The 112,850-nt window shown below is 63.3% G+C and carries 112 protein-coding genes (1 of these 112 cut by a window edge); 50 read left to right on the top strand and 62 right to left on the bottom strand.

Translation table 11 applies throughout. The annotated features are described in order from the left end of the window. Positions 1-815, bottom strand: partial view of a PHA/PHB synthase family protein gene (locus tag E4K64_RS02135; RefSeq protein ID WP_135161932.1) — the beginning only. It extends 1,039 nt beyond the left edge of the window; only the first 815 of its 1,854 coding nucleotides appear in the window; the start codon lies at positions 813-815; the stop codon falls past the left edge of the window. A 208-nt stretch (positions 816-1,023) separates the two neighbouring features. Between E4K64_RS02135 and E4K64_RS02130 the strand changes: the two genes are divergently transcribed. Continuing rightward, on the top strand, positions 1,024-1,752 hold the full coding sequence (locus E4K64_RS02130; RefSeq protein ID WP_126255680.1) for a CBS domain-containing protein: 729 nt from the start codon (positions 1,024-1,026) through the stop codon (positions 1,750-1,752). Positions 1,753-1,776: 24 nt separating this feature from the next. Here E4K64_RS02130 and E4K64_RS02125 read toward each other — a convergent pair whose 3' ends face one another. The 3 genes from E4K64_RS02125 to E4K64_RS02115 form a co-directional block, all read right to left on the bottom strand. After that, complete coding sequence (locus E4K64_RS02125) at positions 1,777-2,235, bottom strand: RidA family protein (protein ID WP_135161931.1); 459 nt, start codon at positions 2,233-2,235, stop codon at positions 1,777-1,779. A 21-nt stretch (positions 2,236-2,256) separates the two neighbouring features. Next, on the bottom strand, positions 2,257-3,948 hold the full coding sequence (locus E4K64_RS02120) for a benzoate-CoA ligase family protein (RefSeq protein WP_135161930.1): 1,692 nt from the start codon (positions 3,946-3,948) through the stop codon (positions 2,257-2,259). 142 nt (positions 3,949-4,090) lie between these two features. Then, the gene (locus tag E4K64_RS02115) at positions 4,091-4,609 is read right to left on the bottom strand and encodes a MarR family winged helix-turn-helix transcriptional regulator (RefSeq protein ID WP_167767778.1); all 519 of its coding nucleotides are present in this window, start codon (positions 4,607-4,609) and stop codon (positions 4,091-4,093) included. Positions 4,610-4,859: 250 nt separating this feature from the next. Between E4K64_RS02115 and E4K64_RS02110 the strand changes: the two genes are divergently transcribed. Beyond that, a complete protein-coding gene (locus E4K64_RS02110) occupies positions 4,860-6,032 on the top strand; it encodes an ABC transporter substrate-binding protein (RefSeq protein WP_167771755.1) in 1,173 nt (390 codons plus the stop codon). Between the two features lie 88 nt (positions 6,033-6,120). Beyond that, positions 6,121-6,576, top strand: coding sequence for a cupin domain-containing protein (locus E4K64_RS02105; protein WP_018643141.1), 456 nt, complete (start codon positions 6,121-6,123; stop codon positions 6,574-6,576). Between the two features lie 108 nt (positions 6,577-6,684). On the opposite strand, the gene E4K64_RS02100 is transcribed toward E4K64_RS02105, so the two are convergent. The 4 genes from E4K64_RS02100 to E4K64_RS02085 all read right to left on the bottom strand — a co-directional run bounded on the left by E4K64_RS02100 (position 6,685) and on the right by E4K64_RS02085 (position 12,068). After that, positions 6,685-7,935, bottom strand: a complete 1,251-nt coding sequence (locus tag E4K64_RS02100) for a flavin-dependent oxidoreductase (protein ID WP_135161928.1) — start codon at positions 7,933-7,935, stop codon at positions 6,685-6,687. Between the two features lie 51 nt (positions 7,936-7,986). Next, the gene (locus E4K64_RS02095; protein ID WP_135161927.1) at positions 7,987-10,338 is read right to left on the bottom strand and encodes a bifunctional salicylyl-CoA 5-hydroxylase/oxidoreductase; all 2,352 of its coding nucleotides are present in this window, start codon (positions 10,336-10,338) and stop codon (positions 7,987-7,989) included. A gap of 101 nt (positions 10,339-10,439) precedes the next feature. Next, positions 10,440-11,276 carry an enoyl-CoA hydratase family protein gene (locus E4K64_RS02090; RefSeq protein ID WP_126255674.1) on the bottom strand — a complete coding sequence of 279 codons (837 nt, stop codon included), beginning with the start codon at positions 11,274-11,276 and terminating at the stop codon, positions 10,440-10,442. 30 nt (positions 11,277-11,306) lie between these two features. Further along, on the bottom strand, positions 11,307-12,068 hold the full coding sequence (locus tag E4K64_RS02085) for an SDR family NAD(P)-dependent oxidoreductase (protein WP_135161926.1): 762 nt from the start codon (positions 12,066-12,068) through the stop codon (positions 11,307-11,309). 158 nt (positions 12,069-12,226) lie between these two features. Between E4K64_RS02085 and E4K64_RS02080 the strand changes: the two genes are divergently transcribed. From E4K64_RS02080 to E4K64_RS02060, 5 genes are read left to right on the top strand one after another with little or no spacing between them, the layout of a single operon-like run. After that, positions 12,227-13,042: an alpha/beta fold hydrolase gene (locus tag E4K64_RS02080; RefSeq protein WP_135161925.1), complete on the top strand. Its 816-nt coding sequence runs from the start codon at positions 12,227-12,229 to the stop codon at positions 13,040-13,042. Positions 13,043-13,054: 12 nt separating this feature from the next. Next, positions 13,055-14,344: an acyl-CoA dehydrogenase family protein gene (locus tag E4K64_RS02075; RefSeq protein WP_135161924.1), complete on the top strand. Its 1,290-nt coding sequence runs from the start codon at positions 13,055-13,057 to the stop codon at positions 14,342-14,344. 2 nt (positions 14,345-14,346) lie between these two features. Beyond that, positions 14,347-15,873, top strand: coding sequence for a class I adenylate-forming enzyme family protein (locus E4K64_RS02070; RefSeq protein ID WP_135161923.1), 1,527 nt, complete (start codon positions 14,347-14,349; stop codon positions 15,871-15,873). Continuing rightward, positions 15,870-16,958 (top strand): NAD/NADP-dependent octopine/nopaline dehydrogenase family protein, encoded by a 1,089-nt coding sequence (locus tag E4K64_RS02065; RefSeq protein ID WP_135161922.1) that lies wholly within the window; start codon positions 15,870-15,872, stop codon positions 16,956-16,958. Before E4K64_RS02070 ends, E4K64_RS02065 begins: the two co-directional genes overlap by 4 nt. Before the next feature lie 3 nt (positions 16,959-16,961). After that, positions 16,962-17,954 (top strand): 3-hydroxybutyryl-CoA dehydrogenase, encoded by a 993-nt coding sequence (locus E4K64_RS02060; RefSeq protein WP_135161921.1) that lies wholly within the window; start codon positions 16,962-16,964, stop codon positions 17,952-17,954. Here the strand turns inward: E4K64_RS02060 and E4K64_RS02055 are convergent. From E4K64_RS02055 to E4K64_RS02030, 6 genes are all read right to left on the bottom strand, one after another. Beyond that, complete coding sequence (locus tag E4K64_RS02055; RefSeq protein WP_135161920.1) at positions 17,951-18,997, bottom strand: 2,5-dihydroxypyridine 5,6-dioxygenase NicX family protein; 1,047 nt, start codon at positions 18,995-18,997, stop codon at positions 17,951-17,953. The two genes, E4K64_RS02060 and E4K64_RS02055, sit on opposite strands and share 4 nt — an antisense overlap. Positions 18,998-19,032: 35 nt before the next feature. Further along, on the bottom strand, positions 19,033-19,797 hold the full coding sequence (locus E4K64_RS02050; RefSeq protein ID WP_167771754.1) for an ABC transporter permease: 765 nt from the start codon (positions 19,795-19,797) through the stop codon (positions 19,033-19,035). After that, complete coding sequence (locus tag E4K64_RS02045; protein WP_135161919.1) at positions 19,797-20,582, bottom strand: ABC transporter permease; 786 nt, start codon at positions 20,580-20,582, stop codon at positions 19,797-19,799. Before E4K64_RS02045 ends, E4K64_RS02050 begins: the two co-directional genes overlap by 1 nt. Beyond that, the gene (locus E4K64_RS02040; RefSeq protein ID WP_135161918.1) at positions 20,579-21,424 is read right to left on the bottom strand and encodes an ABC transporter ATP-binding protein; all 846 of its coding nucleotides are present in this window, start codon (positions 21,422-21,424) and stop codon (positions 20,579-20,581) included. Before E4K64_RS02040 ends, E4K64_RS02045 begins: the two co-directional genes overlap by 4 nt. Positions 21,425-21,506: 82 nt before the next feature. After that, positions 21,507-23,201 (bottom strand): dihydroxy-acid dehydratase, encoded by a 1,695-nt coding sequence (gene ilvD / locus E4K64_RS02035; protein WP_135161917.1) that lies wholly within the window; start codon positions 23,199-23,201, stop codon positions 21,507-21,509. Positions 23,202-23,272: 71 nt separating this feature from the next. Further along, positions 23,273-24,256, bottom strand: a complete 984-nt coding sequence (locus E4K64_RS02030) for an ABC transporter substrate-binding protein (RefSeq protein ID WP_164718373.1) — start codon at positions 24,254-24,256, stop codon at positions 23,273-23,275. 166 nt (positions 24,257-24,422) lie between these two features. Between E4K64_RS02030 and E4K64_RS02025 the strand changes: the two genes are divergently transcribed. Then, positions 24,423-25,331 carry an NAD(P)-dependent oxidoreductase gene (locus E4K64_RS02025; protein WP_167771753.1) on the top strand — a complete coding sequence of 303 codons (909 nt, stop codon included), beginning with the start codon at positions 24,423-24,425 and terminating at the stop codon, positions 25,329-25,331. A 25-nt stretch (positions 25,332-25,356) separates the two neighbouring features. On the opposite strand, the gene E4K64_RS02020 is transcribed toward E4K64_RS02025, so the two are convergent. The 4 genes from E4K64_RS02020 to E4K64_RS02005 all read right to left on the bottom strand — a co-directional run bounded on the left by E4K64_RS02020 (position 25,357) and on the right by E4K64_RS02005 (position 29,200). Beyond that, positions 25,357-25,920, bottom strand: a complete 564-nt coding sequence (locus E4K64_RS02020; RefSeq protein WP_126255662.1) for a flavin reductase family protein — start codon at positions 25,918-25,920, stop codon at positions 25,357-25,359. 9 nt (positions 25,921-25,929) lie between these two features. After that, positions 25,930-27,135: an acyl-CoA dehydrogenase family protein gene (locus tag E4K64_RS02015; protein ID WP_235884479.1), complete on the bottom strand. Its 1,206-nt coding sequence runs from the start codon at positions 27,133-27,135 to the stop codon at positions 25,930-25,932. Positions 27,136-27,272: 137 nt separating this feature from the next. After that, positions 27,273-28,538, bottom strand: coding sequence for a CaiB/BaiF CoA transferase family protein (locus tag E4K64_RS02010; protein ID WP_167771752.1), 1,266 nt, complete (start codon positions 28,536-28,538; stop codon positions 27,273-27,275). 233 nt (positions 28,539-28,771) lie between these two features. Then, on the bottom strand, positions 28,772-29,200 hold the full coding sequence (locus E4K64_RS02005) for a GNAT family N-acetyltransferase (RefSeq protein WP_135161912.1): 429 nt from the start codon (positions 29,198-29,200) through the stop codon (positions 28,772-28,774). Positions 29,201-29,310: 110 nt separating this feature from the next. On the opposite strand from E4K64_RS02005, the gene E4K64_RS02000 reads away from it, so the two are divergent. After that, positions 29,311-29,880: a hypothetical protein gene (locus tag E4K64_RS02000; protein ID WP_167771751.1), complete on the top strand. Its 570-nt coding sequence runs from the start codon at positions 29,311-29,313 to the stop codon at positions 29,878-29,880. 275 nt (positions 29,881-30,155) lie between these two features. Here the strand turns inward: E4K64_RS02000 and E4K64_RS01995 are convergent, their stop codons facing one another. The 3 genes from E4K64_RS01995 to E4K64_RS01985 all read right to left on the bottom strand — a co-directional run bounded on the left by E4K64_RS01995 (position 30,156) and on the right by E4K64_RS01985 (position 31,519). After that, positions 30,156-30,452: a hypothetical protein gene (locus tag E4K64_RS01995; RefSeq protein WP_135161910.1), complete on the bottom strand. Its 297-nt coding sequence runs from the start codon at positions 30,450-30,452 to the stop codon at positions 30,156-30,158. A gap of 57 nt (positions 30,453-30,509) precedes the next feature. Then, positions 30,510-30,890, bottom strand: a complete 381-nt coding sequence (locus E4K64_RS01990) for a hypothetical protein (protein ID WP_167771750.1) — start codon at positions 30,888-30,890, stop codon at positions 30,510-30,512. Positions 30,891-31,180: 290 nt separating this feature from the next. Then, positions 31,181-31,519 (bottom strand): hypothetical protein, encoded by a 339-nt coding sequence (locus tag E4K64_RS01985; RefSeq protein ID WP_135161909.1) that lies wholly within the window; start codon positions 31,517-31,519, stop codon positions 31,181-31,183. Between the two features lie 453 nt (positions 31,520-31,972). Here E4K64_RS01985 and E4K64_RS01980 point away from each other — a divergent pair, with 453 nt between their 5' ends. The 3 genes from E4K64_RS01980 to E4K64_RS01970 all read left to right on the top strand — a co-directional run bounded on the left by E4K64_RS01980 (position 31,973) and on the right by E4K64_RS01970 (position 34,355). Next, entirely contained in the window at positions 31,973-32,197 is a 225-nt protein-coding gene (locus E4K64_RS01980) for a hypothetical protein (protein ID WP_135161908.1), read from the top strand. A 55-nt stretch (positions 32,198-32,252) separates the two neighbouring features. Beyond that, a complete protein-coding gene (locus tag E4K64_RS01975) occupies positions 32,253-32,597 on the top strand; it encodes a response regulator (protein ID WP_135161907.1) in 345 nt (114 codons plus the stop codon). A 225-nt stretch (positions 32,598-32,822) separates the two neighbouring features. Then, positions 32,823-34,355 carry an FAD-dependent monooxygenase gene (locus tag E4K64_RS01970; protein ID WP_135161906.1) on the top strand — a complete coding sequence of 511 codons (1,533 nt, stop codon included), beginning with the start codon at positions 32,823-32,825 and terminating at the stop codon, positions 34,353-34,355. Positions 34,356-34,499: 144 nt separating this feature from the next. Here E4K64_RS01970 and E4K64_RS01965 read toward each other — a convergent pair whose 3' ends face one another. From E4K64_RS01965 to E4K64_RS01955, 3 genes are all read right to left on the bottom strand, one after another. Next, complete coding sequence (locus E4K64_RS01965; protein ID WP_135161905.1) at positions 34,500-36,131, bottom strand: AHH domain-containing protein; 1,632 nt, start codon at positions 36,129-36,131, stop codon at positions 34,500-34,502. Between the two features lie 291 nt (positions 36,132-36,422). Continuing rightward, the gene (locus tag E4K64_RS01960; protein ID WP_135161904.1) at positions 36,423-37,160 is read right to left on the bottom strand and encodes an imm11 family protein; all 738 of its coding nucleotides are present in this window, start codon (positions 37,158-37,160) and stop codon (positions 36,423-36,425) included. Positions 37,161-37,356: 196 nt separating this feature from the next. Further along, positions 37,357-38,136, bottom strand: a complete 780-nt coding sequence (locus tag E4K64_RS01955; RefSeq protein WP_135161903.1) for a DUF4261 domain-containing protein — start codon at positions 38,134-38,136, stop codon at positions 37,357-37,359. A 509-nt stretch (positions 38,137-38,645) separates the two neighbouring features. Here E4K64_RS01955 and E4K64_RS01950 point away from each other — a divergent pair. Both E4K64_RS01950 and E4K64_RS01945 read left to right on the top strand, forming a co-directional pair. Then, entirely contained in the window at positions 38,646-38,846 is a 201-nt protein-coding gene (locus tag E4K64_RS01950; protein ID WP_126255651.1) for a hypothetical protein, read from the top strand. Further along, on the top strand, positions 38,843-39,070 hold the full coding sequence (locus E4K64_RS01945; protein WP_135161902.1) for a hypothetical protein: 228 nt from the start codon (positions 38,843-38,845) through the stop codon (positions 39,068-39,070). Before E4K64_RS01950 ends, E4K64_RS01945 begins: the two co-directional genes overlap by 4 nt. A gap of 138 nt (positions 39,071-39,208) precedes the next feature. Here the strand turns inward: E4K64_RS01945 and E4K64_RS01940 are convergent, their stop codons facing one another. After that, on the bottom strand, positions 39,209-39,457 hold the full coding sequence (locus E4K64_RS01940; RefSeq protein ID WP_126255649.1) for a hypothetical protein: 249 nt from the start codon (positions 39,455-39,457) through the stop codon (positions 39,209-39,211). Positions 39,458-39,965: 508 nt separating this feature from the next. Next, a complete protein-coding gene (locus E4K64_RS01930; protein WP_135161900.1) occupies positions 39,966-40,193 on the bottom strand; it encodes a hypothetical protein in 228 nt (75 codons plus the stop codon). Positions 40,194-40,323: 130 nt separating this feature from the next. On the opposite strand from E4K64_RS01930, the gene E4K64_RS01925 reads away from it, so the two are divergent. The 6 genes from E4K64_RS01925 (at position 40,324) to E4K64_RS01900 (ending at position 45,011) form a co-directional block, all read left to right on the top strand. Next, entirely contained in the window at positions 40,324-40,518 is a 195-nt protein-coding gene (locus E4K64_RS01925) for a hypothetical protein (protein ID WP_135161899.1), read from the top strand. 250 nt (positions 40,519-40,768) lie between these two features. Beyond that, positions 40,769-41,089: a hypothetical protein gene (locus tag E4K64_RS01920; RefSeq protein ID WP_135161898.1), complete on the top strand. Its 321-nt coding sequence runs from the start codon at positions 40,769-40,771 to the stop codon at positions 41,087-41,089. A gap of 12 nt (positions 41,090-41,101) precedes the next feature. Further along, on the top strand, positions 41,102-41,728 hold the full coding sequence (locus tag E4K64_RS01915; RefSeq protein ID WP_135161897.1) for a general stress protein: 627 nt from the start codon (positions 41,102-41,104) through the stop codon (positions 41,726-41,728). Positions 41,729-41,948: 220 nt separating this feature from the next. Next, complete coding sequence (locus tag E4K64_RS01910; RefSeq protein WP_135161896.1) at positions 41,949-42,134, top strand: hypothetical protein; 186 nt, start codon at positions 41,949-41,951, stop codon at positions 42,132-42,134. A 232-nt stretch (positions 42,135-42,366) separates the two neighbouring features. Continuing rightward, entirely contained in the window at positions 42,367-43,653 is a 1,287-nt protein-coding gene (locus E4K64_RS01905; RefSeq protein WP_135161895.1) for an NRAMP family divalent metal transporter, read from the top strand. Positions 43,654-43,799: 146 nt separating this feature from the next. Beyond that, positions 43,800-45,011, top strand: coding sequence for a mandelate racemase/muconate lactonizing enzyme family protein (locus E4K64_RS01900; RefSeq protein ID WP_135161894.1), 1,212 nt, complete (start codon positions 43,800-43,802; stop codon positions 45,009-45,011). Between the two features lie 5 nt (positions 45,012-45,016). Here the strand turns inward: E4K64_RS01900 and E4K64_RS01895 are convergent, their stop codons facing one another. Next, on the bottom strand, positions 45,017-45,301 hold the full coding sequence (locus tag E4K64_RS01895; protein ID WP_135161893.1) for a hypothetical protein: 285 nt from the start codon (positions 45,299-45,301) through the stop codon (positions 45,017-45,019). 137 nt (positions 45,302-45,438) lie between these two features. Beyond that, positions 45,439-49,953 (bottom strand): response regulator transcription factor, encoded by a 4,515-nt coding sequence (locus E4K64_RS01890; protein ID WP_135161892.1) that lies wholly within the window; start codon positions 49,951-49,953, stop codon positions 45,439-45,441. A 134-nt stretch (positions 49,954-50,087) separates the two neighbouring features. Between E4K64_RS01890 and E4K64_RS01885 the strand changes: the two genes are divergently transcribed. Beyond that, positions 50,088-50,423: a nuclear transport factor 2 family protein gene (locus E4K64_RS01885; protein ID WP_235884478.1), complete on the top strand. Its 336-nt coding sequence runs from the start codon at positions 50,088-50,090 to the stop codon at positions 50,421-50,423. Positions 50,424-50,881: 458 nt separating this feature from the next. On the opposite strand, the gene E4K64_RS01880 is transcribed toward E4K64_RS01885, so the two are convergent. Next, the gene (locus tag E4K64_RS01880) at positions 50,882-51,088 is read right to left on the bottom strand and encodes a hypothetical protein (protein WP_235884476.1); all 207 of its coding nucleotides are present in this window, start codon (positions 51,086-51,088) and stop codon (positions 50,882-50,884) included. A 236-nt stretch (positions 51,089-51,324) separates the two neighbouring features. On the opposite strand from E4K64_RS01880, the gene E4K64_RS01875 reads away from it, so the two are divergent. Continuing rightward, on the top strand, positions 51,325-51,741 hold the full coding sequence (locus E4K64_RS01875) for a hypothetical protein (RefSeq protein WP_167771749.1): 417 nt from the start codon (positions 51,325-51,327) through the stop codon (positions 51,739-51,741). 71 nt (positions 51,742-51,812) lie between these two features. Here E4K64_RS01875 and E4K64_RS01870 read toward each other — a convergent pair whose 3' ends face one another. Next, complete coding sequence (locus E4K64_RS01870; RefSeq protein ID WP_135161891.1) at positions 51,813-52,151, bottom strand: hypothetical protein; 339 nt, start codon at positions 52,149-52,151, stop codon at positions 51,813-51,815. A gap of 500 nt (positions 52,152-52,651) precedes the next feature. Between E4K64_RS01870 and E4K64_RS40155 the strand changes: the two genes are divergently transcribed. Beyond that, entirely contained in the window at positions 52,652-52,822 is a 171-nt protein-coding gene (locus E4K64_RS40155; protein WP_167771748.1) for a hypothetical protein, read from the top strand. A gap of 80 nt (positions 52,823-52,902) precedes the next feature. Here E4K64_RS40155 and E4K64_RS01865 read toward each other — a convergent pair whose 3' ends face one another. Beyond that, positions 52,903-53,421 (bottom strand): hypothetical protein, encoded by a 519-nt coding sequence (locus E4K64_RS01865; protein ID WP_167771747.1) that lies wholly within the window; start codon positions 53,419-53,421, stop codon positions 52,903-52,905. Positions 53,422-53,675: 254 nt separating this feature from the next. On the opposite strand from E4K64_RS01865, the gene E4K64_RS01860 reads away from it, so the two are divergent. Then, positions 53,676-53,876, top strand: coding sequence for a hypothetical protein (locus tag E4K64_RS01860; protein ID WP_135161890.1), 201 nt, complete (start codon positions 53,676-53,678; stop codon positions 53,874-53,876). Positions 53,877-54,144: 268 nt separating this feature from the next. Here the strand turns inward: E4K64_RS01860 and E4K64_RS01855 are convergent, their stop codons facing one another. After that, positions 54,145-55,698, bottom strand: a complete 1,554-nt coding sequence (locus tag E4K64_RS01855) for an OpgC domain-containing protein (protein ID WP_235884475.1) — start codon at positions 55,696-55,698, stop codon at positions 54,145-54,147. Between the two features lie 711 nt (positions 55,699-56,409). Between E4K64_RS01855 and E4K64_RS41740 the strand changes: the two genes are divergently transcribed. Beyond that, on the top strand, positions 56,410-56,904 hold the full coding sequence (locus E4K64_RS41740; protein ID WP_347338621.1) for a DUF3551 domain-containing protein: 495 nt from the start codon (positions 56,410-56,412) through the stop codon (positions 56,902-56,904). A 271-nt stretch (positions 56,905-57,175) separates the two neighbouring features. Here the strand turns inward: E4K64_RS41740 and E4K64_RS01845 are convergent, their stop codons facing one another. From E4K64_RS01845 to E4K64_RS40145, 6 genes are all read right to left on the bottom strand, one after another. Next, positions 57,176-58,711 carry a PAS domain-containing sensor histidine kinase gene (locus E4K64_RS01845; protein WP_135161888.1) on the bottom strand — a complete coding sequence of 512 codons (1,536 nt, stop codon included), beginning with the start codon at positions 58,709-58,711 and terminating at the stop codon, positions 57,176-57,178. 422 nt (positions 58,712-59,133) lie between these two features. Beyond that, positions 59,134-59,460, bottom strand: coding sequence for a GcrA family cell cycle regulator (locus E4K64_RS01840; protein ID WP_135161887.1), 327 nt, complete (start codon positions 59,458-59,460; stop codon positions 59,134-59,136). A 39-nt stretch (positions 59,461-59,499) separates the two neighbouring features. Beyond that, on the bottom strand, positions 59,500-59,691 hold the full coding sequence (locus tag E4K64_RS01835) for a hypothetical protein (protein WP_135161886.1): 192 nt from the start codon (positions 59,689-59,691) through the stop codon (positions 59,500-59,502). A gap of 147 nt (positions 59,692-59,838) precedes the next feature. Then, positions 59,839-60,150, bottom strand: a complete 312-nt coding sequence (locus E4K64_RS01830; RefSeq protein WP_135161885.1) for a hypothetical protein — start codon at positions 60,148-60,150, stop codon at positions 59,839-59,841. A 153-nt stretch (positions 60,151-60,303) separates the two neighbouring features. Beyond that, positions 60,304-60,519 carry a dodecin family protein gene (locus tag E4K64_RS01825; RefSeq protein WP_135161884.1) on the bottom strand — a complete coding sequence of 72 codons (216 nt, stop codon included), beginning with the start codon at positions 60,517-60,519 and terminating at the stop codon, positions 60,304-60,306. Between the two features lie 100 nt (positions 60,520-60,619). Further along, positions 60,620-60,850 (bottom strand): hypothetical protein, encoded by a 231-nt coding sequence (locus tag E4K64_RS40145; RefSeq protein WP_167771746.1) that lies wholly within the window; start codon positions 60,848-60,850, stop codon positions 60,620-60,622. Between the two features lie 143 nt (positions 60,851-60,993). Here E4K64_RS40145 and E4K64_RS01815 point away from each other — a divergent pair, with 143 nt between their 5' ends. After that, positions 60,994-61,959: a c-type cytochrome gene (locus E4K64_RS01815; RefSeq protein WP_167771745.1), complete on the top strand. Its 966-nt coding sequence runs from the start codon at positions 60,994-60,996 to the stop codon at positions 61,957-61,959. Positions 61,960-62,000: 41 nt separating this feature from the next. On the opposite strand, the gene E4K64_RS01810 is transcribed toward E4K64_RS01815, so the two are convergent. After that, positions 62,001-62,372, bottom strand: a complete 372-nt coding sequence (locus E4K64_RS01810; protein ID WP_235884473.1) for a hypothetical protein — start codon at positions 62,370-62,372, stop codon at positions 62,001-62,003. 391 nt (positions 62,373-62,763) lie between these two features. On the opposite strand from E4K64_RS01810, the gene E4K64_RS01805 reads away from it, so the two are divergent. Beyond that, positions 62,764-63,150, top strand: a complete 387-nt coding sequence (locus tag E4K64_RS01805; protein ID WP_135161882.1) for a nuclear transport factor 2 family protein — start codon at positions 62,764-62,766, stop codon at positions 63,148-63,150. Positions 63,151-64,378: 1,228 nt separating this feature from the next. Here the strand turns inward: E4K64_RS01805 and E4K64_RS01800 are convergent. Together E4K64_RS01800 and rocF are read right to left on the bottom strand one after the other, a co-directional pair. Further along, complete coding sequence (locus E4K64_RS01800) at positions 64,379-67,756, bottom strand: ATP-binding protein (protein WP_135161881.1); 3,378 nt, start codon at positions 67,754-67,756, stop codon at positions 64,379-64,381. Positions 67,757-68,104: 348 nt separating this feature from the next. Beyond that, the gene (rocF, locus tag E4K64_RS01795) at positions 68,105-69,082 is read right to left on the bottom strand and encodes an arginase (protein ID WP_135161880.1); all 978 of its coding nucleotides are present in this window, start codon (positions 69,080-69,082) and stop codon (positions 68,105-68,107) included. 250 nt (positions 69,083-69,332) lie between these two features. Between rocF and E4K64_RS01790 the strand changes: the two genes are divergently transcribed. Then, on the top strand, positions 69,333-69,593 hold the full coding sequence (locus E4K64_RS01790) for a hypothetical protein (protein ID WP_126255632.1): 261 nt from the start codon (positions 69,333-69,335) through the stop codon (positions 69,591-69,593). Positions 69,594-69,626: 33 nt separating this feature from the next. On the opposite strand, the gene E4K64_RS01785 is transcribed toward E4K64_RS01790, so the two are convergent. Together E4K64_RS01785 and E4K64_RS01780 are read right to left on the bottom strand one after the other, a co-directional pair. Next, positions 69,627-72,368: an EAL domain-containing protein gene (locus E4K64_RS01785; protein WP_135161879.1), complete on the bottom strand. Its 2,742-nt coding sequence runs from the start codon at positions 72,366-72,368 to the stop codon at positions 69,627-69,629. Between the two features lie 59 nt (positions 72,369-72,427). Then, positions 72,428-73,660: a FecR domain-containing protein gene (locus E4K64_RS01780; RefSeq protein WP_135161878.1), complete on the bottom strand. Its 1,233-nt coding sequence runs from the start codon at positions 73,658-73,660 to the stop codon at positions 72,428-72,430. Positions 73,661-73,790: 130 nt separating this feature from the next. Here E4K64_RS01780 and E4K64_RS01775 point away from each other — a divergent pair, with 130 nt between their 5' ends. The 3 genes from E4K64_RS01775 (at position 73,791) to E4K64_RS01765 (ending at position 77,176) form a co-directional block, all read left to right on the top strand. Then, complete coding sequence (locus E4K64_RS01775; RefSeq protein WP_135161877.1) at positions 73,791-75,587, top strand: ShlB/FhaC/HecB family hemolysin secretion/activation protein; 1,797 nt, start codon at positions 73,791-73,793, stop codon at positions 75,585-75,587. Positions 75,588-75,742: 155 nt separating this feature from the next. After that, the gene (locus E4K64_RS01770; RefSeq protein ID WP_135161876.1) at positions 75,743-76,573 is read left to right on the top strand and encodes an alpha/beta fold hydrolase; all 831 of its coding nucleotides are present in this window, start codon (positions 75,743-75,745) and stop codon (positions 76,571-76,573) included. Between the two features lie 285 nt (positions 76,574-76,858). Next, the gene (locus E4K64_RS01765; protein WP_135161875.1) at positions 76,859-77,176 is read left to right on the top strand and encodes a c-type cytochrome; all 318 of its coding nucleotides are present in this window, start codon (positions 76,859-76,861) and stop codon (positions 77,174-77,176) included. A 292-nt stretch (positions 77,177-77,468) separates the two neighbouring features. Here the strand turns inward: E4K64_RS01765 and E4K64_RS01760 are convergent, their stop codons facing one another. Beyond that, positions 77,469-77,810: a phasin gene (locus E4K64_RS01760; protein WP_126255626.1), complete on the bottom strand. Its 342-nt coding sequence runs from the start codon at positions 77,808-77,810 to the stop codon at positions 77,469-77,471. 125 nt (positions 77,811-77,935) lie between these two features. After that, on the bottom strand, positions 77,936-78,121 hold the full coding sequence (locus E4K64_RS01755; protein ID WP_007601490.1) for a hypothetical protein: 186 nt from the start codon (positions 78,119-78,121) through the stop codon (positions 77,936-77,938). Between the two features lie 646 nt (positions 78,122-78,767). Here E4K64_RS01755 and E4K64_RS01750 point away from each other — a divergent pair. Next, positions 78,768-79,124 (top strand): hypothetical protein, encoded by a 357-nt coding sequence (locus E4K64_RS01750; protein WP_126255625.1) that lies wholly within the window; start codon positions 78,768-78,770, stop codon positions 79,122-79,124. A 14-nt stretch (positions 79,125-79,138) separates the two neighbouring features. On the opposite strand, the gene E4K64_RS01745 is transcribed toward E4K64_RS01750, so the two are convergent. Together E4K64_RS01745 and E4K64_RS01740 are read right to left on the bottom strand one after the other, a co-directional pair. After that, the gene (locus E4K64_RS01745) at positions 79,139-79,714 is read right to left on the bottom strand and encodes a hypothetical protein (protein WP_135161874.1); all 576 of its coding nucleotides are present in this window, start codon (positions 79,712-79,714) and stop codon (positions 79,139-79,141) included. A 41-nt stretch (positions 79,715-79,755) separates the two neighbouring features. Beyond that, positions 79,756-80,286: a GcrA family cell cycle regulator gene (locus tag E4K64_RS01740; protein WP_135161873.1), complete on the bottom strand. Its 531-nt coding sequence runs from the start codon at positions 80,284-80,286 to the stop codon at positions 79,756-79,758. 166 nt (positions 80,287-80,452) lie between these two features. Between E4K64_RS01740 and E4K64_RS01735 the strand changes: the two genes are divergently transcribed. Together E4K64_RS01735 and E4K64_RS01730 are read left to right on the top strand one after the other, a co-directional pair. After that, positions 80,453-81,061: a S24 family peptidase gene (locus E4K64_RS01735; protein WP_035705094.1), complete on the top strand. Its 609-nt coding sequence runs from the start codon at positions 80,453-80,455 to the stop codon at positions 81,059-81,061. A 99-nt stretch (positions 81,062-81,160) separates the two neighbouring features. Further along, the gene (locus tag E4K64_RS01730; protein WP_126255622.1) at positions 81,161-81,436 is read left to right on the top strand and encodes a hypothetical protein; all 276 of its coding nucleotides are present in this window, start codon (positions 81,161-81,163) and stop codon (positions 81,434-81,436) included. Between the two features lie 35 nt (positions 81,437-81,471). Here the strand turns inward: E4K64_RS01730 and E4K64_RS01725 are convergent, their stop codons facing one another. Continuing rightward, complete coding sequence (locus E4K64_RS01725) at positions 81,472-82,446, bottom strand: quinone oxidoreductase family protein (RefSeq protein ID WP_135161872.1); 975 nt, start codon at positions 82,444-82,446, stop codon at positions 81,472-81,474. Positions 82,447-82,671: 225 nt separating this feature from the next. Between E4K64_RS01725 and E4K64_RS01720 the strand changes: the two genes are divergently transcribed. From E4K64_RS01720 to E4K64_RS01710, 3 genes are all read left to right on the top strand, one after another. Next, positions 82,672-82,872 (top strand): hypothetical protein, encoded by a 201-nt coding sequence (locus E4K64_RS01720; protein ID WP_126255620.1) that lies wholly within the window; start codon positions 82,672-82,674, stop codon positions 82,870-82,872. A gap of 146 nt (positions 82,873-83,018) precedes the next feature. Next, positions 83,019-83,966 (top strand): AAA family ATPase, encoded by a 948-nt coding sequence (locus E4K64_RS01715; RefSeq protein ID WP_027562443.1) that lies wholly within the window; start codon positions 83,019-83,021, stop codon positions 83,964-83,966. A gap of 5 nt (positions 83,967-83,971) precedes the next feature. Beyond that, positions 83,972-85,348 (top strand): vWA domain-containing protein, encoded by a 1,377-nt coding sequence (locus tag E4K64_RS01710; protein WP_135161871.1) that lies wholly within the window; start codon positions 83,972-83,974, stop codon positions 85,346-85,348. 33 nt (positions 85,349-85,381) lie between these two features. Here E4K64_RS01710 and E4K64_RS01705 read toward each other — a convergent pair whose 3' ends face one another. Then, a complete protein-coding gene (locus E4K64_RS01705) occupies positions 85,382-85,564 on the bottom strand; it encodes a hypothetical protein (RefSeq protein WP_135161870.1) in 183 nt (60 codons plus the stop codon). Positions 85,565-85,912: 348 nt separating this feature from the next. On the opposite strand from E4K64_RS01705, the gene E4K64_RS01700 reads away from it, so the two are divergent. Then, positions 85,913-86,134, top strand: coding sequence for a hypothetical protein (locus E4K64_RS01700; protein WP_135161869.1), 222 nt, complete (start codon positions 85,913-85,915; stop codon positions 86,132-86,134). Positions 86,135-86,182: 48 nt separating this feature from the next. Here E4K64_RS01700 and E4K64_RS01695 read toward each other — a convergent pair whose 3' ends face one another. Further along, the gene (locus tag E4K64_RS01695; RefSeq protein ID WP_135161868.1) at positions 86,183-87,556 is read right to left on the bottom strand and encodes a hypothetical protein; all 1,374 of its coding nucleotides are present in this window, start codon (positions 87,554-87,556) and stop codon (positions 86,183-86,185) included. A gap of 424 nt (positions 87,557-87,980) precedes the next feature. Here E4K64_RS01695 and E4K64_RS01690 point away from each other — a divergent pair, with 424 nt between their 5' ends. The 4 genes from E4K64_RS01690 (at position 87,981) to E4K64_RS01675 (ending at position 92,703) form a co-directional block, all read left to right on the top strand. After that, positions 87,981-89,570, top strand: coding sequence for an ABC transporter ATP-binding protein (locus tag E4K64_RS01690; RefSeq protein ID WP_167771744.1), 1,590 nt, complete (start codon positions 87,981-87,983; stop codon positions 89,568-89,570). Beyond that, positions 89,554-90,645, top strand: coding sequence for an ABC transporter permease (locus E4K64_RS01685; protein WP_135161866.1), 1,092 nt, complete (start codon positions 89,554-89,556; stop codon positions 90,643-90,645). Before E4K64_RS01690 ends, E4K64_RS01685 begins: the two co-directional genes overlap by 17 nt. Continuing rightward, positions 90,632-91,549: an ABC transporter permease gene (locus E4K64_RS01680; protein WP_126255614.1), complete on the top strand. Its 918-nt coding sequence runs from the start codon at positions 90,632-90,634 to the stop codon at positions 91,547-91,549. The genes E4K64_RS01685 and E4K64_RS01680 overlap by 14 nt, the downstream gene beginning before the upstream one ends. A gap of 77 nt (positions 91,550-91,626) precedes the next feature. Then, positions 91,627-92,703 carry a BMP family ABC transporter substrate-binding protein gene (locus E4K64_RS01675; RefSeq protein WP_167771743.1) on the top strand — a complete coding sequence of 359 codons (1,077 nt, stop codon included), beginning with the start codon at positions 91,627-91,629 and terminating at the stop codon, positions 92,701-92,703. Between the two features lie 105 nt (positions 92,704-92,808). Here E4K64_RS01675 and E4K64_RS01670 read toward each other — a convergent pair whose 3' ends face one another. Continuing rightward, positions 92,809-94,158 carry an 8-oxoguanine deaminase gene (locus E4K64_RS01670; protein ID WP_167771742.1) on the bottom strand — a complete coding sequence of 450 codons (1,350 nt, stop codon included), beginning with the start codon at positions 94,156-94,158 and terminating at the stop codon, positions 92,809-92,811. Between the two features lie 165 nt (positions 94,159-94,323). On the opposite strand from E4K64_RS01670, the gene E4K64_RS01665 reads away from it, so the two are divergent. Both E4K64_RS01665 and E4K64_RS01660 read left to right on the top strand, forming a co-directional pair. After that, positions 94,324-95,148: an FAD binding domain-containing protein gene (locus tag E4K64_RS01665; protein ID WP_135161863.1), complete on the top strand. Its 825-nt coding sequence runs from the start codon at positions 94,324-94,326 to the stop codon at positions 95,146-95,148. Then, entirely contained in the window at positions 95,145-97,871 is a 2,727-nt protein-coding gene (locus E4K64_RS01660) for a molybdopterin-dependent oxidoreductase (RefSeq protein ID WP_135161862.1), read from the top strand. Before E4K64_RS01665 ends, E4K64_RS01660 begins: the two co-directional genes overlap by 4 nt. A 1-nt stretch (position 97,872) precedes the next feature. Here E4K64_RS01660 and uraD read toward each other — a convergent pair whose 3' ends face one another. The 7 genes from uraD to E4K64_RS01625 form a co-directional block, all read right to left on the bottom strand. After that, complete coding sequence (gene uraD, locus E4K64_RS01655; protein WP_135161861.1) at positions 97,873-98,760, bottom strand: 2-oxo-4-hydroxy-4-carboxy-5-ureidoimidazoline decarboxylase; 888 nt, start codon at positions 98,758-98,760, stop codon at positions 97,873-97,875. 2 nt (positions 98,761-98,762) lie between these two features. Further along, positions 98,763-99,698 carry an allantoinase PuuE gene (gene puuE / locus E4K64_RS01650; RefSeq protein ID WP_135161860.1) on the bottom strand — a complete coding sequence of 312 codons (936 nt, stop codon included), beginning with the start codon at positions 99,696-99,698 and terminating at the stop codon, positions 98,763-98,765. Then, positions 99,699-100,112 carry a DUF3830 family protein gene (locus E4K64_RS01645; RefSeq protein WP_126255607.1) on the bottom strand — a complete coding sequence of 138 codons (414 nt, stop codon included), beginning with the start codon at positions 100,110-100,112 and terminating at the stop codon, positions 99,699-99,701. It abuts the gene before it with no gap. Positions 100,113-100,601: 489 nt separating this feature from the next. Then, complete coding sequence (locus E4K64_RS01640; RefSeq protein WP_135161859.1) at positions 100,602-101,012, bottom strand: hypothetical protein; 411 nt, start codon at positions 101,010-101,012, stop codon at positions 100,602-100,604. A 304-nt stretch (positions 101,013-101,316) separates the two neighbouring features. Then, positions 101,317-103,104, bottom strand: coding sequence for a chloride channel protein (locus E4K64_RS01635; protein WP_135161858.1), 1,788 nt, complete (start codon positions 103,102-103,104; stop codon positions 101,317-101,319). A gap of 12 nt (positions 103,105-103,116) precedes the next feature. Further along, positions 103,117-103,770: an L-fuculose-phosphate aldolase gene (locus E4K64_RS01630; protein WP_209311926.1), complete on the bottom strand. Its 654-nt coding sequence runs from the start codon at positions 103,768-103,770 to the stop codon at positions 103,117-103,119. Between the two features lie 138 nt (positions 103,771-103,908). Continuing rightward, positions 103,909-104,535, bottom strand: coding sequence for a MarC family protein (locus E4K64_RS01625; protein ID WP_135161857.1), 627 nt, complete (start codon positions 104,533-104,535; stop codon positions 103,909-103,911). Between the two features lie 90 nt (positions 104,536-104,625). Between E4K64_RS01625 and E4K64_RS01620 the strand changes: the two genes are divergently transcribed. The 5 genes from E4K64_RS01620 (at position 104,626) to E4K64_RS40140 (ending at position 108,601) form a co-directional block, all read left to right on the top strand. Next, positions 104,626-104,832 carry a hypothetical protein gene (locus E4K64_RS01620; protein WP_135161856.1) on the top strand — a complete coding sequence of 69 codons (207 nt, stop codon included), beginning with the start codon at positions 104,626-104,628 and terminating at the stop codon, positions 104,830-104,832. 104 nt (positions 104,833-104,936) lie between these two features. Next, positions 104,937-105,503 (top strand): YciE/YciF ferroxidase family protein, encoded by a 567-nt coding sequence (locus E4K64_RS01615; protein ID WP_135161855.1) that lies wholly within the window; start codon positions 104,937-104,939, stop codon positions 105,501-105,503. A gap of 152 nt (positions 105,504-105,655) precedes the next feature. Beyond that, positions 105,656-106,039 carry an Hsp20/alpha crystallin family protein gene (locus E4K64_RS01610; protein ID WP_135161854.1) on the top strand — a complete coding sequence of 128 codons (384 nt, stop codon included), beginning with the start codon at positions 105,656-105,658 and terminating at the stop codon, positions 106,037-106,039. 8 nt (positions 106,040-106,047) lie between these two features. Next, a complete protein-coding gene (gene lon, locus E4K64_RS01605) occupies positions 106,048-108,441 on the top strand; it encodes an endopeptidase La (protein ID WP_135161853.1) in 2,394 nt (797 codons plus the stop codon). A gap of 4 nt (positions 108,442-108,445) precedes the next feature. Next, positions 108,446-108,601 (top strand): hypothetical protein, encoded by a 156-nt coding sequence (locus E4K64_RS40140; protein WP_167771741.1) that lies wholly within the window; start codon positions 108,446-108,448, stop codon positions 108,599-108,601. A gap of 69 nt (positions 108,602-108,670) precedes the next feature. Here E4K64_RS40140 and E4K64_RS01600 read toward each other — a convergent pair whose 3' ends face one another. From E4K64_RS01600 to E4K64_RS01580, 4 genes are all read right to left on the bottom strand, one after another. Beyond that, positions 108,671-108,973: an HU family DNA-binding protein gene (locus E4K64_RS01600; RefSeq protein WP_025037698.1), complete on the bottom strand. Its 303-nt coding sequence runs from the start codon at positions 108,971-108,973 to the stop codon at positions 108,671-108,673. A 341-nt stretch (positions 108,974-109,314) separates the two neighbouring features. Next, entirely contained in the window at positions 109,315-110,547 is a 1,233-nt protein-coding gene (locus E4K64_RS01595) for an acetyl-CoA C-acetyltransferase (RefSeq protein ID WP_135161852.1), read from the bottom strand. Between the two features lie 235 nt (positions 110,548-110,782). Further along, positions 110,783-112,240, bottom strand: a complete 1,458-nt coding sequence (locus tag E4K64_RS01585) for a GH1 family beta-glucosidase (protein ID WP_135161850.1) — start codon at positions 112,238-112,240, stop codon at positions 110,783-110,785. 153 nt (positions 112,241-112,393) lie between these two features. Beyond that, positions 112,394-112,801 (bottom strand): hypothetical protein, encoded by a 408-nt coding sequence (locus tag E4K64_RS01580; RefSeq protein WP_135161849.1) that lies wholly within the window; start codon positions 112,799-112,801, stop codon positions 112,394-112,396. Between the last annotated feature and the right edge of the window lie 49 nt (positions 112,802-112,850).

Below are 112,850 nucleotides of genomic sequence, written 5' to 3'. Positions count from 1 at the left end.
GGCTCGGGCCTCACCTGTGCGGTGGTCGGGTGGTACTGAATGAGCTCGATCAGCTCGTTGCGGTAGACGACCTTGCCCGGTGAAACCGCCACGGTCTTGCCGACCACGAACCGCCCGTCCTCCGCCAGCTTCGAGTTGGAGAGCACGCGCATCAGATCGCTGCACCAATTCTGCCAGCCAAAGACGTAATTCTCGCCGCCGCTCTGGAACGCCTTCTCCAGCACCTTCGGATTGGTCGCCGCGAAATTCGACGGGGCCAGCATGTCGAGCATCTGGCGCATCGAGAACTCGACGATGGCCTCATTGGCGTGCGACACGCCACGCACGCCCGTCGCGGCATCGCGCCACCAGCGTTCTGCGAGCAAGAACCCCTGCGCCAGCAGATTGAACGGCGCAGTCTCCCATTGTGGTCCACTGAAACGGCGATCCCGCGCCTGCGGCCGGATCACGGACCACGGCCTTTGCTCCGGCGACGCCGCGTGCGCGGCGGCTTCCACCAGCCGCCCGGTGTCGCGCAGGGCGGTGCGGGAAATCTCCATCTGGCGTTGCGGCGCCGCAGCGAGATGCGAGCTCCAGTCGAGCCAGGCAAGCGACAAGGCCAGCGGCGAAATACCGCCGGTGAACCGTGCCAGCATGGCGTGAAACGCGCGATCGAATGGATATGGCTCGGATTCTGGCAGAGAATCGGCAGCAGTCGTCTTTTCTGCGAGCTTTTCGGCGCTCACCGTCGAAGCTCCGGGAGCAGCGGCGGGACTGAGCGGGAGGGCCTGCACCGCCGGCTCTTCGGCCCGTGGATAAATCTTCACGACGCTCATGGCTCAATGATCCCAAGGGCTGCGGTTTGATGTCGGCGGAGGATATGGCCAGTCTTCGCATCAGCGTTGAGCTGCATCAAACCGGAGGGCGGATCACAATTGCTTCATCGATGCGGACGGGTTCGTCCCATTGACCTGAGTCAAGCCGCGGCCCGGCGTCCGGGCTAGTTTTCGCGCATCGAAATTTGACAAGCCAGCGGAGTCTTCCATGCGCGCCCACCAGATCATGACCCGGTCGGTCATCTCGGTTACCCCCGACACAAGCATCGTCGAGGCGGCGAATATCATGCTGAAGCGGCATGTCAGCGGCCTCACGGTGGTCGACGAGACCGGCAAGCTGGTCGGCGTCGTCTCCGAAGGGGATTTCATCCGCCGCAGCGAAATCGGCACCGGACGCAAGCGCGGACGCTGGCTGCGGTTCATCCTGGGGCCGGGCAAATCCGCCAGCGATTTCGTCCACGAGCACGGCCGCAAGGTCTCGGAAGTGATGACCGACACGCCCATCACCATCACGGAGGATATGGCGCTCGCCGAGATCGTCGACCTCATGGAGCGCAACAACGTGAAGCGGCTGCCCGTGGTGCGCGGCGACAAGGTCGTCGGCATCGTATCGCGAGCCAACCTGCTGCAGGCCGTGGCGGGGCTCGCCCGCGAGGTGCCGGATCCGACGGCGGACGACGATCACATTCGCAGCCGTATCATCGAGACCATGGAGAAGAACGACTGGTGCCCGTTCGGGCTGAACGTCATCGTCCGTGACGGCATCGTTCACCTCAGCGGTGTCATCAGCGAAGAGCGCACACGGCAGGCGGCGATCGTCGCCGCCGAGAACGTCGAAGGCGTGAAGAAGGTGCACGACCATCTGTGCTGGGTCGACACCATGTCGGGCATCTATCTGAACTCGCCCGAGGACGACGAGCTCGCAAAGGCCAGCTGACAAGGCCAGCTGAGTCTGCGCGATTCAGCGTGGAACGACGGCGGTGGCCTCGATCTCGACGCGCGCCGCCTTCTCCACCAAGCGCACCACCTGCACCAGCGCCATCGCGGGGTAATGGGTGCCGAAGATGGCACGGTAGACCTTGCCGAGCGTCTTCAGGTTGGACAGGTACTCGTCCATGTCGACGACGTACCAGGTCAGCCGCACGAGGTGCTCGGGCCGCGCGCCGGCCTCGGCCAGGATCGCCGCGATGTTGCTCAAGGTCTGGCGCACCTGCGCAACAAAGCCGTCGGCGAGACGCTCCTCGGCGTCCCAGCCGATCACGCCGCCGGTGACGACGATGCGCCCTTCGGCGGCCATGCCGTTGGCATAGCCCTTCGGCATCGGCCATCCCGACGGCTGGAGCACCTGCACCCGCGAACGGGTGCCATCCTCGGCGGCTGTCGGCAGCACCGCGAGCTGCGGGCCTTTCGGCGTCGTCACGGACAATTCGTCATCCTTTTCTCATTCCGCCGCGACGCCTGAGGACGTCACGGCGACCTGCGCCAGCTGCCGCAGGGCAAAGCGCTTCAATTTTCCGGTCTCGGTCTTCGGCAGTTGCGTCACGAACTCGATCGCCCGCGGATATTTGTATGGCGCGATCTCGCGTTTGACATGCTCCTGCAGCTCGGCCACGAGCTGAGCATCCGCCGTTACGCCGGGTGCGGCGACGACATAGGCCTTCACGATCATGCCGCGCGCCTCGTCCGGGGCGCCGACCACACCGCACTCGGCGACCGCCGGATGCGTGAGCAGGGCCGCCTCGACGTCGGTGCCTGCGATGTTGTAGCCGGATGACACGATCATGTCGTCGGAGCGGGACTGGTACCAGAAATAGCCGTCGCTATCCATCAGATAGGTGTCGCCGGTGATGTTCCAGCCGTTCTGGACGTACTTGCGCTGCCGCTCGTCGGCGAGATAGCGGCAACCAGTCGGCCCGCGCACCGCAAGCTTGCCCATCGTGCCCGGCGGCACGTCATGGCCGTCATCATCGACGATCTTGGCCTCGTAGCCGGGCACGGGCTTTCCGGTGGCACCGGGACGGATCTCACTCTCGGTCGCGCTGATGAAGATGTGCAGCAGCTCGGTCGAGCCGATCCCGTCCATCAGCTTGATGCCAGTGGCCTTGAGCCAGGCGTCGAAGGTCGGCTTGGGCAGAGTCTCGCCGGCGGAGACGCATTTGCGCAGCGAGGAAATGTCGCGCCCGGCGAGCTTGCCGATCATGGCGCGATACGCCGTGGGCGCGGTGAAACAGACCGTGATCTTGTACTGCTCGATCGCCGTCAGGATGTCGTCGGGCGTCGTCTTCTCCAGCACCACGAAAGAGGCGCCGATGTGCATCGGAAACAGCACGCCACCGAAGCCGAAGGTGAAGGCGAGCGGCGCCGAGCCGACGAAGCGATCCGTCTGCTCGGCCCGCAAGATGTTGCGCGCATAGCCGTCGCAGACCGCGAGCATGTCGCGGTGGAAATGCATGGTGCCCTTGGGATCGCCTGTCGTGCCGGAGGTAAAGGCGATCAGGCAGACATCGTCGGAGGCGGTATCGACGGCCCTGAACTCCGCGCTCGCGTCGGCGATGAGCGCTTCGAGCGAGTCCGGGGCGCCATTGCCCCAATAAACGATACGTCTGAGCGCGGGCGCCGCAGCCCTCGCCTTCTCCATTTCCTCGGCGAGCTTGCCGTCGCACAGCGCCAGCGCAATCTCCGCCTTCTGGATCGGATAGGACAGCTCCTTGGCACGGAGCAAAGGCATCGTCGCCACGACTATGCCGCCGGCCTTGATCACCGCGAGATAGGTCGCAACCATCATCGGGTTGTTGGCGGAGCGCAGCAGCACCCGCCCGCCGGGGACGAGACCGAGCTTGCCGACCAGCACATTGGCGATACGGTTCACGAGCGCCTGCAGCTCGCGATAGGTGTAGCTGACGGCGGGGCTGATGACGCAGGGCGCATCACCATGGCCCTGCTCGACCCAGCGGTCGAGGAAGTAGCTGACGCAGTTCAATCGTGGCGGATAGTTCAGCTCCGGTCGCGTGAAGATGAATTCGGGCCAGAGCTCGCGCGGCGGCAGATGCTGCTGCGCAAACGTATCGACATGGGCCGTGGCGGCGTTGCCGTCATGCGAGCCCGTCACTTGAACCTTGGCGGCGTTGGCCATCGCACGCTCCTTTCAGCATGGATTGCACCCGGCAGCACGATCTGGAAAACATTTTAGGCTTAAAACAATTCGGCGCAATAGCGGATTTTGGGCATCCCGTGCTTTTTCCTGCGGCAAAAGGGATTGGGCGGCCGGCCTGCGCTTACGGCCGGCGGCGCGCGGCCGATTTCTGCGCCGACGCCTTGGTCTTGGCGAGCAGCCGCATCAATTCGCGGACATCCTTCGGCGAGAGCTCGGCGAACAGATCGGCGATCCAGGTCTCGTGTTCCGCGGCCATGCGGCGGAACTCGGCGCGACCGAGTTTTGTGAGACGGATCACCTGGACACGGCGGTCCGTTTCGGACGTGCGGCGGTCGAGATGACCGGACTCCACAAGGCGCTCGACGAGCCCGGTGACGTTACCGTTCGACACCATCATGCGCTTGGAGACATCGGACAGCGTCATACCGTCGGGCGCCTTGTCGAGCTGCGCCATCAGGTCGAACCGGGGCAGCGTGACGTCGAACCGCTGCCGCAACCGGCCGCGGACCTCGCCCTCGATCAGCGTCGTGCAGGTCAAAAGGCGCAACCACAGCCGCAGCTCGTCGGCATGGTCTTCCGGCGTTTCGACGGCCTTGGTCTCGGAATCGAGCATCTCGGTGCAGTCACTCTCGGCGGGCATTGGCGCCGGCACGGATTCCCCAACATTTTGAGCTTCAAGTAAATCGGAGCCGGCCGCAAGTCCAAAGCTGCAACAATCGAGCGCAGCTCAACTTCTTTAGGCTTCAAACAATTGGCGCGCCGCTTGCATGCGCCGCTGGTCGCAGGATGGCGATAGTTTGAGCGCTGCTTGCCGCGGCAGCCGTCATCGGCATAAGCTTGGATTGAAGTACGGGCTTGCAGCGCAAGCCTTGATGTCACGGGGACAGATCATGAAGACGCAATTGACCTTGGCCGCAGCCTTGCTGGCCGGCACCGCCCTCAATCCAGCCGTGGCGCAGGAGAAGATCAAGCTGGGCGTGGTGGTGACCCTGTCGGGACCCGCCGCTGCGCTTGGTCAACAGGTTCGCGACGGCTTTGCACTCGCGGTGAAGGATCTCGGCGGCAAGATGGGCGGCCGCGATGTCGAGGTGATCGTTGCGGATGACGAGCTGAAGCCGGACGCGGCGGTGACCAAGGTCAAGGGCCTGCTCGAGCGCGACAAGGTCGACTTCGTGATCGGCCCGATCTTCTCCAACATCCTGCAGGCGATCCACCGGCCCATCACGGAATCGAAAACCTTCCTGGTCAGCCCCAATGCCGGCCCGTCGACGTTCGCCGGCAAGGATTGCAACCCGTTCTTCTATGTGACCTCGTACCAGAACGACCAGGTGCACGAGATCCTCGGCAAGGTCGCGCAGGATCGCGGCTACAAGCGCATGTACCTGATGGTGCCGAACTATCAGGCCGGCAAGGATTCGGTGGCGGGCTTCAAGCTCGACTACAAGGGCGAGATCGTCGAGGAGTCCTACATGCCGCTGAACACGCTGGATTTCCAGCCGGAGCTGTCCAAGATCTCCTCGCAGAAGCCCGATGCGCTCTTCACGTTCATGCCCGGCGGCCTCGGCGTCAATCTCGTCAAGCAGTACCGGCAGGCCGGCCTTGCCGACAGCATTCCGGTGCTCTCGGCATTCACGGTGGATGAATCGACCCTACCGGCCCAGCAGGACGCGGCGGTCGGCATGTTCGGCGGCGCGAACTGGGCGCCCAATCTCGACAATCCCCAGAACAAGAAGTTCGTCGCGTCCTACGAGGCCACCTATAACGTCGTGCCCGGCACCTACGCCTTCCAGGCCTATGACGCCGCGATGCTGATCGACAGCGCGGTCAAGGCCGTGAAGGGTGATCTGTCGAACAAGGATGCCGTCCGGGCTGCGCTGAAGAAGGCCGACTTCACCTCGCTGCGCGGCGCCTTCAAGTTCAACACCAACGGCTTTCCGATCCAGGACTTCTATCTGACCAAGGTCGCCAAGCGTCCGGACGGCAAGTTCCAGACCGAGATCGTGCAGAAGGTCTTCGAGAACTACGGCGACCGTTATGCCAAGGACTGCAAGGCGGCGAACTAAAGCATGGTCCGGAAAAGTGCGTAGCGGTTTTCCGAAAAGATCATGCTCGAACAATAGCCGCGCGTCGCGTTAAGGGAGGAGTGCTGCAATGAAGAGCGAAATCACCGGCATCACGCGGGCCAATGAGGGCATCCAGGGCATCTCCTGGAATATTCTGGGCCAGACCTACGTGCCGAAGAGCTACGCTGAGAACAGCTTCTCCTGGCATGCGACGCTGCCGCCGGGCACGTTCGTCCCGCCCCACATCCATCCCGACCAGGATGAATATCTCTATATGCTCGAGGGCAAGCTCGACTTCGTGCTGGGCAATTCCGAGGCGCAGGCCACCGCCGGCGATCTGATCCGCCTCGGCATGGGCGTGCCGCACGGCATCTTCAACAAGTCGGAGCAGACCGCCAAGGTGCTGTTCTGGGTTTCCCCGAGCCGCAAGCTGTTCGACCTGTTCTGGGGCCTTCACAACATGAAGGAGCAGAAGCCGGAGGACGTGGTGGCGATGGCGGCCGAGTTCAACATCCACTTCCTGCCGCCGCCGCCCGGCGGTTAAAACAGGCTCGTTCCACGGCACGAGCTCCACCTCTCCCCAGCGGGGAGAGGTGCCCGGAGTTCGCGGCCAGCGAACGATTCCTCAAACTCATTCGGCGAGCGGCAGGTTTCAGGCGCGCACCGCCGCAAGCCCAGGCACGGCGGCGAAACCGGCCTTGGTGGCATAGCCGCGCACGATGGCCTCGCGCTGGGAATAGCTCAGCACGTTATCGACATTGTCGAATCCATTGGGGGCGAGCTGCTCGACGGCGTCGATGACGCCCTCGGGGCCACCGCGCCGGTTGGAGCGCACGATCTCGGCGGTCATGGGCAGGCGCTTCTTCTCGTATTCGAGCAGCGCCTGGCGCGGATGCTCCGCGCGCACCAGCGCGTCGGCAAGGCAGCGCGCATCGAGGATCGCCTGCGAGGCGCCATTGGAGCCGACCGGATACATGGGGTGCGCGGCATCGCCGAGCAGCGTGACGCGTCCTGATGACCAGTAAGGGAGGGGATCGCGGTCGCAGGTCGGATATTCGTAGAATTCGGGCGTCGCCGCGATCAGGCTCTTCACGTCGATATAGGGCACCGAGAAGCGCGCGACGTGCGGCATCAGCTCCTCGCGGCGGCCCGGTCGTGACCAGTCCTCCTTGCGCGGCGGCGGGGCGTTACCCTCCCCGACCTTCACCAGCACCGCCCAATTGGTCAGGCGGCTCGCCGGGCTCGATCCTTCCGCGATCGGATAGATCACCACCTTGGCATTGAGGCCGCCGGCCACGATCATCGATTTGCCGGTCAGGAACAGCGGCCAGTCGCGAGCGCCGCGCCACAGCATCAGGCCGTTCCAGCACGGCGGGCCTTCATTCGGGAACAGCGTCTCGCGAACGCGGGAATGAATGCCGTCGGCGCCGATCAGGATGTCGCCGCGCGCGGTGTGGACATGTGCCCCGGCGCGATCGAAGAAGTAAGCGGTGACACCGCCCTCGTCCTGGGTGAAGGCGCCCAGCCGGCAGCCGGTGTGGATGGCATCAGCCCCAAGCCGCTCCTCGACGGCGCGGTGGATCACGCCCTGAAGGCGGCCGCGATGGATCGAGAATTGCGGCACGTCGTGGCCGGCATCGATCCCGCGGGCTTCGCGCCAGACCTCCTGACCATGGCGGTTGAGATAATAGAGCTGGTCGGTGCGGATCGCGACGTCGTCGAGCTTCTGAAGGAGGCCGAGACCGGCGAGCTCGCGCATGGCATGCGGCAGCGTGTTGATGCCGACCCCAAGCTCGCGGATGGTGTCGGCCTGCTCGAAAATCTCGCAGTCCAGGCCGCGCGACCGCAGCATCAATGCCGTGGTGAGACCACCGATACCGCCACCGACGATAATCGCCTTCATCGCCCTTACTCCACTCGAAACACAGGCAACGGGTTAACGTCGCACGGGCGGTCACTCCGCCGCAAGCGGCTTTGTCGCCTCCGCCTTGAGCTCGGCCCGGGTCTTGGGCTTAGCCTTAATTCGCAGCTCCTCGAGGTCCTGCCGATCGCGGACGCTGTTGCGGAAAATCTGATCTTTTCCGGGCAGGTATTGCGGCGGGCAGAACGCGTTCTCTGCCCCGTACCAGGCCGCCGCCTTCATGGTGAAGAACGGATCGACCAGATGCGGCCGGCCAAGGGCGACGAGGTCCGCCCGGCCGGCAGCCAGGATCGTATTGGCCTGGTCCGCCGTCGTGATGTTGCCGACGCACATCGTTGCCACACGCGCCTCGTTGCGGACCTGATCCGAGAACGGCGTCTGGAACATGCGGCCGTAGACCGGCTGCGCATCGCACACGGTCTGTCCCGTCGAGACGTCGACGAGATCAACGCCGGCCTCGGCGAAGGCGCGCGCGATGGCGACGGCGTCGTCACCGGTGATGCCCCCGTCGGCCCAATCGGTCGCGGAAATGCGCACCGACATCGGCTTGTGCGACGGCCAGACCGCGCGAAGCGCCTCGAAGATCTCGAGCGGGAACCGCAGGCGGTTTTCCAGCGAGCCGCCATATTCGTCCGTGCGAGTGTTCGTCAGCGGCGAGATGAAGCTCGCGAGCAGATAGCCGTGGGCGGAATGCAGCTCGAGCATGTCGAAGCCGCAGCGCTCGCCGCGCTCGGCCGCCGCAATGAAGGCGTCCCTCACCGCCTTCATGCCGGCGCGGTCGAGTTCGCGCGGCACCTGGCTATCGGGAAAATAGGGCAGCGGCGATGCCGAGACCACGTCCCAGCCGCCCTCCTCCAGGGGACGGTCCATCCCGTCCCACATCAGCCTGGTCGCGCCCTTGCGGCCGGCGTGGCCGAGTTGCAGGCAGATCTTTGCAGCCGAATTGGCGTGGACGAAATCCACGATACGCCGCCAGGCGGCTTCCTGCTCGTCGTTCCACAATCCAGCGCAGCCGGGCGTGATGCGGGCATCGCGGCTGACGCAGGTCATCTCCGTGAAGATCAGGCCAGCGCCACCGATCGCACGCGAGCCGTAGTGGACGAGGTGGAAATCAGTGGGCACGCCCTCCTTGGCCGAATACATGCACATCGGCGACATCACGGCGCGATTGGCGATCTCCATCTCGCGCAGCCGGAACGGCTGGAACAACGGCACCGCCGGCTTTTTGGTGTCGACGTCAAAGCCGCTGTCGCGAACCTGTCTGGCAAACGACTTCTCGACCTCAGCCACGAAATCGGGCGCGCGAAGCCTAAGATTGTCGTAGGTGATCGCCTTGGAGCGCGTCATCACGCCGAAGGCAAACTGCACGGGGTCGAAATCCCAGAAGCGGTCGACGTGCTCGAACCAGACCAGCGACACGTCGGCGGCGTGCTGCGTCTTCTCGACCTCCTCGCGGCGCCCGTGCTCGTAAATGTCAAGCGCGGCCTGGATGTCCGGAGCTTTCTCCATCGCCTCGGCCAAGGCGATGGCATCTTCCATCGCGAGCTTGGTCCCGGAGCCAATCGAGAAATGCGCGCTCGCCTTGGCATCGCCAAGCAGCACCATGTTGTCCTTGACCCAGCGCTTGCTGCGGATCATCGGGAAATTGCGCCACATCGAGCGATTGGTGAGCAGCTTATGCCCATCGAGGAACCAGCCAAAGATCTCGGCCATCCGCGCGGCGGACTGCGTCTCGTCCAATCCTGTCAGGCCGGCCCGCTCGAACGTCTCAGGATCGGTCTCGAAGATCCAGGTCGAGTGTCCGGCCTCATACTGATAGGCGTGGGCGATGAACGGGCCCCACTCGGTCTCTTGGAAGATGAACGTGAAGGCATCGAGCGGCCTGGTCGAGCCCATCCAGGCGAACTTGTTGGTACGCAGATCGACTTCCGGCTCGAAATGATCGACATATTTCTCGCGGAAGCGGCTGTTGATGCCGTCGGCGATCAGCACCAGGTCGGCATCGGCAAAGCGAGCTTCGTCCTCGATGTCCACCTCGAAGTGCAGGACGACCCCGAGCTCGCGCGCCCGCTCCTGCAGGATCAAAAGCAGCTTGCGTCGGGAGCAGCCGCAGAAGCCGTTGCCGCCGACCCGGTGCACGGTGCCGCGGAAATGCACGGCGATATCGTCCCAGTACGCGAACTCCTGGGTGATGCGGCGATAGCTCGGCAGATCATGCTTTTCGAAATTGTCCAGCGTGGCATCCGAGAACACCACACCGAAGCCGAACGTGTCGTCGGCCCGGTTGCGCTCGTACACCGCGATCTCGGCGCCCGGGCGCTGCTTCTTGAGCAGGATCGCAGCATAGAGACCCGCAGGTCCGCCACCGATGATCGCGACTTTCATGGGAGCCTCGCCAATTCACCCGGCCATGAAAACTATTTTAAGCCTAAAATAATTTCGCGCAAGCCCCCGTTGCTGGCCTGGCTTCAGGCATGGAGGCCGGCCTAGTCGCCCCTGAAGACCGGCTTGACCTTGTTGGCGAACGCCTCGAAGGCGCGCTCGAAATCGGCCGTGGTCATGCACAGCGCCTGGGCAACGGCCTCCGCCTCGATCGCCTCCTCCACCGACATGGCCCATTCCATCGCCAGCATCCGCTTGGTCATGGTGTTGGCAAAGGTCGGCCCTTCCGCAATCTGCCTCGCCAAGACCTGCGCCTGGGGCAGCACCTGCTCCGGAGTGACGATGCGGCTGAAGAAGCCCCAGCGCTCGCCCTCCTCCGCGGTCATGAAGCGGCCGGTGTAGAGCAGCTCGGAGGCGCGGGACTGTCCGATGATCCGCGGCAGGATCGCGCAGGCGCCCATGTCGCAGCCAGCCAGCCCCACCTTGTTGAAGAGAAAGGCCACCTTGGCCCCGCTTGCCGCGAGCCGCATGTCCGAGGCCATGGCGACGATCGCCCCCGCGCCAGCGCAGATGCCCTCGACGGCCGCGACGATCGGCTGTGGGCAAGCCCGCATCGCCTTGACGAGGTCGCCGGTCATCCGCGTGAAGGCGGTCAGCCCCTTGGTATCCATCTTCACCAGCGGACCGATGATCTCGAACACGTCGCCGCCCGAGGAGAAATTACCGCCGGCGCCGGTGACGACAATGGACTTGACCGCGTCGTCGAAGGCGCAGGCGCGGAAGAAGTCGGTCAGCTCCCGGTAGCTTTCGAACGTCAACGGATTCTTCCGTTCGGGCCGGTTGAGCGTGACCGTCGCAACGCCGTCGACCACGGCCAGCAGGAAATGCTGCGGCGAGTAATCCGCGAGCGGCAGGGTGACGGGATTGGCTGGTCTGCTCATGCGATCTCCTTGGTATGTCTGTTCCGCGCGCTAGATTTCGCCGCCTGCGACTGCGATCGCCTGTCCGGTGATCGCACTGGCGCCCTGGCCGCACAGCCAAAGCACGACGTCCGCCACCTCTTCAGGCGCGATCAGGCGCCCTTGCGGATTGTGTTTGGCAAGCTCGGCGATGGCCTGCTCGCGGCTTCGTCCCGTTTTCTTCATGATGTTGTCAATGCTGCCGGCCACCAGGTCAGTATCAGTGAAACCCGGGCACACCGCATTCACGGTCACATGACTGGCGGCGAGCTCCAGGGCGAGCGAACGAACCAGACCGATCGCAGCGTGCTTGGCCGCAGTGTATGCGCTGACATAGGCATAGCCCTTGAGGCCCGCGGTCGACGCAATCACGACGATGCGGCCATAGGGGCGGTCCTTCATGCCCGGCAGCACGCCGTGGATGGAATGAACCACGCCCATGAAATTGATGTCCATCATGCGCGCGAACAGGTCACTGTCCGATTTCGCGAATGGCGCGGATTCGGCGCTGCCCGCATTGGCGATCAGGATATCGATCGGCTTTCGCGCATGGGCCTCGGCAATGGCGGCTTTCAGGGCGGTTTCGTTCGCGACGTCGGCGGCCGCGGCAAAATGCGCGGCGCCTGCATTGACTGCCTCGTCGAGGACCGCAGCATTCCGGCCGATGATCGTCACGGTGGCGCCGGCGCCGACGAGAGCCGCCGCGATTGCGCGGCCGATGCCGCGACCTCCGCCGGTCACCAGCGCGTGCGGCGAGTGCGGCAATCCGGACATGCGCTGGCTCCCTCGGATCTGTAATCGTTGCACCGATATATTTTAACCTTCAAATTTTTGCAACGAAGGCGGCCCGGAAATTGCTTTAAGTGTAAAATTATCGCTTCCCATCCCCGAAAGGCCTGCTAGCATCGAAGGGCCAAGCAAAAGGATGTCGCGTGCCGCAGCCTGGGCCGATGATAACAGAGGACGGACGCTTCGCCTATGAAGCCGCGGGCGATCCGAACGCGATCCCTCTGATCTTCCTGCATGGCATCGGCGGCGCGGCGCGAGCCTGGCGACGGCAGCTTGCTACGTTCGGCGGCCGCTTCCGCGCCATCGCGTGGGACATGCCGGGCTACGGCGGCTCGGCACCGCTCGCGAGCGTCAGCATCGCTGCCCTGGCGGACGCGCTCCAGCAATTCATCGCGCAGCTCGGTGCAACCAGACCCATCCTGGTCGGTCACTCGATCGGTGGCATGATCGTTCAGAAATGGCTCGTGCAGTGCCCGAAACTGGCACGCGCGGTCGTGCTGGCGCAGACCAGCCCGGCCTTCGGCAAGGCCGACGGCGACTGGCAGAAATCGTTCATCGCGGCGCGGCTCGGGCCGCTCGATCGCGGCGAGACGATGCAGTCGCTGGCGCCCTCGCTGGTGAGGGAGCTGGTCGGCGACGATCCGGATCCTGCGGGAATGGAGCTCGCGCGCGACTGCATGGGCAGCGTACCCGAGGCAAGCTATCGCGCCATGATGCTCGCTCTCATCGGCTTCGATCAGCGCAGCACGCTCAAGGATATCTCGGTCCCCACGCTGCTGCTATCCGGTTCCAAGGACAACAACGCGCCGGCGCCGATGATGGCGAAGACCGCGACCTACATCCCGGGGGCCGAATACGTCGAGCTTTCCGGCGTCGGCCATCTCGCCAACCTCGAGCGTCCTGAAGCGTTCGACGAAGCGATCGGCCCCTTCCTGAATTCCGTTACGACCAAAGCGTAAGGTGACTGCGCGATGACCATGCAAGTCAGCAAGACCATTGGCGCAACCGGCAAGGTCGCGCTGGATGCACCGATCTTCGATCCCGTCGCGTTCCGCCTGAGCGACGAGCAGGCCGGCATCATCACCCGCGCAAGGGAGATCGGGCAGACCGTGTTTGCCGATCGCGCTGCCACCTACGATCGCGAGGCAATCTTCCCGACTGAAAATTATCGCGACCTGCATCGCGTCGGCCTGCTCGGCATTGCCGTTCCCAAGAAGCACGGCGGGCTCGGCGCGAACTACCAGACCTATGCCCTGGCAGCCGCCGAGATCGGCCGCTATTGCGGCGCGACCGCGCTGACCTGGAACATGCATGTCTGCTCGACTCTGTGGTCGGGCCCCCTCGCCGACGACCTCGACATGGACGCGGTGACCCGCGCCGAGCACGAACGTAGGCGCGCAATCCACTACAGGCGGATCGTCGAGGACGGTGCCATCTATTCGCAGCCGTTCTCCGAGGGTGGCGCGGCGGCCGCGGGCGGCGTCGCCTTCGGCACGGAAGCAAGGCCGGTCGCAGGCGGCTGGATCGTCAACGGCAAGAAGATTTTTGCGTCGCTCTCCGGCCATGCCGACTATTACGGCGTGCTCTGCACCGAGATCGAGGAAGGCGAGAAGGCGTCTCGCCGCAACACGCTTTACCTCGCCATCTCGGCCAAATCGGAAGGCGTCTCGGTCGTCGGCGATTGGGATCCGCTCGGCATGCGTGGAACGGTGTCGCGGACGCTGCTGTTCAAGGACGTGTTCGTCCCGGAGGATTCTGCGCTGATGCCGCGCGGGGTCTACTTCCAGGCCGCGATGCGCTGGCCGCACATGTTCCTGACGCTGTCGCCGACCTATATGGGCCTCGCGCAAGCCGCCTATGACTTCACCGTGCGTTACTTGCGCGGCGAAGTCCCGGGCATGCCGCCGGTGAAGCGCCGGATGTACCCGACCAAGCAGATCGCGGTCGCGCAGATGCAGATCAAGCTGGAGCAGATCAAGGGGATTTGGTTTCAGGCCGTCACCGAAGCTTGCGCCAATCCGAGCAAGGAGCAGGTGCTGCGGGCCTATGCCGCGCAATATTCGGTGATGGAGGGCGCCAATGAGCTTGCGGCGCTCGCGATCCGCACCTGCGGCGGCCAAGCGATGCTTCGCTCGCTGCCGCTGGAGCGGATCTATCGCGACAGCCGCTGCGGCTCGCTGATGCTGCCCTGGACGGCCGAGCTCTGCCTCGATCGCATCGGACGCGAGGCGCTGTACGAGGCCGGCGAGACGGACGACTGACAGTGGACCTCTGTAGTCTGATCGATCGCAACGCGGCGTTCGCGCCAGACAAGACCGCCATTGCCTTCGAAGGCGAGCGGCTGAGCTATGCCGCGCTCGCCGCGCGCATCGAACGAACCGCAACGGCCTTGAAGCAGGAGCTCGGCGCCGGCCGCGGCGATCGCGTCGCGATCCTGAGCCTGAACCGGCCGGACTATCTGGTTCTGCTTTATGCCTGCGCGCGACTTGGCGCGATATTGGTGCCGCTCAATTGGCGCCTGGCGGTCGCCGAGCAGCTCTTCATTCTCACCGATGCAGGTGCCAAGGTCCTGGTGCTCGAACGGGCGTTCGAGGGGGTTCTCCCCGAGCTTGCGCCGGGGACGTCAGTCGTTGGCCTCGACTTCGCGCCGCCGCGCGGCACAACCTTCGAAAGCCTGCTGGCCCGCAGTGACGGCACCAGCCGAAACCCGCACACCGACCTCTCTTCCCCGCTCCTGATCGTCTACACGTCAGGAACAACCGGACGGCCCAAAGGCGCGGTGCTGCGCCAGGAGGCGCTGTTCTGGAATGGCGTCATGAGCCAGCACATGCATAACATGACGTCCGACGACCACGTGCTGACCGTGCTGCCATTCTTCCACGTCGGCGGCCTCAACATCCAGACCACGCCTGCCCTGCAGCTGGGCGCGACCGTCACGGTTCACGCGCGCTTTGCGCCGGATACCGCGCTTGCGGCCATCGAACGGGAACGACCGACCCTCACGGTGATGGTGCCTGCGATCATCCAGGCCGTGAGCGAGCATCCCGCATGGACGAGCACTGATCTTTCGTCACTCAAGGCCGTCGCCACCGGCTCGACCATCGTGCCTCCGCAGCTGATCGAGCGTTTCGTCGCCCGCGACGTTCCGGTGCTCCAGGTCTACGGCTCGACCGAGACCTGCCCCATCGCCATCTACACGCGGCTCGGCGGCGATCTGTCGCGTACGGGATCGACCGGCCTCGCCGGCCTGTGCTGCGAAGCCAAGGTGGTCGATCATTCCGGCAGCGAGGTCCCGGCGGGCACGCCGGGCGAGATCGCGGTGCGCGGCCCCAACGTGTTCTTCGAATATTGGGGCAACGAAGCCGCAACGCGCGAGGCGTTGCACGACGGCTGGTACCGCACCGGTGATATCGGCCTGTGCGACGCCGATGGCTATTTCTGGGTCCGAGACCGCAAGAAGAACATGATCATTTCAGGCGGAGAGAACGTGTACCCGGCCGAGGTCGAGCGCGTCCTGCTCGAACATCCCGATGTCAGCGAATGCGCCGTGATCGGCAGGCCTGACCCGCGCTGGGACGAGGTCCCCATCGCGTATGTGATCCGCAGATCCGGCTCCCGGCTCGAAGCGGATGAACTCAGAGCGCATATCCAGGCGCAACTCGCACGGTACAAGGTTCCGCGCGACATTGTCTTCGTCACCGACCTGCCGCGCACGGCGCTGGGCAAGGTCCAGCATTTCCTGCTGAAACAGCTCGATGCGCAGTCTCGCGCGCAGGGAGAAGCATCTTGAGGGTCGCAGTTCTGGGAGGGGGAAACGGCTCGTTTGCGGCCGCGGGCGATTTTGCGTTATCGGGACACGAGGTGCGGCTTTGGCGCCGCGATGCCGATCAGGTCGCGGCGCATCGCACCGCCGGCTCGCGCATTCTGGTGAAGGATCACAACGGCCGCCACGACGTGACGCTCACGCTGGTCACAACCGATATCGCCGAGGCCGTCGACGGCGCGGAGCTGATTCTGTGCCCCGCTCCTGCCTTCGCGCAAGCAGATATTGCTCGCCGGCTCGCCCCGCATCTGCGCGACGGCCAGGTCGTATTCTTGCCGCCGGCGACGTTCGGCTCGATGGTCTTCGCCCAGGCCGCGAGGGACGCCGGCAACCACGCCAAGGCGAGCTTTGCCGAAACCGGCACGCTGCCGTGGCTGACGCGCAAGCACGGACCGTTCGAAGTCGCCATCACCATCCGCGCCAAACGGCTACCGGTCGGCGTGTTCCCGCTCGACCAGGCGCCGCACGCCCTCGATGTGATCGGACGGGCCTTCCCAGAGGCGGTCGAACCGTGCGGAGACGCATTATCCGGGGCACTGATGAATGCCGGTCCGATCATCCATCCGCCGCTGATCGTGATGAACGCTGGCCCGATCGAGCACTTCGAGAAATGGGATATCCACAAGGAAGGCACGCAAGCCGCGATCCGGCGGGTCACGGACGCACTCGACGCGGAGCGGATTGCCGTGCGCGAAGCGCTCGGCTATGGCGCGCCGCATTTCCCGCTTGCGCATCACTACGCCAGGGAAGGCGAGATCTGGATGTATGGCCGCGGCTCGCACGACCGCCTGACCGATTCCGGCGACTGGCGCGAACGGATCGTGCTGACCGAGCATCGCTACATGCGCGAGGATTTGCGGCTCGGACTGTCGCTGCTGGTCTCCGCCGCCGGCCTGGCTGGCGTGGCCACTCCGTTGGCCAACGCGTTTCTATCGATCGGGGGCGCGGTCTGCGGCGAGGATTTTTCGCAGGGCGGCCGAACGCTCAAGACATTGGGGCTCGACAATCTCAGCAAGGCTGAATTGCAGACGCTGCTTCGCAATGGATTCTGATCGATGACCAATCGCGCCAATATCGCCTGTCTCGGCGCTGGCCGCATGGGCCGCGGCATTGCCGTCGCGTTTGCTTACGCGGGACACAGGGTCACGATGATCGACGTCAAGGCGCGCTCCGCGGCAGAGTTCGCCAAGCTGAAGGCGGACGCGCTTGGTGAAGTCTCGAAGACCTTTGCCAGCCTGTCGAAGCTGGGACTCCTGACCGCGGCGGATGTTGATCCGCTGATCGCGCGGGTCTCAGTAGTGCCCGCCAGCCAGAGCGGGGCAGCGCTATCGGACGCCGGAATGGTTTTCGAAGGGGTTCCCGAGGTCGTCGAGCTCAAGCGCGAGGTGCTCGGAGCGGCTTCAGAGCAGGTCGGTCCGGATACGGTCATCGCGTCGACGACGTCCACCATCCTCGTCGACGATCTCTCGGGTGCGATCATAAATCCCCGCCGCTTTCTCAACGTGCACTGGCTCAATCCGGCCTATTTGATCCCACTGGTGGAAGTTTCGCCTGGCAAAGCCACCGACCCAGCCATCATCGACGAGGTCAAGAGCCTGCTCGAAGGCATCGGCAAGGTGCCGGTGGTCTGTGCGGCGACGCCCGGCTTCATCGTCCCGCGCATCCAGGCGCTGGCGATGAACGAGGCCGCTCGCATGGTCGAGGAAGGCGTCGCCAGCGCGGAAGAGATCGACAAGGCGATCCGCTACGGCTTCGGCTTCCGCTATGCCGTGCTCGGACTGCTCGAATTCATCGACTGGGGCGGTGGCGACATCCTCTACTACGCGAGCCGCTATCTCGAGGGCGCGCTCGGCAGCGACCGGTATCGGGCGCCGGACGTCATTTCCCGCAACATGCATGAGGGCCGCATCGGCCTGCGCACCGGCGCAGGCTTTCTCGATTATTCGGGGATGGACGTCGACGCCTATCGCGCGAAGCGGCTGCAGGCAATGGTCGACCTACTCCGCCACTTCGATCTGGCGCGTCCGCCAGTGCTCGATCCCGACTAGCCGAAGACGTCCTGAAGCACGCCGTCCCGGACCACCGCGACGCCATCGAGCTCGATTGTCGTTCCCATCATCGGCAGGTCGAAATGCCCCGCCGTGTAGCGGCCGGCGAATTCGTTCGCGCCGGTCGAGAACAGGAAGTTGCCTGAGACGGCCCGGATCTCCGTACCATTGGTGTCGCGTTGGTCGTACATCGAAAGCGCCTCATAGCGCGCACCGGGATTCATCCCGAAGCCGACATGCGAGACCGCATAGGCCTCGCGATCACCCCAGGCCGCCAGATATGCGCGCATCATCGCGGCATCCGTGCCCTCGCCTTCCAGCGCGACGACATAGTCGTCCCTCAGCGTCATCTTCACAGCCGACGTCAGGTAACGCTTGAAGGTGAGATTGATGTCGCCTGGCGCCATCACGAGCGTGCCGTTGATGGTCCCGCTCTTCGGAAAGCTGACGACGATGCCGCCCGGCCAATGCGCCAGCGTGCCGGGCTTGTCGGTCCAGCCCCACACACCGACCGTGGACGCACCGACCATGTCGACGTCGAGCGCCGTGCCGGCCTTCGAGGTCACGCGCATTCGCTTGGTTCCCCGCAGCATCTTCGCCGCCGCGCGAACGCGCTTCTCGAGCGCGGAATCCGGCACCATTCGCTCCAGCGCCTCGGGATGCTCGTTGGAGATCACCAGGATCCGCGCGCCGGCCCTGAGGATCTCCGGCGTCTCCACCGCGTGCATCAGGCCCTCGATGGTGCAATCCACCACAAATCCCGCCTGCTGCAACGCGCTGATCACCGGGCCAAGCTTCTGGATCGCCTCACTCGCGCCCGTCGAACGAACCGGGACAATATGGCGGTTGCGCGGTGTCGGCATCACCACGTGAAACGGCCGCGCGCCCATGCGCAGCAGCGCAAGCTCCGCCAGATGCACATTCAACGCGCGTGACTGGGTCTCCGAGAGAATTGCCGCGGTGTCCCCGGGCTTGACGGCACATCGCTCGAAAATCTCGCAAAATGCGTCGATCCATTTTGCCTCGATGCGGTCAGCCAGCATGGGTCACTCCCGGTCTCGTTTGTTCTTCGTTCAGATCACGCTTCTGGAAAGCCGCGCAAGAGGTAGGACCGCAGGGCGCCCAGCAGGGCGTTCAGGATCAAACCCAGCAGGGAGATCGTGATCAGCGGCACGAACATGTCGACGGCCTGAAAAGTCCGCGCCGCGGTCACGAGCGCGTGCCCCAATCCGTCCGTCGACGTGATCATCTCGGCCAGAAACACCACGATGCAGGAAATGACAAGCCCGATCCGGCATCCGGTCAGGATCGACGGCATCGCCGCCGGCAGCACCACCCTGAACAGAATTTGGGTACGCGGCGTGCCCGCCGCCATGGCCGACCAGATCAGTTTCTGCTCGACGGTCGACGCACCGTAATAGGTCGAGAGCAGAATGGGAAAGAGTGCGTCCGCGGCTACCAAGGTGACCTTCGATCCGTGGCCAAACCCGAGCAAGAGCAGGAGCGCCGGATAGAGCGCAACCTTCGGCAGCGGGGCCAGGACGCGGACGATCGGCCGAACCACGGCATTGATCGCGGGACTGGCGGCGGCAGCAATGCCGATGCTGACGCCGAGCACGACCGCAATAGCGAACCCGGCAAACAGCCGGATCAGGGTCGCCGCGATTTCCTGCTGGAACGTCCACGTCGCGAGCTGTTGAAGCAGCCGGCCGAAGACGAAGCCCGGGGGCGGCAGCAAGACCGCGGGCGCAAAGCCGAATGACACCAGCCCCTGCCACAGGGCAATGATCAGCGCAATCGGGGCAATGCCAAGAAGGACGTTTGCGGAAAGAAGACGCGACATCAGGAGAAACTCAGCGGCAGGTCGAACTGAGGCTCGGACCAACGCACGAGTCTGGCGCGAACCCTCTCAAAAATCGTGTCAAGGAAAATTCCCATGGCGCCCACGATGATGATCATCGCAAAGACGGTGTCGTACTGGCCCATGTCGAGCGCATTGAACAGGATGTTGCCGGCGCCGGACTGACGCGCGATCATCTCGCTGGTGATCATCGTGATCAGCGCCAGCACCAGACCCGTGCGGCATCCAGTCAGGATTTCCGGCAGCGCCGCGGGCAGTACGATCCGCACCAGGCGCTGTGCGGGCGAAAGTCCCATCGCGGCACCTGACCACAGCATCTTCTCTTCGACAGCCTTGGCACCCTCGAAGCTGTGATAGATCACGGGAAGGCTGACACCGAGGAAGATCACCAGCGTCTTCGTGATGTCGCCAACGCCCAGCCACAGCATGATGATCGGCATCAAGGCGGCCTTTGGCACCGGATAAATCACCATCAGGAGTGGATTGAAAAAAGCCGCGACGCTCCGGCTGCGTCCCATCAACAGGCCCAGCGGAATCGCAATCAGCACCGCCACACAGAACCCGAGCGCCATGCGGCGAAGCGAGGCCAGGATGTTGAGGAGGGCTTCCTTGTCGCCGAGAATATCCGGAATCGCCCGGATCGCCTCGACCGCGGTCGGGAAGCTGTCGTTCTTGAGCACGAGCGACGCAACCTGCCACACCACGAGCAACCCGATACAGGCCAGCACCGGAGCTGCTCGTCTGATCAGGGCAGCCGGCGATATCATGACGCAATCCCGGCTTCGTCGCTTTCATCGAACATGCGCTCGATATCGACGACATATTTCTGATAGCGCGGGTCGAGCAACAGCTCGCTACGACGGCGCGGCCGCGGCAGATCGATGTCGATCACCTCGCGGATGCGGCCGGGCGATTTCGACATCATGACGACCTTGTCAGAGAGAAAGACGGCCTCGTCAACTGAATGAGTGACGAACAGCACTGTCTTGCGATCGCGCTCCCAGATATTGAGAAGGTCGTTCTGCAAGCGGGTCCGCGTATGGGCATCGAGCGCGCCGAACGGTTCGTCCATCAACAGGACTTCGGGATGGTAAGCGAGCGTCCGGGCCAGCGCCACGCGTTGCTTCATCCCACCCGATAGCTCCTTGGGATAGAAATTCTCGTAACCCTTGAGGCCGACCATCTCGATCAAGGCCAGGCTCTGCGCTTCCGCCTCGGTAGCGCGCACACCCTGTTGGCGGGGGCCATACATCACGTTGCCGAGCACGGTCTTCCAGGGAAATAGCGCGAATTCCTGGAACACCGGCCCGCGGTCTGGACCGGGGCCTGTGATCGCCTGCCCCTTCATCTTCGCCGCACCGCTGGTCGGGGTGACAAAGCCGCCGACGATATAAAGCAGCGTCGACTTGCCGCAGCCGGACGGACCAAGGATGGAGACGAAGGCTCTCTCCTCGATCGTCAGCGAGATGTCCGAAAGCGCCACATGATCCCTGCGCGCCGAGGTCTGAAAGACCTGCGAGACGCGATCGATCTCGATGATTGCCGAAGCCGGTTCTTTTGATGTCACCGGTCTCACCCATTCGCTCGGTCTCGCAGACACCACCGTCATCCCGTCGCTCGCTTTGGCGTAAGGCACGGACTTAGCAAGAAGCCTGCCAGACAGGCGGCGGTTTTCGCACCCGTGCGATACGTCATTCGAACCACGGCCATTCTGCGGGGCCTTCATGCGTCACGGCTCCGCCCGGCGCCTGCCCAACCAGCCGCGCATATTTCGCAAGTGCCCCTGCACGATGGCGCGGCGGACGCTGCTTCCAATCGCGTCGCCGCGCGGCGAATTCCTGGTCATCGAGCAGGACATCCATCCGCCGGTTGGCGGCGTCGATCCGGATCCTGTCGCCGTCGCGAACGAGCGCCAGCGGACCGCCGACAAATGCTTCCGGGGCCACGTAGCCGATGCACATGCCGCGGGTGGCGCCGGAGAACCGGCCATCGGTGATCAGCGCCACCTTTTCGCCCATGCCCTGCCCATAGATCAGTGCGGTGACGCCGAGCATCTCGCGCATGCCGGGTCCGCCGACCGGCCCCTCATTGCGGATGACGAGAACCTCGCCGGCCGCATAAGTGCGATCCCGAACCGCCTTGACGCAGGCTTCTTCATCCTCGAACACGCGCGCCACGCCTTCGAAGAACTGGCTCTTCAGGCCGGCAACCTTGATCACCGCGCCATCGGGACAGAGATTTCCCTTCAGCACTGCAACCCCGCCGTCAGGCATGATCGGCGCACGAGCCGCGTAGACCACCTCTCCGTCCGGTGCGTTGGCCGTGCCGTATTCTTCAGCAAGCGTGCGGCCGGTGATGGTGATGCAGCTGCCATCGATGTGACCGCTTTGGATCAGCTCGCGGATCACCACGGCCGCGCCGCCAATATCATAGACATCCTTTGCCGTGTATTTGCCGCCCGGCCGCAGGTTTCCAATCAACGGCGTCCTTGCAAAGACCTCGCCTACGTCATCGATCGTGAATGCAATGCCGGCCTCGTTCGCAATCGCCGGCAGATGCAGTGCGGCGTTGGTCGAGCCTCCCGTCGCCGCAACGATCGCCGCGCCGTTTTCGAGGGACTTCCGCGTCACGATGTCGCGCGGCAATGGCCCGCCGCGTTCCAGCATCTGCATGATCAGGCGTCCCGCCCGTCGCGAGATCTGCGCGCGCTCGGCATAGACGCCGGGCACCATCGAGACGTTCGGGATGGTCAGCCCCATCGCCTCCGAGACCATGCCCATTGTGTTCGCGGTGAATTGACCGGCGCACGCGCCGATGGTCGGCAGGCAGGCACGCTCGATCCGCTCGAGCGTGGCACCGTCGATCTCGCCGGTCATGAAGCTACCGACAGCCTCATAGGAATCGAGCACCGTCAGCGTGCGCCCGTCGACGCGGCCCGGCAGCGAGCTGCCGCCATAGATGAAGATGGACGGCACGTTGCAGCGAACCATGCCCATCATCACGCCCGGAAGCGTCTTGTCGCATCCGCCGTATCCGATCAGCGCGTCGTAGGCCAGACCATGGACCACAGCTTCGATCGAGTCGGCGATCAGCTCACGCGAAAACAGCGAGAACTTCATGCCCTCGTGGTTCATGCTGATGCCGTCAGAAACCGACACGGTCGAGAATTCGCGCGGCGTGCCGCCGGATTCCTCGATGCCGGTTTTGGCCGCAGCCACCTGAAAGTCGTGGGTCATGTTGCAGGGCGTCTGCTCGCCCTTCATGCTGACGATGCCCACCATCGGCTTCGCAATCGCTGCGTCGTCGAGCCCCATGGCGCGCATGAAGGCCCGATGCGGGGCCCGGTCGAGGCCGTCTGTCGTCACTCGCGATCGCAGCTTCTTCATGCGTGCATCTTCATTGTACGCCATCCCGGATCCGGGACGCGGCTAGATCCCTGTCCGGATCGTTGGCTCGCCTACTCCAGCGGAGCGACGATCGTCGGATGCTTGAGCTGCGTGACATCCAGTTTCGGCAGCATCCCGGTCTCGGCGTAGATATCCAGCATCTTCTGGATCGCCGGGAAGTTCGGCGCCGCGCCTGGATCACGGCCGAAATCATTGTCCTTGAGCAGGTAGGTCTCGAGCACCGGAATAGGCGCCTTCAGCACTTCGTTGACGACCTTGAGAGTCTCTTCGCGGTTCGCCAGCGCCTTCTTCATGCCCGAGGTGATGTCGCGAACATACGTCTTGACCAATTCAGGGTTCTTGTCGACGAAATCGGCGCGGCAGGCTTCCAGAATATGCACGATGTTCGGCATGGCCTCCGACAGAGCGAAGAGCTTCCTCGTGCCGCCCTTTGCCTCCGCGCGCGCGGCAAACGGCTGGTTCATGTTGACCGCATCGACGCGGCCCTGGCGCAGCGCGTCCTCGGAGACCGCGAAACCGACCTCGACCAGCTTGATATCCTTGGCTGGATCGACGCCATTCTGCTTCAGGAGCAGATTGAACGGACCCTGGGTCCCGCCGCCGATCACGGAAATGCCGACCGTCTTGCCCTTGAGATCGGCGATGGTCTTGATGGGCGAGTCATCCTTGACGGCCCAATAGACCGAGAAACCGCCGGGCTTCTCGAACACGTGCTGGGCCACGATGTAGGCTTTGAGATTGCCGCCAACCACGCCGTTGGCAAGCGACAGCGGTGCCTGCGTCGCGCAGTCCAGCGCGCCGGCTGCCAAGGCCTGCGTCATCGGCGCGGTACCCTGGAATTGGGTCCATTCGATGTTGTAGGCCTTGCCGATATTGGGAAATTCAGCCGGGCGGCGCATCATCCAGTACTTGGATTCCTCGGCTGGGATGGTCCAGCCGACGCGGATCGTCTGTTGCGCCCATGACGGGCTAACCCCCGCGCTCGCGGCGGCCGCCGCCCCCAAAGCCAGGATCCACTTCGAAACGGTTCGCATCGTGCCCACTCCGCTGCTCCGGCGCCGATGGGCGCCACTCAACCCGACCGGCTCAAATGTTTCATGGTTCAAACATTCAGGCAAGCCATGCGAGCCGGGCGGTTCTGCCGTCCAACGCGCAATGTATGATAGGCCGGCGTCGCGCTGCGACAGAAGGAGGCAACCTATGGCTGATGCGAGCAGGACAAACTCGCCCGGCGCCGCGAGGCTTGGCTATCTCGGCCTCGGTTTGATGGGAACGCCGATGGCCCGGCGCTTGCTCAAGGCCGGCCATCAGGTGGCGGTCTGGAACCGCTCGGAGGGCAAGGTGGCTCCGCTCGTCGAAGCCGGTGCCAAGCGCGCAGCCACGCCTTGCGATCTCCTGGTAAACTCGGATATCGCCTTCATGTGCGTGACGGATGCAACGGCCGTCGAGGAGGTGATCTTCGGGCCGGAAGGGCTGGCAGCGGCGCCCGGCGCAGGCAAGCTTGTCGTCGATTTCTCGTCGATACATCCGGACGCCGCGCGCGAGCTCGCGAAGCGACTGAAGGACGCCAATGGTGCGGGCTGGATCGATGCGCCGGTTTCCGGCGGGACGAAGGGCGCCGAGGAAGGCTCGCTTGCGATTATGGCCGGCGGAGAAGCAGACGATATCGAGCGAGTCCGGCCCTACGTGGCGGCCATGGCGCGCAGGCTCACCCACATGGGCCCGACCGGCGCCGGCCAGACCACGAAGCTCTGCAACCAGGTGATCGTCGGATGCGCGATGGCCGTGCTGGCAGAAGCCTCGCGCCTCGCCGTCAACGCCGGGATTGATGCCAATCGCCTGCCCGAAGCGCTCGCCGGCGGCTTCGCGGACTCCATTCCGCTTCAGCTGTTCGTGCCGAGGATGTTGCAAGGCATTCACTCACCACCCCTTGGTCACATTGCCACGATGCTCAAGGATCTCGATACGGTTGCCGACGTCGCACAGGCAACGTCGACGCCGGTGCCGATGGCTTCGCTTGCGGGACAACTTTTCCGGCTGGCCAAGGCCGCGCATGGCGCGGAAGCGGACGCGCTGGAGATTTACAAGCTTTCAGCAACAAAGCGCTGAGCTGTCGAGCGCGACCCGAAGCCGATTAGGGTGACTTCTTCCGCTCGTCGTCCGCGAGAAATCGGCCAAATGCCCCCCGCGCGAAGAGCAGCGGCTCGGTCGCGTTGTAGGTATAGGCCTCGACCGCGCCGAGAAAGATCACGTGGTCACCGCCATAATAGCGATTCACGGACCGGCATTGAAAGTTGGCGACGCCTTCGGCAAGCACCGGCGCCCCGCCGAGGCCCGGAGTCCAGTCCACACCAGTGAACTTGTCGTCCGAGGACTTGGCGAATTTGCTCGCAAGAGCCTGCTGTGAAGCGCCAAGCACGTTGACCGTGAAATGGCTGGCGTTCTGGAAGATGGTCAGGCTCGAGGAATAGACGACGAGACTCCACAGCACCAGCGGAGGATTCAGCGAGACGGAGGCGAACGAATTGCAGGTCAAGCCGTAGGGCTTGCCGTCAGGTGCCGCGGCCGTGATGATCGTTACGCCCGTTGCAAAGGTTCCGAGCGCATTGCGAAAGTCGCGAGGATCGATCGACGAGCTGTCGCTCGCGAACTCGTTGGCGGGATCGGGAACGCGGGGCTGCTGCGGCTGATCATTCATCGGCCGGCCTCACAGCGTCAGATTCTCGGACGGCAGGCCCAGCGCCACACGTCCATAATTGGTTCCGGCCGCATCGAAGTTGAAGGCGAGATGCGAGTTGATCGCGTGCGCATCGCGGAACTGACGCTGCAACACGCCGCTCGTGAACAGGCCGCGCGCCCCACTCGCGGCAAACAGCATCGAGACCGCGTCCGTGCACAAGTTCACAGAAAAGGAGCCATCGCGCCGATATCGGGTCTTGGTCGCCATATCAGGGATGTGACCGCGCCGCGCGTCCTCCATGGCATCGAGGCATGCCGACCGCATGATCAGGCGTGCGGCGTCGATCTTCGCCGAGGCGTCCGCGATCTTGATCTGGGTGCTCTGAAAATCGCTCAGCTTGGCGCGGTTGTAAGTCGAAATACGATGACGTGCGACCTCGATGTAATCGTCGAGGCATGCCTGCGCATTCCCCAGCGCAACGCCCGAGAGGACGTATGGGAACAACGAGAACACAGGCAGCGCATACAGCGGATTCGGATTAGCCCTGCTTCCCGGCGTCGGGCCGCCGGCGAGATCGCCGACAGCGACCGTCATATAGTCGGCCACGAAGGCGTCCCTGACCTCCACGTCGCAAGACCCCGTCCCGCGCAATCCCGCAACATTCCAGGTGTCCAGCACGTTGTAGTCGCCCTTGGGCAGCAGAAAGATTCGATACTCGATGCCGTCCGCCTCGTCTTCGGAGTACACAACGCTTGCCAGCATATTCCATTCACACGAGGCAACGCCGGAGGAGAACGGCCAGCTGCCACGCAGCTGGTATCCGCCCTCCACCCGCGTAGCGCGTCCGGCGGGAAAAATGAACGAGGATGCGATCAGCACGTCCGGATCACGGCCCCAGACCAGATCCTGCGCCTTCTGCTCGAACATGCCGAGCATCCAGTGATGGCTCGCCAGATTGGCGAGATTCCAGGCGACCGATGCATCCGCTTCTCCAAGCAACTCGGCGCAGTCGACGAGGGCAACATAGTCAAGCTCCGCGCCGCCAATCCGTGCCGGTTGCAGCATTCGGAACAGGCCGGCATCGTGGAGATCCCTCTCGGTTTCCGGCGGGAGATGCCGCAGCTCCTCCGTCCTCGCCGCCCGCTCGCGTAGATGCGGCACGAGAGCCCCAGCCTTCGCGATCATTTCCGCGTGGGCGCGCTCGCCGGCTTCCGGGCCGGTCGGCTGATCCATGCTCGGCTTTCGACCAGGCGCCATTTGTGTCCCTCGCTTTCACATATTTATGCGGCCGCCCTATCGCCAAATCAAGCCATGCAGCCCGCACCGGCCCGCAAACCGGAGGATGGTGCCATGGGGGCCGACCGCGGGGCCTAGCCCGTCGAGGATTTGCTCGCGCCAAAGACTCCCTTCTGGGTCAATTCGGCGATCCGGCGCTCGTCACAACCGAGAACAGTGCGCAAGACGTCCTCGGTATGCTCGCCTAACAGCGGCGCGGCAACGGGATCGACTGTGCCGGTCAGGCTCATGCTAATCGGGGGCTCGATGTTGGGCACCCATTCCGCCGTCGGATGCCGAATCCGGTTCAAGCGCTGGCGCTCGCGAGCCTCGGGCGCATTGAACCCCTCCTCGACCGTCCGGAGATACCCGACCGGAATATTGGCCTGCTTCATCTTCGCCATCCAGTTCTCGAGCGTATCGCTGGCGAAGACCTCGGCGATGGCTGCGCGCAAGAGCTCCTTGTTCTCGGAACGAGCCTTGCGCGTGGCAAACTTGGGATCGGTGATGAGATCTGGCCGGTTCAATACCTCGACCACGAGCCGACGATAGAGCCGATCATTGGCGCAGGCCATATAGAGTGGCCCGTCGGAGGCCTCATAGACGCCGACGGTTGGAGACCCGCTGGGCGAATTGCCGAACCGGCCGGGATTTTCGCCGTTGATGAGATAGGCCATGCCGTAGAAGCCGGTCATTCCCATCGCGACGTCGAACAGAGCGACTTCGACATGTTGTCCGCGGCCGAGCCTGTCGCGCGCGAGCAGCGCCAGCAGGACGGCGTTACAGGCGGACATCCCCGTCGCCATGTCCACGATGGGCGGGCCGGTGCGAACCGCCGGGCCGTCGGCGAATCCGTTGAGCGACATGAAGCCGCTCTCCGCCTGCGTGATGGGATCGAAGCCGGGACGCGAGGCGAACGGTCCGGAGCGGCCGTAGGCGGAGATCGAGCAATAGACCAGCCGTGGATTGAGCGGCGCGACCGACTCATAGTCGAGTCCGAACTTCTTCATGACCCCGCTCGAGAAATTCTCCACGACGACGTCCGCCTTGCAGATCAGATCCAGCGCGATCTCGCGGGCTTCCGGTACGGAAAGGTCGAGCGCAATGCCGCGCTTGTTGCGGTTCAGGCTGAGATAGGCGGCGCTTTCGCCGCCGATTTCCGCGTGCTCATAGGCGCGCGTGTCGTCGCCGCCGTCGGGATTCTCGATCTTGATGACATCCGCGCCAAAATCGGCAAGCGTCTGCGTGCAGGCCGGTCCGGCGACGACACGCGTGAAATCTATGACCAAGAGACCTTCGAGCGCACTCCGCCCTCCCGTCGCCCGCGGCGCACGTTCCGGCAATTGAGGTTTGGTCGGCATCGATGGCGCTCCCTTACATCGGCTTATGGCCGCCGAATTTCCTGCAATAGCAAACTTAAAGCCCGCCGCCGCCAACTTCGCAAGTGCCTCACCTGCATTGCGTATAGACGCAAAAGAAGCCCGGCAGCCATCGGGCTGCCGGGCTTCTCGCTATCCTGCGCATAGGCTGCGCCGCACTTCTGATGAGCCATTGCAGGCCATGTTCCGCATCACGGGAAACGCACCCCGCCCGCTCAGCGCAGCCATTTTCGCCAGTAAAGCGTATGCGACCAGGCCCAAGGCGTTTCGGGCTCATAAAGCCGATAGCCTGCCTGAATAAAGTTATTGGCAGACACGGGATTGTCCGTTGTATCCGAAACCACACTGTCCCATCCAATGCGGCGTCCCCTCGCCTCGATCGCTCGCATCAGCCTGACTTGAAGGCCGTGCCCCCAATGCCGCCGCAAGACTCCGACCCTGGAGAAGTAGCCGCTATTTCGGACATGCGTCGACGGCACGACACCGGCAAAGGCGACTGCGTCATTACCGCGATAGGCCAGCCACCACGCTCCAAGGTCGAACTGGGGCATTGCCGCAGCATCGAAAAACGTCAGCCGATGCAGATCGGCCAAGGTGTCGGCAACGTCGTCATCAGACGCATCGACAATACGAATTCTGTACATGACGTATCCATCGACGAGAGACAAATTCGCTCCGTCGCACGGCGACATGGCCGGAGCCTCACTTACCCAGCACGACCTTGACGCCGAGCCAGACGGCTCCCATCAAACCGGTGGCGATCTCCGTTCAGAAGAGCCTGAATGGAAAGCTCAAGGACGCTCCCTGGCGTGGGGCCTACTGCCCTCTCAGGACCCAGCGCGCGCTTGCCGAAGCCACGCTGAGAGCCAAGGTGGAGGCGAAGCAGAAGGCCGACCTGGAGCAAGCTCTGAAAGACGCTCACCCGCGGGACGGCGTCTACGCGGCGGCCGGCCCCGACTTTGAGGAGCGCTGTGCGAAGTTCAACGACACGGTCGTTACGTTCTCCGGAAAGTCGATCACGACGGCCTCGAACATCTGCAACATCGAAAAGACTCGGGTTCAGCTTCCCGACACCGTCAGGATCGGCGCCGATTGTACATTGCGGCCGGCTTCAGGCGCGGATGCCGTCAGCGTACAGAATGTGGACACCACTCCGGACCGCGAGAACCTGATGTTCAAGAAGATCGACGACAAGACCGTCGTCCTCTGGATCATCAAGGACGGACACTTCACCGGCGATGGCCGAAAGCTGTCCTATTGCAGCGACCAGGTGCAACGCGCCTATGCCGGGCAGCGCCGGGCCGGCAAGCCGAGCAAGAACTAGATCATCGAAACGAAAAACCCGCGGCCATTGCTCGGCGCGGGCTGAACCAACTCGAATTCGATGATGCCATTCTGCCAGTGTTTTGCCCGACGGGGGGTCGCCGCCGTTCTGCAAAGCAACACCGGCCGAATACATGTCCTTTACATACCGAGCGAAGGCTGGATCATCGGGATTATTGAGAATCGCCCGAATGGCATTCTGGAATTTCATTCCAGCAGGGCCATAATCGACAAGCAGCGGATTGTCGACCTTCTTCCCAAGATCCTGCCCGACCGTCATCGCATTCGGATCGGCGTTGTACCGATCGAGGCTCCTTGCGTGGGGTGAAAGGGATTCCTTGCCATGCCCTTGAGGAGCATCCAGTTGAGAAATGTATGCGCGGAAGCCGCAGAGACGACTCTCTTTCCGTAATTCGTCAGGGAGGTTGTTTGGTCAGATAGCTCCTGAGCCAAAGCTCCGGCGATCGCTTCGGCTGACACTCCGTACCTCGCTGCCGCAGCAGCGATCTCAGAGGTCATCTCACCGACCAGAGACAGATTGTCCTGGCTATAGGACGGCAGCTTGCTGGCCATGGTGGTCTCTTAATCTTCTTGGTTGATATGGATTGTCCAAGTCGGCTGAAGTGGACCCTACGAAAGAGCGAAGAAAAGCGCGAAGATCCCAATCCAATCGAGGATGACGCAAGCCAGAACCACCGTGCTCCATAAGCCGACACGGGTCACGTGAGCCACGCTTGCGAGGATCGCGATGAGGACAACGACGAGCGGCGAAAACGCAACGACCTGAACCAGGATAATCCATCGATCAAATTGACGCGGAGTCGGCCAGAAGATCGTTGCGACTGCAACCGCCAACGTCGACAGACCGAAAATGATACCCAAGGACAGGACGAGCCGATAAGTCCTCGGCTGAAGACGAAGGAAGTATGTTGGAAGCACGCATACGATTGAGGCGGCCGTCGAGACATTATTGATCGCAGGGATCGCGCGTATGAGTTGCTCAGTGTCCATGACCGAACTCCGCCGCCGTCAATTGCTCATCTGCGAGACGATGGGACCGTCAGCAGCGGTCGCAGTGACCGCGGTTCTCTCACCCACATTGGCCGCTCCCCCGCAACGTCGGACGGCCTCATCTGAATCACGAACGATTCCGCCGATTCAAGGACGCGCTTGTGCAGAATTTCATGAAAGGCGTCGTTGCTGTCCTGCGCGAGCTGGTCCGACTTACTTCGGCGCTTCCATTCTGCCAATGTCTGACCGACGCCTCGCGCTGGATTTCGCAGCCTGAGTTGTCCGGCGGCTCACGCCTTGGGATCCGTATCGCCGCCGCCGGCGTCGTCCGGGCGCACGATGACGCGCTCGACCCGGTGCACCGTCTCAACGCCCTCTTCACCGCTCTCGATCGGTTGTGCAGCCTTGCCCCAGCCGCGATCGAGGATGGCGTTGGCCGCGGAAAGGCGCACGGCGGGCGTCGCCTCGTCGTTGCGCATGATGCCGACGAGAACCCGCAGCGCCGTCCTGGTGTGGCTGCGCGCCAGCGAGCGGATCTCGGTCGGCGTACGCGCCCCGGACCTTGTCTTGGCCGCTGCCGGCGGCCGGGAGGCCTCGCTTGCGAGCTCGCATGCGACCTCCTCGCTCACGACACCGTCTCCCACAGCACGATTGCGACGAGGCCCGCGAGCGCGAGCGATATCAGATAAGCGGTCATCATCCCTCCATGCGAAGAAAAATGCGCGGCAGATCGGCCTTAGTGAAGCGCGATCGTTTCGGGCGCGAACCCTATCTCCGTGTCTTCCGGAGACCGCAGCGGCGCGGGCCACCGGCCCCAGCGCCGCGGGCCGGCACGTTCGCGCGTGCACGGCCAGCAATGGTTCGGACGGCGGCGCGCCGATCGGCGCTCCAGGTTTGTCGAGTGCGTGGCCGGATGCGCGGCCACCGTCCGATTCTGCAACCGAGACGAAAAAACCCGCGGCGGATGATATCCGCGCGGGTCAACCAAACTCGTCTCGATGATATCATTCTGCCGGTGTTTTGCCCGACGTGTCAAACGAACCAATGCGCCGCGCCGAAGTTGATCGCTCAGGAGGACCGTCATGACACCCAGGACAGATCGCAAGCCGCGCAGCGAGACAAAGCCGCGCAGCGAAACGAAGCCGCACGGCGAAATCAAGCCGCGCAGCGACAAGGAGCGCGCCCCGGAACTGGCCATCATCGCAGAGTCCGGCGAGAGCGCCGACGGCGGCCACGACCTCGTGCGCGGCGAAGGCGGCACGATCGACCTTCCGGCTAGGCCCGGCGATTTGTCCAAGGACGATTAGGCGCGCCGGAACTTACCCGACGAGAGGCGCGTTGAGGTCGCTGGAAGGAACGTTGATGAGCCACACTGTCCTGGTTGTTGACGACGATCCGCCCGTCCTCGAGACGATCGTGGCCATGCTCGAGGATCTCGGCTGCCAGGTGATCAGCGCCAAGAGCGGCCCGGATGCACTGGATCGGCTCGGGGAGAACCGCGACATTTCCGTCCTCATCACCGACATCAACATGCCCGGCATGGACGGTCATGAACTGGCCGAGCTGGCGCGGCGCCTTCGCCCCGAGCTGAAGATGCTGCAATTGTCGGGGCGCGAGCCCCGGCGCGGCGGCCTGCCGATGATCAGGAAGCCGTTCTCGTTCGAGGAACTCGCCGACATCCTGCAGCGAACCGCAGGCATTCACTGACCACAGGCCAATAAGAAACCCGCAGCGGATGGCGTCCGCGCGGGCTGAACTCAATTCTTTCGATGATGCCACTATGGCGGTGTTTTGCCCGACGTGTCAACGCGGCGAGCGCGGAAGAGAAAGCCTCTCCTCCCAGCTCAATATGTGGTGCGCAACGGGCTTGCTTCAAGTCCCCGCTCCTGCCGTAGAACCCCCGACCCAACCAAACCCATCGAGGGGGTCAACATGCCTGTCCTGCTTCCGACGTCCCGTTCACGCCGCAGCGCCCAGGGCGCCGACGGTGCGAGGCAAACGCCGAGAGACCATGCCGTCGTGATCGCCGGCGGCGGCCCGACCGGGCTGATGCTGGCCGCCGAGCTCGCGCTCGCCGATGTCGACGTTGCCGTGGTCGAGCGGCGCCCCGATCAGTCGATCGTCGAGACCCGCGCCGGCGGCCTGCACGCGCGCACCATCGAGGTGCTCGATCAGCGCGGCGTCGCCGAGCGCTTCCTGCGCGAAGGGGAGATCCTCCAGCTCGCCGGCTTTGCCTGGACCCCGCTCGACATCAGCGATCTGCCCACACGGCATGCTTACGGCCTCAAGCTGCGGCAGACCCGCATCGAGCGCATCCTGGCCGATTGGGTCGAACAACTCGCGGTCCCGATCTACCGGGAACGCGAGGTCACGGGCTTCACCCAGGACCAGACTGGCCTCGACGTCACGCTGTCCGGCGGCGCGCGCTTGCGCGCAAAATATCTGGTCGGCTGCGACGGCGGCCGCAGCCTGGTGCGCAAGATTGCCGGCATCGACTTCCCCGGCACCTCACCGACGCTGAGCAACCTCATGGCCGAGGTCGAGATGCGCGAGGCGCCGCAGTTCGGCCTGCGTCACGATGCGCTCGGCTTTCACGGCCTCAGCAAAACCGAGAGCGGCCGCGTGCTGGTCGTGGTGACGGAAGCAACGCTCGCGGCGACCGGCCAGCCGACCTTGCGCGATCTCAGCGATGCGCTTGTTGCCGTCTACGGCACCGACTTCGGAATGCAGAACCCGGCGTGGATCTCCCGCTTCACTGACGCGGCACGGCAGGCCGCGTCCTATCGCAAGGGCCGCGTGCTGCTCGCCGGCGATGCCGCACATATCCATCACTCCGTCGGCGGACAGGGCCTCAATCTGGGTGTGCAGGACGCCGTCAATCTCGGCTGGAAGCTGACGCAGGTGGTCAAGGGCCTTTCGCCGGACAGCCTGCTCGACAGCTACCACGATGAGCGCCATCCGGTGGCCGCGCGCGTGCTAAAAAACACCAGGGCGCAGATCGCCCTGCTCCGGCGCGGCGACGACGGCCGCAAGGCCGCGCGCGAGGCGATCGCCGAGCTGCTCGCCATGGACGAGCCGCGCCGGCGCTTCGGCGCGATGATGAGCGGGCTCGACATCGCCTACGATCTCGGCGAAGGCGACAAGCTGCTCGGCCGGCGCATGCCCGATCTCGATCTGGCGGTCGAAGGGCGGAGGCTGAACCTGTTCACGCTGCTGCACAGCGCCCGCGGCGTGCTGCTCAATTTCGGCCAGCGCGGCGGCATCGACGTCGCGCCCTGGGCGGACCGCATCGATGTCGTCGACGCCAGCCATGACGGGTCGTGGGAGCTTCCGGTCATCGGTCGCGTCACCGCGCCGGGCGCGGTTCTGGTGCGGCCCGACGGGCACGTGGCCTGGGTGGGGGACGAGAGCCAGCACGGGCTCGAGGATGCGCTGACGCGGTGGTTTGGACCGGCTGCGGTGTAGGGCGCACGTGTCGGCGCTCCAAAGCAAGAAAGCCCGCGGCATCCCGCGGGCTTGATCTGAACTCTCCCGATGATGACATTCTGCCGCTGTTTTTCCCGACGAGTCAAACGAACGATTTCGAACAGGATGCAGCGAAGTCAGCCTTCACTCCGGCGTAAACAACGGCCGTATCCAGCGCGAGAACCACTCCTCGGCGTCCTTGCTCGGATTGCCTGGACCACCCACTCCGAAGATCGGTGGCGGAATAAAGTAGCTCGGCTCGTCGGCGAAAGTGCCGATCGGCTTGCTCGATTGCGGTTGCCCGTTGCCAGCGGTCGGCACGGTCCAGCTGCCAAACCGCTCGTTGAATTCTGTGGAAGGCAGATACGGGACCGGCGCACTCCCGGACGTGAACACGCTGCCCGCGTTGGACTCGTTGACCTGGGCGAGGCGCCGAACATTTTCGGGCGCGACGGATCCTGCGGCGGGCGCCGGTGCGGCTTCCGAAACATCGGTGACAGGCACCGTGCCGGCCCGCGTGCCGGCCCAGTTGCCAAACCGATCCGCAAAAGTGAGGGTGGGCGCCTCCAGATCCAGCCAGGAAGTTCCGCCCAGCTGCGGCTCGACCGTCGTTGAGCCCCGGCTGCCGGCCGCGTTATCGACGTTAAGCCCATTACCGATGGTGCCGTGCGCAGACGCTCCTGTCGAGAATACCCCTCCACTAGGAGTGGCGGCGCTCATCGGCGCGCCGGGACTGCTTTCCTCCGCAGTGGCAGCGCGCGAAAGTGCAAAGATGCCTCCTATGCCCAGCAGCCAAGCCGGAATGAAAGGAGCAGCTGCGCCGGCGGCAGCGGCCCCGGCCAACCAAGGAAGGGCATCACGCGCCACAGATGTGCCTCCCGCCAATGGGTTGTCGTAAAATGGAAGGGACGTTCCGGTCGCCGGGTCCGATGTGAGGACTAACGGGTCTGATGGGGCGGCTACCGTCGGAGGCAATCGATCGAACTGTTGTTCATTTCGACCGACCGCTGGAAAAGCCGGCAAGGCACCTGTGAAGCTGGGATCGATCCGCGTTCGCCCTTCCTGTTTGTCCAGACCAGCGAGAGACGGCGAACTGTAGCCTGGCAACGGCTGGAAGTCGCGCGGGTCGGGTGGCCTCGAACCGGGTGTTTGAAGAATGTCCGATGAGGGATCGAACACTTCGAACTTGGACCAAGGCGTACCGCCCAGGTGGCGATTGCGCTCAGTCAGGTTGACGTCAGGATCGCGAGCAATTGCCTCATCTATCAGTTTCTGCCTCTCTGGATGGCCCAGATAGAGCAACCATTTGATGAGATGGTCCTGGCCTGCAGCAGCTGCTCGTTGTTCGATATCTCGGACGGTCCTTAATTGATCCGGGTATATACCGAGGTAAGCTTTTGGGTCCTCCACGATTTTCTCGATCCATTGGACGACTTCCTCTCGCGTTTTATCGACAGGGATATTTGTGTAGAGATGGCCGTTGAGGAAGCCGACGCGCATGGCGTCGATAAGAATTTTTATCTCCGCAAATTGCTCATCTGGACTCTCGATGTCTGCGATCTTATCGAGCTTGTCACAGATGAGACGGATATACGGCTCAACGTGTCCGCCGGGATGGGGCGACACTTTCAATTCTGCGGCGAACTCTCGATTTGCCGGTAAATAGATTCGGTTCACGGGCGAGTCGATATCAAACGTCTTCAGATCTATACCGCTAGACGTAGAGGGGCCCTTACATTTGTATGGAATAATGTGATGATCAGAAAAAATCGACATGCCCCCTCTCAAAGGGATCTCAGTGAATATGGATTGATGAAATGAGGGTGAGGCGCGCGAGCGCCGCCGCCGCGGGAGAGCCCGCGCGCTCGTCGAACAACGTTGCAATATTTTCTGAGGCTGAGCGTCCGATCGTCAGCGGTCAACGGAACGATCGAGGCGATGACCCATCACCCACGCGCAAGCCATCGGCTCGCCGTTCTACGTACAATCGCGCGCAGAAGTACGAGCGCGCGACGGGAATTCGGCAGCGCGCCAATGAGCTTTGCCGCTAACTTTAGTCGGCCCGCCTCAACTGGTCATAGTTGAAGGAAGTAGGCCTTCGTTCCGAGAATGCACAACCGCCCATGAGTGGACGAATGCCATTTGCCAGGAAGGCTCCATTCCATCTCTGCGCTTGAAGACGTCTTCAAAGTCAATTCCCCTCAAGCCCGCGGACTTGCAAGCGTCCTTGAAATCCTGATCGCATATAACCGTCGATTGCTTGTGAGCCATACGGAAGATGTGTGCGTTACCGATCGCAGTCTCACTGAAGACCAGCTTGTACTTGAGAGGGAATTCGTAATATTTCTTGCCATGGTCCATGTAGCGGATATCGTCCCGAATTCCGATCTGCAAATGCGATTGCGCTTCGTCCAGCGCGTCGAGGACGCGGGCGACATCGCAGAGCCAATAGTTCGGCCCATGATAGCTGCCCTTTGGTACGCGCACGTCGCACGGCACAAACACAAAGGCTTCCGGATCGACCTGCTCGAAGACTGCCTTGGCCCGGTCTGAAATGAGCCACCACCAATAGCAGAGCTCAAGATCGTATGGCAGACTGCCTTTCGATTTATCAAAAACGTAAGGCACAGGCGGCGTAGAAGGCGGCAGACGCTGTACCTTGTGCGGAGGAAGGACGCTCTCGTCCTCAATCCAAAAGCCTCGCCCCCTCCCCGCCCTTGAATCGCGACCCATCTTGTAGAAGCGGCGCTTTCGTACTCTCGGTTGCTTCGCCGCGGAAACTGCAACTGCTTTCTCACCACTCATAACTGAGCTCCGTCAAACATAGCCCCGGCGGCTCCAGCGAAAACCAAGATCATCGCCCAACAAAAAGCCCGCGGCATCCCGCGGGCTTCAACTCTCTTGATGATGCCACTCTGCCAGTGTTTTGCCCGACGTGTCAAACGATCCATCTCGAGCAGTGAAGCTGACGGCAAGTACCGATCGGAATCGCGCCTCACCATCACTGCGTGACCTCATCAACACAGTAAAACACCGGCAACCCGCCAAACGCGTCGGAATTCTTGTGACGAACCTGGATACGCTCGCTCGCACTTGCCCCGATGGTGTCGCCGTCCTTCACCACGCTGCCATGCTCGATCAGATACGCGGACAGTCCCGCCACCTTGTCGAACAACGCCGAAAGCGTGAGCTTACCGGTCACGAACTCGATCTCACGATCGACGAATGCGGACAGTCCCATTGTCACCGCGCCGATCTTGGCACCTGACCGGAACGGAAGAATGTCGACCCACAGCCTGAAGGGGTAGTCGGGATACGGTGCGAACGCATCCCGGGACGTTTCGAGCCAGAGATCGGCGGGCCGCACGACCCGGCCGGTCCACACCACGCCGCAACATTCCGGCATCGTGGCAATCAACGCGCCGATGACCGCGGTCGTGCCGCGCGCGGCGACCAGCGGCTGCTCGCTCTTTCCGAGCATCGACACGATCAGATGACCGCGATGCCGGGCGGCCACCGCCTTGCTCTCCGGCCAGGTGGTGGCAGCGCGCGCCCATAGTCCCTGGTCGTGCGGAATCGATGCCGGCATCGACATGACGGCAACAAGCTCGCGACCACAACGAATGAGCGGCGAATTTGCTTGTGTCTGTTGCGCACGTCCGTCGCCGATCGCCTCCGTCGCCAATTCCGGATGCCGGGCGTGAAGGACCTCGGTGACCGCCGACATGTCCGGCGTCGCCGGGTCGTCCAACAAGACAAAAGCGAGAAGCGAGCTACTCATCGACTGCCCCGCAGAAAAATTCGGTGCCAACGCCGATAATCGGCGGTTCGCCCAGAGGTTGAAATGTAGATTGACTAGAACAAAAAGAGAACATTGTCAATCGACGTTTTGATGGGAGCGCAAATGGGATCTCGGCCACGCAGGAAACGGCCCGTGGTGCGCGCTGACCAGCGCGGGCGTTGCCGCGCATCGCTCAGCGTATCGCCTCCGACTCGTCGTTCTTGTCTTTGTTTGCGTCGCGAAAAAGTTTGGCGGCGGCGGCTTCAGCGGCTCGCGGCATTCGCGCACGCGCTGGCGGAGATGAGCGCACGTATCGCCGCGCACTCAAATTGAGTAAGTCGCTCAACAGGCTCAGCTTTGCGTCGAAATTTAATCTGCGGACGTATCAAAAGATACTGACTGGCCACCGCGCTTAAAGTAGCCTCCATCCATCACCGCAAAACACTCGGCATTCATCGGTGATGAGAACGCCAATCGCGCTCCCGCCACTCCACCCAGGAGGCAGCGCCATGCTGAAGCGACGTCGTATCAAACAGACCAGGACACTGACCGAACGCCTCGCGGACGAAGCCGCGCGGTGCCGCGAAGAAGCGCGCCGGCTCGCGCCGGGGCGCCACCGCGAGATATTGCTGCGCCGGGCCCGCCAGGACGAGACGGCCATGCAGATCGACGCCTGGCTGCGATCGCCCGGCCTGAGGGCGCCGACATGACCCATCAATATCGCGCTTATCTCGTCGGCGAGAACGGCGTCTTCCGCTCAGCGGAAGCCTTCGAAGCCACGTCCGACGATTCCGCCCTCGCCTTCGCGCGGCAGTTCACGCGGCACGGCAAGGTCGAGGTGTGGCAGCTGGGCCGCAAGATCGCCGTGCTCGACGCCGCGCAATCCTGGCCGTCACCGCCGCGGCAATCGCGATCGACGCTGACGCGTCAATGATGGTGTGACTGCGGTCGCGACGCGGGAGTTGACGCCGCGACGTAGATTGTCACTGCATCACGGGATGCGGCAGCGTTGCGTGTTCCTGTACGAGGACCGATCTGACCGAACCAGGACCGCGCCCGCTTGCGCAGTCCCCTACTCTTCCGCGAGCTTGCGCTCGATATAGGCGTCCACCGTCTCGGCGAACGAGCGCTGCACGCCGACCGCCACATCATGCTGGTCGAGTGCGTCGCGCTGGAGCACACGCAGGCCGCGCCCGCGGGCGCTGATCGGCGCCGTGTTCAGATACTGATCGATGGCGCCCTTGGCGAGCGGGATGGCCTTGGGATCGCCCCTGGCGATCAGGAGCCGGAGCAGGCTCTGGCATTCGGCCAAACCTGGCATGGGTTTACTCTCACCTCTGCTGCGATTTCGGCTTCGGCCGCCGCACCGGCTGGGTGTGGGTGCCGAACAGCGCCAGCAAGAACGCGACTTCTTCCTTCGAACCGATCTGGATCATGATGATCTCCTTTTCGCTTCGTTGGTCGAGGGCCGGGTGCACGGAGTTCAGGACAATCGGGTTTCAGCATTGTTTCAGGCGTGTTTCGTCGGATTTTGATGCTCATAGCCTGCCTGCTTGTGTCCACAAATGGACATGGGCAAGCGGATCGACGTGTCCCTGGCCGGGTCAGGCATTTTCTTCCGCTGAGCTGGTCATAAGTCGAAAGCCCGCGCGGATTGCTCCACGCGGGCTTTCGTTCGCCGCTTGCGCGGCCTGCCTCGAAAGCGCGGTGCCGATGGTGCTCGGCGTCGATCGTCGTCTCAGGGCATGTGGCCGATCAGCTAGACGCCGCCACCCAGAACGATCACGGCCGGCACGACCCAAGCAAAAGGACGGGCCTCGCTTGTCTCCCTAGTTCGAGGTGCAGACCTTGACCGTCTTCATGCCGGCTTCGGCTTCAGACCGCGTCTTGTACACGGTGTCGCCGCTGACGACCGTCGTCTCGGTGGTGGTCGGCTTCGACTCGGTGATCGTGCACTTCTTGGTCTTGACGTCCTGCACCACGTAGAACGACTGCGCGAACGCAGGCGCCGCAAACGAGGTCAATACGGCAGCGGCAATGATGGTCTTGATCTTCATCGTGTCCTCCTCCAGCGGCCCGGGGGATCCGGACCTATATTGTTCAAACTTCAAATATTGCCACTTGTTCCCGATCCGGACCCGAACCAACGGCCGCGGCACGTGTTGACGCACGACCCTGGAGGCTTCGATGCTGGATGTGAGACTCATGACGACGTCGCTGGCGATGCTGGTCGCCCTCATGTCCGTGGCGCTGGCCGAGCCCACCAGGGATCAGATGCGGCCTGCTGCTCAAGGCGCCCCCGAGGCGCGTCCGATCCGGGTCATTCTGCCCGCACCCTGGGAGCCCGCCACGACGCAAGCCGAAGCTCCGCCGGCGAAGTGACGCGGCGCTTCTCCGCAATTGCATTCCGACCAGAGGCGAAGTTCCTCCGCGATCGTCGACAGGCCGATCCCGATGCCGTCCAAAGGCGAAGCGAGCAAACGGGATATCGTGGCAATCGTTCCTCGCTGCCATCACCTGCGCGAGCGCGATCGAAGCAAGACCGTGCTGCGACACTCGCAGCTTCGCACCAAAGCAACCAATTCGAATCTGACGTGTTGTCGCCGGCACATTCACCGCCGGAGAACAAACAATGAGACGTCTTACCGCACTCACCACAACCTTGCTGATGCTCGCAGCCGTGCCCGCAAGCGCGCAGTCGCAGCCCGCGCAAAGCGGGCCGGGCAACAACGCCGTCAACAGCTCGGACCAGAACAATTCCAACAAGCCGGTCGAGGGCCGCAACAGCTTCACCGAGGGGCAAGCGAAATCGCGGATCGAAGGCGCCGGATATTCCAACGTCTCCGGACTGCACAAGGACGACCAGGGCGTCTGGCGCGGCAAGGCCGACAAGGCCGGCACCAAGACCGACGTCAGCCTGGACTTCCAGGGCAACGTGAACCCCGCCAAGTAAGGAATCATGCAAATGACAACCACCATCTCCCGCCTTTACGACACGTATGCCGACGCCGAGCGCGCCGTGACCCGGCTCGAACGAGCCGGCGTGCCGCACTCCGACATCAGCATCGTCGCCAACAATTCGGACAATTGGTACGGCTCACGCTCCGGCAAGGTCGACCGTGACCGCGACGGCGTCGACGATCGCGCCGAAGGCGCCGGCACCGGTGCCGGCATCGGCGCCGGCCTCGGCGGCGCGGCGGGACTGCTCGCGGGCCTCGGCCTGCTCGCCATCCCCGGCCTCGGGCCGGTCGTCGCGGCAGGATGGCTCGCCTCGATGGCCGCCGGCGCAGCCGCCGGTGCGGCCACGGGCGGAATTGTCGGCGCCCTCACCGAAGCCGGCGTCTCCAGGGAAGAGGCCTCGCGCTATGCCGAGGGCGTTCGCCGCGGCGGCACGCTGGTGTCCGCGCGGGTGCCCGACCAGGATCGCGCGCGCCTCGATGCGCTGCTCAACGAGAGAGCCGTGAACCTGCAGGACCGCAGCGCGGCCTGGCAGAAGAGCGGCTGGACCGACTTCGATGCCGCAAGCCCGCCGCTGTCGCCGGAGGACATCGTCCGCGAGCGCGAACTCTACGGCGCGAGCACGCGGCGATAAGCTTCCGTCGAACCCGATACGACAAAGGCCCCGCAATGCGGGGCCTTTTTTCCGTTAGCGAGATCCACCTTGCCGCGTCGGGAAAAACCGGAAAATAGCGCCAAATTTAGCCAAATCCGGCACATCGGATTTGGCGGAATGAAAGCTCTTGGCGCCATGCTGAAGCGTGTCGCTGCTCTGCTTGCGCAGGCGCCATCGGGAGAGGTTCGGAGAGATCGCCATGTACTACGTCGCCGCTGCATTGCTGGTGCTGTCGGGACTGTTCTACTCGGCGAGCCATCACGAGATCGGCTCGTTCGGGGTCACCATGTGCTCCTATGGCGGCGCGTTCTGCGATAATCCGCTGATCGTCTTTGCCGGCGCGGCGCTGGCGGCTGCCTGGGGCATGTTCGTCAGCATCAAGTAGCGAGGCCGCGCAAACCTCTCATCGCGACCGTTCAAGACAGCGCACGCGGGGCCCTCGCCCACGCGACCGTACGTTCGAGAAGTCTTGCGATGATGGCAATCTACACGTGTTTTGCCCGGCGGTCAAGTTGAATTAGCATTTTCAGAAATGACGGATCTCCCGCGCGGCGTGGAACCGATGTTCCCCCGTAGCATTTGCTATGGAAACACCGCCCGATCGAGGTCCACCTTCCATGAGCGACAGTGCCCTTACCCCGACGAAATCCTCGCCGTCGCTTCTGCAACGGCTGGGGCCCGGCCTGATCACGGGAGCTGCCGACGACGATCCCTCGGGCATCGCCACCTATTCGCAGGCGGGCGCGCAATTCGGCTACGGGCTGTTGTGGACGGCGTTTCTCACCACGCCGTTCATGATCGCCATCCAGCTCGTCAGCGCGCAGATCGGTCGCGTCACCGGCAAGGGGCTCGCCGCCAACGTCATGCAGATCGCGCCGCGCTGGGCGGTGCTGGGCCTCATCGCGATGCTCGTTGCCGCCAACACCTTCAACATCGCCGCCGACATTGCCGCGATGGCCGAGGCGCTGTCACTCGTGATCGGCGGGCTCAACCACGAGCATGCGCTGATCTTCGCGGCGGGCTCGACCCTGCTGCAGATCTTCCTGCCCTATCGCCGCTATTCGCCGGTGCTGAAATTTCTCACCCTGGCGCTGTTCGCCTATGTCGCGACCGCCTTCACCGTAGAGATCCCCTGGAGCACGGCGCTGCTCGCCGCGGTGTGGCCCAAGGCCAATGTCAGCGCCGATTATTTCCTCATGGTCGTCGCCGTGCTCGGCACCACGATCAGCCCCTATCTGTTCTTCTGGCAGGCCTCGCAGGAGGTCGAGGAAATGAACCAGGGGACGCGCGACAAGCCGCTGCGCGAGCTCAAGCGTGGCGGCCGTCCGGAGCTCGACCGCATCAAGACCGACACCATCTCCGGCATGCTGCTGTCCAACGGCATCGCCTTCTTCATCATTCTCACCACCGCGTCGGTGCTGCACGCCAACGGCATCACCAACATCGATTCGGCGACGCAAGCGGCCGAAGCGCTGCGACCGCTCGCCGGGGACTTCACCTTCGCATTGTTCGCGCTCGGCATCATCGGCACGGGTCTGCTCGCGATCCCGGTGCTGGCGGGCTCGGCCGCTTACGGCGTTGCGGAGATTTTCGGCTGGCACGCCACGCTGGAGGCCAAGCCGGACGAAGCGGCCGGCTTCTACACCATCATCGCCGCGGCGACCCTGATCGGCTTCGGCCTCGGCTTCACGGGGATCGACTCCATCCACATGCTGGTGTGGAGCGCGGTGCTGAACGGCATCGTCGCCGTCCCTATCATGGCGATGATGATGCTGATCGTCTCGAGCCGCGCGATCATGGGCCGCTTCAGGGCAAAGCCATGGCTGATCGCGCTGGGCTGGCTCGGCACCGCGCTGATGGCGCTGGCCGTCCTCGCCTTGCTCGGCTCGTCGGTGATTGGCTGACGAGACAGCCGAGAGCGCCGCTTGCAGCGCTCGGGCCTGCATCACTGCGCCCTTCACGCCGGTCGTCTGTTGCCCTAACAATGCCGTCAGGGCCCGGCCTGGGATCGGGCCGCAAAAAAAGGCCCGGCCGGGCGACAGGGAGCGTCATGACCAAATCAAAAGCAACAAGCCTCGAAATCCTCGCCTGCGATGCCGGCTGGAGAAACTATCATTTCGTCAAGCTGACGACCGAAGACGGCATCGTCGGTTGGAGCGAGTTCGACGAGGGTTTTGGCTCGCCCGGCGTCGGGGCTGCCATCCAGCGCCTTTCTGCCCGCGTCATCGGGCAGAACGTTTTCCAACACGAGCGCATTTACGCCGAATTGTTCGCCGCCACGCGCCCCGCAGCCGGCGGCGTGGTGGCGCAAGCGCTCGGTGCGATCGAGAATGCGCTGCTCGATGCCAAGGCGAAGTGCCTGGGCGTGCCCTGTTACGAGCTGCTCGGCGGCAAGCTTCGCGACCGCATCAGGGTCTACTGGTCGCATTGCGCCACATGGCGGATCAATCACCCGTCCTGGTACAAGCCGGCGATCGAAAACCTCGACGGCGTCAAGGCGATGGGACGCGAGGTGCGCGAGAAGAAGTTCACCGCGCTCAAGACCAACATCTTTTCCTATAACGACGGCAAGCCGACCGGCTGGCGCCCCGGCTTCGGCTCGCCCTTCGCGCCCGAGATCAACGTCGACCGCAAGATCCTGCGCGACCTGCACATGCATCTGGAAGCGATCCGCGACGGCGCTGGCCCCGACGTCGACATCCTGCTCGACTGCAACTTCAACGCCAAGACCGAAGGTTACTTAAAGATCCTGCGCACGATTGCCGACATCGACATGTTCTGGGTCGAGATCGACAGCTTCAATCCGGAAGCGCTCGGCTATATCCGCAGGCAGAGCCCGCATCCGATCTCCTCCTGCGAGACGCTGCTCTCCTTGCGCGAATTCCTGCCCTATTTCCAGGCCCAGGCCATGGACGTCGCAATCATCGACACGCCCTGGAACGGCGTCTGGCAATCGATGAAGATCGCGGCCGCCGCGGAGGCTTTCGAGGTCAACGTCGCCCCGCACAATTTCTATGGCCATCTCTGCTCGATGACGAACGCGCATTTCTGCGCCGCCGTTCCGAACCTGCGCATCATGGAGATCGACATCGATCGCCTCGCCTGGGACCGCGAGCTCTTCACCCATGAGCCGGAGATCGAGAACGGCTATCTGGTCGTGCCGGACCGGCCCGGCTGGGGCACTGAACCCAATGAGGAAGCCTTGCGCGCCCATCCGCCGAAGACGAGCGGTGGACTCTTGAATTACGGCCGCAAGGGCTGACGAGATTACGGCGTCACGGGATTGACGACCGGGGACGTCTTGGGCCCCGGCCGCGCCGGCTCGATCGGCGATTTCGGAGTGGTCGGAAGCACCTTGGCCCCAGCGGCCCGTGCTGCTTCGCCCGTGGTCGCATACATCGCGACCTGGGCCGGCTGGGTCTTGGCGCGATTCCAGGGACCGTGATCGACGATCAGCATGGCCGCAATCGTCACGCCGGCGACGACCAATGCGATCACGCCGGGATGGCGAAGGGCGGTAGAGATCGAACTGCCAAAGCGACGGCTTTTCATCACAGAATCCGCTGTTTGTCCTGTCGCAGGTTAACTCGAAAGCGCCCCTGCCGGTTCCCCGGCGCCGTCAACCTGGTTCCGCTGGACATCGGGCCGCGCCGGTGCGCTGCTGCCTGTCTTCGAGCAATGAGGATGCTTCAAATCAGCAGATCATGAGGCCCATGTGGAATGCCGGGATGCGGACCATGATGGTCCTGCTGCGCCGCGTGTTCTTCCGGAACGTGAGGGACCGTCTCGACGATCGTCCTGAGCCCTCCCTGACCGAGCGCGGCGTGCGGATTATGAAGCTCTTGAGGCTCGGCGAACTCGACGAGCGTTGCAGCAGCTGCCTCGCCATCGAAGCGGAATACTGGCTCTTGATCGGCGCCCCAAAGTTCGGACGCAGCCTTTGCCGGCTGCGCGGCTAGTGATGCGTTTGCACCGGAATGCGCACCCTGCTGCGAGTTGCCGTGGTCCGTGCTGTCGTTGGTTGCGATGCTCTCGCCTGCGTCCACTTCTTTGGCAGAAGCCGAGTGGCCCGAATTGCCGTGCTCGGGGCTGCCGGACTCTGCTGCTCCTGGGGCGTCGCTTGAATCCTGGGGATGATGCTCATTGTCATCGGGGGCGCCGCTGTCCAGTTTGAACTTGGCTCCCGCCATCTCCATGGCCGCGGTCTTTGCCGACACCGGCTCCGCAGCGTGCTGTGGGCGGCCTTGCTCGGTGTCGTCAGTTGCGACGATCTCGCCCGCTTCCGCTCCTTTGCCAGCAGCCGAGTGGTCCGGATTGCTGTGATCCGCGCCGCCGGGCTCTGCCGTCTTCGCTGCTCCTTGCGGACCGTCCAAAGCCTGGGAATGATACTCAATATCCTTGATATCCTTGCCGGCGCCGTCGTCCGGTTTGGACTTCGCTTCGGCCATCTCCGTGGCTGGCGTCTTTGCAGGCTCCGGCTCCGCAGCATGCTGCGGTTTGCCGTGGTCCGTGCTGTCGTTGGTTGCGACGCCCTCGCCTACGTCCGCTTCTTTGGCAGAAGTCGAGTGGCCCGAATTGCCGTGCTCGGCGCTGCCGGACTCTGCTGCTCCTGGGGCGTCGCTTGAAGCCTGGGAATGATGCTCATTGTCATCGGGGGCGCCGCTGTCCAGTTTGAACTTGGCTCCCGCCATCTCCATGGCCGCGGTCTTTGCCGACACCGGCTCCGCGGCGTGCTGTGGGCGGCCTTGCTCCGTGTCGTCAGTTGCGACGATCTCGCCCGCGTCCGCTCCTTTGCCAGCAGCCGAGTGGTCCGGATTGCTGTGATCCGCGCCGCCGCGCTCTGCCGTCTTCGCAGCTCCTTGCGGACCGTCCAAAGCCTGGGAATGATGCTCATTATCCCTGCCGGCGCCGCTGTCCGGTTTGGACTTCGCTTCGGCCATCTCCGTGGCCGCGGGCTTTGCCGATACCGGCTCCGCAGCGTGCTGTGGGCGGCCTTGCTCCGTGTCCTCAGTTGCGACGCTCTCGCCCGCGTCCGCTCCTTTGCCAGCAGCCGAGTGGTCCGGATTGCTGTGATCCGCGCCGCCGCGCTCTGCCGTCTTCGCTGCTCCTTGCGGACCGTCCAAAGCCTGGGAATGATGCTCATTATCCCTGCCGGCGCCGCTGTCCGGTTTGGACTTCGCTTCGGCCATCTCCGTGGCTGGCGTCTTTGCAGGCTCCGGCTCCGCAGCATGCTGCGGTTTGCCGTGGTCAATGTTGTCGGTCGTTGCGATGCTCTCGCCTGCGTCCGCTTCTTTGGCAGAAGCAGAGTGGCGCGAATTGCCGTGCTCGGCGCTGCCGGACTCTGCTGCTCCTGGGGCGTCGCTCGAAGCCTGGGAATGATGCTCATTATCCCTGCCGGCGCCGCCGTCCGGTTTGGACTTCGCTTCGGCCATCCCCGTGGCCGCGGGCTTTGCCGATACCGGCTCCGCAGCGTGCTGTGGGCGGCCTTGCTCCGTGTCCTCAGTTGCGACGCTCTCGCCCGCTTCCGCTCCTTTGCCAGCAGCCGAGTGGCCCGAATTGCTGTGATCCGCGCCGCCGGGCTCTGCCCTCTTCGCTGCTCCTTGCGGACCGTCCGAAGCCTGGGAATGATGCTCATTATCCTTGCCGGCGCCGCTGTCCGGTTTGGACTTCGCTTCGGCCATCTCCGTGGCTGGCGTCTTTGCAGGCTCCGGCTCCGCAGCATGCTGCGATTTGCCCTGGTCCGTGCTGTCGTTGGTTGCGACGCTGTCGCCGGCGTCCACTTCTTTGGCAGAGTGGCCGGAGCTGCTGTGTTCGGCGCCGCCGGACTCTGCTGCTCCTGGGGCGTCGCTCGAAGCCTGGGAATGATGCCCATTGTCATTCCCGGCGCCGTCGTCGGATTTGGACTTCGCTTCGGCCATCTCCGCGGCCTTCGCCGATCCCTGGTCCGAAGCGTGCTCAGAGTTGCCCCGGCCGGTGCTGTCGGCCGTCTCGAGGCCCAACGGGACGATCTGGTTCTGCGTGGTCGACTGAGCACCGTTGTTCGGACTGACCGGCCCACTCTTCGAGGTGAGATCTTCGACTGCCGCAGGCGGCGCACCATGACCTGGCGCGGGCAATGATCCGGAGGCCGGCAAACCGGAAGCACCAGCACTCTCCTCCGTCGTGTTCGCCGAGTCGCGCGTGAAGGCGCTGGACTTTACCGACGTCCCGGCGCCAGTCCGAACTTTCGTGAATTGGAAGCTCAGGCCGTCATCCGTCAAAGCGCTCCACACTCCGGCCGCCGCAAGCGCACTCTCGCTCGCACGGATATTGTCCGCGCTCGAAACAGCCTCATCGGTTGCGGTCGCCGATATCAGCGCCTGTTCGAGCTGCTCCAAGGTAAAGGTGACAGCTACACCATCTTGTGGGGCGACGACCCCCGCCTCCGCAACCGTAACGATCCCCTGCAAATGGATTTCCAGCAGGCCGCGATCCCCGATCTCAAGGATGTGGTCGGTCGGATTGACATAGACGATCGTTTGGTTGCTTGCGGGATCGTAGATCCAGGCGAGGGTATGTGGCGGGATGGATTTGGTCGCCGCCGTCAGATGCAGCCAAGCAAGCGCCCCGAAAGCTGCAAGATTGAGCCTGCCCGGCCCGGATGCGACATCGAGGACGGAGTCGGAAGAGCTGGACTTGGAATCGGGCGGGCTGCGATGCACAGCGTTTTCAACGCTGCCACCCATCAGTTGATCACGGCCATCTCCGCCCGGGTCGGAAGGGTGACCAGGATCCAAGACGCCATCGACTTTTTGGCCATTGTCGCCCGCGGTGCCCTGGGCCGTTTGCCCCTGAACGCCTTGCTGAACGATGTTATCGCTTCCGGTGACAAGGCCAGAAGGCCCGCCAAAATCGTGCGAAAAGAACTGCCGGGCTGAGTTCTCGGCGCGACCAGCGTCAACATGCGTGATCGCGGCGAGCTTTGTGGTCGCATCGTCTCCGGTGCCGGTCAGGAAGCTGTCGATCGATGCTTGATCCAACTCACGCGCCTGCGCGGCGAGACCGGGATCGTTGAGGGCGTAGATCAACGCGCCGGCGACAGCGGCGAAGGTGCCATAGCCGCCGGGGATCGACGTCGGAGGGAAAGCCAACCGCGGAAGGTGATCTTCCGCGGCAGGACCATCTCCCGTCAGACTGCCGTTGGGTCCTCGCAGCAAAGGCGCAGGCAGACTTGCCGTGCCGGATCCAACAGCAGCGCCGTCTTTCCACGGCCTCAAACCCAGGAATTGCTCCGCCGCGCGCAGCGCTTCCATTGCCGCCGCCGGGTTCGTGGCTTGGCTTGCTTTGGCAAAAAAGTCTCTCTCCGCGAACGCGGGCGTCCCGCCGGATTTCGAGACGATGAGATGCTGGAGAATGGCTTTCTTCCAGATCTCAACTCCCGCGTGCTCGTCCGTCTGATCGGAGCCATCGTCATGCGCAAACATGTCGCTTGCGTCCGCGGCCTTGAGTTCGTCGGCAATGGCGAACGCCAGGAAGGCCAGAGCGAGCGCGCTGAAGCCGGAGGTGCGTTGCAACAGCGAGATGGTCGCAAGCACCGTTCTGTTGGTGATCTCAAGCTTCTGAAAGATATTGTGCAGGTGGACTTTGACTGTGCCTTGCGACAGGTCGAGTTGGCGCGCGATCTCCTTGTTCGACATTCCCTCCGAGACCAGCCGGACAATCTGACGTTCCCGCGGCGTCAACAGTTCCAGCATCTTATCTATCTTGCCGCCGCCATCAGCCTCCTTGCCGGCTGGCGCGAGATCGGACTGCTCCAGCGACACACCGTTCTTCGCCATCTGCCGCAGTGATCGCAGCATGGGGCCGGGAGCGGCATACTTCGAAATTGCGCTGCAGGCGCCGGCTGCAACCGCAGCGGTGAGATCGGGGTCGGTGTCGGACTCGGTAAAGAACACCAGACGCGTGGGGAACTTCTCGGCTTTCGCGACCACGAGGATTTCGGATGCCGTCAAATCCGGCAGGTTGTCGGCAATAACCGCGACGTCGGGCGACAAATTCCTGATAGCCTCGAGGCAGCTTGTCCCATCGCTGGTCGACGCGACAACATCGAAATCCTGCTGTGTCCCGAGGATCGACTTCAGTCCATGCAGGACGATCGGTTGCCGATCGACGAGCACAAGCCGGATGGGTTTGGGGATCCCCTGCTTGGCGGACGCGTCCAACATCGACTTTTCCTCGGCCCGGTCTCTATGTCCTACGGCATATGGCCGTGGCCGGGAGGGGCATTAAAATACAATTAATCGATTGAAAAAAGAGGCTTGGCGGGTTTCCGCAGCCTATATCATTTGGACGGCAATAGGTGAAAAGTCTCTCCTTCGACCCGATGGCCATTGCGGTTGACTGGCTTGATGCCTATCGCGCGGGCGATATTGAAGCGATCTTGGACCTCCATGCCGATGATGCCGTGGTGCACTGCGGTTGCTGCGGCGCGCAAACCATCGCTGGCCGCGAGGCACTCCGGGCCTATTGGATCGATCGCCTTCGAAAATATCCGGCGGGCATGTTGGACGATCTCAATCCTTCGGACGATAGAACCGTGATCTCTTACGCCACCAGCACCGGTGTCATGAGCGCGGTTTTGGCGTTTGACGCCGCCGGGAGGATCAAGGTTCTGGACTGCAGTCCCCTGCCCTAGCAGGGCAATCCATAGGGGAGCGCTCTCGCCTGTGGCCATCCTTCGAGACGCCCGCCGTTGGCGGGCCCTCAGGATGAGGACCGGATGCGCGGCACGAGTTTCAACAAGCACCAATGCTGCTTAGCCTCATCCTCAGGAGACCGCGAGGCGGTCGTCTCGAAGGGCGAGGCGCGCGCTCAGGTCTCGCCACGCTCTGCGAGCGCGTCGGCCGAAAAGCGGGAGAGGCCGAGCAAGCCTGCAGACGGTCCCCGTATCATTCATATGCGATTGACCTGCCTGCCCTGGGGGCCTTCGGCGCGATCCGGGCCGCCATCCTTGGTATCTCCGCAACTAACTCCCGAACACGATTCGCAAGGCGATCACGATGACCGCCGAGATGAGAAACGAAATCGCCAGCAGCGTCCAAACCGGCCTTGTGCTTCCGCGGGCTATGCGCGCGACGAGCATTTTCATGCTCGTCAACATTCGCCGCCGGGAAGCCGGTCCAGGTAGGCTATCCCGAAGCTGGCGAGTTCTTCGGCATCGCTCTCGCGCTCTTCCCTCCTCCTGAGCAGATGGCGTTCCAGCAGGCTTCGCCGACTGTCGCATGCGTCGACGTCGGGATGCCGCGCCCGGTACACCGTCCAGGCGGTTTCGGCGGCTTTCTTCAAGACGGCGTCGTCCACGATGCTTGCTCTCCAGGACACGGATCCATCGCTGCCAACTCAAGGCATTCCTGATGTTTCCAATTCTTCCCGGCATCTTTAGTCGAACGGACGACATCGCCCAGCACGGTTTCGCTCGTGTGCTCTCGGTGCAAGCGTGGAATTGGCTTCACCAGGACAGCTCGCAACTATTGCCTATTTTTCCCGTTATCTCCGGGGCGGAAGCAATGGCGATGTGAGATGTGAAAGGTGTCCCGATGAAGAAGATCGCGCTGTCGGCCCTGATGGCCGGCGCTCTTGGTTTGAGTTCGATCGCTGCGACGTCTCCGGCTGAAGCCCATTGGCGCGGCTGGGGACCGGGCCTTGCCGGCGGCCTTGTCGCAGGTGCCGTGATCGGCGGGCTTGCCTCCTCGGCGTATGGATGGGGCCCCGGCTATGGCTATTACGGCTACGGTCCTGGCTATTACGGCGCCGGCTATTATGGCGGCCCATACGCCTACGATTATGCGTACGATGCACCGTATCGCTGGGGCGGCGGATACACCGCAACCACCTACTACACGCAGCCCGTTTCCTACGGCTATCGCTATCGCCGCATCGTGCGCCCTGCCTACGCCTATTACCGCGGATCATACCCCGTGGTGCGGCATCGTTGGCATCATCACCACTGGTAAGCGCTGCGCGTCATCTCGATGCGGCCGCGCTCCCAATAAGCGCGGCCTTTTCGATGAGGCGCGGCGTTTCGCTAGGTTCGCGGCGCCGGCTGCGGCGGCGCAGCAGGTTGCTGCGAGGGTGCGGCGGGCGGCTTGGTCGGCTCCGCCGGCGTAACAGAATCTCCCCCGCCATGAGGCACACAGGTCCCGACGTTGCTCAGCAGTCTTTTCGCCTCGAGTTCGCGGGCTTTCCTATAATCGCTACGCCGGTCGATTCTTGCTGCGGCCAAGCGGTCCCACGCATCGAACGCGTCAGAGTAATGCTGTCGCATCTGCGCCTCGGCCGACAGGCAGTCGCTGAACTTGTCGAATACGAGATCGGTGTTGACGGGCGCGACGCCACCGACGAGGACCACAAGCATCCATTTCATGGCGTCCGCCTACATTCGCGCTGCGTACCGGGAACGATGATGCGTCGGCAAAGTTCCGGCCGCGTCGTGCCACTTTTTGTCGCCTTGGGTTCAGCATGAAGCTCAACGCCTAGTCTAGGGAGTTCAGCCTTCATAACCGTGCTCAACTCTGGGTGGCTTTCGGAGCCGAGTGCTTTGTAGAGGTTTTCACGGGAAGGGTCGGCATCCTTGGCCAAAGGCAGCCATCCCCACGAGCGCGTGCCACAGGGCCGATGGCTTCGTTACAAGCCGGGGTCATGGGTCTCTACGTCGGCTTACCAATGCAAAGCGGAAACCTGCCACGAGTGTGGTCGGCGGCTCATGACCCGGAAGCGACGCGGGCCTAGGTTCGCAGAACCTGATTGCCTGTCCGTTCCCATCGGCCCCTTGGTGGTGGCGAAGCACCGCCAAGTATACCTCTGTATGATCCAATTGCGGAGCTCATGGAGTAGCATCGGTCCTGTTTTGAGGGGGACTTCAATATGGATCTGCTCCGCGCAGAGAAGATCGCAGAAATCGAAAATAATTCGGACCGGAGATGTCGTCACTGCGACAAGCAGCTGGTGCTAGTTCGCGCGATCCTGAACATGGAAACCGGGATCCTCATCCACCTGTTCGAATGCGAATGCGGCGAACGCATCTGGAACGACTGAGGCCGCCTCAGTTGGCGGCCTCTTCGTACGATATGACGTCGCGAGGAATTCCTGCGCAACCTGCAGGTGGCAGTTACTCGTCACCATTCGACAACGTCGTTGCGAGCGATGGAGCCGGCCGCAATTTGAAGTAATGAACCAATCACCCAACAGCATGCGATCGCGATGATCGAACGTTCAGACAGGACCTGATCAACGACAATCATGCTGACAGACAGAAACGCTGCAATCGCGGCAACGAACGTGCCTGCTGCACTGAGGATCTCAGCCGCATCTGCACCTCGGTTTCGTTCTTCCGGTAGTCTCGAAGCCGATCCCTGAGCACGACGGGCAGGCAGATCGATGCCGATATAGAAGCTGAAAGCTCCGTAGAGCATCATCAACAAGATGAGCCAGCCGTTGCCAAACAGCGCGTTGTCCAGGCGCATCAATGCTGCGGCCACGTACAGACCGGATGCGCCTCCAACCGAAGCGAGTCCGATCCTTTCAAGGAGGTGCGCCGATCTGATGAGAGCAGAAGGAGCGACCCATATGGTAGCTGCCCTATAAGTGTACTTCGCCACAGACAATGCGCCGGGAACTACATTGTTAATTTTCATGTTGTTCCTCCTCTAACAGGTGGCCTGTCGCTCACGACGGTTAGCGGACCGCGCGTGCGACGTGTTTGGAATAGCAATTTTGAAAAAATAGTTTGCCTACCGACGGCACTGGGCTGCCACTTAGGTGGAGGCGGAGACTTCGGTGCGTCGCCGCTTGTGCAGCTGTCAGGCAAGCAATCCGCTTGACCGCTACAAGAACGCTACTTCGTTTCGGGTCCAGGGCCTAAGGAATAATGACTGTGAGTCGAGACGGTATGAAGAATCTGGCCGGTATTTCTTCACCTTATCAACGAAACAACGAGCGAAGGCATCGCGGCACGCTTCTCAATGATGAGGAGTCCTTCCGGATTGCACGGATCAGTCGCGTTAAGGCCACGCGGAAGGAACCTTTCGATGGTCGTTGGAAATCTCCAGATCAGGCGCGATATGCCCGCTATTACCTGGGCGCGGGCTAACCGGATTTATGAGTACCGGGAATCCAGACGCAGTAGCCGTCTTATTGAAGCTCACCGTCTTGGTCGGTTGCCAGCTCATGACCGCCCCATAGCCGACCATAGCGGCGCCGCGGAGTACGGCAGCGCCCTCCTCAACATTATTGCCGCCGGTTCCGTTGCCAGTGCGAGCGTGCCGGAGTGAGACCAATGAATCTAAACCGTGCCGTTAAGACGAATACCTACTGGAGCATTGCCAAGGACAAGTGCTGCGACCCTCCAACTCTCCAAGTCATCGCGGCTGCCGCCTGGGCTTCATCCGGATGGAGTCCAGCAGCGCTGCGGCCGCAATCATCAGCAGAATGCCAGCGAGGCTGAGCGCGAGGCTTAGCGCGATCTGCATCGCAAAGCCACTCGAAATGCCAACCATTACTATTTGGCTGGCGAGCGCCAGCAGAACACCGAGGCAATAGATTGCCAGCGAATTCTCACCACAGAGGATCGCTGCGCGCATCAGCGGCATCGGCAGTGCCCGCCAATCGCGAGGTACTAGCCATACCGCCAAGAGCGCAAGCGCCAAAAAATGCAGCAGCCGCAAGGGAGCGAGATTCGATTTGTCGACTTCGTAAATCACCTTGGCGAGCGCTCGTGGGACCAGATCTTGCAGGGTGGCGACCCACCAACTCAACGCAACGACCAGACTAAGAGTCAGGTAGAGAACTGCAAATACCAGCATCACGCGGCAGGTCATAAGAGGCCAAACTCGCTTGCCCGCAATGACATACCAAGCGCCGAGCACGACCAGCAACTGCCACGCCAGCGGGTTGAAGAACCACACGTTGTCGGGCCATGCCGGGACGACCCAACCGAAGACGTGCACCATTGCATAAAGCAACAGCGACGCGCCGAGTGTCGTGTTCGGCACTCGCATCAGCAACCACAACAGCGGTGCGAACAAAAGATGATAGACCACGAAGATCGGCAGGATGTCGATATTGACGGGACGGTATTGCAGGATCGCCGCATGCGCCAGAGCCGCACCGGGATACTCAAGCAAAAGGCGCGTGTTGCTCTCATCCGCGAGCCGGCCACCACCGCTCAGGTAAACCATGACGGCGCAAGCCACCGTTAGCAGCAGAAATGCTGCATAGATATCCCAGCTTCGCCGCAGCGTACGTGTGATGACGCCGGGCCAACCGTCGCGCGCATGTGCACTGCCGTAAGCCAGCGCGCAGGTCACGCCGGACACGAACATGAACATTTCCGCGCTATCGCTGAAGCCGTAGTTCCGCAGCGTTAGCCAGCTTCCGGCGTTATTGGGGAAATGATTCAAAAAGATGCACCAGAGCGCGATGCCGCGGCAAGCATCGATCCGTCGGTCGCGGCCTGGCCCTTTCAGCTGCGGCGGCGCGCCACCCAACAGTCTCGCAGGCGCCGCGAGCAACTCGGGTCTAGGCTGCGGAGGCAGACCGCGCAACGCCTTCGTATTTCGTTCGATCTCCGCCAGCTTCTGGCGAACGAAAAAGTTCAGCGCTGTCCGATTCTTGTCGAGATCGACAGACACGTGCTCAACGGAACACGATCGCATCGGCTCCCGGGCATCAGACAGGTCGATCGAACTGATAGCCACCATCTCGACGAAAGAGCCGCGGGGTGCGGGCAACAATATCATAGTGGCGATGGGCCGAAAGGATGGGAGCGACAATTCATGTATTCCTTCCATCAATTCTTCGTCGCTAACCACTTCATATGAGCCAGCCGGTAATATTCGCTCGAAGCTTGTGATCCTGAAAGGGTGCTCGAACTCGATGGTTTCACGTCGTGACCGGGTGCTTGTCATGATCATCCTCGCTCGTTGGCGAGGACGCGCCGGGATGGCGGATAGCAGCTGGCAAATAGAGGCGATTTCGCGGGTGCTGAACGCTCAATGACGAGCTATTCGTTACTTTGGGCAAAAGCGATTCCACTGCAAACCGAGACTGGAAACTCCGCCTCATAGCCTTGCGCGTCCGGACTAATAGTTATCGAATATTCGTCGCCGTTCCGGCAGCCAATTCGGCAAGCACCGCCTCAGATTCGGTGGCGCCTGATACACGGTCCAAACCACAGCACCACAGCCCTGCTTTCTGTTTTCCAAATCGGACCTTCAGAAAGCGAGTTGCTTAGCCTGATCCAGTGCAAGGCACCTTCATCGTCATTTTGTGACGGCATGGGCCGTTGTGAACGACTCGGGAGCGACGAAGCCCTAGAAATCCAACGAAATATTGTATCTCGTGAACAAGCTGATTGCTGCTACCGCCCGGAACTGAGCCCTGACTCAGATGATTGGTGGACAGCGAGGTTGCCGCAGCAGCGACAGTCTGCAAGCAGTGGCACTAACATCGCGAAAAGATGCCAAGATGGGGCTGACTGATACCGTTTGGAGCCGGGTCAGCTCGGCTGAAATCTTGAGTGTCAGTGCGTTGCCTGGCGACGTACTGGATGCCGGACCCGGCCACACAGACCTATTCAGTTGGAAGACCATGATCTTATCAATGGCGAACGCAACACACGAATTATGAACGCGCGGAGGTTTCACACAACCGGTGTGGCATCGAAGGGCAGCGGCGCACGAGACGATACCGCCCACGACTTTGGTACTGCTGTTGAGGGGCGAACGGACATCCGAGAGCATCCAAACCAAGCGCCAGAATTGTCTAGTGGCTATCGGCTTACGGGTGGCCTTTTGAGGCTCCACTTGCTTTCGACATGTTCTATAATCCGTCGGCTTTACATGATGGAGGGTCGAATGCGACTAGCTTTGCTTACCGGGGTCCTGCTGATGGGACTTTCTTCAGCAGCAGAGGCCGGCCGCGACTATCCCTGGTGCGTCTTCGGTGGCCATGCCGCTGCTCCCGAGTGCATGTATGAGACGAGAGAGCAGTGCCTGGCTTCGGCATCCGGACGGTGGACCACCTATTGCGATATCAATCCGCGCGTGAGATTCCAGCAGCAGGCGCCGGGCCCGACAGGATGTGAATCTCGGGGACGCCGATGCGCGCCGAGACCGTGAGTCGTTCAGTCGGGCTCTGACCGTACGATCATGCCTGGCTTCCGCTTCTGGCCCTTCGGCGAAGTGGCAGCATCGTTCCACGAGGTCCGCTTGTTGAGGCTTGGCGAACAAGATTTGCCTCAGGTTTGAGCTGTTCGAATTTTGACCCGGAGCGGACTTGCCACCCGGTCGTCATGTGAGGCGATGAGCCGATCTTGGTCAATCCGAGCGGGGATGCGTTTGAGGCCGTTAACTCCAGCCTGCGCAACGCCCGCTCCTGAAAGAATGTGGATCACCCCTGTTCCGAGGGCAGGCTGAACTGAAACACGGCCCCCCGCGGTTCATTCGCACCAGTCCAAAGTCGTCCTCCGTGCGCCTCGATGATCGATTGGCAAATCGACAAGCCCATGCCGGTCCCGTTCGGCTTGGTGGTGTAGAAGGGCTCGAACAGGCGGTCAACGATAGCCACGTCAAGTCCGGGTCCGGTATCCCGTACGCTGACAACAACGAGATTCGAGGCATCTGCAGCCGAGCTGATCCGCAGCTTCCGTCCGTCAACGTCGAGGCCGTCCATTGCCTCGATCGCGTTGAGGATCAGATTGAGAACAACCTGTTGCAGCTGAACGCGATAGCCCTTCACGAGCGGCAAGCCCGGAGCGAGGTCGGTCTCGATCAAGACATCATGTTTGAACAGCTCGCTACGGGCTATGGTGATCACGTCCAGGATTGCACTATTGACATCGACGCTCTCCTTCGGCGCCGGAGCTTTCTTGATCAAGGAACGGATCCAACTGATGATCTCGCCGCCTCGCTTGGCTTCTGCGACAATGGATGCGAGCGCCTGCCGTGCCTTTTCCAAATTCGGAGATGGCGATCCTAGCCAGTTCAGTGCGGCCTCTGCGTTGCAGAACATCGCGGTGATTGGTTGGCTCAATTCGTGTGTCACCGAAGCCGTGACCTGGCCCATTGCCGCCGCGCGATTGGCGTGTGTCAGTTCAGCCTGCATCTCGCGGAACGTCTCGGCGGTTCGCTTGCGTTCCGTGATGTCGCGGCTCAGACAAATGATTCGTGACTGGCCGCCTTCGCGGAATTCCCGCATGCGGACTTCGACGGGAAACACGGTGCCGTCCTTTCGGCAATAGCGCCTCTCGAGCGTAGCGATGCCGCCAGCCCTCAGGCGCTCCCGGTTGCTCCGCCATGTCGCTTCATCCATCTCCAGATCGAACAAGGCCCCAGTTGCCCCAACCAGTTCAGCCCGGCTGTAGCCGAGACTTTCGCAGGCATTCCGATTCACATCGAGAACGCGACCATCTTCACTGTGGAGCATGAACGTATCGGTCGCGTGGTCCACGAAGGTACGGAAACGGGCCTCGCTCTCGATCAGCGCCTGTTCGGCTCGCTTTCGCTCCGTGACGTGGCGCCCCACACCGCGATAGCCCACGAAGTTCCCCATCTCGTCAAAGATGGGCAGCCCAGAGACGGAAATATAGCGCTTGCCGCCGTCGGGCGTCGGCCGCGCGAGCTCGAAATCGCGAAACGGGAGGTGGGCGTCGAGTATCTCCCGGTGCTTGCGCCAGCCATCTGCATCGGGCTCCAGATACGGGACCTCCCATCGTGTCCTGCCAATCTCGGAGACCGGCGGCTCGGGAAGAGCCTCGGCGAACTCCTGGCGGATGAATCGATGCTGCGCGTCCGTTTCCCAGTACACATCGAAGGAGAACTGCACCAGGGTGCGAAAGCGCTCCTCGCTCTCGCGCAGTGCCTCCTCGGGGCGCTTGCGCTCATTCGAATCGAGCGCGACGGACGGCGCTTGAATCGGATGTTGCATGATGACCTCTTGCTCACGCGCGATGGATCAATCGACAGATTTCTCGTACCGGGTTGAAGACCCGTCTTTCGCCCCGGAGTCGCAAATAGCGCCGGCGATGGCTCATGATGCCCGGCGGGTTGAAGCTGGCCTCGCAGCACCTAAGATCGATCGGGAATATGCCTTCTGAGGACTATACCCCCGGATACAAGGCTTCTCTATAGCCATATGGCTGTGACGGCCCCAGCTCGAAGCACGGCGAGCTGGAATCCCGCTCCATCAACGCTTGCGTGTGAGGCGGACCCCGTCTCGTGCCGCGGGGCATCGACTCGCACGTCGACCCATAGCAGACATGCGAAGCAGACGAACAAGGTGCACCACCTCCGAAACCGACGAGCCGGGACAGACAACGACTGCAGCGTAACGGCGTTCGCGGTGAACTCTTAGCCGGTATTTTTGACCGCCTCAGCCAGGATCTCGTAAAGCTGCTGCTTGCTGAATTGCTTGGGCTGCTGCCTCTCAGGTGCTTTCCGCGACACCTTCTTTGCGACTGGACGGGTGCAAGCTGCCGACGTCGGCTTCAGCTTCGGGGATGGCCTTATCTTGGGCCTTGCCGTGGGCGGCCTGTGGCCTCGCTTCAGTCCCTGACGGGTCAGCATCCCGCAGACCGCATTACGACTGCATCCGAGCCGACGCGCTATCTGCGCCGCGCTCTGCCCCGCGGACCAGAGCCTGGTGAGGAGCCCAATGTCTTTCGCATCCCAGCCCATGGGGGATATTATAGCGCCGATTGCCAAGCACGCGTCAATCTAGTCTTCGTCCGGCTCGCGCACGACCGCCGGTTCGTCTGCGTCATCCTCCTCGTCGTCGTCTTCGTTCTCCTCATCTTCCTCCTCCTCATCTTCATCAGGATCTCTTGGCGGCTCCGCGGTGCCCATAAGCACGGGCGGTGTCCAGCAGACCGCCGTGATGGAAAATGCTTCGAAAATGTGTTGCTTCATGTCGTTGCTGCTCCTCGAAAGCCCCCGCGGTCGGATGTTCCTGAGCGGCGGCACGCGTAGATCCAGGACGCGATTGTCGCGAACGCGAGGGTGGACATCAGGTCGATGACATGAGCAAGGGCAGCACCCGTCATGGAACTGGCGACGCTACTTTATGCCGGAAGATCCATCAGACTCTATGTCCACCAATAGCTCGCCGCTGATTATTTCGGGAACCCCAAGATCGAGGTCATGCAGACTTGCCTGAACAAACGCCAGTATCTTGGCGTTCGCTGCGTTGGCGCTTTCGCGGTCATCGAATAACATCACGGCGATACCGACGCCGTCGCCCGCATCCAACACATGGTAAGATCTAAATCCCTGCGATTGCCTCAGGATCTCACCGACGCCGCTCTTGGCGCGACGAGCGGCGTCCGCAACCGAACGAACCTTCGTGTACTTGCGAATGACCATGTACATGGGGCCACCACGCGCCATACGCTCTCTCGCATCAGAGCACATCCGTCCCGGTCGGACCAGTGCCAACTTCCGGGATGGACCACAGCGCCCGGCATCCGTGCAACGCACTTTTTCCAATGAGCACCTCGCCCGCAAGGGCGAGGTGCTTGAGGCTCAGGTGCCCTCGAACTTGAACGACACGTTGAGCTTGGCGCGATAGGCCTCGACCTTTCCCTTGTCATCTAGTTGCATATCGAGCTTGACGACCTCTGCAATGCGAAGATCTCGCAGAGATCTAGCGGCTTGCTCGACCGCATTGGCAGCCGCCTTCTCCCACGAGTCGGTGCTGGTGCCGACCAGTTCAATGACCTTGTAGACGCTATCGGGCATGACGTCCTCCTATTCGGTAGAGGCCGGAAATCTAGCATCTGGAGCCCCGACACCGATACTGCTGCGGAAAAGGGTCCGATAGGCTGTCGCTTTTCCGTCCTCAATTGTGGGCTCGTTCGAAGCCGAGGACTTCGTTTTCGCGCTCGATGTCAATTTCCATTTCCAGCCACGGCTCGTCGAGCGGAAGCGGTTGTCCGACGCCACAAGTATGTTCGACGGCGAAGAAGCGGGCTGCTGTTGATAGAATAATATCCCGCATGTCGCCTTCTGGCCCTTCGGCGAGGTGGCAACATCGCTCCACGAGGTTCGCTTGTTGAGGCTTGGCGAACAAGATTTGCTCAGGTTGAGTTCTTCACATTTTGACCCGTAGCGGACGTCAGGACGGCCGGCCTTAATAGCCAAAAGAGCCAATTGCTCCAGCTCGGACTTACAGCTAATTTACTTGTCCTCGCTGGCCAAAAGCCGGAGGCGAACATGGCACGATTGGGCCCGGCCGCTCAGGCGTTAGGTGCACTCACCATAGTTTTCGTTTATGCGGCGGGCGCGCACGCGCAGATCACCGACAAGCCGCCGTTCTGGGCCTACACTTACAACCCGCCCGACTTCAAGCCGCCGCCCGATGACGGCCAACCTCGCCACGTTCCCGACAGCACGGCGAGCTATACAGTCCCACAAACGCGCGATCGCTTCCTGGCGCCGGATTGGCACCCAGGTGACCATCCGGCGATGCCGGCGGTCGTGGCGAGCGGCCGCCAGCCTGACGTCTACGCCTGCGGCTTCTGCCATCGTGCTTCAGGCACGGGTGGTCCGGAGAACGCTGACATCGCCGGCCTGCCGGTCCCCTATTTTATTCAGCAGATGCAGGACTACAGGAGCGGCAAACGCTCGACAGCACTACCCGACCGCATTCCGCAAGCATGGATGATCTCGCTCGCGAAGGCAGCGAACGACGACGAGATCAAGGCGGCGGCTGAATATTTTGCCGCCATTAAGCCCAAGAAGTTGGTCGACGTGGTGGAGACTGAGACCGTGCCGAAACCGACGGTCGCCGGCTGGTTCTTCATCACTAAACACGATGAACGCGAGCCGATCGGCATGCGCATCATCGAGACGCCGGCGGACGTCGGCCGCTTCGTCAACCGCGACGCGCGCGTCCGCTTTACCGCCTACGTGCCGCCTGGTAGCGTCGCTGCCGGCCGCGGGCTGGCCGCGAAGCCGGAGATCGCCTGCGCCGCCTGCCATGGCGAGAAGCTGACCGGCACCGACGTCGTGCCGGGCATCGCCGGGCGCTCGCCGACCTACATCTTCCGCCAGCTCTACGAATACCGGCATGGCTTCCGCGCTGGGCCGGAGAGCAAGCCGATGGTCGACGTGGTCCAAGCGCTCAACGAGGCAGACTTTTTGGCACTTGCCGCCTATCTCGGCACGCTGGAGCGGTGAAGCGGCCGAGCGGCATTGACAAGCGACACCCCGTTGCCTGGTCAGTCATTCACGCCGATGTCTGTAAAAAGGAACCCTGCCGGCGTCTTGGTAAAGACGAAGATGAGCTCGCCGCAAAAGACGAGGTAATTGTCATTTTTCTCTTGATCACGATCGTAAACCGCCTTGCCGCGCTGGATACACGCGCGATTTTTCGCCGTGAACGAGGTTCGATAGGTCTTGGCCCGAAATTGCGCGGCGTCGCGAATTCCGCTGTCGTTCATGAACGGCAATCGTGTCATACCAGCGACGGCGGCGGAGTCGTTTGTCCTCAGCGCCGCGCGAAACTTCTCGATGAAGCCATCGAATTCCTTCTGCAAGGCAGGAGAAGCAACGGCTTCCTTCGCCTGGGCGCCGGCTAGAGGAACGTTCACGAAAGCGGTTGCAAGAATAAGTCTTAGAAAACATCCCACGGGTCGGCTCCGTCCATCGCATAACTACTTCCGACCGAAAGAAATCCATGGCATTCCGTTGCGTCAAGGACTTTCTGGCTCGCCGGGCGCAACTTCAACTCCGCCCAGGCGTAGACCAGCAGCATTTGCCCGAGCATGCGTTGGCATATTTTTGCCGCGCCCGCTTATGGTCCGTTGCCGCCGTTCGCTGACGGGGGCCGCTATGTCTGCCTTCAGGAGATAAGCCGACCTAGGCTCAAGTTGGTTCGGAAGTCGGCCTGTGAAAGGCGACATCGACCAGACGTTTAGTCGGTCCTTCAACTCACCTGTGTGCCTTTGTGTTATTGTAGCTCTTTCGACGATGGAGGGAAGGATGGACATTCGATCGAAATTGACGGCGCTGTGTGAATCGTTCAACGCGCACGACTTGGATTCCATCATGGAGTTCTTTGCTGACGATTGTGTCTTGGAGATGCCGAGGGGAAGCAAGCCTTGGGGCTCTCGCTTCGAGGGCAAACGCAAGGTACGAGACGGGCTCGCGACGCGCTTTGCAAGCTTACCGGATGTTCACTACGGCGACGCCGAACATTTTGTGGATACGATGGCAAACACGGGCATTTCAAAATGGACGCTAACGGGCACTACAGGCGAGGGAAAAAAGATCGAGGTTCGAGGATGTGACTTTTACACTTTTCGCGCGGACGAGGTGATCCGCAAGGACTCGTATTGGAAGATTGTTGAAGGACCTTCGTCAGCTTAACGACGCACATGTCCGAATGTGGACCCTTGACCGAACAATGCTGAGAACATCGTATTGTTGGCTATCGGCGGCAGACCGGACGCGGCGCCGTGCTCACTTCGACCGCTGCTTGTGACCCATAACCGACCGTAGCGGCGCGGCGGACGACCCCGATCAACTGTTATCGCCGATTCCTGTACATCCCACCGAGTGTACCAACTACCGACCCGAGGCAAAGAGGGGCACCAACGCCGATCATTACCCAGAATGCGAGTAGCAGGAGGTGAGCTGCCAAACCTGCTCCTATGACGTCACCTCTTAGCCAAAGAGGTGCTGCTGCTGTCACGATCAACAGAGACCCGGCAATGGCGATTTTCATCCAAGATGTTGAGCGGGGATCACGCCGCGCGAAGTGAAATGCCCCTCATGCGGCCGTGGAGGCAAGGACCGCCCATAGGATGCCAAGCGAGAGCATTAAAGAGACAACATCCTCCAATCGACTTCCAAGCGATAGGGAAAGATCGGTGCACAAATCTTCGCCTATCAGATTATAAATTCGAGCAAAATCCGTCCATCACTCTCAAGGTGGGAGGTCAGCTTATGGCCCTTCGGCGAAGTGGCAGCATCGCTCCACGAGGTCCGCTTATTGAGGCATGGCGGACAAGATTTGCTCAGGTTGAGTTCTTCGCATTTTGCCCCGGAGCAGAAGTCGCGTTAGGCGGCGCGATCCAATCGGTAACCAACGCCGCTTTCGGTCAGCCGGGGCTAAGCATGAGTAACCGGACAGCGACAAGAAACTTTATTAGAGCGGTCGCCTGCGCCGCTTGGCCCAAATACCTCGGACTTTCGATCGCTTGCGACTGCTTCTTTCAACGGTCTTCCGCGGGGAGCTTTTTCATTCCATCCTTTTCATCGGGAATGATCAGGGTGAGCGATCCAGAACATCTCCCGAAGACTCGGATCGCAGTGACAATCTATCGTCGCCAAACTGGCCAATGAACGTGGGCTTTGTGGTAGTGATCGCGCTAGTATTTGCCCTCGCAATGGTGCGACGCTCACCATAGCGATTCTCTCACGTAGACATTGAAAACCTGTCAACAACGGTTACGGCGTCAAGGAGTCCGGAAATGGCCCTTCGCGACGGGTTGGGAGGCGCTTGGCCATTCCCGAAGTTGAGGGCAGACCGGACCTGACTGCCCCCGGCAAAACCGGCGCTGTTGACCCTGAGCGGAAGTGGTGAACCGAGCGGTTAGCGGATTCCTGGGCTCGAAGGCCCCGCGTTGGAAAGATCGTCGAGCAGATCCTTCGCACCTTGCAGGTCCGGCGTTTCGAAGCCCTCCGTGAACCAGTCGTGGATCGGCGCCAAGAGATCATACGCATCGCCATGTCGGCCCTGGTCGCGCCAGAGTCGGCCCAGAGCTACGGCAGCGCGAAGCTCCCATAATTTCGCATTCTGATTTCGGGCGACGGTGATTGCCCGTAGCAGACAGGCCTCCGCTTGCTGATCGTGGATCGACAACAGCGCCGCGCCTTTGATCCGCAGCATTTCGGCTTCGAGCCAGCAATCTCCGTTGCGCCCCAGAACAGCCAGAGTGTCATTCACGATATCCAATGCTTCCGTCGTCTGGCCGGTCGCGATAAGGGGCTCCAGCAACGCGCTGCGAATCAGAGGCAGTTCGATTTCCGCCCCCGTGGATTGATAGAGGTGAACACCTTGGCGGACCATGGCGATCCCATCGGTCAGCCGACCCTCTTGGATCATGATCCATCCTCGGCATACGATCGCCGCCGCCAACCAGAACGGAAAGCGTTGTTCGGTGCACACATTAAAGGCGGCTTCCGCCTGTGGCCTCAGTTCCTCGACGTCGCGACGCAGGAGCAAGTATGCGCAACCCATTCCAAGGTTACTCGCTACCGCGAAGACATGAGGCAATTGCTTAACCCGCGCCATCATTTCCCTATGGAAAGTTGCCGCTCTACTTGGGAATCCGAGAGCGAGCCAGACCCATGACAGGTAGGTCAGAATCGAGGCGTGGAAATCAATCCCGTAGGTAAAGGCCAGCTCCTGGTGTCGCTCGGGATCATAGAGGCGGAGCGCTCGGCTCCAATGCTCAGAAGCCGACGACAGTTGGCCCTGGTGCTGCAGAACAATCGCGACCAGATGGTGCCCGATGAGCCGATGCGTGGCATCGTCTTGCCGTTCGGCAATCTCAAGCATCTCCGTAGCGATCTCAAGCGCCGCGTTCAATTCGGCGGTGACGTAGTAAAAAAGGAAAAGCCCAAACATCACCGGAAACAGCTGCGGAGCCTCACCAATCTCTCGGCACAGCTCGTGCGCTCGAGCATAAGCGCGTCCGGTCTCAGGGGCGGAGAACCCCCTGGCCGCCATGAGCGCTTGACCGAGCACTGCTTGAAGTCCCAATTCCTGAACGTTTCGTTGAATCGGGTCCGACAGCGAGGGTACCAGTTCCAGTCCCCTCATCACTTGCGTGATGGTCTCCGCGGTTGCCGAGCGCATTAGGGCCAGTTGCCCCGCCCCTAGGCGATATTTGACCGCCCGCTCCACGAGCCCCGCTTCCGTGCAATGGTGCGCCAGCAGCTCGGGCTGGGTCTGTACAATCTCCGCGAACTCCGCCTCCAGCACGGTGGCGATGCGCGCATGCAGCTCCCGGCGCTTTGCCCGCAACAGCGTGCCGTAGGCCGTATCCTGGACTAGCGCGTGTTTGAAAGCGAAAATGTTATCTGGCGATGTGCCCCGCCGAAGTATCAAGCCCGCTTCCAAAAGCCCACTCAACGCTCGGTTCAGCTCGGTTGAATTCCACCGGGCCGCCGCGCTCAGGACCCTGTGGGAAAACTCTCGGCCGATAACGGCCCCGAACTGTGCGATCTCCTTGGCCGCGGTGCCGACATGGTCAAGACGTGCCATCAAAGAGGCATGAAGCGTCGAAGGAACAGCGATAGTGCTTGATTGGGTTCTCCCAAGCAATGAGCGAGGATCAACTTCGCCAACACCTGCCTCCAGCACCGCCTTCGTCAGTTCCTCTACAAAGAGCGGCACACCATCCGTGCGGTCGACGATCTCGGCCAGAATGTCGCTCGGCAGCGGATTGTTACCGGCGATTCCGGTCACCAGTGCAGCGCCCTCCTCTCGATTGAGGCGACTGAGGGAAACCACAGTAACTTCCTGAGCCCATGACGGCACAAATTCGGAACGGCACGTAACGAGAAGCAGTACCGGCAGGCGTTTCACCCGCTCAACTGCAGCATCGAGCAGTTCACGGGAAGTTGGATCAATCCAATGCACGTCCTCGTATACCATCAGTATCGCCTGCTGCCGCGACAGCAGTTCGAGCTGCCGGAGAAGTGCCTCCAAGGTTTCTTCCCTCTTTCGTTGTGGGCTGAAGTTCAGCGAAGGGTAGCGATCAGCGGTAGGCACGGACAGCAGTTCGGCGAACAGTGCCACGTCCCCCTTCGGCGTTGCCGTCGGGACCAGCAGGGCCTCAATTTTGTCGAGCTTTGTCTCCAGTGAGTCCTCGCGCTCAAAGCCGGCCGCGCGTTCCAGCTGGGCGATGTGCGGGTGCAGCGCGCTGGCCTGATAATTGGGCGAGCAGAAATAGCGCAGGCGGACGTGTGGCTCGTTGTCGATGCGCTCTTGCAGGGCCTTGGAAAGGCGAGATTTGCCGATGCCCGGCTCGCCTGAGACCAGAACGACTTGGCCCTCGCCTGCCTTGGCCTGCGCCCAGTGCTGCAGGAGTAGGCCAATTTCCGCCTCGCGCCCAACGAGCAGCGCCTCACCCGACCGGAGTGCCTCGAAGCGGCTTTCAACGGCGCTCTCGCCCACGACCCGCCAAGCCCGGATCGGCTCGGTATAGCCCTTGGCTTCCAGTGCACCGAGATCGTCATAGTCGAAAAGTCCGGCCGTAAGCCGGCGCGTGCTGGCAGAGATCAATACCGTGTTCGGCTCAGCCAGACCTTGCAGGCGGGCCGCAAGGTTGGGCGTTTCCCCAACAACTCCACGTTCCTGCGCGGCCCCCGAACCGATGAGGTCGCCGACAACAACTAGACCAGTCGCAATGCCGACGCGGACCCGCAGCCGCTCCGATGTTTGCAGCCGTCCGACGGCATCGACCAGCGCCAGACCAGCCCGCACGCCGCGCTCGGCGTCATTCTCAAACGCCTGCGGGTAGCCGAAATAGACAAGGACCCCGTCGCCCATGTACTTGGCTACGAAGCCCTCATGTTGCCCCACCACATCGGCTACGCAGGCTTGGTATATCCCGATCACCTCGCGCATGTCCTCTGGATCAAGTCGCGCCGACAGTGCCGTCGAGCCGACCAGATCGCAGAACATCACCGTAAGCTGACGACGCTCCGCCTCGGAGGGCGGCCCGGTCATTCCCGCGGCGGGTGGTGTTGTGGGAGGGGCCGTCGCCGGAACTGAGCAGCCGGCGCGCAGGGCAGCGATTGCCGCGAGCAACTTTCGGCGATGGCCGACCGAGCTGACGCCAAGTCCGATCAGGTCCTCAGCCGTGAGATCGGCGAGGACCTCGGCGTCGACGTGGTTCTCGCGGAACGCCTGCTCGTATTGTCCCAGCCCCTGACCACGCAGCCACGCCGCGACATCCATGGGCTCCTCCCGGCTCCGCCATCCGCAGAGCGCTACGTGCTCCAGCCTACCTCAAAATGGCGTGCGGGGGGCGCGGTGAAACGTCACGAGTTGGGGAGGAATGGCCGCTTCTGGCCCTTCGGCGAAGTGGCAGCATCGCTCCACGAGGACCGCTTGTTGAGGCTTGGCGGACAAGACTTGCCCAGGTTGAGCTCTTCGCATTTTGAAGACCAAACGGACACGAGCCCTGCCTGGGCGCGAGCTGACCGGATTTATCAGCACACGCCCTAAGTCTTCCGACCCTCGTGACCGGGAATTCTGACGCAGGAGCCGTCTTGTTGAAACTCACCGTCTCGGTCAGCCGCCGCTTCACTCGCCCGGAGCGATCGCGTTGCTCGGCGTCGGCCGGTCGGTGATCTGCTGGCCGAACAGGCTGCCGATCAGCTCGACAGCCGTGCGCGCCGTCCGGCCGCGTTCATCCAGGAAGGGATTGAGCTCGACGATGTCGACCGATCCGACCGCGCCGGAATCGTGCAACAGCTCCATGATCAGGTGTGCCTCCCGATAGGTCGCACCACCCGGCACCGTGGTGCCGACGCCCGGCGCCACGCAGGGATCGAGGAAATCGACGTCGAAGCTGACATGCAGCACGCCGTTGCTCGCCTTGACCCGCTCGATGACGCGCCGGATCAGCACGGCGACGCCGAACTCGTCGATCTGGCGCATGTCGACGACCCTGATCCGCCGCGCGCGCATCAGCTCCTTTTCCAGCTTGTCGATCGAACGCGCGCCAAACAGGTCGAGCCTGTCCGGATGGATCGACGCGCGCGGATCGCCGCCGAGCAGGCCGTCGAGGCCGGGTTCGCCGCACAGAAACGCGGCCGACATGCCGTGCATGTTCGCGGTGATCGTCGTCTCCGGCGTGTTGTAATCGGGATGGGCATCGAGCCAGAGCACGAACAGCTCCCGGCCCCGCTCCTGCCAGTGGCGCGCCATGGCATTGACCGATCCCATGGACAGCGTGTGATCGCCGCCCAGGAAGATCGGCAGCGCACCGGTCTTCGCGATCTCATGGCCTTTGCGGCTCAGAACCCGTGTCCAGCGCTGGATCTCGCGGTAGTGATTGGCTCGCTCCGGCGGCCTGTCGGTGAGGTCCCGGACTTCGCTTGCGGAAAGATCGCCGTAGTCGACGACCTCGAAATCCAGGCTTTCGAGCAGTGTCGCAAGGCCCGCGGTCCGCAGCGCCGCAGGCCCCATCAAGGTGCCGCGCTGCGATGCGCCCATATCGATGGGCGCGCCGAGCAAAGCGATGCGCCGGGCTCGATCCGTCATGGTCCGATCGGTCACAGCCGCCTCCTCAGTCAACAAGGTTGATCCAGCCTAACAGAGATTCGCATCCGTCGTTTCACGGGGGCGCTTCGCTTCGGGAGGAACAAAAGCCCGCGCGCCGAATTGCCCATCCAAGGCCGGCACCCGCCGTTAAATGACGGCGCCTGTCGCGGATAGCCAAAGGTCGTCAGACCCGCTGTTCAAAACAAGCGCTCGCGCGGATAGCCAAAGGTGCCGGCCTCCGCCATCAGGCTTGGAGGTCGCGCACTTGAGCACGGAGATACCGGAATCCACGTCCCAACCCGGCATGGCCGAGCGTGCCATCGATACGGCAGCGGATGTCTCCCGCACGATCGGTGAGGTCGCGGGCGGCCTGCACGCGGCCGTCGATCGTTTCACCTCGACAATTGAGGAATCGCGCAAGCCCGGCGGAGCCCTCGCGACGGTCGCGGCGATCACGCGCGAAGCGCCGCTTGCCAGCCTGTTCGTGGCTTTCCTCTTTGGCGTCGCGGTCGCACGGCGGCGCTAGAAACGAGCCGCCTGCTCGGCCAAACCGTCCTGCTCAGGCAGCGGTGACCGCGTCCAGCGCGGCCGTCAGAAATTGCCTCTCGAACGCCTCGGCAGGCATCGGACGTCCGAAGAAATAGCCCTGCCCTTCCTCGCATCCCAGGCTGACCAGGAAGTCGGCAGTGGCGCGGTTCTCGATGCCTTCGGCCACGACCGTGAGACCGAGCTGCTTGCTGAGGCCGATAGTCGAGCCGACGATCGCGGCATCGTCGGAATTGGCAAGCAGACCAAACACGAACGACCGGTCGATCTTGAGCCCGTCGAGCGGAAACTTCTTCAGATAGCTCAAACTCGCGTAACCGGTGCCGAAATCATCGAACACGACCCGGACGCCGAGGTCCTGAATCCGCTTGAACATGGCAAGCACGCGGCGCTCGTCATGGAGCAGGATGTCTTCGGTGACTTCGATTTCGAGAAGCGACGACGTCAGCCCGGTCGCCTCGAGCAGTGCTGCAACCGAATGCGCGAGATCGCCGGATTGCAGCTGCGAGGGCGAGAGGTTGATGGCGACGCGCACGTTGTTGCCGGACAATTCCCAGGCTCGCGCCTGACGGCAGGCCGTCTCCATCACCCAGTTCGCGATCCGCTCGGACAGGGCCGAGGTGTTGACCACCGGCATGAATTCGGCCGGCGAGACGTAGCCGCGCACCGGATGTCGCCAGCGGATGAGCGCTTCGGCTCCGACCAGGCTGCCGTCGATCAGGCGGACCTGCGGCTGATAGAACAGCTCGAACTCGCCGCGATCCGCAGCAAGCGCCAGCTCGCTCTCCAGCGTCAACCGGTTCTCCAGCTCCTGCCTGATTGCGGTTTCGAACAGAACATGGCCGCCGCGCCGCGTCGCCTTGGCGCGGCTCAGCGCGAGATGGCCGTTGCTCAGGAGATCGTCGGCGGTTTGCCCGCCTTCCGGATAGACGGCGACGCCAACGCTGATCCTGATGCGGTGCTGCCGGGTGCCGGTCGCGAGGGGGGCTTCAAAGGCTTGCGCGATGCGCTCGGCGAACGCCGCGACCGGCTCGCCGATATCAGCGCAATCGAGCGCGATGGCGAATTCGTCGCCGCCGAGCCGGGCGACGATTGCCTTGCCATCGACTTCGGCGCGGAGCCGCTCGGCGACCGCGCACAGCACGAGATCGCCGGACGAGTGCCCGAGCATGTCGTTGATCTGTTGGAAGCCGTCGAGCCCGAGCACGAGCAGAGCAACGCCGGACGACCGGCGCTCCGCCGCGTCGATCAGGTCGCTAAGGCCCGTGTGCAGCATGTTCCGGTTGGCAAGGCCCGTCAGCACGTCATGTTCGGCCAGATATTGAATACGTTCAGCTTCGCGCTTGCGGACCGAGATATCGCGCAGGATCGCGCCGTATTGAAAGCCGTCCGTTCCCTGCCAGCCCGAGAAGCTCGCCTCGACGGGGAAGGTTTCACCAGTCTTGCGCCGGCCCTCGAACTCGACGACCACGGCCCCGCCAGGAACCAGCAGCGCCTGGCGCGCGGCGTCGTGCATGGACGGTCTGGCATCGCCGTCCACCGGCACAGCGCACAGCGTTTCGAACGGGCGTCCGATCATCTCGGCCGGCATGTAGCCGAAGATCGCGCTCGCGCCCGGATTCCAAACCGTGATCCGGTGATCCTCGTCGGTGCAGACGAGCCCGTCGCCAAGCGACATCGCGATGCGGTGAAAGCGGCTCTCGGCGATGCGCCCCAGCAGCCTACGGAAATCGATTTCGTCCAGCGCAATCGCGGTCAGATAGGCGACGATGGCAATGTGAAAAAGCGATGTGTCGATGACGAGGGACCATCTTGCCTGCACCAGGGCCGCGGCCAGCTCGATGGCCGCGCCGGCGGCGACGAGGACCGCGACGCGAATCCCTGGTGCGAGGCGCCGCCACGAATACATCATCAGCAGGGCGATCAGGCCCAAGCCCAGGATCATGCCGGTATCGGAGGTCCAGCGCAGCATCCGGCCCTGAAGGATGGATTCCGCGGCCAGGGCCTGGAGCACCGGCCCCGAGACGATCCTGCCGTTGGGAACGCTGAAGCGATCGCCAAGCTCGAGCGCGGTGGCCCCGACGATGACCTTCTTGTCCTTCAGACCATTGAGAGTCGCGGCATCGCCGCGCAACACGTCGACGTAGGAGACGGTCGGAATAGAAGCTGCACGAATGCTGAAATCGATCAGGAAAGGCGGCCGCCGATTGGCGTCCTGCCCGGCCAGCACCACGGCCATCGACGGAACCACGGCATCGCCGAGCTTCTCGCCGAACGGATAGCGGCGAACGAGCCCGTCGGATTCGATTGCGACGTTCACGACCGCCGGCCACGACTGGTTGGCGAACGGCTTCAGGGGACGATTGACGTGCGCCGCGCCACCATTCGGCGTCGGCTGCTTGAAGGACGGCAGGATCGTCGAGCCGCCGGCATCGCGAAGGGCCTTGACGAAAGCCTCGTCGGAAGCCGGATCCGACGGCGTGCTGAAATCGACATCGAACGCGATGTCCCCCGCGCCGGCCGCCTCTAGTCTCTTCAGCAGGTCGGCGTGAAGCCGGCGCGGCCAGGGCCACACGCCAATCCGATCGATGGATGGTGCGTCGATGGCCACCACGACCACCTTGCCGCTGGCGTCACGCGACTGCCAGGTGAACCGCAGATCGGTGAGCGCGTTGCGAAGTGCACCATGCCATCCCGTGGACAGCACGATCGCAAGCGCGATCACAACCAGAATATGCGGCCGATAGCGTTTCACTCCGATCCTCCCCCGTCCCCGCTTCTGCGGGTACGCCCCTCATCCCCTAGGAAATCGCCTCAGCGTCTGCCGTAGGCGTGACCATGACCATTGCTGCCATTGCCGCCGCTATTCCCATTGCCGTTGCCATTGTTGCCCTTGCCGTTGCCGGTGGCACCATTGTTGCCGTTGTTGCCGTTGTTGCCGCTGTTGCCGCCGCCATTGCCGTTGTTGCCATTGCCGGAATTGCCGTTGCCGCCGGCGTTTCCGTTGCTGGCGGCCGCGGCGATCGCGGCGCCCGGGTTCGACGCGCTGTTGCTGACGGAAGCTGCCGCACCGCTGATCGTCGACACCGTCTGGGCTGCGGTGTTGGACGCGGTGGTGCTGGTCTTGCCGTCGCTCCAGACCGTCTCGGTACCGGCGTTGGCGTTCGCGTTGCGCAGCTGGCCGGGAGCAACGGTGCCGTGGGCGAGCCCACGCGTGACCTTGTGGAAGTTCAGCTTGACCTCGCCGAGCGAGCTCGAGATGCGCACGATTCCGGCCTTGGAAACATGACCTCCTGCCGCCTGATGCGATTGCTTCGGCGCCCCGGCAACCTTGGTCCCCTTGTCGATCGGACCGAGCGCGTGGATGGCATGGCCGTTCGCCGCATTGCGCGGCGCGGACAGGCCTGATTTCGGCACGGGCACACGCTCGATCGTGGGAGTGCGCGGCTTGCCGTGCTCGATCGGGTTGAACGTCCCTGCACCGCTCAGCCTGAGGCCGGGCTTGCCGTGCTCAGAGACGGTTGCAGCCTGTCCCTTCATGACCTGGGCAATCTGTCCCGTCCTGAAGTCGGAGACCTCGACCTGGCCGCGGAGCACGCCGACCTTGGTGCTGCCCGCCTCCACCGTGACGCTGAACTGGGTTCCCTTGACCACGGCGGCGAGATAGGGCGTCTCGACCTCGAAGTGCTTGACGTTGCGCTTCTCGACTTCGAGCAGGATCGAACCCGCCTGCTGGATGATGGTGGTCGAGAGTCCGTCCTTCTTCTCGGCCGGCAAGCCGACCACCGAGTTCGGAGAGATCAGGATCGTTTCCTCGCCGCGGACCAGCAGCACCCGGCCGGTGCGGCCGGTGCGGATGGTATTGCCGGGCTTGAGCGTCTCTTCCTGGTTCAGCGCGACCTGTTGCGCGCCGTCGGTTGCGACCCACACCTCACCGGTGGCCTTGCTGATCGACCAGACGCCATCCTCCGCCGCGAACGCGCCGGAAGCCGTTCCAAGCGTCAGCGCCACCACGAAGGCACACCGCATTCCAATTCTGCCGAGCATGACGATCCTCAGTCCGCGTTACAGCCAGATCTGAGGGGTATCCGAAATCACTCAAGAGAGGATTAGCGGGAAGCGGCCAGTGGAGCGGCGCCATTAACCAATCATTGACCATAAAAAACTATGAAAAATCATGCAGCTAACGAACCTTTTCCGCCCGGCGACGATTCCTCCGTCGAACTACGGAGAAAGTTTCGCCGCGCGCGTCGGGAAGCGGCATCTCATTACCGCGTTGGCCTTGTTGGTCCCGATTTTGGCCGGCGGTCCCCAAGCGTTCGCACAGCAGGCGAACCAGCCAGGCTTCGATCCGCGCCAGCCCGAGAAATATTTTGAAAACCAAACCGAACGGGAAAAGTTGAGCCGCCCGCCGGTCAGCCTGCCGACGGTTGGCCAACCCAACGCCGGCGGCGATACCAAGCCGCAATTCGTCCTGCGCGGCGCTAACGTCAGCGGCGCCCACGCCGTCTCCCGTGATCGCATTGCCGCAATCTATCAGCCCTACCTCGGCAAGAAGGTCTCGCAGGCTGATCTCGCCGGGATCGCCGGCGCGATCAGCGATCTCTACCGCGCCGACGGTTTCCATCTCAGCCGGGCGATCGTGCCGCCGCAGGACATTGCCGACGGCCGGGTCCGGATCCAGGTGATCGAAGGCGCCATCGTGCAGGTCGAGCTGAAAGGCGACGGCGCCGAGCAGTTCGGCGTCAGGCCAATGCTCGAGCCGGTTCTCACCGAGCAGCCGTCGCGCCTCCCGACACTCGAACGCCAGCTCTTCCTCATCAACGCCAGGCCGGGCGTTCGGATCACCGACAGCGCGCTGGAGGAAATCGGCAGCGGGTCCGGCCGCTTCCGTCTCACCGTCTACTTGAAGACCTGGCACGTCTTCTCCTCGTTCGGGCTGGACAACCTCGGATCATCCTCGGTGGGCCCGTGGCAGACCTACGCCACCGGCGCGTTCAACTCCTACCTCACGCCCGGAGACACGCTGGCCGTCAACCTGTCGACCATTGCCAACGATCCTCGCCAGCTCGGCTTTGCGCGGCTATCCTATGACGCGCCCGTCGGCGTCGACGGCGTACGTCTCGGCGCTTCCGTCCTCTACAGCGCGGTCCGACCAGGCGATGCCCGCCGCCTGGACAGCGACATCACGACGACCGAGGCCTTCGAGCTGCGCGCCAGCGTCGTTCCGCTGCAATCGCAATCCTCGACGCTCACGCTGACCGCGGCGACGACCTTCAGCAATGTATCCGAGCACGACGTTTACGGCCCGTGGTACAACGACCACATCAGAACGGCGAGCCTGACCGCCGACTATCGGCTGCAGGATCCATTCGGCGGCACCACTTTCGCGACGCTGACCTATCGCCAGGGCCTCGACGTCTTCGGCGCCTCGCACTTCGACGACGATCTGTTGTCGCGCAACGGCGCTTCCTCGAACTTCTCGGTGCTGAACCTCTGGTTCACGCGCTACCAGACGCTCAACGATGCCTGGTCACTCAAGCTCGCGGCGGCGAGCCAGACAGCGTCGCGGCCGCTGTTCACCTCGCAGCAGTTCTATCTCGGCGGTGCGGCCTTCGGCCGGGGTTACGGCGCAGCCGAGATCAGCGGCGACAACGGCCTCGCCGGCTCGCTCGAGTTGCGCTTCGATCAGAAGCTCAATTTCCGCTACTGGACCGGCTATCAGCTCTATGCCTTTGGCGACGCCGGCGCCGTCTGGAACGACGGCTACCGCTTGAGCGAAGGCCTGTCGCTGACATCGGCCGGAGCCGGTGTCCGCTTCTTCCTGCCAAACGATCTCCAGGCCGATCTCGGCGTGGCCGTGCCGTTGAGCTACCGGGCGCCGGACAACGAACGCCGCAGCCCCCGCCTTCTGTTCACATTGTCGAGCGCATTCCGGCTCTGCCCCGAACGCGGCAGGTCGGGCTGTCTCTAGCCGCCCGGTCGTTTGCGCAAGTGGCTCCCCGGCATATGGCCATTGCGGCCTTGCTCACAGAGTTGCCTAAATTTAATCCCGTAACCTGCTCACGATCGCTCGATCGGAGAGTTCCCAATGACCATGTTCAGCCGAACGTGATTTGAGACGAAGCCATGAAGAGGGTGTTTGCGGTCCTGGCGTTTCTCTGCGTCCTCGGCGTCGGGGAATATCTCGTCGTCAGCCGGTTCGCGATCCGCCATGAGACTTTGGCGCTGTTCGACGCCTCGCGGCAGCGACCGATCTCGGTCGAACTGGCGGTGCGGCGCGATTACGAGACCAAGGCCAATCTCGGCCTCTTGAAACTCCCGCTTGCCATCATCAGTAACGGCAATACCGTCAAGGCCACCGAATATTCCTTCCTCGCCAATGCGCTCGCCGCCCGCGGCTATCTGGTTGCCAGCATCCAGCAGGACCTGCCGAGCGACCCGCCGCTGATGACCCGTGCCGGTCAGCAATATGTCGGCCGGCATGAGGTCTATATCCGCTGCGAGGCCAACATTCTTTTCGTGCTGGATACACTGAAGAGGCAGCAGGAGAACGTCGATTACGACCACATCACCCTCGTCGGCCACTCGAACGGCGGCGATGTCTCCATGTATGTCGCCCATCAGCACCCGGAGCTGGTGTCGAAGGTGATCACGCTCGACAATCTGCGGGTGCCCTTCGTGGTCAGTGACGGAATGAAGATCCTGTCGTTCCGGTCGAAGGACCCGCATTTCGTGACCGATCCCGGCGTGCTGCCGACGCCGGAAGAAGCCAAGGCGCGCGGCATCGCCATCGTCCAAACCGGCGCGCAGCACACCGAAATGAGCGATCGCGGCCCCAACTCGGTCAAGGAGAAGATCCAGGAGACGCTCGACCGCTTTCTGCGCGAGAGCGCCAGCAGCGCGCTCGCGCCGGCCGATACGAAAAGCCCGATGATCATGAATCCGGGCGACTATTAGCCGGGAAAGCTTTGCGGCAGATCAAGGCGGCTCCGAGACGGCAGGATAGAAAAACCACATGGCCTCGGAGAGACAGGTGTCGCATTCTATCGAAAGTCTTGATACGAAGGGTCTCGATGCAAGAAGCCTGAGCCTGCCGGCGGCGAGAATGCCGGCAGTCGTACGGCATCTCTATCGTTCGGTCCGCAAGCTGCTGCGGTCGATCATCGCCCGCATTGATCTCTCGCAATTTCCGGGATCGTGCTGCGGATAGGCATGGCGGACGGAACGCATGAAGGTTGCCCGATGCACCAGCATTTGAGACGAATCTGCCTGTTGCTTGCCGTATCCTCGAGCATCGGCACGTCGCCCGCGCTCGCAGCCGATGCCGGCCACGGTGCGGACCTCGCCAAGCGCTGGTGCGCAAGCTGCCATATCGTCGCCAACGGCCAGACCCAGGCGAGCGCCGACGTCCCCTCCTTTGCCTCTGTCGCGCGCAGGCCAGATTTCAGTCCGGAGAGGCTCGCCTTCTTCCTGCTCGATCCGCACCCGAAGATGCCGAATTTCCCCTTGAGCCGGACCGAAGCGGGCGACATCGCGGCCTACATCGCATCGCTGCGCTAATGCATGATCCGGAAAAGCGCGCAGCGGCTTTCCGAAAAGATCATGCTCAAACAATACCCCCAAAGCACGATGACGATTCTTCCTGATCTCATCGCGCTTTGGTGGCGCGCCGAGCACGGGACCTGCCACACATAAAAATCCCTGCCGGAGGACCGACAGGGATCAGCAGAAGAGATGACAGACGGCGAACAAGGTTATTCGGTGGCCCGTCATGGATCTGCGCCAGCATCGAAATGCGGATCGCCGTGCCACGCAAGTTCAATTTGTGGGCACGCTGCGCACAGGTCGAGGATCAGGACTTGCCCTTGCCCGATTGCATAAGACTGCCGGTCATCTGGCGCATGTGATCTCCAGCACTGGTGAACTGGCTGCGCAGGAAATCGGACTGGATTCGCATCGCTTCCTGAAGGTCGGTAGCGTGGACCAGCTTGCGCGCATGCTCGAAAGCCGACTTCATATTCTGCTCAGTGAAATTCAACGCTTGCTTCGACACCTCCGTCCCCGCGCCTGGAACGGACGTCATTGACTTGCTGGCGGCTTCGAAAAACATGCCGAACGCTTTTTCGGCCTGATCAATCGTCTTCTCGGCCAGGTCACGCAGTTCGGCCGGAACTTCAAGCTTCGGTTCGATCATGGTCGCACTCCTCCCGTTTTCCCAACTGAATACCACATTTGCCCGATCGCCTTCCAGCGGCCAGCTTCGGGGAAACCTCGCCGGGGGGCCTGGCGAGGGCAGGAAAGCGAAGAGACGGGCCGGACTCAGGACAAGGGGTGCTCAGGAAGGGCTTCTTCGGTGGCGAGGTCTTCGACCAGCTTGATCACCTCGAAACGCTGTCGCGGCGCGAGCTTAAGGAACGCGCGGAGCAGGCGCAGACTTTCGACCGTGCCGCTTGCGGGCGCGCCGAGCTTGAGGTGCAGTTCAGCCGCGAAATTGAGGTTCTTCATCTTGCACCTTAGACAAGCGTCGGCCTTCGTGATCCGCTCGAGACCGAGCGCCGCAACAAGACGCCGCAGTAAGACGCCACAACAGACCTATGGCGACGAACTGTCGGCCGGGTGGCCCCGGCCGGCTGGCACGCTGAACGACATGTCCGGCAACGCTCAACCATCTGGTTGTAACTATGCCAAGGAACAACCCGCCCGGCAAGTCCGACAGTGGGTGCAGAGATGCTTCATCTGCATCGCAGCACGGCAATTCCGGATAACAGGATTATCGACCGCCGTCACCCACCTGCGTCAAGAAGCGGCATCTATCACGCAACACAGCCTCGACCGCTGTCAATGGGCACAACGTTTCGGCTCGTTTCCGACATGAATGCACATTGGCTGCATGCGAGCACTTCTCGGCGCGTACACGTAATTGTTGAGTCTGACCCCAGCGGTTGTATCGGCGGCAAATGAACCTCGACCTCGAAAGCTGATCTCCAGCGTCCCGATCTCGGCGCGGCTGTCGCTCGTCGGTCGGGATGTCCGCCTGTGAACCATTGTCCATAAGCGAGCGACCAAGCCGTTGCGACACGGCCACGCAGATTACGGGCGCCATGGCTGAGACTCTTCGATTCGGGCGCGCCTCAGCACCAAGGATGACGACATGATTTCTCGCTGCGATCTCATCAAGGGCGCCGCGGTCGCGCTTTTCACCCTCTCGATACAAGGCGCATGGGCGCAGGAGACCAAGATGAACCTGTTCAAGATCATCACCATCAAGGACGAAATCGTGATCGGGTTATCGGCAGAGGAGCTCCACGGGCTCGGCGGCAATGATGCGAGCGCGGTTGCGCACGCGCTCGCGCAGAAGGGCGATCTCACCGTTTGGCAGTACAACGTGCATCGCGGCCCGAACGGCGAATTGCAGCAGGCGCCGACCGCCAAGATCGGGCTTCTGGCCAATGCCTCGCTGCGCGTCGAGCCGTACACGACGCCTTATAAGATCGTACCACATCCATAAGCGACCGACTGTCTTCACCCGCGCCGCTCCGCCCGTCGGGCGCTCGTTTCCGTCGCAAAGCCGTAGACCAGCGCCAGCCGGTCCAGACATTCGCGAAAGCGCCGCGCAAAATAGTCGTTCCAGCGCTGCGCCCGAACGGCGCGACGCGCGCCGACCTGATCCATGGTGAGGCCCAGGATCAGCACGTCGTGCACCAGCGCGGCGCCGTCGGTGCCAAGCTCGCGCTCGACCCGGTTCAACCGCAACACCGCCTGGCGCTGGCTCTCGGTGACGGGGTCGCGCGTGCGCGTACCGTCGACATATTCCCGGGTCGGGTCCACCGCCTGAGGCCCCCGCTCCGCCCTCTCCCAATCATTCTGGAAGGCACGCCCGCCGCGGTATTGCGCCTCGTCGATCTGGTGGTGTGCGTGCAGCCGCCCCAGCGGATCGCCGCGGATCGACCGGATGGCCAGGATCTTCTCACCGGAATCGAGCGCCAGCGGATTGTCGATCTCGACCTCCGCCACTTCGGCGTTGAACGGTACCTCGCGGGACCGCCGGTCGTAGATCTGGGCCAATTTGTAGGACCTGTTGCGTCGGACACGAGCCACTCGGATACTCCTTGCGAAATGGACGATGAAAGGGTGGGAGCTCAGGCAGCGGAGACCAGCCTCAGCACGACGGGACCGGGGGCGCGGGCGGACGCCGCACCGGAGCGGCGCGTCAGGCGCGCATGCGGCGCGCAATAGCTGGAACCCGGCCGGCAGGGATGACCACAGAAGGCAATCTCCTCCCCGTCCTTGTCGCCGCCATAGGGATAGCGGCAATCGGCCGGCTCGAGCTCGACCAGTTGGATCAGGCGCGGCTGAACGCCGACGCAGCGCAACTTCACCGGCGCCGCAGGCTTCATTGCGGACTTCGGCGGCACATTCAGGTTCGGTAACACCGCGCGGCGCGGCGAAACCGGAGCCTCACCCGGCAAATATGGCGTGATCGACGGGCTCGTTATCCATTCCGGGATGACGAGCCCGAGCCGCTTGGCGCGGCCGATCACCGCATTGCGGGTATAAGCCGTTCCAAACCTTGCATTAATCTGTCTTCCGATCTCCGCATAAGACATGCCCTTGCGAAAATAGTCGCGAAGCGCGTCGGAGTGCTCCGACGGCCAATGGCCCGGTTCCATGATGCTGTCCTGTGATGCGCCCTCCCCCGTCGAACGACCGGGAGGCGAAACACACATTCCGGTATTCCGAAGCACGAGTCAAGCGATAATTCTGATATTCATAATTGCATCAATTCCGAATTTCGGATTACAAGAGGCAAGACGGTGCGCAATCGAGGGAATCACCATGTTGGACGTTGCAATGATCGAGCGGGGCCTGGAGAAGACGGGCAAGAGCAAGGGCGGCCTGGCGGCGGCCATGGGCGTGCGCCCCGGCGCGGTCTCGGAGATCCTCGGCGGCGAACGTCTGGTGAAGGCTTCGGAGATCATTCCGATCATGGAATATCTCGAGCTCAATCTCGCGCCGATCATGGGCCGGGTCGGCGCCGGCGCCGTGATCGAGCCGGATTACGAGCAGGTTCCGCCGGAGGGGCTTGGCGACATCACGCTGCCCTTCCCGATCATGGAAGAAACCGTCGCATTCGAAATCGTGGGCGATTCGATGCTGCCCAAATACGAGAGCGGCGACGTGATCGTGGTCTACAAGGACCAGCGCCACCCGCTGTCGAGCTTCTACGGCGAGGAGGCCGTGGTCCGGCTCAAGACCGGCGAGCGCTATCTGAAAACCATCGAGCGGGGGAAAAGTCCGTCCGTCGTCAATCTCACCAGCTTCAATGCCAAGCCGATCGTCGGCGTCAAGCTCGACTGGGTGGGGGAGATCTGCCTGTCGATGCCCAAAGGGCAGCTCGAGCGGCTGCGCGCCAAATCGGCGCGGCCGCGCAAGAAGGGCAAGTGACGCTCATTTCCGTTTTTCAGAAAAAATCCTTGACTTGATTCCGTTTTTCGGAAATACTCTGCCGCGCCCCGGTGACGGGAGCGCGGCAGGGTCGTTTTCATGCAATATTTCGTCGTGATGATCGACTACGGGCGGCGCGGCCGTGAGGCGGTCGTCGACCCCGAAATCACCAGGCGCGAGGTCGTCTCCCGCATCGCCTCGGGCGAATACCAGAACGTCTCGTTCATCCACGAGATCGCGGAGAATTCGGTCGAGGACGTCACCGAGGCCATACTGACCGAGGCGGCCCTGCCCCAGATCCCGCCGGAAGAGGTCGACCTCCAGGCAGTCCGCCTCGACCACACCCGCGATCTGCGCAAGCACGAACGGACGTGACGCAGCCGAGCCTGCGTCAACGTCCCCAGAGCGGATCAGACCGTGAGGACGGTCGATCCCGTCGTCTTGCGCGCGGCGAGATCGGCATGCGCCTTGGCGGCGTCCTTCAGCGGATAGGTCTGATGCACCTCGATCTTGACCGCACCGGACTTGACGACGTCGAACAGCTCGCCTGCCATCGCAACCAGGTTTTCACGCTTGGCGGCATAGGTAAACAGGGTCGGGCGGGTGACGTAGAGCGAGCCCTTCTGCGCCAGCAGGCCGAGATTGAGCGGCTCGACCGCGCCGGAGGACTGGCCGAACAGCGCGGCGACGCCGAGCGGCGCGAGGCAGTCCAGCGATTTCAGGAACGTGTCCTTGCCGACGGAATCGTAGACCACCGGCACCTTCTTGCCGTTCGTGATCTCGTCCACCCGCTTCACGAAATCCTCGCGGGTGTAGATGATGACGTGATCGCAGCCATGCGCCTTAGCAAGCTTGGCCTTCTCGTCGTTGCTGACGGTGCCGATCACGGTCGCGCCGAGGTGCTTGGCCCACTGGCTCAGGATCAGGCCGACGCCGCCGGCTGCCGCATGCAGCAGGATCGTGTCTCCGGCCTTCACCCGATAGGTCTGCCGGATCAGATATTGTGTGGTGAGCCCTTTGAGCATCATCGCCGCCGCGGTCTTGTCGTCGACGCCGTCCGGCAGCTTCAGCAAACGGTCCGCAGGGATCAGCCGCGCCTCGGAATAGGCCCCGAGCGGCGAGGCGCCGTAGGCGACACGATCGCCCGGCTTCAGATCGGTGACACCGGGCCCGACCTCCTCGACGATTCCGGCCGCCTCGCTGCCGAGCCCGCTCGGCAGTTGCGCCGGGTACAGGCCCGAACGGTTGTAGATATCGACGAAGTTGAGGCCAACCGCGGTGTGGCGGATGCGCGCCTCGCCCGGCCCGGGCTTGCCGACGCTGACCTCCTCCCAGACCAGGACTTCCGGACCGCCGGTCTTGTGAAAACGAATGGCATGGGTCATGGGCGTTGCTCCCTTAGCGTTGGGTGAGGATCCGAAAAAGCCGGATTGGCCGCAGAAATAGGCATTCCGTCTGCCCGTTACAGTACAGACACGTAACAAGAATGTCACAGCAAGCGACAAACCTCCGCTGTTCGACCTCCGTTCGAAAGAGTTGATGGTGCGCCTGACGCAACCGGCAGTAACTTCTGCGCGGGGTTTGGTGGTCGCCTGCGAAGGAGAGCCGAGATGCCAGCTTATGTACAGCATCATCAGGACGTCGAGATCGCGCCCGTGAATTGCCCCACTTGCATGGGGTTCCTGCCGATGTATGTGCGCGAGGTCGAGCCGCATTGGAGCCTTGCCAAGATCGACTTTGTCTATGAATGCGCCGATTGCGGCGCCGAGGTCAGACAGACCATCCGCAAGCCGACCGTGCTGCGGCACTGATCCTGCGGACGGCGAACCGCCCAACTATTTGCGTTCAGCGGAAAAAACGCCGCTGATGCGGGGCTGGTGTCTCCCAAACGAGGCTTGTTCTTTGCCGGGAACGCAGGCAGAACAAGCCTCAAGCAAGACCTTGGGAGCGCCCATTCGTGGCTGATCAGAAGGCCTCGACCTCGATCGAGGCAGTGGAGAGCGGCCTCGCCGCGCAGGGCTATATCGCGAGCCGGCAGATCGCGACCGCCGTCTATTTGTCGCAGCAGATCGAGAAGCCGATCCTGGTCGAGGGCCCCGCAGGCGTCGGCAAGACCGAGCTTGCCAAGGCGATCGCCGCCTGGCGCGGCATGAAGATGATCCGCCTGCAATGCTACGAAGGCCTCGACGAAGCCAAGGCGCTCTACGAGTGGAAATACGCCAAGCAGCTTCTCTACACGCAGATCCTCAAGGACAAGCTCGGCGAAGTCCTCGGCGGCGCGCAGACACTGCATGCCGCGCTCGACCAGCTCCACGATTTTGGCGACGTGTTCTTCTCCAAGGAATTCGTCGAGCCGCGTCCCCTGCTTCAGGCGCTGGAACAGCCGGGCGGCTGCGTGCTGCTGATCGACGAGATCGACAAGTCGGACGCGGAATTCGAATCGCTTCTGCTGGAGATTCTGTCCGACTTCCAGGTCACGATCCCCGAGCTCGGCACCGTCTCGGCGATCACGCCGCCGACCGTGATCCTCACTTCCAACAGCGAACGCGACCTCGGCGACGCCTTGAAGCGGCGCTGCCTGCATCTGCATATCGGCTTTCCCGAGCAGCGGCTCGAGGAGCGCATCGTCGAAAGCCGCGTGCCCGGCATCTCGCAGGCGCTGCGCCGGCAGATGGTCGGCTTCATCCACGAGATCCGCTCGCTGGATCTGAAGAAGCTGCCGTCGGTCAGCGAGACCATCGACTGGGCACGCGTCCTGGTGCTGCTCCAGGCCACCGAGCTCGACACCGATATCGTCAAGGACACCCTCAACGTGCTCCTGAAATACGAAGCTGACATCGAGGCCGCATCGCCGCAGGTGACGACCTTCATTGCCAAGGCGGCACGGTCCAACGTCTTCGGTTGACGCCGATGCGCGAGAACCTCCATCGTTTCTTTCGGGCAGCGCGGGGCGTCGGCGTTCACGTTTCGCCTGCCGAAAGCATCGATGCAATGCGCGCCGTCGCGCAAGTCGGCATCTCCGACCGTGCCGTGCTGCGCGACGCGCTGCTGCTGACGCTTGCCAAGTCGCAGGACGAGAAGCTCGCGCTCGGCGATTGTTTCGATCTGTTCTTCAGCCGGCCGGAACCGCGGCAGGACCAGCCTGAGACGAACAACGACGACGCTTCGCAGGACACAGATCAGTCGCCCTCTTCCAGTTCGGCCAGCGAGCGGGGCGAAGGTCAGCCTCCTCAGGGTTTGGGTCCGCTTGCGCAGATGCTGCTGTCGCAGGACCGCAATGCGATCGCGGCGGCCATTGCCAGCGCCTCCGGTGCGGCCTCCCTGTCCGACATCCGCTACTCCACCCAGCGCGGCATCTTCTCCAGCCGGATCCTCGACGCCATGGGCCTGCAGCGCCTGCGCGACGATCTCGACCAGCTGACCGCGACCAACCCGGCGCTGGCCGAGCGTCTGCGTGCCGCGCTCGACGCCTTGCGCGAGGCGGTGCGCGACACGGTCTCGCAGGGGCTTGCGCTCTATGCCCGCGAGGAGGCCGAAAATCTTCGCAACGAGATCCTGCGCAACGCGCCGCTTGCCCGCATCGAGCGACGCCAGGTCGCCGAGATGCGCGCCCTCATCCGCCAGATCGCGCGCCGGCTGCGCGAGCGCTACTCCAAGCCGCGCAAGCGCCAGCGCCGCGGCCATCTCGACGTCCGCCGCACGCTGCGCCGCAACGCGGCCTGGGGCGGCGTGCCGTTCCTGACTGCGTGGAAACGCAAGCATCGCGACCGGCCGAAGATCGTGGCGATTTGCGACGTCTCCGGCTCGGTCGCCCAGGTCTCCGATTTCTTCCTGCTCCTGATCCACTCCTTGCACGAAGTGGTCGATGACGTCCGCTCCTTCGCCTTCTCCTCGCATCTGATCGAGGTCAGCGACGTCCTGGAGGCGAAATCGCCGGAAGAGGCGATGGCGGAGATCATGTCCAAGGTCGGTTTCGGCTCGTCGGACTACGGCTCTTCGCTGGTCGATTTCGAGAAGGACTTCATGAGCGCGCTGACGCCGCAAACCACGGTGATCGTCCTCGGCGATGCCCGCAGCAACAACCTCGACCCGCGCGCCGATATCCTGCGCCGCATCTCCGAACGCTCTAAGCGGCTGGTCTGGCTCAATCCCGAAGGACGGCTCGCCTGGGGCTTCGGCGATTCCGAGATGCCGCGCTACGCGACCTTCTGCAGCGTCGTGCGCCAATGCGCCACCGCGCAACAGCTCGAGCGCGCCGTGTCGGATATCGTGGCGACTTATCAGTAGGTCTCGCGCGCGGCCAACCTCGTTGGCGAAAGGTCAGTTTCGCGCAAGCTCCGCCTGGCCGACGTTACACTCCCGGAAGTGATAGGCGATTTCCTCGAGCGCGCGCTGCTTCCATTCCTCGGCTTGCGCGAGCCAAAACAGCCGGCGATCAAAATCGAGCGCCGCACGCTCCCGGCACAGGGATTCCTGACTGCGAATTTCGACCAGCCTGTCCATGCACTCCACTCCTGCCGCGTGAAGTCATTCCCCGCAAATCAACCTAACAGAATCCCGGATTGCTCGCGTCACGATTTCTGTGCATATCGCGACGCATCATGGGACAGTGATACTTGCCGTGCACTGCGGTAGCTCGCAGCGCAGCATCAACTGTGGATCATCAATTAGTGATCGAGCCACGGGACGATATTCCCGATCAATCGATCTACTTCGCGTGTCGCAACGAAGTGCGGCAATTTGTGAAGAGGCGTTCTAAACGGCCCACCGAATTCCCGACTCATTGTCGTCGCATGGTCTTCATGCGGCGCCGCTAACAGGGGCGCGAACGGCACGGTCTCCTGAGGTAACATGAGCAACGATTTTGACTTCGAACTTGCGCCGGACCAGTGGGAAGCGCTGCGTACACTTCGTAACCCGCTGTCGAACGGCCGCCTCGCGAAGTCCTATCTCGTCGATGGCCTCGTCGAGCTCGGCCTTGTTGCCATCAACGACGGTGTACCTGCGATAACGCCGACCGGACGCAAGGTGCTCGTGCGCGGATCGTGCCGGTTGCTGGATCTCGTGGCGTGACAGATTCGCGCTGATCCTCGGCGACATCCTGCCGGGATATCACCGGGTTCAGTCGTTCCACTGCAGGAGCGGCGATCCATATGCCCTCCTCCAGACGGACAGGAAGCGCGGAAACCAGGAGTGAGCCACCGCACCCTTATAGGCCCAGGTGCGATATTTCAGACCCTGCTCGGAGATCAACTCCTGATATCCGCCGTGCAGCTCGGTCGCGGTCCGTATGTCCTTCAATATTCCCTGAGCGCAGGAACGGTAGGTCTCGCTTCCCGAGAATTCATCATAGTCCAGCATGCGATCCGCAAATTCGACGTTGAACGTCGGCCAGGAGGTACGTCCCTGGTAGGCAGGCGCCGCGATCTTGTGGATCATCTTGTTCCGCGGATTATCCGCCGACACCAGGAAGTGGAACGTGCTGGGGATGCGAAAGCGCGGCTCCGCAATGATCAGATCCGCCGTCGCCGCGAACAGCGCCCGCTCGCTGGCATCGTTCAGATTCCAGAAGCCGCGATGCACGCTGACGAAATCCAGCGCGACCAAGGACGCCGGCGGGCCCTCCGGTCCGTCGAGAGAATGCCTGATGTATCCGTCCCTGCCGAACAGGTGGAGCAGATCCTTCTTGTACTGCACGAGGTCGCGCCCGAGCAGACGCTTCAGCTCGCTCTCATCGACGATTCCGAGCTGCACGCTCCACACGAAGGTCGTATGGACGCAGGCATTGGTTACGAAGCGCCGGCGCTCGGCGCGGGTATCCGTTGCGGCGGAGCGAGGACCACGAGCGTCGCACAGCAAATAGGTGCTGCCGTCATGATCGAACGGCTCGAGCTCGCTTGCGAGCTTAAGGATGGCACGCTTCAGGTCACCGCCATATTCGGCCAGCAGCAGGCGGCCGGCATGCGCGCATTGTGACATCGCCAGATAGGACGGCGCCCTCTGGTCGGCCAAGATCATCTGCTGCAGGCCGGCCAGAATGCCGAGCAGCGTATCCGACGGGCGGGAGAAGTAGTTCACGCCGAGGTATCGACCGCGCCCGGCCGGGACGATGGTCGTCGTGACGACATCGGCGCGAACCGCCTCAAGCAACAAACGGATGCTCCTGTCGAGAAGCCGCGCCCGCCGCACCGCGTCCTGCGCATCCATGATGGTTTCGGGGTCGAGGACGTCAGGATAGAACCAGGCGAAGTCACGGGGGTAATAGGCGGATGCGTGGGGTGCGCCGGTGACGAGGAAAGCCTCGGTCACCGAAAATGCGCTGTCCATCGCGTGCCGGTAGAGGTCCTCGATGGCCGACAACGAATGATGCGATTTTCTCAGGAATCGATCCCCGAGAAAATTGACCGCCTGGAGGGCGTTGGCGAAAAACGTCGCAGCCACACCTCGGTAGAATCGGTTTCCGCGATCTGAAGACAACGAGATATCGCTATTCATATGCAGGCTAGGGTAACTCCGATGGTGCGGCCACCATCCAAAGCTTGGCTGATTCGTATTTCGTCCAGATGACTTGCCGGCTGAGGCCAGCCGTCGCCGGGCATTCCGTTTGATTTCGCTCTTCCTTCATATCGAGCGGATGTTGCGGAGCACGATGGTCAGGAGCCGACGTTGCGTCGATCCGCAGTGCACAGGTGCGCGCAACTTTGCCCACTGCGACGTCAAGTCAGCATGGCGGGTTCCGATTTGGCTTGAACCGTCACAAATCTGCAACAGGCCCCCGCTGAAGCGGCGCCCGCGGGCGATGCCAGGGCGCTTCAGCACGCACGGCCCCCGGTGCCTGCCGAAGCGTTGAGCAAGGGATGATGCATTTTCACACCTTACGCCGGGCTCCAAACTGGCCCACTATCGAGATATTTCATCCATGCAAGCGCATCAGCGAATGTTTGATTCAACACCTGAGGGCCTGAATTCCGGCGAATCTCCGCTGCTGCGGACGATCGGGCTCACCAAACGGTATGGCGATTTCCTTGCCAACGATTCCATCGACATCGATATCTGGCCCGGCCAAATCCACGCGCTGCTCGGTGAAAATGGGGCCGGCAAGTCGACGCTGGTCAAGGCGATCTACGGGCTGATCCAGCCCAGCGCCGGTGAAATTTACTGGCTGGGCGAACGCATCGTGCTGTCCGGCCCCTCGGAAGCCCGCAGCCGCGGCATCGGCATGGTATTTCAGCACTTCTCGCTGTTCGACAATCTCACGGTCGCCGAGAACGTCGCGCTCGGCCTCGACGGACGGGAATCCTTCAACGACATGTCGGCGCGGCTGGCACAGGTGTCGAAGACTTACGGCCTTCCGCTCGATCCCCGGCGCGAGGTCTGGCAATTGTCGGTCGGCGAGCGCCAGCGCATCGAAATCGTCCGCGCGCTGATGCAAGACCCGAAATTCCTGATCCTGGACGAGCCCACCGCAGTCTTGACGCCGCAGGAATCCGATCAGCTTTTCATCGTACTGGAGCGCCTCAAGTCCGAAGGCCGCGCCATCCTCTACATCAGCCACAAGCTCGAGGAGGTGAAGCGGCTCTGCGATACCGCCACGATCCTGCGCGGCGGCAGGAAGGTCGAGACCTGCGATCCCCGGCGCGAGACCGCCGCTTCGCTCGCGCGCATGATGGTCGGCGGAGAGATCAAGGAGGTGAAGGCGGCGGCCGGTCGGACGACCACCGTGCCGCGGCTCGTCGTCAACGATCTGTCGCTCGCACCAGGCGAGGCGCATGGCGTGCGCCTCGCGCACATCTCGTTCGAACTGAAGGGCGGCGAGATTCTGGGGATCGCGGGCGTTGCGGGCAACGGCCAGGACGAATTATTCGCCGCGCTGTCCGGCGAGCGATTGTCGAAGGATCCGGGCACGGTGGTGATCGAAGGCATTGCCGCCGGCCATCTCTCCATCACGCAACGGCGCAAGCTGGGTGCCGCCTTCGTTCCCGAGGAACGGCTCGGCCACGGCACGGCGCCGCGCATGAAGCTCTCGGAGAACGCGCTGCTCACCGGCCATGCTGCGAGCGGCATGGTGCATCGCGGCTTCATCGATACCGCCGCCACGCTGAAGACCGTCGACCGTGCGACCGAGACCTTCGACGTGCGCAAGGCCAAGCGCGATCCCGAAGCAGCATCCCTTTCCGGCGGCAATCTGCAAAAATTCATCGTGGGACGCGAGATCCTGCGCAACCCCGCGGTGCTGGTCGTGAGCCAGCCGACCTGGGGCGTCGACGCCGGCGCCGCTGCCGTCATTCGCCAGGCGCTGCTTGATCTCGCAACCGCGGGCGCCGCCGTGCTCGTGACCAGCCAGGATCTGGACGAACTCGCCGAGATCGCCGACCGTATCGCCGTGATGTTCCACGGCAGGTTATCAGCGCCGCTCGCCGCCAGCGAGGCGACGCGCGAAAAGCTCGGCCTTCTCATGGGCGGCAGCATGCTGGAGCCGAAGGAGGCGGCGCATGCAGTTGGTGCTTGAGAAGCGCGCCGAGCGTTCCGGCACGATCGCGCTGGTCTCGCCGCTGATCGCGGTCGGCCTCACGATCGTGACCATGGTCATCCTGTTCGCGATCCTCGGCAAAAATCCGCTGCTCGCTTTGCACGCCTATTTCATCGCGCCCTTGACCGACGGCTATTCGCTCCAGGAGATCGCGGTAAAGGCAACGCCGCTGGTGATGATCGCGATCGGGCTGTCGCTCTGCTATCTCGCCAATGCCTGGAACATCGGCGCCGAAGGTCAGTTCCTGATCGGCGCGGTGGCCGGAAGCTGGATCGCGGTGAGGACGCAAGGCACCGACGCCGGCGCCTGGGTGCTACCCGCCATGCTCGTCCTTGCCGCCGCCGCAGGTGCGCTCTATGCGCTGATCCCGGCGATCTGCAAGGTGAAGTTCGGTGCCAGCGAGATCCTGACCAGCTTGATGCTGGTCTATGTTGCCGACCTCTTCCTCGACTATCTCGTGCGCGGCCCCTGGCGTGACCCGCACGGCTTCAACTTCCCGACCACGGCCGAGTTCGACCCGGTGGCGACCGTCCCGCTGCTGATCGAGGGCGGCCGGCTGCATCTCGGCGCGATCATCGCGCTTCTTGTCGTGGCGGCCGCCGCAATCCTGCTCGGGCGAACCATCAAGGGTTTTGAGATCCGCGTCGTTGGCGCAGCCCCCCGCGCGGCGCGGTTCGGCGGCTTCAAAGCCGACCATCTGGTCATCCTGACCTTCGCGGTATCAGGCGCGCTCGCGGGCCTCGCCGGCATCATCGAGGTTGCAGGTCCCGTCGGCCATCTCCAGCCCGGCATCTCCCCCGGCTACGGTTTTACGGCGATCATTGTTGCCTTCCTCGGCCGGCTGAATCCGCTGGGAATACTGGTTGCAGGCCTTTTCCTTGCGTTGACCTTTATCGGCGGCGAGCAAGCGCAGATCGCGATGAAGATCCCGTTGGATGTCACCAAGGTTTTTCAGGGTATTCTGCTGTTCTACGTGCTCGCCTGCGATTCCCTGATCCTCTATCGCTTCAGGCTGGTCTTCCCGAACCGTCAGGTGGCCCGTGGAACTCGTTGAAGCCATCATCCTTTCGGTGCTCGCCGCATCGACGCCGCTCCTGCTCGCCGCGACCGGAGAGCTCGTGACCGAGCGCTCCGGCGTGCTCAATCTCGGCGTCGAGGGCATGATGATCGTCGGCGCGGCCTGCGGCTTTGCCGGGGCCTGGCTCACCGGATCGATCTTCGTTGGAGCGCTGTTCGGCATCCTCGCGGGCACGATGATGTCGCTGATCTTCGCATTGATGGCGCTCGGGCTCGCCGTCAACCAGGTCGCGACGGGTCTCGCGCTGACCATCCTCGGCGTCGGGCTGTCCGGACTGGTCGGTGCCGGCTTCGTCGGCGAGCGCATCACGCCGGCAGCCCATCTCTCCATTCCGGGCCTCACCGATATCCCGCTGGTCGGCCGCGTGCTGTTCGGCGAGGATGCTTTCGTCTACTTCTCCATTGCACTCGTCGTCGCCGTCTGGTGGTTCCTGTACCGTACGCGCGCGGGACTCATCCTGCGCGCCTGCGGCGACAATCACGTCTCCGCACATGCGCTGGGTTATCCCGTGTTGCGGATCCGCACCTTCGCCGTGATGTTCGGTGGCGCCTGCGCCGGGCTTGCAGGCGCCTATCTGCCGCTCGCCTATACGCCGTTCTTCATCCCCGGCATGACCGCGGGCCGCGGCTGGATCGCCCTGGCGCTGGTGGTGTTCTCGTCCTGGCGGCCGGGCCGGCTCGTAGTCGGCGCCTATCTCTTCGGCGCCGTGACGATCCTTCAGCTGCATGCGCAAGGCTGGGGCGTCGGCATTCCCTCGCAATTCATGTCGGCGCTGCCTTATCTTGCGACCGTCATCGTTCTGGTTCTGCTCTCCCGTGCGCGCAGCGGCGGCTCGACCGCACCGGCCGCGCTCGGGACCGTGTTCGTACCTGACCGCTGAGTTTCATTTTCGCGACAGGCGCGATGGGGCGCGCAGGTTGCGGATCGTGGCTTCCCCCTGATGTTTGGAGATCGATGATGAGGAAATCACTTCTTGCGCTGGCCGCCACACTCTTGCTCGCCGGGAGCATCAGTGCAGCCTCCGCCGCCGACAAGCTGAAGGTCGGCTTCATCTATCTGGGCCCGATCGGAGACTTGGGGTGGACCTATCAGCACGATCTCGGGCGCCAGGCTCTGGTCAAGGAATTGGGCGACAAGATCGAGACCACCTATCTCGAGAACGTGCCCGAAGGCCCCGACGCCGAACGCGCCATCGAGCAGCTCGTCCGCGCCGGCAACAAGCTGATCTTCACGACGTCGTTCGGCTACATGGATCCGACGCTGAAGGTCGCCAAGAAATATCCGAATGTGCATTTCGAGCACGCCACCGGATACAAGCGCAACCCGAACATGTCGACCTATTCGGCCAAATGGTATCAGGGCCGCTACATTCAGGGCCTGATCGCGGCCAAGATGTCGAAGTCGGGTGTGCTCGGCTATATCGGCTCATTCCCGATTCCGGAGGTCGTCTCCGGCATCAACGCGACGATGCTGGCGGCGCAGACCATCAACCCGAACATCAAGGTCAAGATCATCTGGGCCAACACCTGGTTCGATCCGGGCAAGGAGGCCGACGCCGCCAAGGCTTTGATCGACCAGGGCGCCGACGTGATCATGCAGCATACGGATTCGCCCGCGGCGATGCAGATCGCCAGCGAACGCGGCAAGCTCGCCTTCGGCCAGGATTCCGAGATGATCAAGTTCGGGCCGAAGACCCAGCTGACCTCGATCCTGGACACCTGGGGCCCCTACTACATCGAGCGCGTCAAGGCCGAGCTCGCCGGCACCTGGAAGTCCGAGGACAGCTGGGGCGGCCTCGACAGCCACATGTTCGCGATGGCGCCCTATACCAACATGCCCGACGAGGTGAAGAAAATGGCGGAGGATGCCCAGGCCGCGATCACCGCAGGCAAGCTGCATCCGTTCAAATGCCCGATTGTTGGGCAGGACGGCAAGGCGGTGGAGTGCAAGGGCGGTGATCACCTCGATGACAGCCAGATCCTCGGCATGAATTTCTACGTCAAGGGCATCGACGACAAGCTGCCGGGCAAGTAGCACGCTTCTTGCTTTGCCCAAATCACCTGCTCCTCCCGGAGGAGGTTCGGAGGGGGTGGCCAGAAGCACCCGGCACTTGTGGTCGCCCCCTCTTTCAATGTCTGCTTATCCCGACTGCATGGCCCGCGCCGCGGAACTGTGGCGACGGATGAGATCGGCGACATCGAGACCCGGAATCGCACCGTCGGTCACGACCCATTTTCCGGCTACCATCACGCGATCGGCCCGATGCGCTCCGCACAGAACCAGCGCGGCCAGGGGATCGCCATGGCCGGAGAAGCGCAGCTCGTCCAGCTTGAACAGCGCGAGATCGGCCGCCTTGCCGACGGCGATCTCGCCGAGTTCCGGCCGGCCGATGCAGGCCGCCGAGCCCTTGGTAGCCCAGCGCAACGCATCCTTGTGGCTGACTTTCGTGACGCCATAGCGGGCCCGTTGCAGCAGGAACGCAGCCCGCACCTCCTGCATCAGGTTCGATCCGTCGTTCGAGGCGGAGCCGTCCACGCCGAGCCCAATGCCGACGCCGGCCTCTTCCATCTCGCAGACCGGACAGCAGCCTGACGCCAGCAACTGGTTGCTGCACGCGCAATGGCTGATGGTCGTCCTGGCCATGCCGAGCCGCTTGATCTCGTCGGCGTTGAAGAAAATCCCGTGAGCGAGCCAGGTTCGCGCAGAGAGCCAACCGCATTGTTCGAGATAGTCGAGCGGGCGGCAGCCATACATCTGCTCGCAAAACTTGTTCTCGTCCTCGGTCTCGGCGAGATGGGTATGCAGACGCACATCGAGCTTGCCGGCGAGATCGGCGGTCGCGCGCATCAGCGACGTCGTCACCGAGAACGGCGAGCACGGCGCCAGCGCGATCTGCACCATTGCATCCGGACCGCGCTGGTGATGTTTTGCGACCACGCGCGCGCTGTCGGCGAGGATCGTGTCCTCGTCCTGCACCACGCTGTCGGGCGGCAGGCCGCCGTCGCGCTGCGACAGGTTCATCGAGCCGCGCGTCAGCAGCACGCGAACACCGAGCCGCTTTGCGACGCCGACCTCGATGTCGACGGCGCCCTCGAGTCCTGCCGGGAAAACGTAATGATGATCGGTCGTGGTCGTGCAGCCCGACAGCAGCAGCTCGGACATCGCCACGGCGACGCCGAGCTCGAGCGCGTCAGGCGTCAGCTTGGCCCAGACCGGATAAAGTGCCTGGAGCCAGGGGAACAGCTCGCGGTCCATCGCGGCCGGCAGCGCCCGCGTCAGCGTCTGGTAGAAGTGATGATGGGTGTTGATCAGGCCCGGCAGCACGACGTGTTCGCTCGCATCGAACACCGCGACATCGGCGGTCGCAGGCGTGCCGCCGGCCGGCACGAGCTCGACAATCCGGCCGTCCGTCACCACAATCCCGCGCTCGGCACCGTCGGCGAGGATCGCCAGGGGATCCCTGATCCAAATCGGCCTTGTGTCGCCCATGATTCCGCTTCTCCTCACATTCGTTGACGACGGGACCGCAAGGCGGAGGCGGGTCCGATTGCGGTTTTGCTGCGACTTGTCGTTGCGACTTCTTGTTGCGACTTGGCTCCGGTCTTGCAAGACTTTCTGTCGGACGATTCACCCGACGCAAGCGTGGGCGCAGCCATGGACTTGAATACCATCACAGCGGTCGCCCATCCGCAAACGCGCGCACAGCTCCCGGTCTGGACGGCAGGGGATGCTTGGCTGGCAGGCGGCACCTGGCTGTTCTCGGAGCCGCAGACTCATCTGACACGGTTGATCGATCTCACCGATCTGAAATGGCCGGCGCTGACGGTCACAGAGAACCATCTCAGCATCGCCGCGACCTGCACCATCGCGCAGCTCGATGGTCTCGCCTGCCCGCCTGACTGGCGCGCAGCGCCGCTGATCGGCCAGTGCTGCCGGGCCTTTTTGGCCTCGTTCAAGATCTGGAAGACCGCGACCATCGGCGGCAATCTCTGCATGTCGTTGCCGGCAGGGCCGATGATCTCGCTCGCCTCCGCGCTCGACGGTATCTGCACCATCTGGAAAGCCGGTGGCGGCGAGCAGAAGATTCCGGTCATCGACTTCGTCACCGGCAACCAGCGCAATCGCCTGACGCCGGGTGACCTGCTACGCCAGATCGATGTTCCGGTTGCCGCGTTGAAACGCCGCACGGCGTTTCGTCAGATCTCGCTGGCACCGGTCGGCCGATCGGCGGCGCTCCTGATTGGCAGCCGTGATACCGATGACATGCTGACGCTCACGGTTACCGCATCGACGGTGCGGCCGATCCAGTTGTCCTTTCGCGGCGCTCCGGATGCGAGTGCGTTGCACGCAGCGATCGCGCAGCAGATCACGGACGATCTGTATCACACCGACATCCACGGCCAGCCGCTCTGGCGCAAACACATGACATTGCGCCTCGCCGAGGAGATTCGCCGCGAGCTCTTGGGAGCAACGTCGTGAGTTTCGAGATCAACGGCAAGACGTTCGCGCAGGAGCCGCGCGCCGGCCAATGCCTGCGCACGTTCCTGCGCGAGCTCGGCCATTTCGGCGTGAAAAAGGGCTGCGACGCCGGCGATTGCGGCGCCTGCACCGTGCTGCTTGACGGCGAGCCGGTGCATAGCTGCCTGATCCCGGCGTTCCGGGCCGAGGGACGCCCCGTAACCACGATCGAAGGTCTCGCCGGAGACCACGGCACGCATCCGATGCAGCAGGCCTTCCTCGACGCCCAGGGCTTTCAATGCGGCTTCTGCACCGCCGGCATGATCCTGACCTGCGCCTCGCTGAACCAGGCCCAGCGCACCGATCTCGGCGCGGCGCTGAAGGGCAATATCTGCCGTTGCACCGGCTACCGCTCGATCGAGGATGCATTGCTCGGCAAGACCAACGTCGAAACAGGCGTCGAGGCCGGCGCCGCCTTCGGCCGCAGCCTGCCGGCGCCGGCCGGCACCGACATCGTGCGTGGCATCGCGCGCTACACCTTCGACACCGCGATCGACGGCCTGCTTCACGTCAAGCTGGCGCGATCGCCTCATGCCCACGCTAGGATCGCCGCGATCGACAAGTCGCAAGCGCTGCAGGTTCCCGGCGTGCACGCGGTGCTGACGCACGAGGATGCACCATCGGTCCTGATCTCGACTGCGCGACACGAGATGGACTGGATGGACCCGGAGGACACCCGCATTCTCGACGACGTCGTCCGATTCATCGGACAGCGGGTTGCCGCAATCGTCGCCGAGAGCGAGGCCGCCGCCGAGGAGGCCTGCCGCCGGCTGAAGGTCGATTACGAGATTCTGCCGGCGCTGATCGATCCCGAGCAGGCGATGGCGCCGGGCGCGCCCGTCATTCATCCCGATCGAACCACCGCGAACCGCATCGCCGATCCCCAGCGCAACCTCGCGGCGGAAACGCATGGCGAATTCGGCAATGTCGCCTCGGCGCTCGCCGCGTCCGCCGTCACATACGAGGCCACCTTCAACAGTCATCGCGTGCAGCATGCGGCGCTGGAGACCCATGGCGGCCTCGCCTGGCTCGATGAGTCCGGTGTGCTCAACGTCCGCAGCTCGACGCAGGTGCCGTTCCTGACCCGCCGCGCGCTGTCGAATATCTTCCAGCTTCCCATGGACAAGGTCCGCGTGTTCTGCGAGCGCGTCGGCGGCGGCTTTGGCGGCAAGCAGGAGATGTTCGTCGAGGACATTCTGGCCCTCGCTACGCTGAAGACCGGACGCCCTGTGAAACTGGAGTTCACCCGCGAGGAGCAGTTCATCGCGACCTCGACGCGGCACCCGATGCGGGTCCACATCAAGGCCGGCGCCGACGCCGACGGCAAGCTCACCGCGCTCCAGCTCGACCTACTCTCCAACACCGGCGCTTACGGCAATCACGCCGGGCCCGTGATGTTCCACGCCCTGGCGGAGACCATCGCCGTCTACAACTGCCCGAACAAGCGGGTCGATGGCTTTGCGGTCTATACCAATACGGTGCCGGCGGGGGCGTTTCGCGGTTACGGCCTGCCACAGGCGCTCATCGCCGTCGAAGCCGCAATCGACGAGCTGGCGAAGCAACTCGGCATCAGCGCCTACGAGATGCGCCGGCGCAACATCGTCAGACCCGGCGATCCCATGCTGTCGCCGCCACCGTCCGAATATCACGACGTCGTCTACGGCTCCTACGGGCTCGACCAGTGTCTCGACCTCGTCGAGCGCGCCATGCATGCCGATGGTCCCCAGCCGGACCTGTCGCCGGAATGGCTGATCGGCGACGGCGTCGCGTTGACCATGATTCACACCGTGCCGCCGGCCGGACATATCGCCGACGCCATGATCGTGCTCAACGAGCATGGCGGCTTCGAGCTCACCGTCGGCACCGCCGAGTTCGGCAACGGCACCAGCACCGTGCACCGGCAGATCGCGGCGACCACACTTGCGACCACCGTCGACAGGATCCACCTGCGCCAGTCCGACACGGCCCATGGCGGCCATGACACCGGCGCCTATGGCAGTGCGGGCACCTTCGTCGCCGGCAAAGCGACCCATGCGGCTTCCATGCAGCTCGCAACCGAGCTGAAGGCGGCCGCCGCCGGCGCGTGGCTCTGTGACGTCGGGACCTGTGTGCTCGAGGACAATGCGGTCGTCAGCGGCGTACGGCGCATGTCCTTTGTGGAGCTGGCGAAGCTCGGCGGCGAACGCGGACGACCGTTCGTCGGCAGCGGCAATTCCGGCGGCACGCCGCGCTCGGTCGGCTTCAACGTGCAGGGTTTTCGCGTCGCCGTGAACCGGGGCACCGGCGAGCTCAGGATTCTCAGGAGCGTGCACGCCGCCGACGCAGGCGTCGTCGCCAACCCCATGCAGTGCCGCGGCCAGGTCGAAGGCGGCGTCGCGCAAGCGCTCGGCGCCGCGCTCTACGAGGAAATGGTGATCGATGCTGAGGGGCGCGTGACCAACCCGAAATTCCGCGACTACCACCTGCCCTCTTTCGCCGACGTGCCGCGCACCGAGGTGTTCTTCGCCGAGACGACCGACACCATCGGTCCGTTGGGGGCGAAGTCGATGAGCGAGAGTCCGTACAATCCGGTCGCTGCCGCGCTCGGCAACGCCATTGCCGATGCCACCGGCATCCGCTTCACCGCACCGCCGTTCAAGCCGGACCGGCTGTTTCCGGCGCTGCTCGAGAAGTTCGGCGGCTAGACTAGCTGCCGCGATAGGTCGAATAGCTCCACGGCGTGACCAGCAGCGGCACGTGATAATGGCCTTCCGGCTCGCTGATCGCGAAGCGCAGCGGGATGTCGTCGAGGAAAGGCGGGTCGGTGAGCTGCACGTTGCGCTCGGCGTAGTATCCGGCAGTGCTGAATCTGAGTTCGTAACGGCCGATCGGCAGCGGCCGGCCGCCGATCAGCGGCTGGTCGGTGCGGCCGTCCGCATTGGTGACCGCGCGCGCGATGATTCGGTTCTCGCCGAGCGCGGAGAGTTCGACAAGCTCCACGGGGATGCCCGCCGCGGGCCTGCCGATGTGATTGTCCAGCACATGCGTCGACAACCGGCCATGCACCTTCAACTCGTCGTCGGCAATGACGAGCTGATCGAGCCGCAGCGCCGAGATGCGACCGATCTCCTCGATCGCACGCCGTGTCTCGGTCTTGGCGATATTGCGCAACCGGACCTCGAAATCGCGCAGTACGGAATCCCGGGTGTGCCGGCGCACGCAGACGATATAGGGGAAGCCGAACTTGGCGCGATAGGCGTTGTTGACGCGCTCGAACGCGGCATATTCGGCATCCGACAGCCGGTCGAGGCCGGCGCTGTTCTGCTCATTGGTCGATTCCGCCGTGAGCCCTGCCGCGCGCCGGGTCTTGCTGGCGAGATCGGGATGCGCCCGGATCAGCGCGAGCTGCACATCGGGGTCGGCGCTTTGAATGACCGCCATCAGCGCCGTGTGCAACTGGTTGATGCCGGCGAACGGCCGCTTGTCGGCGAGCTGCTCGGCGATCCACGGCGAATATTCGACGACGTTGGCAAGCGCGGCGACGAAATCGGCCTCGGCAGCGCCATTGAGATCGGACAGGGAAATCTGCGACATCGTCAACCGATCTCAAATGCGGCGGCGGCAAGATCCGCGTGCCTGGCGTGCCAGTGCTGCGCGATCTGCAATCGCGTCGGCACCCAGACTCGCTCGTGCTTGCCGATATAGTCGAGGAAGCGGATCAGGCCAGCAGCGCGGCCGGGCCGACCGGCGAGGCGGCAATGCAGACCGACCGACATCATCTTGGGCACGGTCTCGCCTTCAGCATAGAGCACGTCGAAGGCGTCCTTGAGGTAAGTGAAGAACTGCTCGCCTTCCGCAAACCCCTGCGGGTTGATGAAGCGCATGTCGTTGGCATCCAGCGTGTAGGGAATGACGAGCTGCTTGCCATTCGCGCCCTTGATCCAATAGGGCAGATCGTCGGCATAGGAATCGCATAGATAGAGGAAGCCTCCCTCCTCCATCAGCAGACGGTTGGTGTTGATCGAGGAGCGTCCGGTGTACCAGCCGAGCGGCCGCGCGCCGGTGGCTTCGATATGGACGCGGATCGCCTCCGCGATCTCGGCGCGCTCCTGCGCTTCGGTCATGTCCTTGTGCTCGATCCATTTCAGGCTGTGACTGGCGATGTCCCAGCCCGCCTCGTTCATCGCCGCGACGATCTCGGGGTTGCGCTTGAGCGCGGTGGCGACGCCGAACACCGTGGTCGGCCAGTTGCGTTCGCCGAACATCCGCCACAGCCGCCAGAACCCGGCGCGCGAGCCGTATTCGAACATCGATTCGATATTGGCGTGGCGCTGGCCGGGCCACGGCTGCGCGCCGAGCACGTCGGACAGGAACGCTTCCGAGGCGCGGTCGCCGTGCAGGATGTTGTTCTCGCCACCTTCCTCGAAATTGACGACGAATTGCACCGCGATCCGCGCATCGCCGGGCCATTGCGGGTGCGGCGGGTTGCGGCCGTAACCGCGGAGATCGCGCGGGTAGCTCTTGTCGGTCACTCAGGCTTCCTCGAAGCGGATGGGCAGGGCGCCCTTCCACAGCACGCTCCTGCCCAGCGCCGCCAGATTCTCCAGGCCGGAGGTCAGCGTGATGAAATGGTTGCCGGCGAGCTGGCCCATCTTGCTCGCGAAATGCACGCTGCCATAGGCCAGCAGGATCTCGGTCTCGCTGATGCCGCCGGGATAGAGAATGATCTGGCCGGGCGCCGGATAGCTGGTGTGGTTCTCGTAGCCGACGCCGAAATCGAGATCGCCGAGCGGCATCCACACGCCTTCGCCGCTCCAACGCACATGGATGATGTGGCTTTCGAACGGCAGCGCCTTGCGAAAGGCGGCGACGGTCTTGGGTGCCAGCTGCTCCTCGAAGCGGGCATCGAAGGTGAAATCGCCGGCGCGGATAACGAGCTTGCTCATCTCATCTCTCGGGATCGGGGCCGGTGGCCCCGGAAAACGCTTAAGCAAAGAGCACTCCCGACGACTTCGCGCAAGTGGTGCGCCGCATGATTGCCGAATAATTGGCCGGATGGACCGGGGCGGCTCCGCGAGGGACTGCCGGCGCGCAAAGACAGAGAGCTAGCTGCATCACCTCCCCCTCGTGTCCCGGACGAGCCGCAACGCGCAAGCGTTGCGGCGCAGAGCCGGGAACCAGAAGGCGACACCGGAGGTCGCGGAGAGATGGGCCCGGCTCTGCGGCGCACCGCTGAAGAAGCGCTGCGCTGCGTCCGGGGCACGAGAGCTGAGGTTGGCGCAGGCTCTTTCCACGTGCCGGCCCAATCCGGGACGGGTGCCGCTCCATCCAGGCTACACAAGTATCGGCGCATCAAAAAAGGGCGGCACAAAGCACCGCCCTCTTTCGTGCAACCCAATCCGGGCAGCGTCGAAAACGACCGCTCGAGACGATCCCTAGTAGCCCGGATCGTAATAGTAAGGGCTGCCGCCGCCGTAATAGCCGTGACCGCCATAATAACCGGGACCGCCGTAGTAAGGACGCGGGCCGTAGTAATAGCGGTTCTCGTAATATTCGCGGCGCTGGCTCTCGGCGATCGCACCACCGATCATCCCCGCCGCGAGGCCCATGAAGGCGAGACCGGCAGCGTTGGGCCCGCGTCGATAGTAGTGGCGACGCCGGGCTGAGCTGAAATCAGTGACCTCGGACGAGCCCTGCCCTACCGTGACAGGCTTTGCGGACAGGGCCTCAGCCGCCCCGGGGGACGCCGCAGCGGAGGGCGATGTGGAGGTTGCGACCATGGCCAGGCTTGCGAACGCGGCCAGCAACATCTTGCGGCCGGCAGAAATCATCGGTCTGGCAGTCATTTTGACCTCCTATGTTCTTGCGCAAACGCAGAATATGCAAACCACGTCTAACGCGCAAACCACTGAAATGGTTTCCTGATCGCGGCAATCCGCCACGCTTTGAACGATTGTAAACGAACGGCCGAAGCCCAGCATGCACCCTCCAACCTGAGCGGATCATGAACAGCCGCTGCGTTTCGCGGTCGCCGGCGAGCACCGGGGCGCTGTCCTGGCAGGTCGCCTTTCCAACGCTGCTCGTGGTGCTGCCGTGGTGCGGCGGATCGTGACCTGCCTCGTTGCAGCCCCATCCCGCCTATAGGCGCGCTTAGGACAACGCGCCCAGCACGCCTCGTGTCGCCTTGTCGATCTCCTCGACATAGCGGCGGCGGGCGAAGGTTTCGGTGAGGAAGCCGACCACCTTGCGGCTATCGGTGGAATCCACCACCGCCAGCATCTCGGCTTCGGCCTCGTCGAACACCGCCATCGCCGACTTCACGTTCATTTCCGGGATCAGCACGATGTCGATCAGGCGGGCAAGCTCGATCACCTGGATGTCGTCGGCGATGCTGTCGAGGTCGCTGGAGAACAAATCGGGCAGCAGGACAAGGCCGACATATTCGTCCGCATTGTTGACGATGACGACGCCCGGCCGCGAGCCCAGCGCGAACTCGCGGCGGACGGCGGCGATCGTCGTGGTCGAGGGCACCTTGCCGACGTCGGAGCGCATCAGGCGCTCGACGGTGAGATTGCGCAGCCAGCCGACGTCGTTGGCGCTGCGGATGGTCTCGCCGCGCAGATGCAGGCGCCAGGTCGAGAAGGAATGGCCGAACATGAAGCGGACGCAGATCGAGGTGACGATGCAGCCGGCCAGCACCACGGCGGTGACGTCGACATTGCGGGTCATCTCCAGCACCAGGAACGACATGGTGAGCGGGCCGCCGACGATGGCGACACCGAGCGTCGCCATACCCGTCAGCATCGCGACCAGCGGATCGATCGCGAAGTTCGGGCTGATCAGGAGCAGCAGCGCGGCAAAGAACTTGCCGATCAGGCTGCCGACGAACAGCGATGCGAAGAACAGACCGCCGCGGAAGCCCGAGGCGAGCGAGATCAGGCAGGCCGTCACCTTCAAGGCGATGACCAGCGCGATCAGGCCGATCGTCATCTCGTGAAACAGATCGAGCACCATGGCACCGTGGCCGGCTGCCAGCACCTGCGGCGTGATGATCGCGAAGCCGCCGACGATGAGGCCGCCGATCACCGGACGCAGCCAGACCGGCATCCAGGCGAACAGGCGCTCGAACGTCGGCGAGGAGCGCATCACGGCGATGCCGACGCCGCTGGTGATGAGCGCAAGCCCGATCAGTGCCAGATATTGCTCGACGCCGACGGCGCTGACCTTGGGTATCTCCAGCGAATATGGCGCGCCGCCGAGCCATTGCGCGGTCAACGCGCCGGCGAGCGAGGCGGCCAGGATCGGCGCTGCGCTGCTGACCGAATAGACTCCGACGATCAACTCGCAGGCATAGAACGCGCCGGTGATCGGCGCGCCGAACGCCGCCGCGATCGCCGCGGCGGCGCCGCAACCGACCATCAGGCGCAGATCGTTGCGGCGCAGATTGAAGAACTTGCCCAACAGCGAGGCGATCCCCGAGCCGATCTGGGTATAGCCCGCCTCGAGGCCGACCGAGGCGCCGCAGCCATTGGAGATCAGCGTCTGGCTCGACACCACCATGCTGTCGCGCATCGACAGATTGCCGCCGCGCAGCGCGTTCGCCTCGATCGGGTCGACCGCGCTCGAGATCTTCATGCGCCGCCGCGACCATTCCATGATGCCGAGCGAGAGGCCGCCGAGCGCAGGCGCGATCAGCGCCGCCCACGGGCTGACGCTCTCGTGAGCCGACAGGTGAACATCAATGGGAATGCCGTAGATCACCACATGCGCGATCTGGGCAATCTGGGCCATCAGCGTCACGACCGAGCCCGCGAGCGTGCCGATCACCAGCGCAAGCGGGATCAGGTAGAACTCGTTGCTGCGCAAGAGGGCGCGCAGCCGAACCATGGTCCGGTTCGTTCCCTTGCGATCGACGAGATGCCTGATCCGCATGAACACGTTCTGCCTGACCTACCCTTCCGACAGGCCGTAGCCCGCCATGCGCTGGCGGACCCGCTCGATCTCGGCGCTGGGGAGCAGCGGCGGTTGTCCGATCTGGAGGCAGCCGTGATATTGCCGCGCCAGCGTCTCGACCTCGACGGCGAGCCACATCGCCTTGTCCAGCGTCTTGCCGACCGCGATCATGCCGTGATGGTCGAGCAGGCAGGCAAGCCGGCCCTCCAGCGCCCGCACCGCATGGTCGGACAATTCCGCGGTTCCGAACGTCGCATAAGGCGCACAGCGGATGCTATCGCCGCCGGCTGCCGCGATCATGTAGTGCACCGGCGGAATCTCCATGCCCATGATCGCCAGGATGGTGCAATAGGTCGGATGGGCGTGCACGACGGCGTTGACCTCGGGCCGCGACTTCAGGATGTCGCGATGAAACCGCCATTCGCTCGACGGCTTCTGCTCGGGCGCGTGCGTGCCGTCCATGGTCATGAACACGATCTGCTCGGGCGTCATGGCCTCATAGGGCACGCTGGTCGGCGTGACCAGAAGCCCGTCCACATGCCGGACAGAGATATTGCCTGAGGTGCCCTGGTTGATGCCGAGCGCATTCATGCGCCGGCAAGCGTCGATGATGGCCTGTCGCTTGGCGAGCTCGTCCGTTGTCATCGACATCCCGATTTCCCGACGATGGTCTTGTTAGACCGGAAGTACGTCAAAGCAACATGGCAGTGCAAGCGAAAGCGGCCCGGATCGGGTACCAAAACCACGAAACGGACGGCAAAATCAATGGTTTCACCTGTTATCGCAGCCCTATGACAGGCCGGCCCGCACGGCCGCAACCCCGTTGATCACGAACTGCACCGAATAGGCCGCGAGCAGCATGCCGAGGACGCGCGAGAGCACGGCATTTCCGGTGCGTCCGAGAGTCCGCGCGATCAGGTGAGCGGAGACGAAGCACAGCATGCAGAGCAGGCAGACCGAGAGGACGGCAGCGATGATGATCGCGAGCCTTGCCCCATAGCCGGCATCGCCCGAAAGGAGCAGCGTGGTCGCGATCGCACCGGGGCCGGCCATCATGGGGATGGCCAGGGGAAACACCGCGACATCGGAGGCGTGCTCCGAGGTCGCTCGGTCGGCCTCGCGGGCCTCGCGGTGCGGACGATCGCCGAAGATCATCTGATAGGACACGCCGAACAGCAGCAGCCCGCCGGCGATCTGGAACGCGGGGACGCCGATCCCGAGCTGGCGCAGCAGCCAGTTTCCGAGCAGCGCGATCACCACCAAAATCGAAGCCGCGATCAGCGGCGCGCGCAGCGCGATCGTTCGCTTGATCGTGTCGGGCAGCCCGGCTGTGGCCGCCAGAAAAGCCGGCACGAGGCCGACAGGATCGACCACCAGCAGCAGCGTCACGAAGGCGGACAGGGCGAAGTCGATCATGTCTCGGTGGGTCCCTGGACGCTGGAACGATGGCGGGCGGACTGACTTAGCCCGGCAGGACCAGTTTTGCATAATCACTGGAGACGATCGATGAGCGACAGTGGAATCGGAATGCTGCTCGGCCAGCTCTCGGCCAACCTGCTCTGGCTCTGGTTCATCGGCGCGTTCGTGCTCGGCGGGGCCCTCGTCTATGGCGTGATGAAGGCCGGCCACCTCAGGCGCAGCGAGCGGGCACAGCTCGATCGCAGCACCGAGGCGCGGCAGCGCCAGGAAGATCCGTACAAGCGCCCGACCTGAGCGTTGACCGGTTGCAGATTGGAACTTTCGTTGCTGAAGCGGCTTTGATCGCCTGAGGATTGAGGAGGGCGAGGCCTTCCCGTGTCACCTCGTGAGGAGGACCTATGGCTAAGCAAGCAAAGAAGCGCACGACCAAGAAGACCGCGGCGCGCCGACCGCGTCAGGCACCGAAGATGCTCAGCGACCTGTTTCTGGAGACGCTGAAGGACATCTATTTCGCCGAGAACAAGATCATCAAGACCTTGCCCAAGATGGCGAAGGCAGCACAATCGAAGGCGCTGGCCGCCGCCTTCAACAAGCACCTGCGCGAGACCCAGGGTCAGGTCAAGCGGCTGGACCAGATCTTCAAGATGCTGGGCAAGCCTGCACGCGGCAAGCCCTGCGAGGCCATCAACGGCATCACCGACGAAGGCGCCGAGATCATGAAGGACTTCAAGGGCGCACCGGCGCTCGATGCGGGACTGCTCGCGGCGGCCCAGGCGGTCGAGCACTACGAGATCTCCCGCTACGGCACCTTGCGGACCTGGGCCGAGGAGCTCGGCATGCAGGACGCGGCAAGGCTGCTTCAGGCGACGCTGGACGAAGAAGAGGCGACCGATCACACGCTGACGGAGCTCGCGACGTCCGTGATCAACCTCGAAGCGGAGGAAGAGTACCGCGCCGCGGCCTGACCCGCGCCGCTGCCGATGACGGAACGCCGCGGCCCCATGCCGCGGCGTTTGTTTTTGGATCGCACGACAGCGCATGGCACGTCGGCGCCGTCGCACTGGATTTTCCGGGAGCCGGCCCCATATGCAGGCTTTCCCACCCCTGAGCCTTCCACATGCAACCCAAAAATCCCCTCGACTGGATGCTGTCCGAAGCCCTGGACTCGCTGACCCGCGCCGACCGGCTGCGCCAGCAGTTCGGCCGCCAGGAAGCCTGCTGGGAGCCGCCGATCGACGTGCTGGAAACCGAGCACGAGCTCCTGATCCTGGTGGCGCTTCCGGGCGTCAATCCGGACAATGTCGAGACGGTCATCCATGACGGCGTGCTCGTCATCTCCGGCCAGCGCACCCTCCCGCCGGAGCTCCGCAACGCCCGCATCCATCGGCTCGAGCTGCCGCAGGGGCGTTTTGAGCGCCGCATTGCATTGCCCCTCGGCCGCTACGCCATCAGCCGCTTCGTGATGGACGGCTGCGTCGCACTGCGCCTCGCCAAATCCTGAGGTCGATCATGGCCACCGAACAGATGAACAACGAACAGACCAATAACGACGTGAAGATCCCCGACGACGCGCTGATCATCATCCCCGTGCGCGAGATGGTGCTGTTCCCTGGCGCCATCGCGCCGATCACGATCGGCCGGGCGAAGTCCATCGCCGCCGCCCAGCAGGCGCTGCGCGAGCAGCGGCCCGTCGGCATCGTCCTGCAACGCAGCCCCGAGACCGATGCGCCGGGGCCGGACGACCTCTACCGGGTCGCGACCATCGCCAACATCGTGCGCTATATCACCGCGCCCGACGGCAGCCACCACATCGTCTGCCAGGGCGTGCAGCGCGCACGCCTCCTCGACTTCCTGCCGGGGACGCCGTTTCCCGTTGCGCGCTTCCAGCAGATCCCCGAGCCGACCACGACCTCGCCCGAGATCGAGGCGCGCGCCCTGAACCTGCAGCGTCAGGCCATCGAGGCCATCGAGCTGCTGCCGCAGGCGCCGCCCGAGCTGGCCGCGATGTTCCAAGGCACCAGTGCGCCCGGCGCGCTGGCGGACCTGGCGACCTCGTTCATGGACATCAAGCCGCAGGACAAGCAGGAGGTGCTGGAGACCATCGACCTCGTTTTGCGCGTCGAGAAGGTGTCCAAGCACCTGGCCGAGCGATTGGAGGTGCTGCGCATCTCCAACGAAATCGGCCAAAAGACCAAGGCCTCCTTCGACGAGCGGCAGCGCGAGGCGATCCTGCGCGAGCAGATGGCGACCATCCAGCGCCAGCTCGGTGAAGGCGATGGCAAGGCCGCCGAGGTCGCCGAGCTGACGGCTGCCATCGCCAAGGCCAAGATGCCGCCCGAGGCCGACGCACACGCCAAGAAGGAGCTGCGCCGCTACGAGCGCATGCCGGAGGCCGCCGGCGAAGCCGGCATGGTCCGCACCTATCTGGACTGGCTGATCGAGCTGCCCTGGGCGCTGCCTGCGGAGAAGCCGATCGACATCAAGGAGGCGCGAGCCATCCTCGACGCCGACCATTTCGGCCTGGAGAAGATCAAGAGCCGGATCATCGAATATCTGGCGGTCCGCAAGCTCGCCCCGCAGGGCAAGGCGCCGATCCTGTGCTTCGTCGGTCCGCCCGGCGTCGGCAAGACCTCGCTTGGCCAATCCATCGCCCGCGCGATGGACCGTCCCTTCGTCCGCGTCAGCTTAGGCGGCGTGCACGACGAGGCCGAGATCCGCGGCCACCGGCGCACCTATATCGGTGCGCTGCCGGGCAACATCATCCAGGGCATCAAGAAGGCCGGCGCGCGGAACTGCGTCATGATGCTGGACGAGATCGACAAGATGGGCCGTGGCGTGCAGGGCGATCCCTCGGCCGCCATGCTGGAGGTGCTCGACCCCGAGCAGAACGGGACGTTCCGGGACAATTACCTCGGCGTGCCTTTCGATCTGTCGCGCGTGGTGTTCATCGCGACCGCCAATATGCTGGACCAGATCCCGGGCCCGCTGCTGGACCGCATGGAGCTGATCAGCCTCGCCGGTTACACCGAGGACGAGAAGCTCGAGATCGCGCGGCGCTATCTGGTGCGGCGGCAGCTGGAGGCCAACGGCCTCTCGGCCGAGCAGGCCGAGATCGAGCCGGAGGCGCTGAAGCTGGTGGTCAAGGGCTACACCCGCGAGGCCGGCGTGCGTAACCTCGAGCGCGAGATCGGCAAGCTGTTCCGGCATGCTGCGGTGCAGGTCGCCGAGGGCACGGCCGCCAAGGTCGTGATAGCGGCGAAGGATATCGTCACCGTGCTCGGCCAGCCGCGGTTCGAAGGCGAGATCGCCCAGCGCACCAGCATTCCGGGCGTGGCCACGGGCCTTGCCTGGACGCCGGTCGGCGGCGACATCCTGTTCATCGAGGCATCAAAGGTGCCCGGCAAGGGCGGCATGATCCTGACCGGTCAGCTCGGCGACGTCATGCGCGAGAGCGTGCAGGCTGCGATGACGCTGGTGAAAAGCCGTGCCTCGCAGCTCGGCATCGATCCGCAAGTGTTCGAGAAGAGCGACATCCACGTTCACGTGCCCGCGGGAGCAACCCCGAAGGACGGGCCCAGCGCGGGCGTTGCGATGTTCACGGCGCTGACGTCCCTGCTCACCAACCGCACCGTGCGCAGCGACACCGCCATGACCGGCGAGATCTCGCTGCGCGGCCTGGTGCTGCCGGTCGGCGGCATCAAGGAGAAGGTGGTCGCAGCCGCGGCCGCCGGCCTGAAGCGGGTGATGCTGCCGGCGCGCAACAAGCGGGACTATGACGACATCCCGAAGAGCGCGCGGGACAACCTCGAATTCATCTGGCTGGAGCGTGTCGACGAAGCCATCGCCGCGGCGCTCGAACCGGTTGAGGCCCAAGTCAACGCGAAAGTCGAAGCGGCGGAGTGACGCGATGAAGAAACTGCTGGAGAAAGCGAAGGGATCGCGGAAGACGCAGCGGCTGCGCCAAATGCTCGATCGCGCGATCGACCGGCTTCGCGATGCGCTGGCGGCGCCCGGGCGGCAGCTTCAACCCATTCCGGTCAGGGTGAAGCGCCGCAAGGGTTGAGCCCTCCGTCTCAAGTCCTCGCGGCTGCCCCAAACAAAAGGCCCCCTTACCCAAGGGGGCCTTGCGTCGTTAGCCCACGGCGTCCTTGGCCGCCTTGACCGGGCGGGCGCGGACGATCTTGCGGGCCGGCTTGGCCTTGAACATCATCTCTTCACCCGTGAACGGGTTGGTGCCCTTGCGCGCCTTGGTCGCGGGCTTCTTGATGACCACGAACTTGGCGAAGCCCGGCACCAGGAACAGGCCGTTCTTCTTGAGCTCCTTGTGACCGACGTCGGTCAGCGTCTCCATGACGTTCTTGACGTCGCGCTTGGAAAGCTCTGTGGCGGTCGCAATCTTTTCGATCAACTGCGATTTGGACATTTGGGTTGCCATCGTGTCTCCTCTGATTCGTGACGGCTGCATATTAGACCAACCGGCGAAGGCCTATAGCCTTCTGCACAGTTTTGTCGCGATTTTACGGGCTTTTTTGGCCCTCTGTGGCAAAAAACCCTGCATTTTAGCCACTTCCAGTGCGGAAGGAGCCTTGAGCAGCGGATTTTGCCTTGTTTCAAAGGCCCGCACGACATCTTGCTAGAACTGATTCGCCGCCTTCGACAAGCGACGACCGGCCTCTTTGTGCAAGGAAGCGCGCGATTCACCCTGAAAAATAAGGGTTGGATCGAAGTCGCCGGTCTTCCTCCCCGTAAGAACAGGGAGAAAGTGCGAGCAATTGGCTAGACGCGCTCGATGATGATGGCGGGCGCCATGCCGCCGGCGGCGCACATGGTGACGAGACCACGCCTGAGATCGCGCCGTTCGAGCTCGTCGAGCACGGTGCCGATCAGGATCGAGCCGGTGGCGCCGATGGGATGGCCGAGGGCGATCGAGCCGCCATTGACGTTGACCTTGGCGCGGTCGAGCTGGAGGTCGCGGATATATTTTTCCGCCACCACCGCAAAAGCCTCGTTGATCTCGAACAGGTCGATGTCGTCGACGGTCAAGCCGGCCTTCGCCAGCACCTTGCGCGTGGCCGGCACCGGTGCGTTCAGCATCAGGGTCGGCGAGTCCCCCATATTCGCCATCGCCACCACGCGGGCGCGGGCCTTGAGGCCATGCGCCTTGGCGTAAGCGGGCGAGGCCAAGAGGATCGCCGCGGCGCCGTCGACGACGCCGGACGAATTGCCGGCATGGTGCACGAAGTCGATCTCGAGTTCAGGATATTTCTGCAGGATCAGGCCGCGATAGGTCGTGCCCTTGTCGTCGAGCGCATAGTCGGCGATCCCTGGGAATGCCGGCTTCAGGCTGCTCAGCCCCTCCATCGTGGTCTGCGGCCGCGGATACTCCTCGTGGTCGAGCGCAAGGCTGCCGTCCTCGCGGTGGACCGGCACGAGGCTCTTCTTGAAATACCCGTTCGCCATCGCGTGCGCGGCACGTTTCTGACTCTCCAGCCCGAGCGCGTCGACATCCCTTCGGGTAATGCCTTCCAGCGTCGCGATCGCATCCGCGCAGACGCCCTGATGCGACTGCGGATGCCGCGCGCGCAGACGCAGATTGCCGTTGTCCATCATCATCGGACCCGAGCCGCGGCGTCCCTCCATCGACATCATCTCGCAGCCGCCGGCGATGACGAGGTCTTCCGCGCCCGCCATGATCGAGCTTGCGGCCATGTTGACGCTGGTGATGCCGCTTCCGCAGAAGCGGTCGAGCGTCACGGCGCTGGCGCGCACGTCGTAGCCGGCATCGAGCGCCGACATCCGGCCGAGATCACCGCTTTGAGTCGCGACCTGCGCGCTGCAGCCCCAGACGATGTCGTCGACGTCGGCGGTGTCGATGCCGGTACGCTCGGCGAGCGCGCGCAGCACGGTTGCGCCCAGCTGCTGCGGATGAATGCCCGACAGTGCCCCCTTGCCGGCCTTGCCGACGCCGCGCGGGGTCCGGCAGGCATCGATGATGAGTGCGTCGGTCATGGGCGCTGTCCTCTTGTTATGAGTGTTGAGGACAGTTCTGAATAACGGGGAGAGGAGAGTCAATCAGCGTTGCAGATGTCACTCGCACGGATTTTCCGTTGCGCGGTTGGCCCACGAAGCTTCGGCGACGTCATGGCCGGGCCATGTCCCGGCCATCCAGTCTTAGCCAATGGAACGAAGAACGTGGATGCCCGGGACAAGCCCGGGCATGACGACCTCTGGGCGAGGAATGCAATCACGCCCCCGCCGCGTTCTTCGCGATCACGTTGCGGTAGAAGCTGGCGCTGAGTTTCGGTGTGCGCACCTGCGTATCGAAATTGACGTGATAGAGCCCGAAGCGCTTGTTCAGGCCATAGACCCACTCGAAATTGTCCATCAGGCTCCAGAGGAAATAGCCGCGCACCGGCACGCCTTCGGCCGTGGCGCGCTGGAGCTGGGCGAGATAGTTGCGCAAATACATGATGCGATCGGTGTCGTAGATCTTGCCGTCGGGCGTCACGACGTCGTCGCCGGAGGCGCCGTTCTCGCTGATATAGATCGCATCCGTCTTCCATATCTTTGCCGCCAGCTTCGGCACCCAGTAGATCGTCTCGGGTCCGACGCGCAGCCAGTCCGAATTCATGTGCGGGAACGATTTCGGAATCGGCAGCGGCATGAAGCCCGCGCCCTGGTCGGACGCCACCACGTAGTGCTGCGGCGCGTAGATGTTGAGGCCGAGGAAATCGACCGGCGAGGAGATGATCTTCAGCTCCGCATCGGTGTATTTGGGCGCGTTGGGCCCGGCGAATTTCAGGAAGGCATCGGTATAGCGGCCTGTCATGATGACGTTGAGATAGCCGGCGTTCATCTCACGCAACGCGATCTCGGCAGCGCGAACGTTTTCCGGCGTGTCGATCGCTGGCGCGCAGGCATCGACGTTCTCGGCCGGCCCGACCCTGGTGCCGCGGCGGCCGTGGGCGCGCACCGCCTGCACCGCGAGCCCGTGGGCCAGCGCGCTGTTGTGCCTGATCTGGTTGACCTCGGCTTGCGGCAGCTTCAGGCCCGGCGCGTCGATGCCGATGCCGTAGCCGAAATAGACGAAGCGGCCGCTCTCGTTCAGCGTGAAGACGTTCTTGACGCGATCGGTCAGATGCTCGGCGACATAGGCCGCGTAGTCGCCGAAGATCTTGCAGGTCTCCGTCGAGCGCCAGCCGCCGAAGCGATCCTCAAGCGATTGCGGCAGGTCCCAATGATAGAGCGTCAGCCACGGCTCGATGCCGTTCTTCAGGAGCTCGTCAATGAGCCGGTTGTAGAAGTCGAGCCCCTTCGGATTGGGCCTGCCGTCGCCGTCCGGAAACAGCCGCGGCCAGGCCACCGAGAAGCGGTAGGCCTTGCAGCCGAGCTCCTTGATGAGCGCGATGTCCTCCTTGTAGCGGTGATAGTGCTCATTGGCGCGGTCGCCAGTGGTGCCGTCCTCGATCTTGCCGGGGATGCGCACGAACTTGTCCCAGATCGAGGCCCCTCGCCCGTCCTCGTTGACCGCGCCCTCGACCTGGTAGGACGAGGTCGCCGTGCCCCAGACGAAGCCGGCCGGAAAGCCGGCGCGCGGCGCTGCTGCCGGCCTCGCTTCGGCCGCATCGAGCGAACCGGTCAGGCCGGCTGCGGACAGCCCCGCGAGTTTCGCGAACCGGCGACGCGAGACCTTGTCCGACATTGATGCTTCTCCGCTTCAGGGCCTGTTGCGGGCGCACAATGGCGAGTTCAGGGCGGTTTGAGAAGCAAGCTTTGGGAGAAACCGGATGCAGAATCGCGCGGCCCGGGGCACGACAGATGGATGCCGGGCCAACTGCCCCGCGTGCTCCCCGGCTCAGCGCGGGCGCTTCGGCAACTTTGGCAACTTGGCGGGGTTGAACGCCGGGCGCTGCTCGGCTCGCTGTTCACGTGCCGGCGGCGGTTCGGTGAGAATGAGCGTTCCCTGGAGAATCATTCCCGGCACTTGTTGTGCCGTCGCGGTGTAAGTCGCGATCTTGCCGGGGCAGTTTCCCTCGATGTCCAAAGTGAGCTCGTCTTCCACGCCGAACACCGTTGCACGACCGTCGGTATGGCGCTTCGTCGACACGGTGGCGGTGAAGCGATCTCCATCGACCTGACAGGAGCCGTGATAGGTCATCAGGCTGTCACGGCCCCAGATCTGTCCGTCTGCGACATGGACGATCCCGGTCCCCTGATCGAGCGGCGTCTTGTACCACGCCGCATATGTCCCGTCCTTCAGCATGGGAGCAGTCTCCCCTGGCATTCCCCGACCATAATCCGCATGATTAGCG

It is taken from the genome of Bradyrhizobium frederickii (assembly GCF_004570865.1).
Classification (GTDB): domain Bacteria; phylum Pseudomonadota; class Alphaproteobacteria; order Rhizobiales; family Xanthobacteraceae; genus Bradyrhizobium; species Bradyrhizobium frederickii.
Note: the sequence above shows the minus strand (reverse complement) of the source record. Positions and strands in the feature narration are given on the sequence as shown.

Bases quoted from the DNA above. Each gene is read 5' to 3' on its own strand.
- E4K64_RS01640 (WP_135161859.1), bottom strand. From the start codon at position 101,012: ATGACTGCCAGACCGATGATTTCTGCCGGCCGCAAGATGTTGCTGGCC.
- E4K64_RS01750 (WP_126255625.1), top strand. From the start codon at position 78,768: ATGATTTCTCGCTGCGATCTCATCAAGGGCGCCGCGGTCGCGCTTTTC.
- E4K64_RS01725 (WP_135161872.1), bottom strand. From the start codon at position 82,446: ATGACCCATGCCATTCGTTTTCACAAGACCGGCGGTCCGGAAGTCCTG.
- E4K64_RS01965 (WP_135161905.1), bottom strand. From the start codon at position 36,131: ATGTCGATTTTTTCTGATCATCACATTATTCCATACAAATGTAAGGGC.
- E4K64_RS01855 (WP_235884475.1), bottom strand. From the start codon at position 55,698: ATGATCATGACAAGCACCCGGTCACGACGTGAAACCATCGAGTTCGAG.
- E4K64_RS01870 (WP_135161891.1), bottom strand. From the start codon at position 52,151: ATGAAATGGATGCTTGTGGTCCTCGTCGGTGGCGTCGCGCCCGTCAAC.
- lon (WP_135161853.1), top strand. From the start codon at position 106,048: ATGGCCACCGAACAGATGAACAACGAACAGACCAATAACGACGTGAAG.
- E4K64_RS01865 (WP_167771747.1), bottom strand. From the start codon at position 53,421: ATGAAAATTAACAATGTAGTTCCCGGCGCATTGTCTGTGGCGAAGTAC.
- E4K64_RS01895 (WP_135161893.1), bottom strand. From the start codon at position 45,301: ATGAAAAGCCGTCGCTTTGGCAGTTCGATCTCTACCGCCCTTCGCCAT.
- E4K64_RS01610 (WP_135161854.1), top strand. From the start codon at position 105,656: ATGCAACCCAAAAATCCCCTCGACTGGATGCTGTCCGAAGCCCTGGAC.
- E4K64_RS01835 (WP_135161886.1), bottom strand. From the start codon at position 59,691: ATGAAGCAACACATTTTCGAAGCATTTTCCATCACGGCGGTCTGCTGG.
- E4K64_RS01760 (WP_126255626.1), bottom strand. From the start codon at position 77,810: ATGATCGAACCGAAGCTTGAAGTTCCGGCCGAACTGCGTGACCTGGCC.
- E4K64_RS01860 (WP_135161890.1), top strand. From the start codon at position 53,676: ATGAAGAATCTGGCCGGTATTTCTTCACCTTATCAACGAAACAACGAG.
- E4K64_RS02130 (WP_126255680.1), top strand. From the start codon at position 1,024: ATGCGCGCCCACCAGATCATGACCCGGTCGGTCATCTCGGTTACCCCC.
- E4K64_RS01720 (WP_126255620.1), top strand. From the start codon at position 82,672: ATGCCAGCTTATGTACAGCATCATCAGGACGTCGAGATCGCGCCCGTG.
- E4K64_RS01980 (WP_135161908.1), top strand. From the start codon at position 31,973: ATGACACCCAGGACAGATCGCAAGCCGCGCAGCGAGACAAAGCCGCGC.
- ilvD (WP_135161917.1), bottom strand. From the start codon at position 23,201: ATGAAGAAGCTGCGATCGCGAGTGACGACAGACGGCCTCGACCGGGCC.
- E4K64_RS02100 (WP_135161928.1), bottom strand. From the start codon at position 7,935: ATGAAGGCGATTATCGTCGGTGGCGGTATCGGTGGTCTCACCACGGCA.
- E4K64_RS40155 (WP_167771748.1), top strand. From the start codon at position 52,652: ATGGATCTGCTCCGCGCAGAGAAGATCGCAGAAATCGAAAATAATTCG.
- E4K64_RS01620 (WP_135161856.1), top strand. From the start codon at position 104,626: ATGAGCGACAGTGGAATCGGAATGCTGCTCGGCCAGCTCTCGGCCAAC.
- E4K64_RS01975 (WP_135161907.1), top strand. From the start codon at position 32,253: ATGAGCCACACTGTCCTGGTTGTTGACGACGATCCGCCCGTCCTCGAG.
- E4K64_RS40140 (WP_167771741.1), top strand. From the start codon at position 108,446: ATGAAGAAACTGCTGGAGAAAGCGAAGGGATCGCGGAAGACGCAGCGG.
- E4K64_RS01825 (WP_135161884.1), bottom strand. From the start codon at position 60,519: ATGCCCGATAGCGTCTACAAGGTCATTGAACTGGTCGGCACCAGCACC.
- E4K64_RS01900 (WP_135161894.1), top strand. From the start codon at position 43,800: ATGACCAAATCAAAAGCAACAAGCCTCGAAATCCTCGCCTGCGATGCC.
- E4K64_RS01645 (WP_126255607.1), bottom strand. From the start codon at position 100,112: ATGAGCAAGCTCGTTATCCGCGCCGGCGATTTCACCTTCGATGCCCGC.
- E4K64_RS01920 (WP_135161898.1), top strand. From the start codon at position 40,769: ATGAGACGTCTTACCGCACTCACCACAACCTTGCTGATGCTCGCAGCC.
- E4K64_RS01695 (WP_135161868.1), bottom strand. From the start codon at position 87,556: ATGAATAGCGATATCTCGTTGTCTTCAGATCGCGGAAACCGATTCTAC.
- E4K64_RS01815 (WP_167771745.1), top strand. From the start codon at position 60,994: ATGGCACGATTGGGCCCGGCCGCTCAGGCGTTAGGTGCACTCACCATA.
- E4K64_RS01910 (WP_135161896.1), top strand. From the start codon at position 41,949: ATGTACTACGTCGCCGCTGCATTGCTGGTGCTGTCGGGACTGTTCTAC.
- E4K64_RS01925 (WP_135161899.1), top strand. From the start codon at position 40,324: ATGCTGGATGTGAGACTCATGACGACGTCGCTGGCGATGCTGGTCGCC.
- E4K64_RS02050 (WP_167771754.1), bottom strand. From the start codon at position 19,797: ATGTCGCGTCTTCTTTCCGCAAACGTCCTTCTTGGCATTGCCCCGATT.
- E4K64_RS02110 (WP_167771755.1), top strand. From the start codon at position 4,860: ATGAAGACGCAATTGACCTTGGCCGCAGCCTTGCTGGCCGGCACCGCC.
- E4K64_RS01775 (WP_135161877.1), top strand. From the start codon at position 73,791: ATGCAGCTAACGAACCTTTTCCGCCCGGCGACGATTCCTCCGTCGAAC.
- E4K64_RS01700 (WP_135161869.1), top strand. From the start codon at position 85,913: ATGAGCAACGATTTTGACTTCGAACTTGCGCCGGACCAGTGGGAAGCG.
- E4K64_RS01585 (WP_135161850.1), bottom strand. From the start codon at position 112,240: ATGTCGGACAAGGTCTCGCGTCGCCGGTTCGCGAAACTCGCGGGGCTG.
- E4K64_RS01615 (WP_135161855.1), top strand. From the start codon at position 104,937: ATGGCTAAGCAAGCAAAGAAGCGCACGACCAAGAAGACCGCGGCGCGC.
- uraD (WP_135161861.1), bottom strand. From the start codon at position 98,760: ATGTCGCAGATTTCCCTGTCCGATCTCAATGGCGCTGCCGAGGCCGAT.
- E4K64_RS02040 (WP_135161918.1), bottom strand. From the start codon at position 21,424: ATGACGGTGGTGTCTGCGAGACCGAGCGAATGGGTGAGACCGGTGACA.
- E4K64_RS01765 (WP_135161875.1), top strand. From the start codon at position 76,859: ATGCACCAGCATTTGAGACGAATCTGCCTGTTGCTTGCCGTATCCTCG.
- E4K64_RS01740 (WP_135161873.1), bottom strand. From the start codon at position 80,286: ATGGAACCGGGCCATTGGCCGTCGGAGCACTCCGACGCGCTTCGCGAC.
- E4K64_RS01710 (WP_135161871.1), top strand. From the start codon at position 83,972: ATGCGCGAGAACCTCCATCGTTTCTTTCGGGCAGCGCGGGGCGTCGGC.
- E4K64_RS01675 (WP_167771743.1), top strand. From the start codon at position 91,627: ATGAGGAAATCACTTCTTGCGCTGGCCGCCACACTCTTGCTCGCCGGG.
- E4K64_RS01770 (WP_135161876.1), top strand. From the start codon at position 75,743: ATGAAGAGGGTGTTTGCGGTCCTGGCGTTTCTCTGCGTCCTCGGCGTC.
- E4K64_RS01595 (WP_135161852.1), bottom strand. From the start codon at position 110,547: ATGACCGACGCACTCATCATCGATGCCTGCCGGACCCCGCGCGGCGTC.
- E4K64_RS02020 (WP_126255662.1), bottom strand. From the start codon at position 25,920: ATGAATGATCAGCCGCAGCAGCCCCGCGTTCCCGATCCCGCCAACGAG.
- E4K64_RS01580 (WP_135161849.1), bottom strand. From the start codon at position 112,801: ATGCTGAAGGACGGGACATATGCGGCGTGGTACAAGACGCCGCTCGAT.
- E4K64_RS02005 (WP_135161912.1), bottom strand. From the start codon at position 29,200: ATGTACAGAATTCGTATTGTCGATGCGTCTGATGACGACGTTGCCGAC.
- E4K64_RS02105 (WP_018643141.1), top strand. From the start codon at position 6,121: ATGAAGAGCGAAATCACCGGCATCACGCGGGCCAATGAGGGCATCCAG.
- E4K64_RS01685 (WP_135161866.1), top strand. From the start codon at position 89,554: ATGCAGTTGGTGCTTGAGAAGCGCGCCGAGCGTTCCGGCACGATCGCG.
- E4K64_RS01690 (WP_167771744.1), top strand. From the start codon at position 87,981: ATGCAAGCGCATCAGCGAATGTTTGATTCAACACCTGAGGGCCTGAAT.
- E4K64_RS41740 (WP_347338621.1), top strand. From the start codon at position 56,410: ATGAACGCGCGGAGGTTTCACACAACCGGTGTGGCATCGAAGGGCAGC.
- E4K64_RS01995 (WP_135161910.1), bottom strand. From the start codon at position 30,452: ATGGCCAGCAAGCTGCCGTCCTATAGCCAGGACAATCTGTCTCTGGTC.
- E4K64_RS01780 (WP_135161878.1), bottom strand. From the start codon at position 73,660: ATGCTCGGCAGAATTGGAATGCGGTGTGCCTTCGTGGTGGCGCTGACG.
- E4K64_RS01705 (WP_135161870.1), bottom strand. From the start codon at position 85,564: ATGGACAGGCTGGTCGAAATTCGCAGTCAGGAATCCCTGTGCCGGGAG.
- E4K64_RS01600 (WP_025037698.1), bottom strand. From the start codon at position 108,973: ATGGCAACCCAAATGTCCAAATCGCAGTTGATCGAAAAGATTGCGACC.
- E4K64_RS01905 (WP_135161895.1), top strand. From the start codon at position 42,367: ATGAGCGACAGTGCCCTTACCCCGACGAAATCCTCGCCGTCGCTTCTG.
- E4K64_RS02015 (WP_235884479.1), bottom strand. From the start codon at position 27,135: ATGGATCAGCCGACCGGCCCGGAAGCCGGCGAGCGCGCCCACGCGGAA.
- E4K64_RS01930 (WP_135161900.1), bottom strand. From the start codon at position 40,193: ATGAAGATCAAGACCATCATTGCCGCTGCCGTATTGACCTCGTTTGCG.
- E4K64_RS01805 (WP_135161882.1), top strand. From the start codon at position 62,764: ATGGACATTCGATCGAAATTGACGGCGCTGTGTGAATCGTTCAACGCG.
- E4K64_RS01990 (WP_167771750.1), bottom strand. From the start codon at position 30,890: ATGGACACTGAGCAACTCATACGCGCGATCCCTGCGATCAATAATGTC.
- E4K64_RS02085 (WP_135161926.1), bottom strand. From the start codon at position 12,068: ATGTCCGGATTGCCGCACTCGCCGCACGCGCTGGTGACCGGCGGAGGT.
- E4K64_RS01670 (WP_167771742.1), bottom strand. From the start codon at position 94,158: ATGGGCGACACAAGGCCGATTTGGATCAGGGATCCCCTGGCGATCCTC.
- E4K64_RS01915 (WP_135161897.1), top strand. From the start codon at position 41,102: ATGACAACCACCATCTCCCGCCTTTACGACACGTATGCCGACGCCGAG.
- E4K64_RS01945 (WP_135161902.1), top strand. From the start codon at position 38,843: ATGACCCATCAATATCGCGCTTATCTCGTCGGCGAGAACGGCGTCTTC.
- E4K64_RS02095 (WP_135161927.1), bottom strand. From the start codon at position 10,338: ATGAAAGTCGCGATCATCGGTGGCGGACCTGCGGGTCTCTATGCTGCG.
- E4K64_RS01630 (WP_209311926.1), bottom strand. From the start codon at position 103,770: ATGTCGATGACAACGGACGAGCTCGCCAAGCGACAGGCCATCATCGAC.
- E4K64_RS01755 (WP_007601490.1), bottom strand. From the start codon at position 78,121: ATGAAGAACCTCAATTTCGCGGCTGAACTGCACCTCAAGCTCGGCGCG.
- E4K64_RS02025 (WP_167771753.1), top strand. From the start codon at position 24,423: ATGGCTGATGCGAGCAGGACAAACTCGCCCGGCGCCGCGAGGCTTGGC.
- E4K64_RS02055 (WP_135161920.1), bottom strand. From the start codon at position 18,997: ATGCTGGCTGACCGCATCGAGGCAAAATGGATCGACGCATTTTGCGAG.
- E4K64_RS02090 (WP_126255674.1), bottom strand. From the start codon at position 11,276: ATGAGCAGACCAGCCAATCCCGTCACCCTGCCGCTCGCGGATTACTCG.
- E4K64_RS01840 (WP_135161887.1), bottom strand. From the start codon at position 59,460: ATGGGCTGGGATGCGAAAGACATTGGGCTCCTCACCAGGCTCTGGTCC.
- E4K64_RS02115 (WP_167767778.1), bottom strand. From the start codon at position 4,609: ATGCCCGCCGAGAGTGACTGCACCGAGATGCTCGATTCCGAGACCAAG.
- E4K64_RS01950 (WP_126255651.1), top strand. From the start codon at position 38,646: ATGCTGAAGCGACGTCGTATCAAACAGACCAGGACACTGACCGAACGC.
- E4K64_RS01735 (WP_035705094.1), top strand. From the start codon at position 80,453: ATGTTGGACGTTGCAATGATCGAGCGGGGCCTGGAGAAGACGGGCAAG.
- E4K64_RS01845 (WP_135161888.1), bottom strand. From the start codon at position 58,711: ATGCAACATCCGATTCAAGCGCCGTCCGTCGCGCTCGATTCGAATGAG.
- E4K64_RS01955 (WP_135161903.1), bottom strand. From the start codon at position 38,136: ATGAGTAGCTCGCTTCTCGCTTTTGTCTTGTTGGACGACCCGGCGACG.
- E4K64_RS01625 (WP_135161857.1), bottom strand. From the start codon at position 104,535: ATGATCGACTTCGCCCTGTCCGCCTTCGTGACGCTGCTGCTGGTGGTC.
- E4K64_RS01890 (WP_135161892.1), bottom strand. From the start codon at position 49,953: ATGTTGGACGCGTCCGCCAAGCAGGGGATCCCCAAACCCATCCGGCTT.
- E4K64_RS02075 (WP_135161924.1), top strand. From the start codon at position 13,055: ATGACCATGCAAGTCAGCAAGACCATTGGCGCAACCGGCAAGGTCGCG.
- E4K64_RS02030 (WP_164718373.1), bottom strand. From the start codon at position 24,256: ATGCGAACCGTTTCGAAGTGGATCCTGGCTTTGGGGGCGGCGGCCGCC.
- E4K64_RS01960 (WP_135161904.1), bottom strand. From the start codon at position 37,160: ATGAGTGGTGAGAAAGCAGTTGCAGTTTCCGCGGCGAAGCAACCGAGA.
- E4K64_RS01730 (WP_126255622.1), top strand. From the start codon at position 81,161: ATGCAATATTTCGTCGTGATGATCGACTACGGGCGGCGCGGCCGTGAG.
- E4K64_RS01940 (WP_126255649.1), bottom strand. From the start codon at position 39,457: ATGCCAGGTTTGGCCGAATGCCAGAGCCTGCTCCGGCTCCTGATCGCC.
- E4K64_RS02120 (WP_135161930.1), bottom strand. From the start codon at position 3,948: ATGGCCAACGCCGCCAAGGTTCAAGTGACGGGCTCGCATGACGGCAAC.
- E4K64_RS02045 (WP_135161919.1), bottom strand. From the start codon at position 20,582: ATGATATCGCCGGCTGCCCTGATCAGACGAGCAGCTCCGGTGCTGGCC.
- E4K64_RS01875 (WP_167771749.1), top strand. From the start codon at position 51,325: ATGAAGAAGATCGCGCTGTCGGCCCTGATGGCCGGCGCTCTTGGTTTG.
- E4K64_RS01800 (WP_135161881.1), bottom strand. From the start codon at position 67,756: ATGGATGTCGCGGCGTGGCTGCGTGGTCAGGGGCTGGGACAATACGAG.
- E4K64_RS01970 (WP_135161906.1), top strand. From the start codon at position 32,823: ATGCCTGTCCTGCTTCCGACGTCCCGTTCACGCCGCAGCGCCCAGGGC.
- E4K64_RS02010 (WP_167771752.1), bottom strand. From the start codon at position 28,538: ATGCCGACCAAACCTCAATTGCCGGAACGTGCGCCGCGGGCGACGGGA.
- E4K64_RS01665 (WP_135161863.1), top strand. From the start codon at position 94,324: ATGGACTTGAATACCATCACAGCGGTCGCCCATCCGCAAACGCGCGCA.
- E4K64_RS01830 (WP_135161885.1), bottom strand. From the start codon at position 60,150: ATGTACATGGTCATTCGCAAGTACACGAAGGTTCGTTCGGTTGCGGAC.
- E4K64_RS02060 (WP_135161921.1), top strand. From the start codon at position 16,962: ATGACCAATCGCGCCAATATCGCCTGTCTCGGCGCTGGCCGCATGGGC.